At 50.2% G+C, this 115,343-nt stretch carries 89 protein-coding genes and 1 tRNA gene; 46 read left to right on the plus strand and 44 right to left on the minus strand.

Features of this window, described 5'->3' with window-relative positions; translation table 11 throughout:
- The first annotated feature begins 561 nt into the window (after positions 1–561).
- The 10 genes from J3P35_RS13545 to J3P35_RS13590 all read left to right on the plus strand — a co-directional run bounded on the left by J3P35_RS13545 (position 562) and on the right by J3P35_RS13590 (position 11,397).
- Entirely contained in the window at positions 562–2,130 is a 1,569-nt protein-coding gene (locus J3P35_RS13545) for a glycoside hydrolase family 31 protein (RefSeq protein ID WP_210465114.1), read from the plus strand.
- A 133-nt stretch (positions 2,131–2,263) separates the two neighbouring features.
- Entirely contained in the window at positions 2,264–2,635 is a 372-nt protein-coding gene (locus J3P35_RS13550; protein ID WP_210465115.1) for a nuclear transport factor 2 family protein, read from the plus strand.
- A 901-nt stretch (positions 2,636–3,536) separates the two neighbouring features.
- The gene (locus J3P35_RS13555) at positions 3,537–4,160 is read left to right on the plus strand and encodes a hypothetical protein (protein WP_210465116.1); all 624 of its coding nucleotides are present in this window, start codon (positions 3,537–3,539) and stop codon (positions 4,158–4,160) included.
- Between the two features lie 67 nt (positions 4,161–4,227).
- Positions 4,228–4,476, plus strand: a complete 249-nt coding sequence (locus J3P35_RS13560) for a winged helix-turn-helix domain-containing protein (protein ID WP_246850301.1) — start codon at positions 4,228–4,230, stop codon at positions 4,474–4,476.
- Between the two features lie 82 nt (positions 4,477–4,558).
- Positions 4,559–4,894 (plus strand): potassium transporter KefB, encoded by a 336-nt coding sequence (locus tag J3P35_RS13565; protein WP_210465118.1) that lies wholly within the window; start codon positions 4,559–4,561, stop codon positions 4,892–4,894.
- Between the two features lie 189 nt (positions 4,895–5,083).
- Positions 5,084–6,328: a hypothetical protein gene (locus J3P35_RS13570; RefSeq protein ID WP_210465119.1), complete on the plus strand. Its 1,245-nt coding sequence runs from the start codon at positions 5,084–5,086 to the stop codon at positions 6,326–6,328.
- Positions 6,329–6,783: 455 nt separating this feature from the next.
- A complete protein-coding gene (locus J3P35_RS13575; RefSeq protein ID WP_210465120.1) occupies positions 6,784–7,056 on the plus strand; it encodes a hypothetical protein in 273 nt (90 codons plus the stop codon).
- A gap of 181 nt (positions 7,057–7,237) precedes the next feature.
- Entirely contained in the window at positions 7,238–7,825 is a 588-nt protein-coding gene (locus J3P35_RS13580; protein WP_317195385.1) for a DoxX family protein, read from the plus strand.
- 206 nt (positions 7,826–8,031) lie between these two features.
- Positions 8,032–9,756, plus strand: coding sequence for a serine hydrolase domain-containing protein (locus J3P35_RS13585; RefSeq protein WP_210465122.1), 1,725 nt, complete (start codon positions 8,032–8,034; stop codon positions 9,754–9,756).
- A gap of 207 nt (positions 9,757–9,963) precedes the next feature.
- Positions 9,964–11,397 carry a B12-binding domain-containing radical SAM protein gene (locus J3P35_RS13590; protein ID WP_210465123.1) on the plus strand — a complete coding sequence of 478 codons (1,434 nt, stop codon included), beginning with the start codon at positions 9,964–9,966 and terminating at the stop codon, positions 11,395–11,397.
- 186 nt (positions 11,398–11,583) lie between these two features.
- Here the strand turns inward: J3P35_RS13590 and J3P35_RS13595 are convergent, their stop codons facing one another.
- The 3 genes from J3P35_RS13595 to J3P35_RS13605 all read right to left on the minus strand — a co-directional run bounded on the left by J3P35_RS13595 (position 11,584) and on the right by J3P35_RS13605 (position 14,219).
- Positions 11,584–12,318 carry an SDR family NAD(P)-dependent oxidoreductase gene (locus J3P35_RS13595; RefSeq protein ID WP_210465124.1) on the minus strand — a complete coding sequence of 245 codons (735 nt, stop codon included), beginning with the start codon at positions 12,316–12,318 and terminating at the stop codon, positions 11,584–11,586.
- A gap of 59 nt (positions 12,319–12,377) precedes the next feature.
- Positions 12,378–12,521 (minus strand): hypothetical protein, encoded by a 144-nt coding sequence (locus tag J3P35_RS13600; RefSeq protein WP_210465125.1) that lies wholly within the window; start codon positions 12,519–12,521, stop codon positions 12,378–12,380.
- Positions 12,522–12,779: 258 nt separating this feature from the next.
- On the minus strand, positions 12,780–14,219 hold the full coding sequence (locus tag J3P35_RS13605) for a serine hydrolase domain-containing protein (protein ID WP_210465126.1): 1,440 nt from the start codon (positions 14,217–14,219) through the stop codon (positions 12,780–12,782).
- Between the two features lie 274 nt (positions 14,220–14,493).
- Here J3P35_RS13605 and J3P35_RS13610 point away from each other — a divergent pair, with 274 nt between their 5' ends.
- Entirely contained in the window at positions 14,494–14,907 is a 414-nt protein-coding gene (locus J3P35_RS13610; protein WP_210465127.1) for a hypothetical protein, read from the plus strand.
- Positions 14,908–14,977: 70 nt separating this feature from the next.
- On the opposite strand, the gene J3P35_RS13615 is transcribed toward J3P35_RS13610, so the two are convergent.
- The gene (locus J3P35_RS13615) at positions 14,978–15,958 is read right to left on the minus strand and encodes a hypothetical protein (protein ID WP_210465128.1); all 981 of its coding nucleotides are present in this window, start codon (positions 15,956–15,958) and stop codon (positions 14,978–14,980) included.
- A gap of 1,301 nt (positions 15,959–17,259) precedes the next feature.
- Between J3P35_RS13615 and J3P35_RS13620 the strand changes: the two genes are divergently transcribed.
- The 3 genes from J3P35_RS13620 (at position 17,260) to J3P35_RS13630 (ending at position 21,703) form a co-directional block, all read left to right on the plus strand.
- Positions 17,260–18,369, plus strand: coding sequence for an MBL fold metallo-hydrolase (locus J3P35_RS13620; RefSeq protein ID WP_210465129.1), 1,110 nt, complete (start codon positions 17,260–17,262; stop codon positions 18,367–18,369).
- Between the two features lie 762 nt (positions 18,370–19,131).
- The gene (locus J3P35_RS13625) at positions 19,132–21,090 is read left to right on the plus strand and encodes a KUP/HAK/KT family potassium transporter (protein WP_210465130.1); all 1,959 of its coding nucleotides are present in this window, start codon (positions 19,132–19,134) and stop codon (positions 21,088–21,090) included.
- A 187-nt stretch (positions 21,091–21,277) separates the two neighbouring features.
- Positions 21,278–21,703 carry a VOC family protein gene (locus tag J3P35_RS13630; RefSeq protein WP_210465131.1) on the plus strand — a complete coding sequence of 142 codons (426 nt, stop codon included), beginning with the start codon at positions 21,278–21,280 and terminating at the stop codon, positions 21,701–21,703.
- Positions 21,704–21,747: 44 nt separating this feature from the next.
- Here the strand turns inward: J3P35_RS13630 and J3P35_RS13635 are convergent, their stop codons facing one another.
- Positions 21,748–22,149, minus strand: coding sequence for a GlcG/HbpS family heme-binding protein (locus J3P35_RS13635; RefSeq protein ID WP_210465132.1), 402 nt, complete (start codon positions 22,147–22,149; stop codon positions 21,748–21,750).
- A gap of 749 nt (positions 22,150–22,898) precedes the next feature.
- The gene (locus J3P35_RS13640; RefSeq protein ID WP_210465133.1) at positions 22,899–23,987 is read right to left on the minus strand and encodes a transporter family protein; all 1,089 of its coding nucleotides are present in this window, start codon (positions 23,985–23,987) and stop codon (positions 22,899–22,901) included.
- A 367-nt stretch (positions 23,988–24,354) separates the two neighbouring features.
- On the opposite strand from J3P35_RS13640, the gene J3P35_RS13645 reads away from it, so the two are divergent.
- Positions 24,355–24,564 carry a recombinase family protein gene (locus J3P35_RS13645; protein WP_262897562.1) on the plus strand — a complete coding sequence of 70 codons (210 nt, stop codon included), beginning with the start codon at positions 24,355–24,357 and terminating at the stop codon, positions 24,562–24,564.
- Between the two features lie 555 nt (positions 24,565–25,119).
- On the opposite strand, the gene J3P35_RS13650 is transcribed toward J3P35_RS13645, so the two are convergent.
- The 9 genes from J3P35_RS13650 to J3P35_RS13690 form a co-directional block, all read right to left on the minus strand.
- Positions 25,120–25,206, minus strand: a tRNA-Ser gene (locus J3P35_RS13650).
- 76 nt (positions 25,207–25,282) lie between these two features.
- Positions 25,283–26,356, minus strand: a complete 1,074-nt coding sequence (locus J3P35_RS13655) for an asparaginase (RefSeq protein WP_210465135.1) — start codon at positions 26,354–26,356, stop codon at positions 25,283–25,285.
- A gap of 1 nt (position 26,357) precedes the next feature.
- Positions 26,358–27,122 (minus strand): TatD family hydrolase, encoded by a 765-nt coding sequence (locus tag J3P35_RS13660; protein ID WP_210465136.1) that lies wholly within the window; start codon positions 27,120–27,122, stop codon positions 26,358–26,360.
- Positions 27,123–27,212: 90 nt separating this feature from the next.
- A complete protein-coding gene (locus J3P35_RS13665) occupies positions 27,213–28,304 on the minus strand; it encodes a glycosyltransferase (protein ID WP_210465137.1) in 1,092 nt (363 codons plus the stop codon).
- Between the two features lie 3 nt (positions 28,305–28,307).
- Entirely contained in the window at positions 28,308–28,943 is a 636-nt protein-coding gene (locus tag J3P35_RS13670) for a polysaccharide deacetylase family protein (protein WP_210465138.1), read from the minus strand.
- A 233-nt stretch (positions 28,944–29,176) separates the two neighbouring features.
- Positions 29,177–30,400, minus strand: a complete 1,224-nt coding sequence (locus J3P35_RS13675) for a PP2C family protein-serine/threonine phosphatase (protein WP_210465139.1) — start codon at positions 30,398–30,400, stop codon at positions 29,177–29,179.
- 195 nt (positions 30,401–30,595) lie between these two features.
- Positions 30,596–30,853, minus strand: coding sequence for a hypothetical protein (locus J3P35_RS13680; RefSeq protein ID WP_210465140.1), 258 nt, complete (start codon positions 30,851–30,853; stop codon positions 30,596–30,598).
- Complete coding sequence (locus tag J3P35_RS13685; RefSeq protein WP_210465141.1) at positions 30,850–31,980, minus strand: glycosyltransferase; 1,131 nt, start codon at positions 31,978–31,980, stop codon at positions 30,850–30,852. The genes J3P35_RS13680 and J3P35_RS13685 overlap by 4 nt, the downstream gene beginning before the upstream one ends.
- Positions 31,977–32,975: a lysylphosphatidylglycerol synthase domain-containing protein gene (locus J3P35_RS13690; RefSeq protein ID WP_317195386.1), complete on the minus strand. Its 999-nt coding sequence runs from the start codon at positions 32,973–32,975 to the stop codon at positions 31,977–31,979. Before J3P35_RS13690 ends, J3P35_RS13685 begins: the two co-directional genes overlap by 4 nt.
- Before the next feature lie 3 nt (positions 32,976–32,978).
- Between J3P35_RS13690 and ruvC the strand changes: the two genes are divergently transcribed.
- Entirely contained in the window at positions 32,979–33,551 is a 573-nt protein-coding gene (gene ruvC / locus J3P35_RS13695; RefSeq protein ID WP_210465143.1) for a crossover junction endodeoxyribonuclease RuvC, read from the plus strand.
- A 96-nt stretch (positions 33,552–33,647) separates the two neighbouring features.
- On the opposite strand, the gene J3P35_RS13700 is transcribed toward ruvC, so the two are convergent.
- Positions 33,648–34,058 carry an HIT family protein gene (locus tag J3P35_RS13700; RefSeq protein WP_210465144.1) on the minus strand — a complete coding sequence of 137 codons (411 nt, stop codon included), beginning with the start codon at positions 34,056–34,058 and terminating at the stop codon, positions 33,648–33,650.
- Between the two features lie 11 nt (positions 34,059–34,069).
- Positions 34,070–34,543 carry a transcription elongation factor GreA gene (gene greA / locus J3P35_RS13705; protein ID WP_210465145.1) on the minus strand — a complete coding sequence of 158 codons (474 nt, stop codon included), beginning with the start codon at positions 34,541–34,543 and terminating at the stop codon, positions 34,070–34,072.
- 267 nt (positions 34,544–34,810) lie between these two features.
- Here greA and J3P35_RS13710 point away from each other — a divergent pair, with 267 nt between their 5' ends.
- On the plus strand, positions 34,811–35,734 hold the full coding sequence (locus tag J3P35_RS13710; RefSeq protein WP_210465146.1) for a Ppx/GppA phosphatase family protein: 924 nt from the start codon (positions 34,811–34,813) through the stop codon (positions 35,732–35,734).
- Between the two features lie 309 nt (positions 35,735–36,043).
- On the opposite strand, the gene ppk1 is transcribed toward J3P35_RS13710, so the two are convergent.
- Positions 36,044–38,146: a polyphosphate kinase 1 gene (gene ppk1 / locus J3P35_RS13715; protein WP_210465147.1), complete on the minus strand. Its 2,103-nt coding sequence runs from the start codon at positions 38,144–38,146 to the stop codon at positions 36,044–36,046.
- Positions 38,147–38,304: 158 nt separating this feature from the next.
- Positions 38,305–40,260 carry a DNA topoisomerase (ATP-hydrolyzing) subunit B gene (gene gyrB / locus J3P35_RS13720; protein WP_210465148.1) on the minus strand — a complete coding sequence of 652 codons (1,956 nt, stop codon included), beginning with the start codon at positions 40,258–40,260 and terminating at the stop codon, positions 38,305–38,307.
- An 848-nt stretch (positions 40,261–41,108) separates the two neighbouring features.
- Between gyrB and J3P35_RS13725 the strand changes: the two genes are divergently transcribed.
- The 3 genes from J3P35_RS13725 to J3P35_RS13735 all read left to right on the plus strand — a co-directional run bounded on the left by J3P35_RS13725 (position 41,109) and on the right by J3P35_RS13735 (position 45,864).
- Positions 41,109–42,086, plus strand: coding sequence for an ROK family protein (locus tag J3P35_RS13725; protein ID WP_210465149.1), 978 nt, complete (start codon positions 41,109–41,111; stop codon positions 42,084–42,086).
- 475 nt (positions 42,087–42,561) lie between these two features.
- On the plus strand, positions 42,562–44,214 hold the full coding sequence (locus tag J3P35_RS13730; RefSeq protein ID WP_210465150.1) for a tail fiber domain-containing protein: 1,653 nt from the start codon (positions 42,562–42,564) through the stop codon (positions 44,212–44,214).
- Between the two features lie 132 nt (positions 44,215–44,346).
- Entirely contained in the window at positions 44,347–45,864 is a 1,518-nt protein-coding gene (locus tag J3P35_RS13735; protein WP_210465151.1) for a tail fiber domain-containing protein, read from the plus strand.
- Between the two features lie 239 nt (positions 45,865–46,103).
- Here J3P35_RS13735 and J3P35_RS13740 read toward each other — a convergent pair whose 3' ends face one another.
- A complete protein-coding gene (locus tag J3P35_RS13740) occupies positions 46,104–47,348 on the minus strand; it encodes a family 1 glycosylhydrolase (protein WP_210465152.1) in 1,245 nt (414 codons plus the stop codon).
- Positions 47,349–47,603: 255 nt separating this feature from the next.
- Here J3P35_RS13740 and J3P35_RS13745 point away from each other — a divergent pair, with 255 nt between their 5' ends.
- Positions 47,604–47,804: a hypothetical protein gene (locus J3P35_RS13745; protein ID WP_210465153.1), complete on the plus strand. Its 201-nt coding sequence runs from the start codon at positions 47,604–47,606 to the stop codon at positions 47,802–47,804.
- 89 nt (positions 47,805–47,893) lie between these two features.
- Here J3P35_RS13745 and J3P35_RS13750 read toward each other — a convergent pair whose 3' ends face one another.
- The gene (locus J3P35_RS13750; protein ID WP_210465154.1) at positions 47,894–49,048 is read right to left on the minus strand and encodes an alpha/beta hydrolase; all 1,155 of its coding nucleotides are present in this window, start codon (positions 49,046–49,048) and stop codon (positions 47,894–47,896) included.
- Between the two features lie 375 nt (positions 49,049–49,423).
- On the opposite strand from J3P35_RS13750, the gene J3P35_RS13755 reads away from it, so the two are divergent.
- The 5 genes from J3P35_RS13755 (at position 49,424) to J3P35_RS13775 (ending at position 58,167) form a co-directional block, all read left to right on the plus strand.
- The gene (locus J3P35_RS13755) at positions 49,424–51,334 is read left to right on the plus strand and encodes a glycoside hydrolase family 13 protein (RefSeq protein ID WP_210465155.1); all 1,911 of its coding nucleotides are present in this window, start codon (positions 49,424–49,426) and stop codon (positions 51,332–51,334) included.
- A gap of 39 nt (positions 51,335–51,373) precedes the next feature.
- Positions 51,374–52,036 carry a beta-phosphoglucomutase gene (gene pgmB, locus J3P35_RS13760; RefSeq protein ID WP_210465156.1) on the plus strand — a complete coding sequence of 221 codons (663 nt, stop codon included), beginning with the start codon at positions 51,374–51,376 and terminating at the stop codon, positions 52,034–52,036.
- Between the two features lie 327 nt (positions 52,037–52,363).
- Positions 52,364–54,682 carry a glycoside hydrolase family 65 protein gene (locus J3P35_RS13765; protein ID WP_210465157.1) on the plus strand — a complete coding sequence of 773 codons (2,319 nt, stop codon included), beginning with the start codon at positions 52,364–52,366 and terminating at the stop codon, positions 54,680–54,682.
- Positions 54,683–55,013: 331 nt separating this feature from the next.
- Positions 55,014–56,699 carry an alpha-amylase family protein gene (locus tag J3P35_RS13770; protein WP_210465614.1) on the plus strand — a complete coding sequence of 562 codons (1,686 nt, stop codon included), beginning with the start codon at positions 55,014–55,016 and terminating at the stop codon, positions 56,697–56,699.
- A gap of 139 nt (positions 56,700–56,838) precedes the next feature.
- Positions 56,839–58,167 (plus strand): MFS transporter, encoded by a 1,329-nt coding sequence (locus J3P35_RS13775; RefSeq protein WP_210465158.1) that lies wholly within the window; start codon positions 56,839–56,841, stop codon positions 58,165–58,167.
- Between the two features lie 138 nt (positions 58,168–58,305).
- Here the strand turns inward: J3P35_RS13775 and J3P35_RS13780 are convergent, their stop codons facing one another.
- The 6 genes from J3P35_RS13780 to J3P35_RS13805 all read right to left on the minus strand — a co-directional run bounded on the left by J3P35_RS13780 (position 58,306) and on the right by J3P35_RS13805 (position 70,530).
- Positions 58,306–60,126 (minus strand): glycoside hydrolase family 13 protein, encoded by a 1,821-nt coding sequence (locus tag J3P35_RS13780; protein ID WP_210465159.1) that lies wholly within the window; start codon positions 60,124–60,126, stop codon positions 58,306–58,308.
- A 99-nt stretch (positions 60,127–60,225) separates the two neighbouring features.
- On the minus strand, positions 60,226–61,794 hold the full coding sequence (locus J3P35_RS13785; protein WP_210465160.1) for an alpha-amylase family glycosyl hydrolase: 1,569 nt from the start codon (positions 61,792–61,794) through the stop codon (positions 60,226–60,228).
- Between the two features lie 98 nt (positions 61,795–61,892).
- Positions 61,893–64,139: an alpha-amylase family glycosyl hydrolase gene (locus tag J3P35_RS13790; RefSeq protein ID WP_210465161.1), complete on the minus strand. Its 2,247-nt coding sequence runs from the start codon at positions 64,137–64,139 to the stop codon at positions 61,893–61,895.
- Between the two features lie 264 nt (positions 64,140–64,403).
- The gene (locus J3P35_RS13795) at positions 64,404–65,855 is read right to left on the minus strand and encodes a cadherin repeat domain-containing protein (protein ID WP_210465162.1); all 1,452 of its coding nucleotides are present in this window, start codon (positions 65,853–65,855) and stop codon (positions 64,404–64,406) included.
- Positions 65,856–65,874: 19 nt separating this feature from the next.
- Complete coding sequence (locus J3P35_RS13800; protein WP_210465163.1) at positions 65,875–67,359, minus strand: RagB/SusD family nutrient uptake outer membrane protein; 1,485 nt, start codon at positions 67,357–67,359, stop codon at positions 65,875–65,877.
- 69 nt (positions 67,360–67,428) lie between these two features.
- Positions 67,429–70,530 (minus strand): SusC/RagA family TonB-linked outer membrane protein, encoded by a 3,102-nt coding sequence (locus J3P35_RS13805; RefSeq protein ID WP_210465164.1) that lies wholly within the window; start codon positions 70,528–70,530, stop codon positions 67,429–67,431.
- A 351-nt stretch (positions 70,531–70,881) separates the two neighbouring features.
- Here J3P35_RS13805 and J3P35_RS13810 point away from each other — a divergent pair, with 351 nt between their 5' ends.
- Positions 70,882–71,928, plus strand: a complete 1,047-nt coding sequence (locus tag J3P35_RS13810) for a LacI family DNA-binding transcriptional regulator (RefSeq protein ID WP_210465165.1) — start codon at positions 70,882–70,884, stop codon at positions 71,926–71,928.
- Between the two features lie 171 nt (positions 71,929–72,099).
- On the opposite strand, the gene J3P35_RS13815 is transcribed toward J3P35_RS13810, so the two are convergent.
- The 7 genes from J3P35_RS13815 to J3P35_RS13845 form a co-directional block, all read right to left on the minus strand.
- Positions 72,100–72,525 (minus strand): GNAT family N-acetyltransferase, encoded by a 426-nt coding sequence (locus J3P35_RS13815; protein ID WP_210465166.1) that lies wholly within the window; start codon positions 72,523–72,525, stop codon positions 72,100–72,102.
- On the minus strand, positions 72,515–74,224 hold the full coding sequence (gene gldG / locus J3P35_RS13820) for a gliding motility-associated ABC transporter substrate-binding protein GldG (protein ID WP_210465167.1): 1,710 nt from the start codon (positions 74,222–74,224) through the stop codon (positions 72,515–72,517). The genes J3P35_RS13815 and gldG overlap by 11 nt, the downstream gene beginning before the upstream one ends.
- On the minus strand, positions 74,218–74,946 hold the full coding sequence (gene gldF / locus J3P35_RS13825) for a gliding motility-associated ABC transporter permease subunit GldF (protein ID WP_210465168.1): 729 nt from the start codon (positions 74,944–74,946) through the stop codon (positions 74,218–74,220). The genes gldG and gldF overlap by 7 nt, the downstream gene beginning before the upstream one ends.
- Positions 74,947–75,219: 273 nt before the next feature.
- Entirely contained in the window at positions 75,220–76,140 is a 921-nt protein-coding gene (gene gldA, locus J3P35_RS13830) for a gliding motility-associated ABC transporter ATP-binding subunit GldA (RefSeq protein WP_210465169.1), read from the minus strand.
- A gap of 9 nt (positions 76,141–76,149) precedes the next feature.
- The gene (locus J3P35_RS13835) at positions 76,150–76,866 is read right to left on the minus strand and encodes an SDR family oxidoreductase (protein ID WP_149090949.1); all 717 of its coding nucleotides are present in this window, start codon (positions 76,864–76,866) and stop codon (positions 76,150–76,152) included.
- Between the two features lie 181 nt (positions 76,867–77,047).
- Positions 77,048–77,836 carry a DUF695 domain-containing protein gene (locus J3P35_RS13840; protein WP_210465170.1) on the minus strand — a complete coding sequence of 263 codons (789 nt, stop codon included), beginning with the start codon at positions 77,834–77,836 and terminating at the stop codon, positions 77,048–77,050.
- A 20-nt stretch (positions 77,837–77,856) separates the two neighbouring features.
- The gene (locus J3P35_RS13845; protein ID WP_210465171.1) at positions 77,857–78,564 is read right to left on the minus strand and encodes an SDR family NAD(P)-dependent oxidoreductase; all 708 of its coding nucleotides are present in this window, start codon (positions 78,562–78,564) and stop codon (positions 77,857–77,859) included.
- A 109-nt stretch (positions 78,565–78,673) separates the two neighbouring features.
- On the opposite strand from J3P35_RS13845, the gene J3P35_RS13850 reads away from it, so the two are divergent.
- Both J3P35_RS13850 and J3P35_RS13855 read left to right on the plus strand, forming a co-directional pair.
- Positions 78,674–79,402, plus strand: a complete 729-nt coding sequence (locus tag J3P35_RS13850) for an MlaE family ABC transporter permease (RefSeq protein ID WP_210465172.1) — start codon at positions 78,674–78,676, stop codon at positions 79,400–79,402.
- Positions 79,403–79,443: 41 nt separating this feature from the next.
- Complete coding sequence (locus J3P35_RS13855) at positions 79,444–80,250, plus strand: ABC transporter ATP-binding protein (RefSeq protein WP_210465173.1); 807 nt, start codon at positions 79,444–79,446, stop codon at positions 80,248–80,250.
- Between the two features lie 404 nt (positions 80,251–80,654).
- On the opposite strand, the gene J3P35_RS13860 is transcribed toward J3P35_RS13855, so the two are convergent.
- The 3 genes from J3P35_RS13860 to J3P35_RS13870 are packed head-to-tail and all read right to left on the minus strand — an operon-like array spanning position 80,655 to position 82,991.
- On the minus strand, positions 80,655–81,266 hold the full coding sequence (locus J3P35_RS13860) for a bifunctional nuclease family protein (RefSeq protein WP_210465174.1): 612 nt from the start codon (positions 81,264–81,266) through the stop codon (positions 80,655–80,657).
- Between the two features lie 10 nt (positions 81,267–81,276).
- Positions 81,277–82,251, minus strand: coding sequence for an electron transfer flavoprotein subunit alpha/FixB family protein (locus J3P35_RS13865; RefSeq protein WP_210465175.1), 975 nt, complete (start codon positions 82,249–82,251; stop codon positions 81,277–81,279).
- A 2-nt stretch (positions 82,252–82,253) separates the two neighbouring features.
- Positions 82,254–82,991, minus strand: a complete 738-nt coding sequence (locus J3P35_RS13870) for an electron transfer flavoprotein subunit beta/FixA family protein (protein ID WP_210465176.1) — start codon at positions 82,989–82,991, stop codon at positions 82,254–82,256.
- Between the two features lie 62 nt (positions 82,992–83,053).
- Between J3P35_RS13870 and J3P35_RS13875 the strand changes: the two genes are divergently transcribed.
- The 6 genes from J3P35_RS13875 to J3P35_RS13900 all read left to right on the plus strand — a co-directional run bounded on the left by J3P35_RS13875 (position 83,054) and on the right by J3P35_RS13900 (position 91,420).
- Positions 83,054–83,392, plus strand: coding sequence for a tetratricopeptide repeat protein (locus J3P35_RS13875; protein WP_210465177.1), 339 nt, complete (start codon positions 83,054–83,056; stop codon positions 83,390–83,392).
- 391 nt (positions 83,393–83,783) lie between these two features.
- Positions 83,784–84,572, plus strand: coding sequence for a transporter (locus J3P35_RS13880; RefSeq protein ID WP_210465178.1), 789 nt, complete (start codon positions 83,784–83,786; stop codon positions 84,570–84,572).
- A gap of 208 nt (positions 84,573–84,780) precedes the next feature.
- Positions 84,781–86,091, plus strand: coding sequence for a TolC family protein (locus J3P35_RS13885; RefSeq protein ID WP_210465179.1), 1,311 nt, complete (start codon positions 84,781–84,783; stop codon positions 86,089–86,091).
- A gap of 41 nt (positions 86,092–86,132) precedes the next feature.
- A complete protein-coding gene (locus J3P35_RS13890) occupies positions 86,133–87,242 on the plus strand; it encodes an efflux RND transporter periplasmic adaptor subunit (protein ID WP_210465180.1) in 1,110 nt (369 codons plus the stop codon).
- 108 nt (positions 87,243–87,350) lie between these two features.
- A complete protein-coding gene (locus tag J3P35_RS13895; protein ID WP_210465181.1) occupies positions 87,351–90,491 on the plus strand; it encodes an efflux RND transporter permease subunit in 3,141 nt (1,046 codons plus the stop codon).
- 227 nt (positions 90,492–90,718) lie between these two features.
- Positions 90,719–91,420, plus strand: coding sequence for a hypothetical protein (locus J3P35_RS13900; protein WP_210465182.1), 702 nt, complete (start codon positions 90,719–90,721; stop codon positions 91,418–91,420).
- Positions 91,421–91,667: 247 nt separating this feature from the next.
- Here the strand turns inward: J3P35_RS13900 and J3P35_RS22220 are convergent, their stop codons facing one another.
- Positions 91,668–93,041 carry a sensor histidine kinase gene (locus J3P35_RS22220; protein ID WP_210465183.1) on the minus strand — a complete coding sequence of 458 codons (1,374 nt, stop codon included), beginning with the start codon at positions 93,039–93,041 and terminating at the stop codon, positions 91,668–91,670.
- On the minus strand, positions 93,038–93,721 hold the full coding sequence (locus tag J3P35_RS13910; protein ID WP_210465184.1) for a response regulator transcription factor: 684 nt from the start codon (positions 93,719–93,721) through the stop codon (positions 93,038–93,040). Before J3P35_RS13910 ends, J3P35_RS22220 begins: the two co-directional genes overlap by 4 nt.
- Positions 93,722–93,947: 226 nt before the next feature.
- On the opposite strand from J3P35_RS13910, the gene J3P35_RS13915 reads away from it, so the two are divergent.
- Positions 93,948–94,100 carry a hypothetical protein gene (locus tag J3P35_RS13915; protein WP_210465185.1) on the plus strand — a complete coding sequence of 51 codons (153 nt, stop codon included), beginning with the start codon at positions 93,948–93,950 and terminating at the stop codon, positions 94,098–94,100.
- 140 nt (positions 94,101–94,240) lie between these two features.
- Here J3P35_RS13915 and J3P35_RS13920 read toward each other — a convergent pair whose 3' ends face one another.
- On the minus strand, positions 94,241–95,227 hold the full coding sequence (locus J3P35_RS13920; protein WP_210465186.1) for a GlxA family transcriptional regulator: 987 nt from the start codon (positions 95,225–95,227) through the stop codon (positions 94,241–94,243).
- A 215-nt stretch (positions 95,228–95,442) separates the two neighbouring features.
- Between J3P35_RS13920 and J3P35_RS13925 the strand changes: the two genes are divergently transcribed.
- The 4 genes from J3P35_RS13925 (at position 95,443) to J3P35_RS13940 (ending at position 97,243) form a co-directional block, all read left to right on the plus strand.
- The gene (locus J3P35_RS13925) at positions 95,443–95,895 is read left to right on the plus strand and encodes an SRPBCC family protein (protein ID WP_210465187.1); all 453 of its coding nucleotides are present in this window, start codon (positions 95,443–95,445) and stop codon (positions 95,893–95,895) included.
- Positions 95,896–95,911: 16 nt separating this feature from the next.
- Positions 95,912–96,463: an SRPBCC family protein gene (locus J3P35_RS13930; RefSeq protein ID WP_210465188.1), complete on the plus strand. Its 552-nt coding sequence runs from the start codon at positions 95,912–95,914 to the stop codon at positions 96,461–96,463.
- An 11-nt stretch (positions 96,464–96,474) separates the two neighbouring features.
- Positions 96,475–96,948, plus strand: coding sequence for a VOC family protein (locus tag J3P35_RS13935; RefSeq protein ID WP_210465189.1), 474 nt, complete (start codon positions 96,475–96,477; stop codon positions 96,946–96,948).
- Between the two features lie 61 nt (positions 96,949–97,009).
- Positions 97,010–97,243: a hypothetical protein gene (locus tag J3P35_RS13940; RefSeq protein WP_210465190.1), complete on the plus strand. Its 234-nt coding sequence runs from the start codon at positions 97,010–97,012 to the stop codon at positions 97,241–97,243.
- A gap of 189 nt (positions 97,244–97,432) precedes the next feature.
- Here the strand turns inward: J3P35_RS13940 and J3P35_RS13945 are convergent, their stop codons facing one another.
- A complete protein-coding gene (locus J3P35_RS13945) occupies positions 97,433–98,035 on the minus strand; it encodes a porin family protein (protein WP_210465191.1) in 603 nt (200 codons plus the stop codon).
- A 673-nt stretch (positions 98,036–98,708) separates the two neighbouring features.
- Here J3P35_RS13945 and J3P35_RS13950 point away from each other — a divergent pair.
- Both J3P35_RS13950 and J3P35_RS13955 read left to right on the plus strand, forming a co-directional pair.
- Positions 98,709–99,581: an arylamine N-acetyltransferase family protein gene (locus J3P35_RS13950; RefSeq protein ID WP_246850213.1), complete on the plus strand. Its 873-nt coding sequence runs from the start codon at positions 98,709–98,711 to the stop codon at positions 99,579–99,581.
- Positions 99,582–99,803: 222 nt separating this feature from the next.
- Entirely contained in the window at positions 99,804–100,538 is a 735-nt protein-coding gene (locus tag J3P35_RS13955) for a ThuA domain-containing protein (RefSeq protein ID WP_210465193.1), read from the plus strand.
- A gap of 364 nt (positions 100,539–100,902) precedes the next feature.
- Here J3P35_RS13955 and J3P35_RS13960 read toward each other — a convergent pair whose 3' ends face one another.
- On the minus strand, positions 100,903–103,725 hold the full coding sequence (locus J3P35_RS13960) for a DUF4961 domain-containing protein (RefSeq protein ID WP_210465194.1): 2,823 nt from the start codon (positions 103,723–103,725) through the stop codon (positions 100,903–100,905).
- A gap of 192 nt (positions 103,726–103,917) precedes the next feature.
- On the opposite strand from J3P35_RS13960, the gene J3P35_RS13965 reads away from it, so the two are divergent.
- Positions 103,918–105,939, plus strand: coding sequence for an alpha amylase C-terminal domain-containing protein (locus J3P35_RS13965; RefSeq protein WP_210465195.1), 2,022 nt, complete (start codon positions 103,918–103,920; stop codon positions 105,937–105,939).
- Between the two features lie 703 nt (positions 105,940–106,642).
- Here the strand turns inward: J3P35_RS13965 and J3P35_RS13970 are convergent.
- Positions 106,643–107,911 (minus strand): glycosyltransferase family 4 protein, encoded by a 1,269-nt coding sequence (locus J3P35_RS13970; RefSeq protein WP_210465196.1) that lies wholly within the window; start codon positions 107,909–107,911, stop codon positions 106,643–106,645.
- A 325-nt stretch (positions 107,912–108,236) separates the two neighbouring features.
- On the opposite strand from J3P35_RS13970, the gene J3P35_RS13975 reads away from it, so the two are divergent.
- Positions 108,237–110,642 (plus strand): glycoside hydrolase family 31 protein, encoded by a 2,406-nt coding sequence (locus J3P35_RS13975; RefSeq protein WP_210465197.1) that lies wholly within the window; start codon positions 108,237–108,239, stop codon positions 110,640–110,642.
- 204 nt (positions 110,643–110,846) lie between these two features.
- Here J3P35_RS13975 and J3P35_RS13980 read toward each other — a convergent pair whose 3' ends face one another.
- Positions 110,847–112,643, minus strand: a complete 1,797-nt coding sequence (locus tag J3P35_RS13980) for a glycosyltransferase (protein ID WP_210465198.1) — start codon at positions 112,641–112,643, stop codon at positions 110,847–110,849.
- Positions 112,644–113,189: 546 nt separating this feature from the next.
- Here J3P35_RS13980 and J3P35_RS13985 point away from each other — a divergent pair.
- Positions 113,190–113,621 (plus strand): acyl-CoA thioesterase, encoded by a 432-nt coding sequence (locus J3P35_RS13985; protein WP_210465199.1) that lies wholly within the window; start codon positions 113,190–113,192, stop codon positions 113,619–113,621.
- Positions 113,622–113,729: 108 nt separating this feature from the next.
- Entirely contained in the window at positions 113,730–115,322 is a 1,593-nt protein-coding gene (locus J3P35_RS13990; RefSeq protein ID WP_210465200.1) for a M20/M25/M40 family metallo-hydrolase, read from the plus strand.
- Positions 115,323–115,343 lie beyond the last annotated feature (21 nt).

Below are 115,343 nucleotides of genomic sequence, written 5' to 3' on the forward strand. Positions count from 1 at the left end.
AGAAAACAAGAAGGAGATAAAACGCTGGGCGAAAGCAAATGGCCGTTGAATCTAAGGATACTCTGGCCGAACAAATAGGCTTCACCTCTCTCCTTTGTCCGTTTACAAGAAAGGTAGCGGCACCTGGCTTAACCGTTTCATTCTTGCTTGACCAGAGGCTAGGTCACATCTATTTAATTTTCCGCCCAATTGTATCATTCCCTTAAAGCAGACACTTTACTTATGGTTGTATTCTATCAACAATGTCTATATAAATGGCCCACTTGATTTTTAACCCTGTTTTTAGCTTGAGTTGGCGGCTCCTTTATAATAGGGCAAATTGTTTACGTCTATCGAATTCGTTTAAACAGACAACCTAATCCATTAGAGAAGCATCTAGGAAATTGTATATTGGCTTCAAGTACTTAGGGCAATCTTTATAAAAGTGTTTGTTCTTGCTCAAATAAAGTCAAAAAGGTAATTGATGATGAATTGCTATTGAAGAAGCCCTTGGGTTTTACTCAAGCATCATCATCGGCTATATACCCATTACAACAATTCATTTCATAACGGCTTCACACCATGAAAATACTTTGTCTGGTTTTAGGGCTCTTTTTAGCAATATCGGCGTATTCTCAAGACAAGACCGAGATCAAATTCCAGAAAGGGGAAGCATGGTACGTAGGCATAATTGACAAAGGCCATTTGATGCCCCTGATTAAAGGCTTCGGCTTTGACATGGTGAAAGCCAACACGTATAATCAACTTCAACCACTTTTCATCTCCAGCAAGGGACGCTACCTTTTCAACGAGGAACCTGTGGCCTTTGTGGTGAATGATAATAGTATTGAAATTGAAGGAAGAGGCAATCTTATAGTGCAGACCGCGGGCAAAACACTGAAAGAAGCTTATAGAGAGGTGGCTTCCAAACACTTTTCCTTCAAAGGCCAGGTACCTCATCCAGATTTGTTCCGAACCCCCCAGTATAACACCTGGATAGAACTGACCTACAATCAAAACCAAAAGGATGTGCTGGGTTATGCCCAATCCATGCTTAAGAACGGCATGCCACCCGGAGTTATCATGATTGATGATACTTGGCAGCATGACTACGGGGTATGGGAGTTTGACGCGAATAAGTTTCCTGACCCCAAAGCCATGATGGACACCCTCCATAGCCTGGGGTTCAAGGTGATGCTTTGGGTTTGCCCGTTTGTGAGCCCAGACTCCCGTGAATACCGGCAATTAACCCAGACAGGTGGCTTGCTATTGGATAGCGAGGGCACAAAACCTATGATGGTGGATTGGTGGAACGGCATAAGCGCCGTCATAGACCTGAGCCACCCAAACGGGGCCAAGTGGTTCAAAGGCAGATTAGATTACCTGCAAAACAAGTATGGCGTGGATGGCTTTAAGTTCGATGCTGGTGATATCCGGTTTTACAACGATGGGAAATCATACGGCAACATTTCTCCGCACCAACAGAGCATGCTGTTTAATAAGCTGGGGATAGATTACCCGCTGAACGAGTACAGGGCGGCCTGGAAAGTTGGCGGCGAACCGCTGGCGCAACGCCTGGCAGACAAAGCCCACAACTGGGAGGATTTACAGAAATTGATTCCCCAGATTACACTGCAGGGGCTAATGGGTTACCCTTTCTCCTGCCCAGATATGATTGGCGGCGGGGAGTTCGGTTCCTTTCTGGACTTAAAGCAAATTGACCAGGAGCTCATCGTCAGGTCGGCCCAGTGCCATGCCTTTATGCCCATGATGCAGTTCTCTGTAAACCCATTCCGGATTCTGGACCAGAAGCACGAGAAGGCAGTGAAAGAAGCCGTTGTTCTACGCCAGAAATTTGTACCCATGATTATGGAGGTGGTAAAATCAGCCGCTCAAAAGGGTGAGCCAGTGGTACGCATGATGGAGTACGAATTCCCAAACCAAGGCTTTGAGAAGATCAATGATCAGTTTATGTTAGGAAATACCTATTTGATTGCCCCTATCCTGACCAAAGGTGCAGCCTCACGCAAGATAGCCTTACCCCAAGGCCAATGGCAAGACCAGCACGGCAAAATATGGAAAGGAAATAGAACCATAGACTACCCTGCCGGTCTGGAAACCATCCCCTATTTCACCCGGGTAAAAAACTAAGGAGATCCTTCTTGCTTTGCATACTCCTTATGGACTATCGCGAGTAACAATAACTACCTCGCCGTTCCACAACCTTTACTGAGGCGAAACCAGAATTGAATTCTATTGGATTGTAAAACCAAAATAACTGGCAATGATGATAAGCAAAACTGAAATCTTAGGAATGGAGGAAAGACTCATTGAAGGAATAAAAGGCAGCGACATCAAGTTCCTAGAAAAATCCCTCCACAAAGACCTGCTGTTCCTGGCCCCCAATGGCCAAATCATTACCAAAGAAATGGACCTGGCCTCTCACCGGGCCGGCGAAATGGAAGTAGAGCAGCTAATCCCGACCTTTGAGCAAGTAAGAATCATTGGTGATACTGCTCTTGTGGTGGTGGTCTATGATACAAAAGGCACCATGTTGGGGAACCCAATTCAAGGAAAATTCCGCTACTTCAGGGTTTGGAAACAATTCCCCGATGGCTTGAAAGTAATGGGTGGCAGTTGCATTAAACTTGATTAAACCTGAATGCCATTTTACCCAAATCTTTAATCTTGGTTTGCTCCCGACTAACCAATGAAATAATGACCAAGCCTGCGAATTGCAGGCCTGCATTGGTTACATCCGGAATGAAGGTTATTGAAGAATTACCCTACTTCAGGTGGAAGGTCAAACTTAGCCTATTTTAGCTGCCTTCCTTATAATGGGAAACCTGAGTGATGAAGGCAAAAGCCAAAAAAGCAACAGCTTTTTCATAGGATTCCCTAAAAAGGAGTATTTATCAAGGATAATCGAGTATTTACCCCTTCAACTTTCCTTCCGCAATCCCATATAAATAGTGATTATTAGTTGTTTTATTTTATGGGCAAATCTGAAAAAGTGCTTGAGGGTGACCTTCTATTTAAGCGGATCGTGGAAATGGTGGAATTGCACTACTTGTTACAACCTTTCAATGTGTACACTTACCTAGGAAAAGATGGATTGGTGAGATTTGACGACCAGCACTTCATAGGTGACCGAAACAAGTACGCCATCACAGTAATTAGCTACTTTTTGCAGCGGTAAAGGCAAATTTACAATCATGGGCTACATCCGCTTCATTTCTATAATTTCTATGTAGTGTATAGCTCACCAGGATTTCAAATAGCCTTCACAAAGCAGCGTATCGTTAAAAAGACTGCTTACCAGAAGGATTCTTCCTTGAGTTCTGCTGACCACCTTGCCTAATATCCGCGTTTTAAGGTCAATTCTGCAAAAGTGTTGCACTCTGGCAACTCTACACCTTAATCAGTCACTACTATCGTACCTGATTCACCCACTAAGGTACGGTAGTGGCTATTGACCATGTTCTACAACCAATCTTTTAAAAAACACTTGCGAAGAAAAAATATTTGAGTAACTTTGAAACGCAAAGTACTTTAACATGAACCAGCAGCAAGAGCAACTAGAAACCCTGCATGAGATCCGGAACATCATGGATCGTTCTTCCCGCTTTATCTCGCTCAGCGGATTGTCCGGTGTATTTCCAGGTCTGTTGGCACTTGCGGGAGCGGCTGTGGTGAAGTGGTACTTTAGTCAGCGTAATATCAACTATTATGATGACCTGGGCCGCTCTTTCACCCGCCAGGACATTCTCTTCCTCTTAGGTACTGCGACTGCCGTGCTTTTCCTAGGTATTTGTACGGCCACTTATTTTACGGTCCGGAATGCGCGTAGAAAAAACCATCGGGTTTGGGACAGCCAATCCAGGAGACTGGCTGTAAACCTGGCCATTCCGTTGGCCGCCGGCGGGGTATTTTGCGCTGTCCTGATTTACCATAACCTGTTGTATTTGGTGGCTCCGGCCATGCTGGTATTTTATGGATTGGCCTTATTGAATGGCAGTAAGTACACCATAAGTGACATCCGTTACCTGGGTATCATTGAGATTGTGCTTGGCCTAGTGGCCAGCTTCTTTGTGAGTTATGGGCTGCTGTCCTGGACCATAGGATTTGGCATGCTGCACATAGTGTATGGCGCGCTAGTGTATTTTAAGTACGAACGCTAGCAGACCAGTGAAGAACTATTTAGAGAACATAAACAAAGCCTTTGAGAGCAAGGCACGGTTGGGCATTATGTCAGTGCTGATGGTAGAGGACAAAGTTGACTTCAGCACCCTCAAGGATACCCTGCAGTTAACCGACGGAAATTTGGCCAGTCACTTGCGGGCCCTGGAGGAAGCCGAGTACCTGCGCGTGGAAAAGCAGTTTGTGGGCCGTAAACCCCAGACCACCTACCATGCCACAGATGGTGGACGACAGGCCTTCAAAAGCCATTTAGATGCGCTGGAGAAACTCATTTTGAGCAATCGGCAGGGAAGCTAATTTTTTTTGCGCCTAAACTTTGTATTTCAAAGTACTTTAACAAACCTTAAATAATAGTTTAAACCTTAGAAGCCATAGTATCATGACAACTCAGAACAATTTAACAGCCCAGCCCAACCATTCGGTATCCATTATGAAGCCCGTGCTGATTGGGGCCGCCATTGCCTTACTAGTCATCTCCTTTTTTGTATTTGGTGTGGATTACCCAAATCCGGCCTGGGGAAAGTACTGGATGATAAAACCGCTCATCATCACTCCGTTGGCGGGTGCCACGGGTGGGGCCTTTTACGCTTTTATGGCTTACCAGAGCTCCCGGGGTTTTAACAGAACCTTGGCCATTCTCCTAAGCATTGTGGTCTATTTGATAGGACTATGGCTTGGAACCGTTTTAGGCCTAGCAGGAACTATGTGGAATTAGAAGCAGATGAATTCAGGTTGCGGTTTTACAAGGCTGCAATCACGCATCTACCTTCTCTATAAACAGCCTCCTTGTTTTTAGGCTGTATTCAAGAAAACAGTCCCAAAGCGTAGATCCCAAGTTGCACATCCCGTGCGCCCTTCACTGCAATTGAGGAAGCCAACATCTAAAGAATAAAAATTGACACCCATGAAAGAGGAAATCCTTACCCATCTCAACGACCCGAGGCACTTAGAGAAGCTGTACCGGGCCAACAAGGCCGGTTTCAAGCAGGAGTTCAGTGGTCTCTACCCGCAACTCAGCGGCAACACCTTAGCCGATTTCTGGCACGAACGGTTGAATTATGAATCTGACGTCATCTCCTGGGGATCCAAGAAAGAGTTTCTGTTTGTGGTGCTCGCCTCCTTCCTGGCTGGTGTGCTGGCCAAAATACCCAACATCTTCAACATTAACGAAGAGTTCTTCTATCCTCGTAACATCGGGTTTCTGGTGTTTCCCTTTCTGGCGGCTTATTTCGCATGGAAGAATCACCTGGAAGGCAAAAAGGTCATGTTTGTCTTTGGGGTGATGGCCATTTGCCTGGTGTACATCAACTCCCTGCCAAACTCCACCACCAGCGATACCCTCATTCTGGCCTGCATCCATTTGCCTTTGCTCTTGTGGGTGATGCTTGGGGTATCTTTTACCGGCCAAAGCCTCAGAGACTACTCCAAACGGCTGGAATACCTACGGTTTAACGGCGACTTGGCAGTGATGTCTGCAATGTTGGTGATTGCTGGAGTCATGATGACGGGCATTACCCTCGGTTTGTTCGAGCTGATTGGGTTGAAGATTGAGAAGTTCTACACCGAGTATGTGGTGGTTTTCGGGGCGGTGGCAGTTCCCATTGTGGCCACCTACCTCACCCAAACCAATCCGCAATTGGTGAACAAAGTATCACCGGTAATTGCCAAGATCTTCAGTCCGCTGGTATTGGTCATGCTTATCATTTACCTGGGTGCCATCATCTACTCAGGTAAAGACCCCTACAACGACAGGGAGTTCCTGATGCTGTTCAACGTGCTCCTGATTGGGGTAATGGCCTTGATCTTCTTCTCCGTAGCCGAGACATCTGCCCAGGAGAAGTCCACCTGGGGTATCTGGGTGCTCCTGCTTTTATCTTCCGTAACGGTAGTGGTAAACGGCATTGCTCTATCTGCCATCTCTTTCCGCATCTCTGAGTGGGGCATTACACCTAACCGCGTGGCGGTCATGGGCGCAAACGTTCTCATGCTCGTCCACCTTTTGCTGGTGACCGTGATGCTTTTTAAAACCATCACCAGAAAAGCAGCCATCAATCAGGTTGGGAAAGCCATTGTACTGTACCTGCCGGTTTACTTTGTCTGGACCATCATCGTCATTTTCCTTTTCCCCCTATTCTTTGAGTTTAAATAACCAAGTAATAGGGCCTACTGCAGTACAGGTGATTGCTCTAATAGGTGAAAGTTTTGTTTTAAAATCATAATTAAAGAATATCATGAACAAAGAAATAAGTGTAAGCAGCAGCCTTTCCAATTGGCTTTTTGGAATAGTGGTATTTGCCATTGGTATAGTGAACACCTTTTGGGGAAATGATCCTGGTTTCTGAGTATTTCTATTACTCTTATCCTTCGTGTATTTCCCTCCTGCAGTTAATTACATCAAAAGCAGGTTTGGTTTATCACTGCCAATATGGATTATAATAGCCTTAGGTTTATTTATCATCTGGGCCGCCTTAGGAGTGGGAGAATTGTTTGATAAAATTGATTTAATGAGAATGAGCTTCTAATATCTTTTTTACTTAATTATTAAAAACAAGCCTAAAATAGTATGGTTGTTGATTTCTTACACCAGATATATAAAACGGATATATGAATGCAAATACTAGCTCTTTTCCCATGATTGCCTGGACAGTCTTCTTGATTATTGTTGTCATCGGCGTACTTAATTTATTTCTGGTGCATCCAGTCCCGGCAATGGGCTACTTGTTGTTGTCCTTGATTTACTTTCCTCCGACCAACGGCTATCTCCATAGAAGGCTAGGTTTCACTTTCCCGGTTGCGGTGAAGGTCATTCTGTTCGTGATCATCATGATGTTCACTTTAGGGGTGAGTGACCTCGGTGATATGATTGATAAACTGTAAAACTTCTATAGAAAGTAAAAGGAATGTCGGCGCGGCAACATACTTCATGGCAATGAGCATATCTACCAAATTAGACCAACTTCATACCCAGGCAAGGGAAAACAGGTGGCTCTGGCTGTTCTCCATATTCTGCCGGCTTATATTGGCGGTTGGCTTCATTCCGCCTGGGATCGTGAAAATCATGGATGAGCGGTTTACGGCCCTTTCTGTGAATCACCCTATGGGGAATTATCTGGAAGCGCTTCACCACACTGGATATTATTACACCATAATTGGGGTGATGCAGGTTCTGGCCGGCGTATTATTGCTCATTCCGCGCACTGTAATCCTGGGAGCCTTCATCTATTTCCCCATTATTCTAAACATTTGCATTCTCTCCCTGGCCGTCCGGTTTGATGGGTCTCGGCTTACCTCGCCTTTGATGGTGCTGGCCAATCTATACCTCATTTGCTGGTACTATCCTACCTGGAAGTCTATCCTACCCTTCAACCAGCCTACCCGCCAAAGTTTGAGAACCAAATGGCAGCAATTGGACCCTAAATTCCCCATTAAGTTCTTTTCGGGGGTGGCAACTGCCTTCGCCGTAGTAGTGGTGTTTGCGGTTTATGGAAATGAAATGATGCCCCGGAATACGCTGAAGGAATGCCAAACCCAGTGCCCCAACAGCGATAACCCGCAAGCGTGTTACACATTTTGTGATTGCATTCACCAGGAAGGACAACCACTTAATACCTGCCTGGAGACTTATTATAAAGCTTCTGTTAAATAAACTTCTTTATTCTGTCTAGGCAGAGAATACAGCTCTAATTTTTTAGGTAAATCCTACTTATTTTCAAAACTACATTGGGTGTTCCTATACGCACCTAATCAGAACGTTTATTGCTTATTTCTTCTATTTACGCTTTGAATTACAAAGCACTTTATAAACTGTCAAATTTAAAACTTCTACTCCTATTCATCTAAATTATAAAGCATATGAAAACAAAATCAATCAAATCTTCAACAGGTTCCTTCCTCTTAACTACAGGACTTAAAAAAGCAAATTACAAAGGTGTATTTCACCTGCTTCTGATCATAATTACTGCTATCATTTTTGCGGATTATTCAGCATTTGCGCAGGATAAAACAGCCGAGATAGACAAGGTATTCAGTTGGGCCTCAAAGGAAACCCCGGGGTGCGTTTGTGCGGTCTCGCAGAACGGAAAAGTGGTCGTGGACCGCGCTTACGGTGCTGCCGATCTTGAGCGGGAAGTACCCCTAGACCTGAATTCGGTGTTTGACATTGGGTCGGTGAGGAAGCAGTTCATTGCCGCGGCAACCCTGCTATTAGTGCAGGAGAAAAAACTATCCCTTACCGAGGACATCCAAAAGTACCTTCCAGAGTTGCCAGATTACGGCCAAAAAATCACGCTGGACCATCTGCTTACCCATACCAGCGGCATCCGGGACTGGACAGGTTTGTTGCCACTGGCCAACGGGAAACCGGAAGCCATTACGCTCATTCTCCGGCAGCGCGGACTTAACTTCAAACCCGGTGAGGAATGGTCTTACTCCAACAGCGGCTATGTGTTACTGGTAGAGATTGTGGCGCGCACCAGCGGAATGCCATTTGCAGATTTCGCTCGGAAACGCCTTTTTGAGCCACTCGGGATGAAGTCCACCTCCTACGTTACCGACATGACCGCCGCTGTGAAGAACCGGGCGCTTGGATACGAGAAAACGAAGGATGGCTGGAAACTGGACATGTACTTGGGCAACGACCGGGGCGGTGGCGCCATCCTCAGCACGGCCGGTGACCTTATCCTCTGGAACGATGCTTTGGACAAAAACCGTCTGGGAAAGTTTGTCACAGATAAGCTGCAGGAACCGGCCAAACTGAACAACGGCAGAAAGCTGGGTTACGGCCGAGGCCTCTTCCTGGAAGCCTACCGCGGGGTCAAAGAAGTGTGGCACTCTGGCGGCGCGGCCGGGTACCATACCTGGTTAGGCCGTTTTCCAGAGCAAGGCGTTTCTGTGGCTGTTTTGTGTAATTCAGATGCAAAACCTGCCACAGGTCTGGCCGAACGCATTGTAGACCAGTTTGTAACCTACGCAGACTCCCAGAAAGCAGTAGCTAGCACCCCGCCTGTCCTTACCGGGGAGGCCCTGGAAGAAGCCAAAGGCAAGACAGGTTTGTTCTTCAACGAGAAAACCGGCGAGCCGCTGCGATTGGCCCTGGACCGGGATAGATTCAGGGTGACAGGCGGACCAGGTTTGGTGCCGGTGGGCAAAGACCGTTATCGCCGCTTTGGGGCCTTTGTACAGTTCATGTCTCAGGATGAATTTGAGCTGCACTTCCTCTCCCCTGATCAATTTGAGCTGAAATCCATGGAGGGCAAAACCACCAGATACCGCAGAGCCGAACCTTATACTCCGACTGCCGCTGACCTGCAAGCCTTCTCTGGCCGGTACCAAAACAATGAGATAGGCGCGTTCTTCGACATGGGCACCGCCAACAACAACCTGGTGGGTCGGGCCAACGATGCCCCCGGCCCCGATTTTGAATTCCAGCCCGTCAGCCAGGACACCTTTCAGTTAAGCGGCCTGACGCTACGCTTCGTGCGGGATAAATCCGGGAAGGTAGTGGCCCTGGACTATAGCAACCCAGTGGTCCGCAATATCAGATTCACTAGATCTGGCGACCAGACCAGCAGCCGATAGCAGCCGCAGGAGAACTGCACTTTTGTCCGTGCAACTGTTTCGGGTTTGTTTTCCTGAAAATAGACCCGAAACAGAGTTCTCAGATAAAGATTCAGGTCCGACACCAGCCAAACAGAATCGCAAAGAAGTCTTACTTCACTTTCTTAAGGTCAAAAGCTGGAGCTTATAAAATGTCAAAAGTAGTCTGTCATTAGAAACGCAAACCAATTGAAAGTAAAGCTAATCTTACCCGCCCTGGCAGAAGCAGAAAGCCCCTTTTGGCGGCCTATCAAGTATTCTTTGTTTCCGCCTTTGGGCTTAGCCACCCTGGCGGCCTACTTATCCCCCGATGATGAGGTGGACCTGCAGGACCAACACGTGGAAGAACTTAACCTCAACGATAACCCAGATCTGGTCATCATTCAGGTATACATCACCAATGCCTACAGGTCTTACAAAATTGCGGACCATTACAGAAAGCAGGGTGCTTATGTGTTACTGGGCGGCCTTCATGTTACCTCCCTTCCAGACGAAGCTGCCCCGCACGCAGATACCATTTTCCTGGGGCCGGGAGAAGAAACGTTCCCCCAGTTCCTGAAGGACTTTAAGAACAAAAGCCCTAAGAAAGTCTATAGTTCAAGCATCAGAACGCTGGACAAGATTCCGCCCATCAGAAGGGATCTCATTAAACGAAGTAAATACCTGGTTCCTAATTCCATAGTGGTTACCAGGGGTTGCCCGCATCATTGCAGCTTCTGTTATAAAGACGCATTTTTTGAAGGAGGTAAAGGTTTTTACACCCAGATAGTGGACGATGCTCTGGCGGAGATCGATCGACTCCCAGGCCGTCACCTTTATTTTCTGGATGACCACTTGCTGGGTAACGCCAAATTCGCTGCTAACCTTTTTGAGGGCATGAAAGGCATGAACAGGGTATTTCAGGGAGCGGCTACCGTGGATTCTATTCTAAGGGGGAACCTGATTGAAAAAGCCGCCGAGGCTGGCTTAAGAAGTTTGTTTGTTGGCTTTGAAACGTTCTCGCCCGCTAACCTGAAGCAGAGTAATAAGAAACAGAACCTGGAGAAAGACTATCAGAAGGCCGTCAACAGGCTTCATTCCTTAGGGATCATGATCAACGGCAGCTTCGTTTTCGGGCTGGATGAAGATGACAAAGATGTTTTCAAGCGCACCGTAGACTGGGGCGTGAACAATGGGATCACCACTTCTACCTACCACGTGCTAACGCCCTACCCCGGAACAAAGCTGTTCAAGGATATGGAACAACAAGGGCGGATCCTCACCAGGAACTGGGACTTGTATGATACCAGAAACGTGGTCTATCAAACCACTAACCTAACCGCCGAGGATCTGAAGAATGGGTATGACTGGGCCTATAAGGAGTTTTATAGCTGGTCCAATATTTTCAAATCCAGCATGAACCACTCTTCGCACAAGCACAAGCTGAAACACTTCTTTTACACCGGCGGGTGGAAGAAGTTTGAACCGCTTTGGAATTTCTTGATCAAAACAAACAACCTGAACAACATGCTGCCCCTTCTGGAATCAATCCTATCAAAAGTAAAGACAGGAGAAAAAGAAACAGGTGCTGACCCTGGTCTAATCCAACTTGAAATTTTGCCTCAGTTACCAGCTGATGTATAAAAAGATGCAAATCTTGGTAAGCAGAACGCAGCCTGGGAAAGCCTGAATGCCCTGGTGGAAGTTAAAAATTGTGGGTTGCTGTTTAGGGCCAATTTATTTAAAAACAGGCCCTAAACAGCAACCAATTGTAATTTCTCTTAATCCGGTTATATCAAATGCGCTGAGGTTACCCGGTTCATTCCCAAGCTACTCGGGTAATGAAACCCCGGTGAGCTCTCCGCACAAAGCCAGGAACCTCTCCTGCAATTGAATGTCGTCGGCTTCAGGGTTGTGGGGTCTTTCCTTCTGGTGGAAAAAGTACCGGCCGCTGACTTTCGCCTTTTCTTCCTTGCTGGTGGCTAGCCACACCTGGGTGGCATACCCTTTTTCCAAATCATCCGGAGCCCCACGCCCGCCCATTTTGGTAGGTACCCAGCCCGGGTCAACGGCATTGGCATAAACCTCAGCCCATATCCTCGCTACGGCTTTGCAAAGCATCAGCACGTGCAGCTTTGAGTCTGAATAGTTTATGTAGTTAGCACTCGTCTTAAAGGAGTCTAGTTTCGCTCGGCCATGGAGATGCATCCCGGAGCTCAGGTATAACAAGCGCTCCGGTTTTTGTATCAGGCAGGTAAGAACATAAGGTGCCAGGGTGTTCACCGCGAATATATCTTTGGCAGGCGCCTGGTAAACGCCGGCATTATGGATCACCACGTCAAAGGCATCCAGTTCATTTACTTTCCGGGCAAGGTGGATTGTTTCTTCCAGGTTGGACAGGTCACCGGTCAAAACCGCCTCTGCCCCTGGGTTGGCCTTCAAGGCATCACGGCCTCGCTCTGCATTACGGGCATGCAGAACCACCTGATGCCCCTGCTGTAACAATGCCCTTGCAGATAGTTGCCCTAGTCCATCGGCGGAGCCGGTGATGAAAATTCTTGCCATGCCTGTGTTTTCTGCTTTATACGCTTCGCTTGCCTTTTCTTACCTGCGCGTACCCAGATTTATTTCTTAAAAGAGGCAATGTCAATGACAAAGCGGTACTTGACATCAACATTGAGTAATAGGTCATAGGCCTCATTTGTCGGCTTGATGTTGATCATCTCAATGTCTGAGACAATGTTGTGTTCCCCACAGAAGTCTAGCATCTTTTAGCTCTCGGCAATACCGCCAATCATGGATCCCAATACGCTTCTGCGGTAAGGGAAATAGCTGAGCCGGCTATTGATAGAGGATGCTCATCATGAAGCAACAATGCACTTTCAAGAGCATTTTTCAAAAACGCGCCAGAAACCAGATTCAGGCAAAACAGGACTGCCTGTTATCAAATTTGCCACCAATGACACTGGCATTCACCTGGTCTACTCCCTAACTACAAACCCACTTACATTTCAGCTGGAAAGCTTTCATTCCACTTTGGCAGCCCACTGTTTCATCCCTCCGCCTATGATGTGAAACCCAGTGATCTTTCCCGCCTTGTCTTTGGAGAATACCTGGTCTACCCATCTTGCCTCGCGCATATAAGAGTCTGTAGGAGAAGAAAAGAAAATCTCCGACTCTGTTCCGTTTTGATGGTCTTTTAGGTACAATGTCCCTTTTTTAAGGACCACTAATACAAAATCCTCCGGATTACCCTTGAACTGGTACTTCCCAACAAATTTGCTGAGTTCTTCCTCAGAAAGCGCAATAGCTGTTTTCTGGGAGAAGGGTGCAAAACCCTTCCATCCGTAAACGGTGGCCACACTATTGATTACCTCCTGCGCGAACCGGGTGTTGTCTGAATTCACCAATACCACCACTCCGTTGCCTCCTTCCATAGAACCGTAGTATTGGCTGCTGAACCCTTCGTTCAGGCCGCTGTGATGAAAAAAGGACACCCCACCCCTTTTCTCCAGGAAAACCCCGTACCCGTACGTAGAATCAGGGCCGGGCGGAGAAACCATTTGCCTAGCCATCTGGGTGGACAATATTTGATCGGGCTCCCCTTTGAGCGCCAGTTGCACTCCTATGACAAACCGGGCGATGTCCTCGGCAGTAGACCACAGTCCAGCGCCGCAGGCCTTCTCTGGGTACAGGTGGTACTTGGAGCCAATAGACTGCCCGTCTGAGCGGTAAGCGGTGGCGAGTCTCATCTTGAACCTCCCGGAAGGGACAAGTTCATAAGTGCTATTCCGCATTTTTAAAGGCCCAAACACCCGCTTCTGCATGTACTCACCGTAAGAAAGCCCCGTCTGGTCCTCTACCATCAACTCTGATATTTCGTAGCCGCCGCCGGAGTACTGGAACTTCAGCCCTGGTGCGAACTCTGACCTGACGGCCGGGGAGTTGGCTGGGCTCTTCCCGTTTACAATCTGGATAAGATTAGGCAGTGCAGCACCTACCTTGTACCCATCATAGCCATGGACAGAAAGCCCCGCGGAATGGCTCAACAACCGGGAAAGTGAGATCTTTTGGTTCTGGGATGCAGTATCATAGGGAAACTGCCAGGAGCGCAGGTAATCATTGATATCTGCATCCAGGCTGATTTTTCCTTCTTCTACCAGCTTTAGGCACCCCAACGCATGAAGTGACTTCCCGATGGAGGCTGCCTGGAACAGAGTGGTTGGCGTAACTGGCCGCCTCTCGGCCGTATCCGCCCAACCGTAGGCTTTGGTCCACTCTATTTTATAATCCTTTATCACGGCCAAGCTCAACCCGTTTATCTTGTAGAAAGCCATCCTTTCCGCTATGGTCCAATCGGGTTTGCCTTTGATCCGAACCCAGGAAAAAAGGCTATGCTCCACCTGCTTGATCTGCTCCTCTACCCTGCTGGGGTAACGGGGCGGTTGCTGGGCATTAACTGGCAAGCCAGAAAAGATTAAAAAAGCAATTAAGATGACGAGGGGAACAGGTGATTTTTGCATTACACGTTTCATAGCTTAAGTTTCAGTGAGTAGAGGAGGCTAAGCTATGGGTCCGGGTTGGTGAAAGACATAAAGAAAACTTTTAGAATACCTTTAGATTGACAGAACAGGTTCTTTTTCACCACAGATCTTCTTTATTTTGCACCCACACTAACTTCTTATGGAATAATTCTAAGTACATTTGGATCCTTTTCACCTATTTCCAACTGAGAAATAAATGCGACTGTACAGCAGCCACCTGCTCACCATAGATTATAACCCCAGCACCGATATTCTTTTTACACAGTGGCCTAGCGCCCACCCCTACAACCTGGCGGAGGTGGAAAATGCTTTGCATATTCTGGTGGAGACAATCCGTAACTATGATGTTAAAAGGCTTCTGATAGATGCCAGTACAACTAAGATAGACCCCAACCTGGATGAGGAGCGCTACAAAGGCATCATCATGAGGTTTGCCATGGATCTGATGAAAACACGCCTGCAGAAATCGGCCAGAATATTGACCGCAGATAAGGCGCGCGAGGCGAGATCACAGGAAATAGCCCAGGAAGTCTCCCAAAAAACCCACCTGACGGTGCAAAGCCAATACTTCGCCACCAAGGCAGAGGCTGAAGCCTGGTTATTAGAGTAAATTCAGGCCCTGCTGTGCTTTAAGGTGCAACAGGGTAATACGAAGGACTACACCTACTTCCAATAAAGGTTTAGTCCGGCGTCCAGTATACCCGCCTATTTTTTACAGTCTTCTTCAAACCAAGGGTTGGTAATCTATCTTGGGTGGTGCCCAGGTAGGTAAAATGCGGCAAATCCGAAATAACCGTCTGGAACCAGCCATGCCGGGCCAGGATGGTGCGTACCGCTGCCTGGTCGCTCTCGTTTATATCCAGGGCCAGCATGGAGATATGCTGCGAAGCTCCGGGAGCTGTACCCGAGTAAAGCACTGACTTGGAGAAATCCATGCTGAAAAAGAGCCCTTGCGCTTCTAACTGTAAAATCTCTTTCACTTGCCCGGCAGGCGCCAACATGCGTATTCTGGTTGCTTCGCGAGCACTTAGCTTCCCGCGCCGCTGCCAGAAAGCCAGCCCGGAGTGAACGCGCCGGCTCCATATTTTTTCCGTGTCACGGTAACTGCGCCGGCCCGCCCACCTGCCACGAGGTGTAATGCGCAGTTTTTTATCTGCGGCTTCCTTACGGGCACTGAGCAATGCCTCCATCGCCTCCGTTTGCAGTTCAATGGGTATGCCGCTGAAAAATTCGCGGCGGGTTTTTATCTGTGCTTGCCAGTTTGCGCAGTCAGAGGCATTGGCGAAAATGATGGAAGGTGGATGAACTACGTTGCCTTGCGCCACAAAAAGCGCCCCATTTTCTTTTAACAACCGCTGCGCCACCCAATCATCCTCTCCCGGCAAAGGTAACTGCCCCGGCAAATTCAACTCAAACAATGATTTTCTTTCGTTCAGTTGGGCAGAATCAACGATTGGGTTAGAGGCAGGTACAACCTGTGCAATGGAATGAGATCTGATAACCGTTGATTGCTCATAAAAGGAGAGAAAACCAGGCAATAGCAAAACACCCCCTAAAAAGAATAGGTAAATGTTTTTGAGCGGCTTTTTCCTGGGAGATTTGTTTAACCTCGGCATCAACAAATAATAAGGTTTAAACAGATACAGTTCGGTTACCTGCATAAAACTACAAAGTTTGTTCAAATCTCCCTCCACCTGCGGTAATTTCTACTTCTGGGTTTGGCAACTTCCTCAAACGCCCCGTTCGGATTTATCCCTATCCTGCAGATGTTTCTTTTAACAAGCAAGAAGCAAATTCCGCCTATGTATTCACTGGTGGCCTAGACCACCTGTTGCGTGAACAACCGGGTAAAATGTGCAGGTTACTTTAAGCCGAATTCGTAAGTAATCTCACAAAGGGTTCTACTCCATGTCCAGTACCCTTTCCTTGGCCAGCAAAAGTCTTTATCTGAATCAGCCGCTATGACCTACCGCTTTTTAAAGCTTTGGGTACCGTTATTTTGGTGTAAGGTAATAGATCACCGTTGGTAGTGGTTACACCATCTATTCTTTTGGTCCTGAATATATCTGTCACGATCAGGCTCTGTTCCATAAATTTCATTTTTAAAGATTACCTGCTGAAGCCAATAAAGCCAATTGAAGTAGCAAGGGCTATAAAGAAACACGAAGATTTATAACGGCACCATGTCTCACAGGAACTAAGCAACCTTTGCCAATTGGTACAGTCGTCACAGCCATAGGCCGCCTGTTCACGTTTTCTTGTAAAAAGCAGGTAATTTATCAAAGCTATACCTGTTGAGAAGGTATCTTATTTCTGGGCTGAAGAATGCGTGGTATTTCCGGTAACGAAACAAGGTAAACTGTACATCCTCAACTACTCCCTTGACCAGCTGGAAGAGTAAGTGGGTAAAACAGCTTTTTCCCCTTTACGATGGAAACTCATTGTTCATATACATGCGGTCCAGAAATAAGGCTTTGTTTTAAGGGTGGTTTGCACCTGATACTTCAACCTACTCCAGAAAGAGATATCATCATGTGCAATAGCAAACCCAATAATTTCAAAAGATGGCTGGATCAGTAGTGTCTGTTGGGCATCAATAGTCTTACGATGTTTCTAAATTGCTCATCATTGATATGTCCAAGAGTGAAAAAAAAATGAGCTGTTTTACAATAAACCTGCCTCTTATGTTTTGAGGAGGAGCAATAGAATCTTGGATAATACTTTGCTGTTCCCCCCGTGCAACGCCTGCTACTTTAGAGGTAAGCGAGTAGCTGCAAAGAAGACCCTCCATAAGTCTGCAGTTAACTGATGTTAAGCTGTAGGAAGATGATGTGGTATGGCTGAAATACCATATGAATCTTTAAGTTTACAACCTCATTGCAATGCTACCATCCAGAAAGCCGTTCATACCTATTGGGAGAACTCTTCTTCCCAATAGCACAGACAGCATAACAACCTCCTAATGAAAAGAAAATACATTTTAAGTTTTTTAGCCATAGCACTGCTCCTTGCTTTAGGCGTAACCGGATGCTATGTAAAGAACCAACTTGGCAAAGTAGAACCCCAAGATGAACGCAAAGGTAAATATTCCAAAATCTCTTATTTTTCACCTGAGAAAGATGAATTCGTCAGCCCTAAAGAGATAGTCTATTACGCTGAAAAGGTGACCGGGGGAAACTCTGGTTTTGCGAGATTTTTCAAAACTTCTCCTAATGCCCCGAAGTCTGAGTTGCCCAGACGCATGCTTACGAAAAATGATTTCCCGGAAGTGCCTTCTACTTTTGCTGCCTATTGGTTAGGGCATTCCACAGCCATCATTGAGCTTGACGGACACCGTGTATTGATTGATCCGGTATTTGGGAACGCGGGCCCCTTACCCATGATTGCCAAAAGGATGAGTGTGTCTCCCTTGCTTAGGGAGGAACTCCCGGACATTGATGTTGTCATTATTACCCATGACCACTATGACCACCTTGAAGCAGAAACCATTAAGTTTTTGGCCGATAAAGACATACAGTTTATCGCACCGTTAGCCGTGGGAGTCAGGTTACAGGGCTGGGGAGTACCGAAAAACAAAATCACCGAATTGGGTTGGTACCAGTCTGTGACCCATGGATCTCTGAGTATAACAGCCTGCCCTACGGTGCATTACTCAGGGAGAAGTTACAATGACAGAAACAAGACTCTTTGGGCTTCCTATGTGATCAAGGGGAAAGAGAAGAACGTGTACTGGAGCGGCGATACCGGTTATGGAGAGCATTTCAAAGAAATAGGCAGGAAATACGGCCCTTTTGACCTGGCTTTTATGGAGATAGATGCGTGGAACAATGGATGGCCAAACACCCACCTTTTCCCGGAGCAGGTCATAAAAGCATGCCAGGATGTAAATGCCAAAATCTTGTTCCCCATCCATTTCTCCACCTTTGATCTGGCACTACATCCTTGGGATGAATCTATCAAAATGGTGGCTGATAAGGCCGCGCAGAACAACATAGAATTATTAACACCAGTGATGGGGCAGAAAGTGATTCCGGGAGAAACCAAGACAACAGATTGGTGGATGCTTAAATAAATATCTCATCAAAATGGAGGTTGCCATAAGGTAGGAAGCTCCTGAGATCAGAATAAGGGCTCTGATAGACTTATAGGGATCATTTTTACTAAAAAACTTGCTTCAGATATCGCGTTTACTGCATGGTTGATCAGGTTCTGCCGTTACTTTCGCTTCAAGTCTGGAAAAGGTCAGAATTGAAGCACACCACAGAAGTGCCTCCAATTTCATTGTAAAAGTTGGTTGACATGTACCAAATTATAAAGTGTATGGCTAACAATTTCCTGGGAATGCACCTTTAAACAACACTTAAGAGGAGTTGCACTTCTTGCACTTTCTGCACTTTTGAACTCACCCGAAGAAGCTGACTAAACGATAACATACCTACCCGGTCAGACCCAGAGCGTTTTTATTGTTAGTCTCTCCCCTGTCTGATTTATCCTTGTCATAGTAATCCTTCCCACCTAAGCACAGATTTCCCCTAGGAAAAGATAATTGTCTCCGCGCGCATTATCCACGGCTTCAGGACCCACTACTTATCTCCTAGGCTTTTATGTCTGGGGCAACGCGCTGCTCAGGTTAATGTGGGATGATTTCTGGCAAATGGTAGAGACCCAATTTTCCCGCAGAAGACCTGCCGGTGAACTTGTTCGCCTTTGTCAGTTCCTCCCTGGCTGTCTTTCTGAATCTGCTGTGTAATGCCTTCGAGCCTGTCACACGATACCAATTACAGGATTTTCAGTTACATTGCGCAGGATTCAAGGTTCACCTATTTAGAAACAAATGGAGATCAATTCGACCCATTCATATGCACACAATCGGCTTTCAGTTGGGGGGCTGCTCATCGCCCTCGGTATCATCTACGGCGATATCGGCACCTCTCCCCTTTACGTAATGAAAGCCATCATCCTGAGCGGAGGCAACATCATTAACCAGGACCTGGTCTACGGGGGCGTTTCCTGCGTCTTTTGGACGATTACCCTGCAAACCTCGGTCAAGTATGTACTCCTGACCCTACAGGCCGATAACAATGGGGAGGGAGGCATCTTCTCTTTGTACACTTTGGTACGTCGCCGGGCCAAATGGCTTATTATCCCGGCCATCATCGGGGGCAGCGCCCTGCTGGCGGACGGCGTGATCACCCCGCCCATCTCGGTTTCCTCCGCCATTGAGGGGCTCCGGATCATCAACCCCGACATCCCTACGGTGCCTATCGTGATCACCATCATCACGCTCCTTTTCGTCGCTCAGAGTTTTGGCACCCAGATCGTGGGCAAAGCCTTTGGCCCGGTCATGTTCATCTGGTTCGCCATGCTGGCTGTGCTGGGAATGCACAGCATCTTCTCTCACCCGGAGGTGCTGCAGGCCGCCAACCCCCTTTACGCTTACCGGCTTCTGGCGGAGTACCCAGGCGGTTTCTGGCTGCTAGGCGGTGTGTTCCTCTGCACCACCGGGGCCGAGGCCCTATACTCAGACCTGGGCCACTGCGGCCGGGACAACATCCGCGTCAGCTGGCTCTTTGTCAAGCTATGCCTGCTGCTCAACTACTTCGGCCAGGCGGCCTGGCTTATGCAGCACGCAGGGGAATCCGTCTCAGACAAGGTCAATCCTTTCTATGGACTAATGCCCGATTGGTTTTTGCTCACCGGGATCGGGATTGCCACCCTGGCCGCCATCATCGCCAGTCAGGCCCTGATCACGGGTTCCTTCACCCTTATCGGGGAGGCGATCCGCCTCAACCTCTGGCCCCGGGTACGCCTTCGCTACCCCACCGTGGTGAAAGGGCAGCTCTATGTGCCCAGCGTCAACCTGCTGCTCTGGGCAGGCTGCGTGGCCGTGGTGCTCTACTTCCGGGAGTCTGAGAACATGGAGGCCGCCTACGGGCTGGCCATCACGGTGACCATGCTGGCCACCACCGTCCTCATGGTCTATTACCTGAAGCTCAGAAAGGTATCCAAGGTCCTCATCGGGCTTTTCCTGGCAGTCTACCTGACCATCGAGGGCTCTTTCCTGGTGGCCAATCTCATCAAGTTCCCACACGGCGGCTGGGTGTCGGTGGCCATCTGCATGGCCCTGGTGACGGTGATGTATATTTGGTTGCGGGCCTTCTTCATCAAACGGCGGCTCACCGACGAGGTGCCCCTTGACCGGTACGTGGACGCCCTCAAAGAACTGAGCGAGGACCAATCCATCCCCAAGTACGCCACGCACCTGATCTACATGACCGGGGCCGAGCGGAGGAACTACATCGAGTCCAAGGTCATCTACTCCATCTTCCAGAAGCGGCCCAAGCGGGCAGACATCTACTGGTTTCTGCACGTCTACACCACCGATGAGCCCTACACCATGGAGTACAAGGTCCACCACATCGTCCCCAATGACGTGATTAAGGTAGACTTCCGGCTCGGCTTCAGGGTGGAGCAGCGTATCAACCTCTATTTCCGGAAGGTGGTGGAGAACCTGGTGGAGAACAAAGAGGTGGACATCACGAGCCGCTACGAGTCGCTGAGCAAGCAGAAAGCGGTGGGCGACTTCCGGTTCGTGGTGCTGGAGAAATACCTGTCTCCGGAAAATGATCTGCCTTGGCAGGAGAACCTGGTCATGCGGGCACACTACAACATCAAGGATCTGACTGCCTCTGAGGACAAGTGGTTCGGGCTGGACACCAGCTCCGTGAAGGTGGAGAAGGTGCCGCTCATTATCAACCCTGTGAAAGAGATAGAGTTGAAGCGGGTGATTTGAGCGAAATTAAACCAATATCTCCTTTTCAGTTAGCCGCTTAGAACCGGAATGAGACTATCTAAGATGATTCTTTATCCCCAGGTAGATGAAAAGGGCAATCTTGTTAACTTCAGCCCTTGCGTCCTCCTTCTGTTCGGGCTACGCATGCATGGCATTGATCTAAAACCAACCTAACCAGCAGGAAACAATGAAAAAAGTAACAGGTATCGGCGGTATCTTCTTTAAATGCAAAGACCCCGAAAAAATGAGGGAGTGGTACCAGGAGCATCTTGGCCTGAACACCAGCCAATACGGGGCGGTCTTTGAGTGGCGCCAGGGCGCGGACAGTACCAAGAAGGGGTTCACGACCTGGAGCCCCTTCAAGGAGACGACGAAGTACTTTGAGCCTTCCGCCAACGATTTCATGGTAAACTACCGAGTGGCTGATTTGGAGGCCTTATTGGAGGAACTGAAGAAAGCCGGCGTCATGATAGTGGACCAGATTGAGACCTACGATTACGGCAAGTTCGTGCATATTCTCGATGCGGAGGGGAACAAGGTGGAGCTATGGGAGCCAAATGACGAGGAGTATGAGAAGCTGGGAGAGCAGCTCAACAGCCCAACAACGAAGTAACACACCTTGGTGCCTAGCTACCCGGTACTGACCCTTACCGGTAGCTAGGCCATGGCATTTATCCCCGCCTGGGCCACCGTATGGTCGTTCTCCACCGTGCTGCCGGACACCCCGATGGCGCCGATGACCTCACCGTTGCTACCCAGGATCGGGAGTCCGCCCGGGAAGGTAATGAGCCCGCCATTAGAGTGCTCTATGTTGTAGAGGGGGCCGTTGGGCTGCGAGGCCTGGCCCAGGTTACCGGTGGGCATGTCAAAGAGGCGGGCCGTCCTGGCCTTGCGGATGGCGATGTCTATGGAACCCAGCCAGGCCCCATCCATGCGGGCGAATGCTGTCAGGTTGGCCCCTGCGTCTACCACCGCGACGTTCATTTTCAGGTTCAGTTCCCTGGACTTCTCCAAGGCTGCTTGGACGACCCTTTCTGCTTGTTCTAGTGTGATTCCCATTAGGTTTGCTTTAAGGTTTCATGGAGGGTTTAAACTACGTCAGTTAAACAAAAGGCACAGGTAGCGGCCTTATTCCCTGGAAACTACAGACGCCGCTTCAGACATGCCACATCTGCGCCGGGTAAGATTGGTCCCATTTCTAATTAGGCTGATCTGAAGGTGAGAGTGGCAGGTTAAGCCAATTATCAGGCAAAAGGAGGAGTTTGGCCAATCGCCCAAGGGTAAGTCCCGCCGGAGAATCCCTCCGCCTCGGATCTGGGCTGTGCATGATTCCGCAGCAGATCTTTAGCTAATTTAGCCACAAAACAGTTGGATTCAAACCATTAAATCCATGTCACCCTTATCTGCACTTCTGTTAACTAGAATCACGAGGGGACCTGATTTAACATTACGGCTTTTGCTTGAGAGATATACTAAGTTTCATGCTCTCATAGCCAATGCCTTTATCTTCGACTTGTCTGCGGATAGGAAAAAAAACCATACCTGACGAAAACAAACCCGCACTGTCAGACCCAGAAGGTTTCCATCAGGCTAACATACCCTAACCCTTTGAATACAAGCCCCAGTACGTATACCCCTCTTCCCGATTTTTTTCCAGGTTACTTGCTCTTTCTCTTAACATTAGAACCATTTATAGGCCGGGTGGGAACCTCTATTGGCTTTGATATCCCTACCAGAACAAGGAAGGTACCCCATCTTGGGGAGCCTTTTTGCCTGGTGCAGATGAACTGCAACTGTTGGCTAATAACTTATAATTTAAGGGAGAAGCCGACATTGACGGCATAATCAGAGAAAGCTGCGTCGCCATGCGTGTAGTTGCCAGTTTGGGTAGTAACTTCCTTGTCCGTCACGCTTTGCAGACGGTCCCGCTTAAAGGCAACAGGTACGGTTGCAAAGAAATTGAGTTTGTTGATTTGGTAGCTTACGCCCGGCTCAACGGACTGCACGTAGCCTGGACGGCGGAAACCTTTGCTGCTGCCGAAGACATCTTCCACTGGGACGCCTTCCATTCTGGCGCCGACAGAGGCGACCACTCCATGAAGCTTTCCTGTGAAACTGTGGCTCACCCCTAACCTTACCATATATTGATCAGGTACACTAGTAATGGCCTCGTTAGCACGCAAAGGAGAAAGTGTTTCGCGGAAGGTGCGCGTTCCGTTCTCGCCTCTCGGGTTGAAGAGGTAATACACATTGCCATAGGCGCTGAAGTTACTGCCCAGCAAGTAGTATCCGTTTACCTCCGTGATAGCGCCTACACCGCCATCCCCTAGTTGTATCGACTGGTCAACAGGCCGTACTTCTTCACCTCCGTCCCGACCTACGTTGTAAAAAGTGTCTTTATAGTTGTAGTTGCCTGTTGGTAGCTTCACACCCAGGCCTAGTTGCAGGTTGCCTTTTGAAGCTTTCTGAGGGTCAAGCATCCATCTGTAAGCTGTAACTCTCGCGTCGCCAATGCCTGCCGAGTTGGTGTTGTGCCTTTCAGTTCTTCCATGCTCATAAAGCGATGACCGCTCGTTGGCCAATAACGGGAGGCCAACGCTCATGGACCACCTGGTGTTAAAGTGACGAATCAAGGAAACGTCTAAACTGTGCTGCCAGTTGATGACTTCAGTGTTCTGCTCTAGGCGCTCCTTCTGTTCCTCATCACCTTTGAAGTGCCGGAACGACTTGAAGTAACGGTGAGCAACGTTTAGCTGCCACTTGGACTCTGCTTCTTTTCTGGGATGTTCCATAGTGCAAGACATCATTCCGTTACTCCTGATGGCCACACAGCCCTGTGCGTTAGACTGGCTATAAAAGGCTAAACAAACGGCGGCTGAAAGTAAAATTTTCTTCATAGGAGAGCGTTGAATTTACAGATCAACAGTTTGTAAGTCAGGATAATAACCTTGTATTAAGGTGGTAGGTCGAATCAGATTGAAAGATATGGTTTTTGATCATATTATGACAATATAGTGTGAAACATATTTATACTATAATGAAAAGTTATGGTGGCAAGAACCTAGCAGCTTTCTCCCGCTGTATCGCTTAGAGCCGATTATAGAGTTTTCTTTTTATTGGGGTAGAGCAACTAATTACTGCAGAGGGAAAGATTGTCAGAAATCAAATAGTGTACGTATATATGTACGTAATAAGAAATGCCTGTAAGCTGTTACCTTACAGGCATTTCTAGATCAAACTGTGGTCACGTAGGTACTGTTCCGTTTGGGCAGGGACGCCATGGATGTGCGGAGCCTCATCCTGGAACTGGCGGAGCACGGGGTCTGCACCCACGTGGTAAACCGAAACCTGCGCTCGCTGGACAAACGCAGGAGGAAGGACCACGTCACTATGATGGTGCTAGGCATCCTGACTGACCTGGCCGAAATGGAGCGGGAGACAACGGCGGAGCGGATCGTCTCGGGCCAACGGTAAGCCTAGCGACAGGGTAGCAACCATCTCCGAGGTGTATCTGTTGGATCAGACTCATTTTTAGGGATCTTTCTATTGGCACTGCAAAGGCAGGGGTTAACTCCAATTGGTACTTGGTGAAAGTCCTAAGTCGCGTTTTATTGGGGAACACACTCCTGCCGACCAGAAAAAAGCTACCGGGGCATAGCCCTATGTTGCGTCAAAATGGAAGATGCGTAGAAAATTGCGCACCCTATGACATGGCTTTATAATGGAAGAAATGAAGCAGGGAAGCAAAGGTTGTACGTGTATGCGTACGCAGTAAAAAGAAAACGCCTGGAAGAGAATGTCTGGCAGGCGTTTTTAATTATAACTGTGGTAAAAAGAAGCTGAACACCAATGTCGTCCTCCAAGAGGTACTACTTTCTTTGAAGAGCTAAGACTAGCCAGCCGTGAGGTTGTTATGTTCTAATAAAGAGATACAAGCACCTGACTGGGTCCAGAAGTGCCAGATATATGTCTGAACTAAAACTAAAAGCCCTGTAAGTTATTACTTACAGGGCTTTTGCAATTTTTCAGCGGAGAGGGAGGGATTCGAACCCTCGATACCGTTACCAGTATACACACTTTCCAGGCGTGCTCGTTCGACCACTCTGACACCTCTCCGTGATCTTCAAATTTCGGAATGCAAAGAAAGGCAGAAGCAACGGTAATTGCAAACCTTAAGCATTCAATTTTTACATTATATGCGGCAGGTCATTTCGCCACGCAGGTTTTGGGCAAGCATGCAGGCTTTCTCCTGCTGGGAAATATCCTGGGCCAACACGAACATGAGTTTTGTAACGGCAGCTTCGGTACTCATATCTGAGCCACTAATTACCCCCATTTCTTTCAGGTAGAAGCTTGTCTCGTATTGCCCCTGGTGCACCTCCCCTTCCTCGCACTGCGACACATTCAGAATGGTGATTCCGCGGTCTACGGCCTCGCGCAAAAGTTTGAGGAACCAGGGATACGTAGGCGCATTGCCGGCCCCGAAAGTCTCCAACACCAACCCTTGCAACCCCTCTGATTTCAGGATTGCCTCTACCAGCGCTTTATTGAGACCAGGAAATAACTTTAAGACCGCCACTCGGCTTTCCAGCTCCTGGTAAACCTTGAGCGGTTCTGCCGGGGGCGGCAGAATCACTGATCTGTTAAATTCAATGTCAATGCCAGCCTTGGCCAATTGCGGGTATTTACCAGAATGGAAGGCGTTGAAGTGCCGGCTTTCTACTTTAGTAGACCGGTTGCCACGCAGCAAAAGGGTATTGAAAAAGATGGATACTTCCGGCACCACCGGTTTACCGGAACGCTGAGCCGATGCGATTTCCAGGGCAGTGATCAAGTTACGGCGGGCATCGGTACGCATCCGCCCAATGGGAACCTGGGCACCCGTGAAGATGACCGGTTTGCTTAGGTTTTCCAGCAGAAAACTCATTGCAGAGGCGCTGTAAGCCATGGTATCTGTGCCGTGCAGGATCACGAAGCCGTCATAGTCCTGGTAATTCACCTGGATGATCTGCGCCAACTTGATCCAGTGCTCCACCTCAATATTGGAGGAATCAATGGGTGGATCCAGGCTGAGGACCGTGAGCATCACCTTGAACTGACGCATCTCGGGCACCCGGTGAATCACTTCGCTGAAATCAAAAGGGACTAAATGCTGGTCATCTTTGTCAGAGACCATACCTATGGTACCACCGGTGTAAATAAGCAAAATGGAAGCCTCTGGATCACGAGGAGCCGCCGTATTGATATTTACCTTTAAAAACTTCATACTATCTGGCAAAGAGGCGTTGCGCGTTGGCCGTAGTGCCCGCCGCTACCTCGTCTAGGGTCATGGACTTGATTTCTGAAACCCGGTGCGCCACAAAAGGAAGGTAAGAGGGCTCGTTTCTTTTGCCACGTTTGGGTACGGGTGCAAGATACGGACTGTCTGTTTCCAATACTAAGTGTTTTAGATCAATTGCCCTTAAAACCGGTTCAAGTCCGCCGTTCTTAAAAGTACTTACGCCGCCAATGCCCAACATAAAATTCTGGTCAACTGCAGCTTCCGCCTCTTCCACCGTACCGGAGAAACAATGAAAAATTCCTTTCAGGGTACCATCCTGTTGTTCCCTTATGATCTCAAGCGTATCCTGGAAAGCATCGCGGGTGTGCAGAATAATGGGAATCTGGTACTTTTTGGCCCATCCGCACTGAATGCGTAAGGCTTCTTTCTGCTCCGGCACAAAGGTTTTGTCCCAATAATAATCAAGGCCGGCCTCCCCTATTCCCTTGAAAGAACGTTTCTCAAACCAGGTTTCCATCTGAGTCAGCACCTCACGGAAATCCTGGAATACGTGGCAAGGGTGCAGGCCCATCAAAGAATGGCACCAGGGGTGTCGCTCCTCTATCTGGAGCATGGTCTCAATGGAGGCCAGGTCTATGTTGGGCATGTACACCTCGGACACATGGGCCTCCTGGGCGCGCTGTAGCATCTCTTCCCGGTCCTGGGCGAACTCAGGGGAGAATACATGCGCATGGGAATCTATATACGTCATGGAAAATAATCTTCTTCAACTAATTTAGTCCTGTTTTCAGGAAACTAGGGCTAAAACGCCAAAGTTAAACAATTCTAAGCGCCGTATTGCTTAATATAACCTGCCCTTCCACCTGATTTTGAATGGCAAAAAGAAGAGAACCAACAGCACCACGGTGGTCAGGAGCAGGTAAATCTCCAGGAGGAGCAGATACGTCCATTTAATGTTCCGGCCGATATAGGTCACGCACCTATCTACGAACAGACTTTGCAGCAGCACTTTCGTTAAAAAAACCAGGACCCAAACACCTATGGAAGTATGGGTGAACAAGGGCAGCCACACGGGGTAAAAAGAAGAGTGGATCACGAACAACAGCAGCATGTACCAGGGCAGGTGCACTGATCCGCGCATCCAGCGGCGGCGCTGCTGCAGCAGAGAAAGGACATTGGGGGCAGGCTGGGAAATGGCCAGCACCTCGGGGTCATAGACGTTGGCAGATTTGTAGCCTTTGGCCAGCACCTGCTTAAAGAGCTGCACATCCTCGGTGATGGAAAAGGGAATGGATTCAAACCCTCCTACCGCCTCATAGGCCTCGCGGGTCACCAGCATGTTGTTGCCCATGGTGGAAACCGGCAAATTTCTATCAGCGACCACCTGCATAAGGCCCAGGTTGTAGAGCCAGTCTAGAGCTTGTAACCGATTGAACAGTCCTTTGCTTTTGGTGGTGGTAATGCCGGTGACAATGCCCGTTTTGGGTGTAAGATGCCGCAACATAGTCTCTAACCAGCGCGGGGGCACCTCAATGTCGGCATCGGTGATGAAGAAGATGTCTGAGGTGGCCAGTTGGGCCAGTTGCGCCAGCACGTTGGCTTTGCCTTTGGTGCCCTGGATGTCATGGATGATGCCGTGGCAGGAAACGTACGGATGGTTCTGCTGATAAGCCAGCACCAGTTGCCGGGTTCTATCAGTGGAGCGGTCATCACCCACCAGCACCTCCAGTTTGTCTTTGGGGTACCGGAGCCGGTCAATAGCCTCCAGGCAAGCAATAATGTGTTCTTCCTCGTTACGCGCCGCGATGAGGATGCTTACCTTAGGATAACTGCCCAAAGGAGGCACCGCTTTGGGTTTTCTACGCCACCAAAGCCAGAGCAGCCCCAGGAAAAGGAGGAAATAGAAGGTTAAAAACCCAAAGGGAAAAACCATCGGTTACAATGTTTTGAAAGAATAGCCCAGCCCAGAGAAGTGGCGCAGCAACCGGGGCAAAACAAACCGCAGATTCCGCTCGGCTTTGAGGCTGTCGTGCATCACCACCACAGATCCCGGACCGGTGACGGAAATGGCTTTGTCCAGGCATTTCTCCGGCGCCAGCAAAGCATCAAAATCATAGGTGAGCGTGCTCCACATGACTACCTGGTACTCTGGTGCAAGCATACGCAGATGCCGCCAGGTCAGTTGGCCGTGCGGCGGCCGAAACAGCTTTTTACCGATAGGTTTAGGGCCTATTTTCTCCAAAACAGCCTGACACTGCAATACTTGGTCCAGATACGCGGCCGGCGTGTAATTCCAGGCTTTGACGTGCTGCTGGGTGTGGTTGGCCAGCACGTGCCCTTGCGCTATCACTTGCTGCGCGATTTCTGGGTGGCGCTCCAGGTTTTCACCTACACAGAAGAAAGTAGCCTTGGCATTGAAAGCGGCCAGCTGCTCCAGCACATAAGGTGTCACCTCTGGAATCGGCCCGTCATCAAAAGTGAGGAAAATGGTTTTATCAGAAACGGGGCGCCTCCACCAAACTTTCGGGAACAGCCAGGGCAAAACGGGTGGAGTTCTGTAGAAGCGCAGCACGTGGTAGCGTTAGTTTTCTGTTATACTCCGGAAAGGTGAACTGTAAACGAATGCCGGGGAATCCGGTGAATATTTCAGTTGTTAAAAGCTAAATTACCCCTGCTTTTCAGACTTATGGTAAGTTTTTGTTTTCAGGCCGATTTTCAAAAAACGACCCTAAAACACCAACGCGTTTGCACTTACCCGGTTTAAACTTTTACTTACAAGCAAACACCTAAACCAATCACTTTCTGTTATTTAAATCGACAGGAAAGCAACGTGATATCATCATTAAAGGAGGTACCGCTGTTGTAAGTGTTCACTTCCTGCAGCAGCTGCCGATGAATGTTTTTGGAGCTCACGTAACGGCAGTTCTGCAGCACTTTGATGGTGTTCTCAATCCCGAATTCGTCTTCCTCCTGGTTGAACACCTCGGTGAGGCCATCTGTGTAGCAGAGCACCAAGGAGTTGTGTGGCACGTGCACGGTAGTCACCGGCAGAAAAGGCAGCTCGTCAAAAATCCCCAGCATGGTACAGCCTTCCTCCAGCAAACGGTAGGTGTTGTCCTCGTAAAGCAGGATAGACGCATTGTGGCCGGCATTCACGTAGCTGAGCTCGCGGGTGGTGCGGTTATAGATGGCCAGAAAGCAGGTGATGAACTTCTCGGCGATGGCATTGCGGTAGATAAGGTCATTCAGCTCGCTTACGATGGTACTGAGGTTGGTGGTTTGCCGCAGAATGGTACGCAGACCAGCCTGGAAATTGGACATCAGCAGCGAGGCTGGCACCCCTTTCCCCGATACGTCGGCCACGCAGAATAGGAACTGGTCTTTATCAATAGGCACGAAGTCATAGTAGTCGCCCCCGATGGAAGAATGCGGGATGTAGGTGGCGTGGATGGCCACATCCTGGTTGTTGGGCAGCGATTTAGGGAAGAGCATGTTCTGCACCTCGCGGGCAATCTCTATCTCCTTGCGCATAGCTTCCTGGGTAAGGCGGTGCCGCTCCAGGCGCCGGTTTTCCATGGCCACCAGAATGATGTTGCTGAGCGTCTGCACAAAACTCAAGGCGCCCAAAGTGGTATAGTAGGCATTCACGTTCCCGATCATCACAAACGCCAGAATACGGTTGTTGTGCATGATGGGAATAACGGTCTCAAAGTCGTGCCAGCGGCGGTCAATGTCCAGTTTGGCCAAAGAGGTGATTTCCCGCAGGTCGGTGATCTCCTCGGGCAAGGCCATCTCCCTGAAATTATGCTGCGTCCCGAAACTAACTTTACACTCCCACTCCTCGTCCAGCAGGAAAAGAGAAAGGCGCCGGATATTCAGCTGCGCGAGCAAAGTGAAATGGTAGATTTTGTACAGCGCCTCCTCGGGTAGGTTGTTGTTAATGGCCTTGGTGATTTCCAACAGGGCAGCCAGTTCCAACTTCTTCAGGTTCAATTCCTGCTCAACTGTAGGAAAATTTAATTCAGACATCTGTTCTAGACATTATCGGTCTCTCTGCTTTGCAAAACCTATGCAAGTTACAACACCCGCTTCAGATACTTAACGCAGAGACTGTAGATTCATTTTTAGCCCCTTAGGTTTTCACTTGCCGGCGGCTCATTTGGCAAGCGCTGTTTTCGTTTTGGGTACAGTTTAAATGAAACAGGCCAAAACCGGATTTGTTTTCTACCTTGAATTATGGGTAAGCAAACCTTCTTTGGTAGCCAGGAAAAAGTAACGGTGCCCTTCCCGTGCAAAATGGTCTGGGTCAAAGGGAACCTCCGTATCCTGATCTGGGAAAAGGCACTTGATGTAGTTCATACTGATCAGCCCCCGCAGCGCCTCGCGCAGTTCAGGCTCGGGCAACCCCAGTTCCTGCTGCAAGGCCTCAAAAGAGGTCACAAAATAAAGTTCATCTATGATATTGAATTCCTGGTCTGTCATGCGGTTCTCAGTTGGCGGCCTTTCCAATGGTACTTTCCCCGGAGGCCCAAAACAGCCGTTAAAACGATGTAAGGAACGTACACCAGTTGTAGCAGCCACAGCAACGAAAGTAACCGCTTTTTACCAAATAAGCCTAGCACCTGCTGCAAAAGTAAGGCATCTGGGACTATTTTTGTGGTAAGTACGATGCCTCCCAGCCACCACGGCCAGTAATTAAACACCGCCCCGAGTAAAACCACCAGCACCGATATATTTGCCCCCAGCACCACTACCGCCAGCACCTGCGAAGACCAGGATTGGTAATATTTCCATTTACTGGCCCACCTCACCCGCTGGTGCAGAAACTGGCTGACCGTAGCGGCCGGCGGCGTCTGCACTACTGCTTCACCGGCCTTCGCGAAGGTAATCTGTCCCGGGTACTTTTGATGGATCTTGTGCAGCAGGAACTCATCATCACCGGAGGGTACCTGTTCATTTCCCTGGAAGCCATTCACCGCAAAAAAAGCGGCTTTCTCGTAGGCCAGGTTGGCGCCGTTGCACATGGTGGGTTTCTGCACCGCAATAGACGCTGCTCCTACCCCTATCAGCGCCGAGAACTCCAAAGCCTGCAGTTGTTGCCATAAGGTTTGGGTAGGCGCATACATTACCGGTCCGCTGATCATCTTAGGGTTTTCAGACTGCCTGATCTGGTTGAACGTCTGCAGCCACTGCGGCGAGAGCCGGCAATCACCATCCGTGCAGGCAATCCAATCGCCTTGGGCGTGCCGGATGCCTATTTCCACGGCGGCCTTTTTCTGCCTCTTTCCCGGAAAATTGGCTAAAAACAATAATGTAAGAGACATACTGGTCTGGCCCTGGAATTGCCTTACCAACTCCGGGGTGGCGTCTTCTGAGTGATCATCCACCACAATGACTTCATAATGGGAAGCGGGGTATTGCTGCCGCTCCAGATCCTGCAGTAGGGAGATGATGTTCTGGCCCTCGTTCCGGACGGGGATGATCACGGAGAAAAAAGCCGGAGGCGTGTCTGGAGAAAGCTTAGGAATCGGAATTTTCTTCCAGGCGTACCAACCACGCAAGATTGCCGAGGCGTACACGCTTACCAAGAAGAGGGCCAGCAGTATCAACGGGAATTGGAGAGTTTAAGCGGCAGCACAAAGATGAGCCCCACCGCGCTGGGGATGGCGATGTTCATGGTCCACAAAGAAAGGCTGGCACCCAGCACCAAGAGTTGATCCTGCCCCATGAGCCCGAAAAAGTGCATGGCCGAGAGTTCGCGCATGCCAATATCCGCTAGGGCGTTGATAGACGGCACCACTGATTTCATTAGAAACGTGCCCGAAACACCCCACACGTATTCCTCTACCGAAAGATGCACCCCAAAGGCCCATAGCAGAGAAATGAACTGCACCATGAACACCAGGTATCGGGCTCCAGAAATAAGCAAGGTTTTGGTCAGCTCAGCGGAGGAATATGTGCCGATGACGGAGAAATAATGTACCCAGCGCCGCAGAAAACCTCCCCGCTCCAGCAACCCAATGGCCCACTGGAAACTGAACAGCAAGGCCAGCGCCCAGCCGTTCACCAGCAAAAGCGCCAGCAACACAGAAAAGCCTACCGGCGAGGCCAGCGGCACATAGTACTTGAACACGAAATAAGCGATAGCCCCGGAACCCATGAGAACCGTGGCGAACAGCTGGCACAAGCGCCCCAACAGAATGGCCCCGATGGCATCGGCCCGGTCTTTCCGGTGCATGGTAAGAATACGACCGGCGTAGTCTCCCATACGGTTGGGCGTCACAAACCCTAAGGTAAGTCCCACCAGAACGGCCCGATACGCTTTAAGGAAAGAGATTTTTTCGAATTTCTGGGAAAGAAACTGCCATTTAGAGGCTTCCACACCCCAGTTCACTGGCAGCAGCACGGCAGCAAGGAATAAGGCCGTGCTTTTGGTATCCCAGATTTGCCTGAGAGTTTGGAAAGAGAAGACACTGTGGGAACTGGCTTCCAGAATGGCTTGTCGTAAGTAGTAAAGCGTTAATCCAAAAACAACCAGCTTGCCCAGCCCCACCAAAAGACGCCGTGATACCAGCACTTTGCCGGATTGTTTGTAATTTTGCACTTCATGATTCATTCTACCGCAGTACTTCCCAATAATAAGTTAATCTTAGGCGTAGACCCGGGCACCAACGTGATGGGCTATGGCCTCATTGAAGTGAACGGCTCCAAAGTGACGGTGCTTCAGTACGGCGTGCTTCAGCTTAAAAGTTACGCCAACCATGCCGTAAAGCTGAAGAAAATCTACGACAGCACCCTGCGCCTGATCACTGAATACCTCCCTGATGAAATGGCCATTGAGGCGCCGTTCTTCGGGACTAACGTGCAGTCCATGCTAAAGTTGGGCCGCGCCCAAGGAGTGGCCATTGCCGCCGCCCTCTCCCGCGACATCCCTTATGTGGAATACGCCCCAAAGAAAATAAAACAATCTGTGACCGGCAATGGTAACGCCTCCAAAGAACAGGTGGCCGCCATGCTGCTGCAGATCCTCAAGATAAAAGAGGCCCCCAAATTCCTGGATGCTACCGATGCCCTGGCCGTGGCCCTCTGTCACCATTACTCCCAAGGCGCCAACCAGAAAGCTGGTGGCAAATCCTGGAAAGCCTTCCTCACCGAGAACCCCGACCGGATGGCCAAGTAGCCGCTGGTTCATTTATCCCCTAAAAACACATCAGCCGTTTAGAGCCCCTTTTCCTAAAAGAGCCTCTAAACGGCTGATTATTTTAAGGAGCTACAATTAGCTTCCTGCCTCAGTTTTAAGTGCCTGCCTGATTTTACCGGCAATCTCCTCCATCTCTGTGGCCTCAAGTTTGAGTTTGGGGTGGCTGAAGTTCATGTCTGAAATCTGGTTGATGGGCACCAGGTGCACGTGGGCGTGCGGAACCTCCAACCCAATCACGGTTACGCCTATTTTGGTGCACGGAATGGCTTTCTTCAAACCGATGGCTACTTTCTGGGCAAACTTGTGCAGGTCAGCCAGGGCCTCTGGGTCCATGTCAAAGATGTAGTCAACGGGTTCTTTAGGGATGACCAGCGTGTGGCCTTTCACCAGGGGAAACACGTCCAAAAACGCCAGAAAACGATCGTCTTCCAGAACCTTAAAGGCGGGAATTTCGCCCCGGATGATCTTAGAGAAAATGGTTTCCATAGCCCTTCTGATTAGCGCGAAATCTCCAGAATCTCGAACCGCAGTTTACCGGCCGGAACGGTGATCTCAGCAATCTCCCCTACCGATTTGCCCAGCAATCCTTTCCCGATGGGTGACTTCACGGAGATCTTGCCCGCCGCCAGGTTAGCCTCTTCTTCTGCTACCAGGGTGTAAAGCATTTCCATGTTGTTGTTCAGGTTCTTGAGCTTCACTTTGGAAAGGATCAGTGCCTTGGAAAGGTCAAGGTTAGACTCGTCAATAAGACGGGCGTTGCCCAATACTTCCTCCAGTTTGGATATCTTCAGTTCCAGGTGCCCTTGCGCATCCTTGGCCGCGTCATATTCAGCGTTCTCACTCAGGTCCCCTTTGTCACGGGCTTCCGCCAACTGGCGCGCCACATCGGCCCGGCCTTTAGTCTTCAGTTCATGTAACTCTTCCTTGAGCTTCTGCAATCCTTCTGGGGTGTAGTAAGATACTGTTGCCATATTTTTAATGGGTTAGTACAATGGTTAAAAAAGAAGAACGGCCTTCCTGTCTGGAGACCGTTCTTATGCTAAGGTATCACATTTTTTCCAAACTACATGCATCACAAGCATAATTTTGCGCCCAAACTACATCTCCCAGAACCCTCCTTTAAAGCAATCCCACACCTAAATTCTGAAGGCGATTTTTACCTGTTTTGAAAGAAATCTGCTAAAAACCCTGCCTAGTTTGTAACAAAATTTGACTTTTGGGCCTATGTTTACAATCATATGTCAGAAGCCACAGAACCATTTCTAAAACTGGCCGCCATAGATATAGGGTCTAACGCGGTCAGATGCCAGATATCCAACGTCTTCCGGTTTGAAGACCACACCCTCTTTAAGCGGGTAGAGTACATCCGGTACCCCATGCGGCTTGGGGAGGATGTTTTCGCCAAGGGCATCATCACCCGGCCCAAGGCCGAGAAGTTCATGAAGCTCCTGCACGGCCTCTCCCTCATCATGCAGGTGCATGAGGTGCAGGATTTTATGATCTGCGCCACCTCTGCCATGCGTACGGCCGCCAATGCCCAGGAAATCATTGATGAGATCCATGATAAACTGGGCCTGCACATCCAGGTCATTGACGGTACCACCGAGGCCGATCTCATCAACATGGTGATCAGGCAGCAGCTGGACGACCGCAACTACCTGCACATTGACGTGGGCGGCGGCTCCACGGAGTTCAACATATATGTGAACCGTATGAAGGTGGCCTCGCAGTCATTTGAGCAGGGATCCATACGTCACATGCAAGGCGAGGACTCCTTAGAGATCTGGCAAGCCATGCAGGCCTGGGTGACCGAGAAGGCGCGCATGCACCATGTGCACCACGCCATTGGCACCGGGGGTAACATCAACAAGATTTATGACATGGCCAAGCTGGCGGGTAAACCCATTCTCCGGGACCAGATTGAAGCCATTGTGCAGGAGATTGCCAGCTACTCTATGGAAGAGCGGGTAAAGGTGCTCCTCCTCAATGCTGACCGCGCTGATGTGATTGTGCCGGCCGCCGAAATCTACCTATCGGCCATGAACTGGGCTAACCTAGAAAATATGCTGGTGCCGCAGGTGGGCTTGAAAGACGGTATGCTGCAGTCTCTGTACGAACGCCACCAAGGCGCCACCCAGCACCATTTCAAGCTCGATTTTTAGAAATCAAGACTGAACCAGAACAATATAAGTACCTATGCAAATTGTAAAACAATGCTCCCTGAGGATAGAATAGCGATGTCAACCCGAGAGATGGAATTGGTGTTGAAATCTACAGGAAAAATGAGCTTGTGGTAGAAATCTTTAGAGTTGTTGGAAGAAAGCATTTCAATATTCAGAAAGGAAATCCTTGAGAATTAATTGATTATGACAAACTGAGTTAAAGAAATTAAAACCCAATAATACCACTAAAAAGAGGAGGGGCTGTCATGTTATTATGACAGCCCCTCCTCTTTTTTATAGAACCGAATTTTAAAACAAACAGGTTTCTACTTCTACATCGGTGGAGAGATGGAAGAACTCGCGGTGCATGTTGAAGATAGGCTCACCATCGGCAGGTTGGCGTTTGATGTAGGAGCCGTCCTCGCGCATGATGTAGGAGTTCTGGTTGTCCATGAGGTTGTAGCGCAGGATGTTGGTGGCCTGGCGTTTCAGGTCTTCGTGCACAATGTAGAACAAGGCCTCAATGCGGCGCTCAAAACTGCGCACCATAATGTCGGCGCTGCCGCCCAGCACCTGCGGATTTCCGTTGTTGTGGAAATAAAATAAGCGTGCATGCTCCAAGTATTCACCCACGATGGAGCTCACCTGGATGTTCTCGCTCAAGCCTTCGCGACCGGGCCGCAGGCAGCAGATACCGCGCACGATGAGCCTGATCTGCACCCCGGCCTGGGAAGCGGCGTAGAACTCGTCAATCACCTCTTTGTCCTCCAGCGAGTTGATCTTGATCACGATGCCCGCGGGTAAACCAAGTTCGGCATTGAGACGCTCCTGCCGGATTAAGTCAATCAGCTGCTGCCGCATATCCTTTGGCGCCGTGATCAGGTACTCGTAGTTTTCGGGGTAAGAGTGCCCGGTGATTACGTTGAAGAATTCAGACACGTCATGGCCGTACACGTCATCGGTGGTCAGGAGGCTGATATCGGTATAGGTGCGACTCGTGGATTCATTGTAGTTTCCGCTGCCTATGTGTACGTAACGCGTCACCTTCTCCCCTTCCTTCCGGATGATCATGAGCATTTTGGTGTGCGTCTTGTACTTGCTGATACCGTAAATCACGAAACAGCCGGCCTTTTCTAGCTTCTCCCCTTCGCGCAGGTTGCGTTCCTCGTCAAAACGGGCCTTTACCTCAAGCAGCGCCGAGACGTGTTTCCCGTTTTCAGCGGCTTTAAGCAAGGCTGCGGTTACGCGGGAATTATCCGCTAAGCGGTAAATGGTCTGCTTGATCCCCAGCACGTACGGGTCCTCGGCGGCTTTCTCCAGCAAGGTTACTACGGGCTCAATGCTGTTGTACGGGTGGTGCAACAGCACGTCATGGTGCTTGAGGTATTCAAAGATATTGTCCATGGCCCCGGGCGGCAAGCTGGGCGCCGGAATTGGCGCTGGTGGGCGCTGAATCTTGTTCGCGAAATGCGGGTGCCGGATGATCTGCCAAAGTGATTTAAGGTCAATAAGCCGATCAATGGAAAAGATGTTGCCGTTGTCAATAGACCAGCGCTCTTTAAGCATTTTTAACACGTACGGAGAAGGTGTGCGTTCTACCTCCATGCGCACCACACGGCCTTTCTTCCGGTTCTTAAGCTTTTGTTTTACCTCCTGCACAAAATCCTGGTCCATGTCATCGCTTTCCTCCAGCGTGAAATCACCGTTACGGGTGATCCGGAACAGGTTCACCGACTCGATCTCCACGTTGCGGAAGAGCTTATCCATGTTCCAGCGGATGATCTCCTCAATAGGCACGAAGATGATTTTGTTTTTGCGCGAGATTTCAAAAAAACGGGTCAAATTCCCGGGTATCTGCACAAAGGTGGTACGGCTCTGCTGCTTTTCTTCCTCAGAGGTACGGGTGACTACCGCAAAGATGAGCAGTTGGTTCATCATGAGCGGGAACCCGTGGTAAGAGTCATACACCATGGGTGTAAGCAGCGGATAGATGGTGTTCTTGAAATAAGAAGCCGCCTTGGCCTGCTCAGACTCGGTGAGGTCCTCTACGTTGCAGATGTTGAAACCGTGCCGGTCAAAATCAGGCTTTATCTCCTCGTAAGTCTGGCATTGGTCTCCCACAAAGCGGTGGGCCAGATCCAGCAGTTTTTTCCGGAAGGGCAGCTCCCGCAAGCCTGAATAATCCACGCGCTCTTTCCCGAAGTCAATATAGTTGTACAAGCTGCCCACCCTGATCATGAAGAACTCATCCAGGTTGGAGGAGGTTATGGCCAGAAACTTCATTCTATCAAACAGGGAGGTGTTAGGATTCTTTGCCAGATCCAACACCCTGTAGTTGAAACGCAACCAGCTAAGGTCGCGGCTAATGTAGTTACTTCTCCGGATTTGCTCCGATGCCTTGATTGAATTCATACCTGGTGGTCAACTTCTACTTTTCTGTGCTTCTTTATACGTAATTACGTGTAGCTACGTGAATCTCTTGCCTTGCTAATTAACGGCTTTCTCTGCCCAAGCGCAACAGAAAAGCCTGCATAAAGCAGGCTTTCCTTTGCAATATCAAAAATCGGGCCTTAAACGTCTACTTTGGCGTATTTGGCGTTGCGTTCAATAAAATCACGGCGCGGGGCTACCTCGTCACCCATGAGCATGGAGAACAGGTGGTCAGCCTCAGCGGCCGATTCCACAGACACCTGCTTTAAGCTGCGGGTATCTGGGCGCATGGTGGTTTCCCAGAGCTGCTCTGGGTTCATCTCACCCAAACCTTTGTAGCGCTGTACGCCCACGCTCTCGTCTTTACCTTTGCCAAGCTCGGCAATGGCCTCAATACGGTCTTGCTCAGTCCAGCAGTAACGCTCTTCCTTACCTTTCTTCACCAGGTACAGCGGCGGCAAGGCAATGTACACGTAACCGCTGTCAATAAGGTCACGCATGTAGCGGAAGAAGAACGTCAGGATAAGGGTTCTGATGTGGGAACCGTCCACGTCCGCATCCGTCATGATGATGACTTTGTGGTAACGTAGTTTAGCCATGTTTAGGGCCTTCTCATCTTCCGGGGTCCCGAAGCTCACGCCCAGGGCGGTGATCATGTTCTTGATCTCCTCGTTCTCGTAGATGCGGTGCTCCTGGGCTTTCTCCACGTTCAGGATCTTACCGCGCAGCGGCAGAATGGCCTGGAACTTACGGTCGCGGCCCTGCTTGGCCGAGCCACCCGCAGAGTCACCCTCCACCAGGTACAGTTCGCAGTTCTCAGGGTCAGAGTCCGAGCAGTCAGCCAGTTTACCGGGTAAGCCTGAGCCGCCCATCACGTTTTTGCGTTGCACCATCTCGCGGGCCTTACGGGCCGCCAGACGCGCCTGCGCCGCCAGAATCACTTTCTGGATGATGATCTTCGCTTCTTTAGGGTTTTCTTCCAGGAACTGGTTCAGGATCTCTCCTACCACGGTATCCACGGCACCCATCACATCTGAGTTACCCAGTTTTGTTTTGGTCTGGCCCTCAAACTGCGGCTCCTGCACTTTCACCGAGATCACGGCTGTCAAGCCCTCGCGGAAGTCATCGCCTTGGATCTCTACCTTGGCTTTCTCCAGCATGCCAGAACGCTCAGCATACGCCTTCAACGTACGCGTCAAGGCTCTACGGAAACCGGCCACGTGCGTACCGCCCTCGTGGGTGTTGATGTTGTTGACGTAAGAGAAGATGTTCTCTGTGTAAGACGTGTTATAGTTCAGGGCAATCTCCACGGGAATACCGCCTTTCTCGCTCTCTACGTAGATGGGCTCCGGAATAAGGTTCACCCGGGTTTCCTCCAGGTAGGCCACAAACTCGCGCAGACCGCCTTCAGAATAGAAAGACTCGGCCAGGTATTCGCCCGGGGTCACTTCCTCACGCAGGTCGGTGAGGTTGATTCTGATGCCCTTGTTAAGGAAAGCCAGTTCGCGGAGGCGGCTGGCAACTGTTTCGTATTTGTATTCGGTAACGGTGAAGATGCTGGCATCTGGCTGGAAGTGAACAGTAGTACCTCGCTTGTCAGTAGTGCCAATCTCGCGCACCGGGTAAGCCGGCACCCCAATATTATAGTGCTGCTCGTAAAGCTTGCCGTTGCGGTGAACGGTTACGTGCAGGTCTGTAGAAAGGGCGTTCACGCAGGATACCCCTACCCCGTGCAGACCACCGGATACTTTGTAAGAATCTTTGTCAAACTTTCCGCCGGCGTGCAACACCGTCATTACCACCTCCAGGGCCGAGCGGCCCTCTTTCTGGTGGAAGTCTACCGGAATACCCCGGCCATTGTCTGAAACGGAAATAGAGTTGTCTGTGTGGATGGTGACGCTGATCTCGTCACAGTGCCCGGCCAGGGCTTCATCTATGGAGTTGTCTACCACTTCCCACACCAGGTGGTGGAGACCTTTGATGCCGATATCGCCGATGTACATGGCGGGCCGTTTACGCACCGCCTCCAAGCCTTCTAGCACCTGGATACTGTCTGCGGAATAGGCGGTCATGTTGTTTTGTTCGATGTCACTCATTGAGTTTTCGGTGGATTATTAACATGCAAAAATACCAAATTTTATCGGGTTTTGCCAGCTTCTACACCTTAAATATAGGGGTACTTTAATTATTTATTCAACTAAGTTTTGCTTCTCCCGTTGTGACTCAAAGTCATCTGGCTCCTCTTGACAAAATTGTATTTTAAGGCTGCTTTTTTAAAATTTGTACTAAAACATCATACTTCATTTGACGATATTTTTATCTACTGGCTAAACGTCCAAAGGAGAACGTCCTCTACGGCCTTTGTATTTCCTTTCAGATTCCGAAACTTTTGGATTCTCAAAATGTGCCACTTTTGCAAAAACAGCCCTAAAACAATATTGGCTGCTAAAACCAGGGGGTTCTCTCCTTTTCTATAGGCCTTCAAAGCCTCTCCACTGTATTTACCATACGCTCCGGACCTGCCGTTTCAAGATGCGTCTGATACAAGAATGACCGGAGGAAGAATGGCGATTTTAAGGATTTTGCGCTACTTTCCTTAAGTCAGAACTATCCTTTGATCTTCACATGTAAAGCCCTCTTTGCGGGAAAAGGCCATTAAACAAGGACGCCTGACCTAAGGCATAACAACCCCTCGTTCGGTAATAAAAGGCAGAGAATAGCGCGTGCAAAATTTACCATTTGATAGAATCACAGCGTATTTTAAAGCCCGACAAAAGAAATCAGGCAATCTGCCGTAAACTAAGCTGATAAAATGGGCTGGTCAGGGCGAATATTTGGCAAAATGAAGGTTTATTCTTAAGTTTCCACCCTATTAGAAATTTAACCGCACGACTACCCTTTTGTACCTCGTGCCTTTTACCCGCACCAATCTCTACTAACTCTCATGAAGGACGTAATTTTAGGCATTGACATCGGTGGTACGAACACCAAGTTTGGCTTTATTGACCGCGATGGCATCATTTTAACCCAAGGCGAGCTCCCAACCACTGAGGGAGAGACCGTACATGATTTCCTGCGCATCCTCTACAGCGAGGTGCAAACCAAGTTCAAGAAAATTGAAGACGAAGCCAACGTCATTGGTGTAGGTGTAGGCGCCCCTAACGGCAACTTCTATACAGGTACCATTGAGAATGCACCCAACCTGAAATGGCATGGTTCAGTGCCGTTGGTGGAGTTGCTTAATTCTTACTTCAAGCTTCCTATCTACCTTACCAATGACGCCAACGCAGCCGCTATTGGTGAGATGATCTACGGCGGTGCCAAAGACATGAAGAACTTCGTGGTGGTAACCCTGGGTACAGGTTTGGGTAGCGGTATTGTGGTGAACGGAGAGTTGGTGTACGGCCATGACGGCAACGCCGGTGAGTTGGGCCACACCCTGGTGAACGTGAAAGGCAGCGGCCGTGTTTGCGGTTGCGGACGTCGCGGATGCCTGGAGACCTACGTTTCTGCCACCGGTATCAAACGCACTGTTTACAAATTCTTAGCAGACTACACAGATTACAGCGAACTGCGCGGCGTAAGCTTCAACGACCTCAACGCCGAGATGATCACCCAGGCGGCCAAACGCGGAGACAAAATCGCGATTGACTGCTTTGAGTACACCGGCAAAGTGCTGGGCATGAAACTAGCCGATACCGTGGCGCACCTGAGCCCCGAGGCGATCTTCCTCTTCGGTGGTCTGACCCGCGCCGAGGAGTTCCTGTTTGACCCGGTTCGTTACCACATGGAGAAAAACCTCCTGAGCATTTTCAAAGGCAAAGTGAAAATCTTGCCTTCTGGCTTAGGTTTAAGCAATACGGCGGTAATGGGCGCAGCAGCCCTTGCCTGGAAAGAACTGGAGCGCGTGCCTGTGGCCTAACTCTACTTCATTTTCCACAAACAAAAAGCCCGAAGGTGTTCCCTTCGGGCTTTTTGTTTGTCCGCCAATTCACATACCTAAAACGAACTCCTTTATAATTCTTATTTCCCTTATGAAAACCTAAAAACACACACGAAACAGGCTAAATTATAAAGCTTGCTCATTGCTTTCGGCTGGATAAAAAAGTACCTTAGGTTAATCAAGACCCAGCCGGTTCTTCTTTAGTAAGAAACATCCACCTGCGCTCCTGATCCAAAAGGTTTCTGCTACATGGGAACCACAGCCTCGGCCCGTGAGATAGGCAAATCCCTTCCAAGTTGACCAGCTGTCCTCCGGTTTTCTGGAGCTTTTAGCCTTATTCCTTTATTAAGGTTCTCCCATCCCCCCCTGTAAAGCTTTTTGGTCTCTGAAAACCTATCAAGCTTTCCTGTTCCTTCCTATCCTAGGCTATTCACTTCATAACTTATTAAGGATCATGAAGAAGTTAGTACTATTCCTCCTCGTTTTTTCCTGTACCATCTGGAATGCCACCGCTCAGAACACGGCTCCTAACTGGAGCCTGGCAGGAAACAGCAACGCAGGCACCGCAAAGCTAGGTACCACCAACGGAGTTCACCTTCGCTTCTTCACCAACAACAAGGAGCGGATGCGTCTGACTGCCTCGGGGCTGGTGGGCATTGGCACTACTACCCCAACAGCCAAGCTGCAAGTAAACAGCGGCCCTACCCTGGACCCGTTAAGGGTATTGGTAAATAACTCCACCAAGCTGCTGGCGAGCCGCAACGGCGGACTCAGCGTGGGCTTTTCCGCCACCCCGCCAGCCAATGGCCTGTTGGTGGATGGCAACGTAGGCATCGGGATCACCTCCCCAGACCCCAGTACCAAAATGCACATCTCAGCCGTGGCCGGGGGAACCAACAGCACTGGCCTCTATACCATTGGGAACTTGTATGGCCTGCGCGCCGCGGCAGCGGCTACTTCCGGAATTGGGTTAACAGCCCAGAGTGGGTCGTTAGGGATTGGCATTTTCAGCCGGGGCGACAGTATTGGCATAGATTCTCAAGGCCAACACATTGGGCTCAGGGCTCAGAGTACTGATATCTACGGAGTTGGAATATATAGTATTGGCGGATACCCTAACGGCACAGGTATTTTTTCCAGGGCCGGGTTTATGGGGATTGATGTGAGTGCGGACAGTTATGGCATCAATAGCTATAGCCCACATATTGGGGTTCTCAGTACTGGTGACAATGTGGGCGTGCAGGCTTACAGTGCTTTTGGCAGAGCCGTTCAGGGGGATAGTGAAGTAGGATACGGCGGTTATTTTGACTCTAATTACGGGACGGGAATCTATGCCACCTCTAAATTCAGCACTTATGCGGGCATCTTCCAGGGGGACGTTTTTATTTCCGGCTCCGTTACGATGAGCGATGGAAGCATGAAGCGGAACGTGCAGGAGGTAGGTACAGCCATCGAGATCATTAACAAACTGAAACCTGTGCAATACGAGTTCAGCCAGGCTGGCCAATATGCCCGGTTGAATCTGCCAAAGGGAAGCCATTTTGGGTTAGTGGCTCAGGACGTAGAGAAGGTACTGCCCTACTTGGTCAAAGAGGCCCAACTCATCGTGCCGGATCCGGGTAAGACAAACAACGGCGTCCCTAAGGAAAAAACCGCCCAAAAGACAGAACTGAAGGACACCAAAACAGAAACCATTAACGTGAAAGGAATCAACTACACTGAGTTGGTTCCCTTGCTCATCAAAGCCCTGCAGGAACAACAACAAACCATCACTACACTTACCGAAAGGGTTACCCAACTGGAAGCCGGCTCCGGAACAGGCGGCAAAAGCTCCCTTGGTCCTAAGGCTACTGGCATCCTGCTGGAGCAGAACCAACCTAACCCCGTTGACCAGTCTACCACCTTCCGGTACAGCATACCAGTTGGCGCCACGGCCCAGATTCACGTTTATGAGGCGAATTCCGGGAAACTACTCAAAACTATACCCGCCCCCGCCAATGGGAAAGTACAAATGAATGCCAGCGACTTGCCTAGTGGTAATTACGTCTACACCTTGACCGTGAACGGAAAACTGGCCGCCTCCAAACACATGATGGTATACCGGTAAAATCCGGTTTTAAATCAAGCACAAACTCCAATTCCCCAATGGTCCTTCTACCCTCCTGTAAAGCCTGGGCTTTTTCCAGGCTTTCTTGTCGTCACGCGTTTTCAGTTCTCTTTTTTTAAATGACCTAAAAACATGAAGAAGGTTATACTTTTAATTTCCACGTTGTTCCTCCTCTCTGAGTCAACCGCGCAGAACACTGCTCCTTATTGGAGCCTGGCCGGTAACAGCAACGCAGGCACCGCAAAACTGGGCACTACCAACGGAGTTCACCTCCGGCTTTACACGAACAACAATGAACGAGTGAGAATTACGGCCCTTGGGCTGGTTGGCATTGGCACTACTACCCCAACCACCAAGCTGCAGGTCAACAGCGCAGCCGGCCAGGATCCGGTTGGTGTGTTGGTGAATAATGTTACTAAATTTAAGGTACATAGAAACGGCGGATTAAGCGTTGGTTTCAACAATACTCCCCCAAACAATGGCTTATATGTAAACGGTAAGGTAAATATCGGCACCTCCGTCTTTTCTCCTATCCATAAACTCCAGGTAGTGAATGACACCGCCTTTGGCTCGGGTATATTCACCAGCGGTCATGCCATTGGCCTAGAGGCAGAGGCGACAAACCTTTTCGGGACGGCTGTTTATGGAAAAGCGCGCACGGGGGTTGAGGGCCAGGGATCCCAGGAGATAGGGTCTTACGGCGTGGTGGGCCAATCTGGATTTGTTGGCGTGGCTGGATACGCAGAACAATTTGGAGTACTTGGCTCCAGCGATGATGGCCATGGAGTGGAAGGATTCAGTGTAAACAGCTTTGCCGGTAACTTCGTGTCAAATTCTGGCAACGGTGTCTATGCAACTACTTTAAACGGTCAGTTTGCCGCAGTCATTGATGGCGACGTTTTCCTCTCCAACACCTTTAAGGCAAGTGACGGGAACATCAAGAAAAATATGCAGCCGGTTGGTGATGCCATCACCCTCTTAAACAAGTTAAAACCCGTGCAATATGAGTTCAGGAAAGACGGACAATACGCCAAGCTTCACTTACCCCAGGGGAGCCATTACGGGTTAGTGGCCCAGGATGTAGAAAAGGTTCTGCCCGATCTAGTAAAAGATGCACCAATCTACCTTCATGACCGGAGCGAGGAAAACAACAGGTTTACCGCCGAAGGCAAAATCTCCAAAAACATAGAAGCGAAAGACATCCAAAAGGAAAGCATCAATTTGAAAGGTGTGAACTACACCGAGCTGATTCCCTTGCTGATAAAGGCGGTGCAGGAGCAACAGCAGACCCTAGAGGAACAACGGCAAACCATAACTTTTCTCTCCCAAAGGGTGGCCCAACTGGAGTCCACAACTGGAGCAGAGAATAAAAGTGCCCTGGGTTCAAACAACCCAGGTATTCTGCTGGAACAGAACCAGCCTAACCCAGTAGACCAGATCACCACCTTCCGGTACAGCATACCGGTTGGCGCCACGGGCCAGATTCATGTTTATGAGTCGAATTCCGGAAAACTAGTGAAAACCATTCAGGCTCCCACAACGGGCACAGCGCAGATGAATGCCCGAGACTTACCTGCCGGAAACTACGTTTACACACTAACGGTCAACGGGAAAATAGCTGCCTCCAAACACATGATGGTCACCCGGTAAAACCAATCATCTTTATAACAAAAGCAAAGGGTGATCTTTTCAGATCAGCCTTTGCTTTTGGTTCATCACGAAGTACATCATGTAAATGTTCGTTCACCTGAAAGGAGATTTCTTTAACCTTCTCATTTGGGCTTAACCATCGGTCCCTGGCTTAAATTCTTATAAACTGATCCGAGACTAACGGTCAGAGGTGAGAGTTTAAAGGTTAGTTTTAAGAAAAAAGTATTGAACCCTGTTTCTTAGTGCCAGTTCTTGTCGGGTTTCTTCTTCAGGCGTTTGGCGGCGTCTATGACGTCCTGCAGTTCTACGGGATCGTTGAAAGGGTCTTCGTCCAGTTGGGTGACGCGGTTAAGTTCTTTCTGCCAGCGGCGCAGTTCCCGGATGTAAGGTTCGCATTCCACCCGCCTCAATTCATCGTTGTGTAATTCAAGGTCGCAGATGCCGTTGTGCAGCCACTCGCCGGTGTGCCAGTCGGGCATGTCTACCGCCGGGAACAGGCAGATGCCATGCAGATCTATACCGGCTTCCACGGCCGCCAAAGACTCATCCATGACATCGCGGAGCCAGTCTTCCCGCCCGTCTTTCAGCCCGCTGGTCTCCCCAATGATCATGGGGCGTTTGTAGCGGTCATACACCCAGTGCATTAGTTCGCAAAGCGGTTTGATGCGGTCATCATCGGGCGGAAGCGCGGCATGAGGCCCCTGCTCCCGGTACTCCATCTGTCCGAAGGAGTAGTTGTTGGCGCCTACGATGTCCAGGGTCTCGGGAGAACCACCTAGCTCGGGATGTTCTTTGCCGCAGATGATGTCCCAGGCCAGGAAAGTGTCTACATAAGTTTCGTGGTGGGCTGCCTCCTTCAGATCGGGACGGTCTTTGGGTGCCACCACCTGCACCAGGGGATCAATATGGATCATGCGGGCCTCCGGAATCACTTCTCTGATGGCCTTTACTCCGGCAATGGCAGCTTTGCAGAGCGCCACCCTCAGTTTAAAGCGGTCTTCCTTCGTTTTCTTATAAGGCGCTACCCAGCCCCACTCGCCGGCGCAGAAAGAGAAAAATGTGATCTCGTTGATGGGCGTAAAGAAGTACGGTGGGGGCAATTTGTCAACAACGTATTCGGCGGCTGCCCGGCAATAAGAAGCAAAGCGTTGGGTGAAAGTATCGGTGAAAGGATCCAGGTCATCGGGGTAGCCGTAGTGGCAGAGATCCCATATGGGCAAAATCTTGTGCTGTTGCATGGCCGCAATCATGGGATCTATAGCCGAGAAATCATACGTTCCAGCCTTATCCACCATAGGCCAGGGAATGCCTTCCCGCGAGACCGCAATCCCCAGTCGCCGCAGCAGTTCATAATCACTATGGGCAAACCTGTCATGCTGCGTCTCCTCTACAAGGTTGCGGCGTCCTTTGTCTTTCCACAGGAAAGTGGAGCATTCAAATCCGGAGATGAAGAAGGTGGGGAAGATACCGGGTCGCTTTGCCATAGTATAGATAAACTCAGAATTTACCTAAAGGTTCTAAGCTGCCCGGGGCTGCCTTAATCAGGTTGAAAGGATTTCAAAATGGGAAAGCACTTAGGTTTACCTATCACAGTTTGAAAACTTTATGACCGCTTGCTGGGATGGATTCGACGCCATCTCAGCGTCGCCGGAAGGCTACTCCTACCCAAGCCCGATTATTCCGTACAAAGATTTAAAACTTCTAATATTTAGAAAAAACGTGCCTAAAACATAACCCCTATGAAAAAGACCATCTTCACCAACCTACTGGCCCTTACGCTGGTAGGTGGCATCTTTACTGCCTGCGGCGAGAAAGCCCCCGCCGAGAAAACCGGCACTACCAACACCGAAGACATGGTAGAAGGCGCGGACGGCGGCCTGGACTCCTTGAACCTGCCAGACTCCTCCGCCACCACTACCACCGGAGGTGACCAGCAGTAACCGCTCATGAAAATCCCTGCTGCTTTTAGGCCGATTTACAAAATAGAGCCCAAGAACAGCAGGGATTGCTTTATCCTTTCACCAAGATGCTACCTGGAAAAAAGCCAGGAGAAAACCTTGGGAAACTCCCGTCTCCAGTAAGACTCCTTGTGTTCACCGTCTGCGTGTACTTCATAGACAAAGGCAGAGGACTTGAGTCCCTGTTTCACCAAAAGGTCTCGCATGCGGGCCATGTCCGGGACCATCTCCTTGCTTTCCTTGGCTCCGGCTACCAGGTATACCTTCAGGTCCTTGGCAGGCTTTGTTTTTGCGGCATAATCAAAGAACTCGGGTGAAACCCAGAAAGCGGGAGAAAACACGCCGGCTCTCCCAAATACCTCAGGATGTTTAAGGGCCGCGTACAACGAGATCAACCCACCCATAGAACTACCTGCCACGCCGGTGTTCTCTTTTTCTGGTTTGGTGCGGTAATGCGCATCAATGTAAGGCTTCAAGGTTTGGGCCAGGAAATCAACGTAGGCATCGCCTTTGCCACCGCCGTATTTGGCGTTGCGCCATGGCGTGTACTCGTTCATCCGCTCCTCACCGCCGTTGTCCACTGCCACTACAATCACCTCTTTGCCCTGGGTCTTGAACAGCTCATTCAAAGATTCGTCCACGCCCCACTCGCCGCTGTAGGAATAGAAAGCGTCAAACACGTTCTGGCCGTCGTGCATGTACAACACGGGGTACTTCTTACCAGAGGTAGCGTAATCAGGGGGCAGGTACAGCCATACGCGGCGCGATTTCTTCAACTGCGGCATCCAGAATTCATTGCTCAGAACCTGGACGTTAGAAGCGGCGGTATGCGCCTTAGCCGGCGAGGCGAAATTGTCCTGCCAGTTCTCTACTTCTATGCGTATAGTGTCTTTCGCGGCTTTGGCTTTATAGGCCCGGTTGCCGCGGCCCGCTCCGTTGGCAAGGGTCTCTCCTTTCTCCCAGCTTCCCCGGGTGATCTTGTACTCCAGTTCTCCCTCGCCCTGGGGCAAGGTAAGGTAGAAACGGTTATTGGCGGCTTTCTTGAAGGCAAACGCCGGATTGCGCGGATTCCAGTTGTTAGGGTTGCCGGCCAGGAAGAGCGTATCCGTGGCTGGGGTCTTCTCCGGCACCTTCCTGATCTCAATAGTCACCTGAGCTTCAGCCTGAAAGACCAATGAGGTGAGGGGTAGCAGCAGGCCAAGCTTCAGGCCTGTAGATTTTTTCATAATTAGCATTTTTAAATCTAGGAAATCGATTTCTTAATTAAAAAAGCGTAGATTTACCTCCATGATTTTACAATATTAACAATACTATCCTATAAAGCTACCATTCTTTGGTCCAAACCAGGAAGAACTTACCTCTCCGGTATAGATTTTTGGCTGAGATTGAAGCCCTTGTAGATGGATAAAGATTGTACCTGGTTGTAAAAATCTCTGCCGAAGCAAGTCAAAGCAAGGTGTTTCAGGATCGTTTTTCCCCAAAGGCACTTAAAACAGGACGGAGCCGAAAGGTAAATTGAGGCTTGCTTTACAGTAGGAAATCCAACATTGAATTGCCAAGGCGCTCAATTTGGCGTCTCTATAAATCTGATAATGAATATAATGAAGCATTCTCCCCTCTCCCTTGCATTTGCCAAAGGGCTTGCTTTGCTAAGCGTTTTACTTCTTTCCTTCTCCGCCCAGGCCCAGCAGAAAGCCGCCATCACCCGGGTAGACCCCACTAACTGGTGGGTAGGCATGAAAAACCAAAATCTTCAATTGTTGGTGTACGGCCCAAACGCGGGTACACTTAACTATTCAATCGATTACCCTGGGGTAGAGCTGGTGAAATCGCAGAAGGTGGAGAACCCCAACTATGCTTTCCTGGACCTTACCATTGCGGCGTCTACCAAGCCGGGTTCCTTTAACATAACGGGCCAGAACGGCAAACAGAAACTCACCCGCAAGTACGAACTCAAAGCCCGTAACCAGGAACCCAAAGGCCAGGGTCTGACCTCCGCCGATTTCATTTACCTGGTGCTGCCTGATCGCTTCTCCAACGGAGATCCTAAAAACGACAAGTTCAAAGACCTCGCCGATCCGAAAGCCGACCGCAGCAACCCCTTCCTGCGCCACGGCGGCGACATCCAGGGCATCCAGAACCACCTCAACTATTTCCAGGAACTGGGGGTCACGGCCTTGTGGCTGAACCCGGTAATTGAAAACAACCAGCCTTTGACAGATGAAGGCGGCCAGATGCGGAGCGCCTACCACGGCTACGCCTTCACGGATCATTACGCCGTTGACAAGCGCCTGGGCGGGAACGAAGTGTACAGAAAATTTGTGCAGGCGGCCCATGCCAAAGGCCTCAAGGTAGTGCAGGATGCGGTTTACAACCACGTGGGCATCAACCACTGGTTTATCAAAGACCAACCGTCCAAAGATTGGGTACACCAGTTCCCGGCCTACACCAACACCTCGCACAAGTTCCAGCCCATCATTGACCCTAACGGGTCTAAGGCAGACTGGACCGTGATGATGAACGGTTGGTTCACCCCTTTTATGCCCGACCTGAACCAGAACAACCCTCTGGTGGCCAATTACCTCATCCAGAATGCGATCTGGGTAGTGGAGAATTTCGGGATTGATGCCTGGCGCATTGACACCTACATGTACAATGACGACCAGTTCATGAACGCCTGCAACCAGGCCCTGCTGGACGAGTATCCCAACATTCACATCTTCGGGGAGTCTTGGGTCAACAACGTGGTTGCGCAGTCTCGTTTTACCCGCAACAACATCAACTTCCCATTCAAAAGCAACCAGCCCGGCACCCTGGACTTTGTGCTGTTCAATGGCATAAATGACGCCCTGAACCAAAAGTTCGGCTGGGACGAAGGCGTGAGCAAAGTACACCAGATCCTGGCGCAGGACGCCGTGTACGAGAACCCCATGAAACTGGTCACTTTCCTGGACAATCATGACATGAACCGCTACTTCTCCGTCATTGGGGAAGATTTTGACAAGTACAAGATGGGCCTGACCTGGCTTCTCACTACCCGCGGCATCCCGTCGCTTTACTATGGCACCGAGATCCTGATGAAGAACTTCAAAGACCCATCAGACGCTGAGGTGCGCCGTGATTTCCCCGGTGGTTTCGCCGGCGACAAGGAAAACAAGTTCACCGCCACAGGCCGCAATGCACGCGAGAACGAAGCCTTCAACTTTGTGAAGAAACTGGCCACTTACCGTAAGAACACCCCGGCCTTGCACTCGGGCAAGCTCATGCAGTTTGTACCCCAGGACGGACTGTACGTGTACTTCCGCTATGATGAAAGCAAAACTATCATGGTGGCCACCAACACCACTGACAAAGAAGTGGATATGAAAACCGATCGCTTCGCTGAACGCCTTAACGGATTCACCAAAGGAAAGAATATTTTAACCTATGCCCCTCTTGCCAGCCTGGCTTCCATTAAGGTACCGGCCAAGACGGCCATCGTAGTAGAACTACAAAAGCAATCTAATCTATAACCACATTTCCCACCATCCGGGGAAAACGAACATACACTTATGAGCACCATCAAAGCTTGCCTTCTTGACTTAGACGGAGTACTAGTTGACACCGCAGTATACCATTTTAAAGCCTGGCGCCAACTGGCCCAAACCCTGGGTATCGATTTCACCGAGCACGACAATGAGCGCCTCAAAGGTGTGAGCCGCGTGCGTTCTCTGGAGATCATCCTGGAGATTGGCAACCAGACCATGGAACAGGAGAAAATGCTGGCGCTTTGCGAGCAGAAAAACACCGAGTACCTCCTGGATGTGGCCAAAATGACCCCAGACGAGATCCTGCCCGGCGTGGTGGATTTCCTTAAGGCCCTCAAAGCCGAAGGCATCAAAATAGCCTTGGGATCGGCGAGCAAAAACGCGCAACTCATCCTAGAGCGCACAAATCTGCTCCCCTACTTTGATGCCATCATTGACGGTCGCCACGTGGTGAACGGCAAGCCCCACCCAGAAGTATTCCTGAAAGGCGCCGAGGCTTTGGGGGTGCAGCCCTCAGAATGCGTGGTGTTTGAAGACGCCGTAGCCGGCGTGGAAGCCGCTAAAAACGGTGGCATGCTCTGCGTTGGCGTAGGCCAACCCGAGGTGCTAACGCAGGCCGACATCGTGGTGAAAGACATGACCGAGATGACGGTTGAGCGCCTGCATGCCCTGGAGCAGAAAGCCTAACTAGTTTTAGGGCTGTTTTGAAGAAAAGGCCCGCAAAAAAATAATTATTGTCCCGCATTTCGTCCCCCTTTGAAGGGGGTTGGGGGATGACAAGGCCGTTGGAAGAACCGAAATGCTACATCCACAAAACACTACAAAATGATTCTCGGGAACGCCATGATCTGCACGAGTAATCATCCCCCTACCCCCTTCAAAGGGGGACGATAAAGTACCTAAAAAGTGAATGTATTTAGAGGCTGTTTTCCAAAAATCAGCTTCTAAACAGATATACAGAAAAGAGAAAAATAAGTCCTGATACGTGAGTCTTGATACTTGATACGAACTATTATGAAACAATATCTTACCGTTGACGAGTGGTCCATCATTGAAGAAGGGTTCCATCCACACTATAACCAGATTTCCGAGAGCGTTTTCAGCTTAGGCAACGGCCGCATGGGCCAGCGCGCCAACTTTGAGGAGGCGTTCACCGGCGAAACGCTGCAGGGTAATTACGTGGCCGGCGTATACTACCCAGACAAAACCCGCGTGGGCTGGTGGAAAAACGGCTACCCAGAGTACTTCGCCAAGGTACTGAATGCTGCCAACTGGATCGGCATTGACGTGCAGGTAGATGGCGAAACTTTGGATTTAAACCAATGCCAGGTTTTAGATTTCCGCCGCGAGCTGAACATGCGCGAAGGTTGGCTCGAGCGCCGCTTCACTGCCCAGCTCGCCAGCGGCAAGCAGGTGCGCGTGGAAGCCAAGCGCTTCACCAGCATCGTGGATGATGAAGTAGGCGCCATCCGCTACAGCATCACTCCGCTGAACTTCAACGGCACGCTTACCCTCACTCCCTACGTGGACGCCGATATCAAAAACGCCGACTCCAACTACGATGAGAAGTTCTGGAACGAGGTTCTGCAGGAGGCGCAGCCCACCGAAGGCTACGTGATCGCTGAGACCAAGAAGACCTTCTTCCACGTGTGCACCGGCCAGAAGTTCTTAGTGACGCAGAACGGCCAGGAAATAGCCGTGCAGGCAACTCCTGAGGAGCGTACCAAATACGTGGCTTCCACTTTTGAGCTCCCGGTTTCTGAAAACCAGGAGACGGTGCTGTATAAGTTCGCGGCTAACCTTTCCTCTGAGAACCACGCCAAGGTAAACCTGCTGGAAAACACCAAACAGGTGCTGGCTGGCGCCGTAGCTAAAGGCTTTGAGCAGATGCTGCAGGAGCAGGCTGCCGCCTGGGCCGCCAAGTGGGAAGAAAGCGACATCATGATTGAGGGCGATGCCACTGCGCAACAGGGTATCCGCTTCAACATCTTCCAACTGAACCAGACCTATACCGGCGAGGATGAGCGCCTGAACATCGGGCCAAAAGGCTTTACCGGCGAGAAATACGGCGGAACCACCTACTGGGACACAGAGGCGTACTGCCTGCCTTTCTACCTGGCCACCGCCGATCCGCAGGTAGCCCGTAACCTTTTGGTGTACCGCTACAAGCACCTGGAGAAAGCCATCGAGAACGCCGAGAAGCTGGGCTTCACCGGCGGCGCGGCCCTGTACCCAATGGTGACCATCAACGGAGAGGAGTGCCACAACGAGTGGGAAATCACCTTTGAGGAAATCCACCGCAATGGCGCCATCGCGCACGCAATTTATGACTACATCCGTTACACCGGCGATGACAGCTATCTGGCCGAGTACGGTCTTGAAGTACTTGTGGGTATCTCCCGTTTCTGGGCGCAGCGCGTGAACTGGTCGGCGGCCAAAAACCAGTACGTGATGTTGGGCGTGACCGGACCGAACGAGTACGAGAACAACGTCAACAACAACTGGTACACCAGCACCATCGCCACCTGGACCCTGGAATACACGCTCAAGGCGCTGCAGCACGTGCAGAACGCAGATTCAGCTCGTTTTCAGGAATTGGTGCAGAAAATGAACCTGGATGTTGCGAGTGAAACAGAGAAATGGCAGCACGTGATTGACAACATGTACTACGCCGAGGACAAAGACCTGGGCGTGTTTCTGCAGCAAGACGGCTTCCTGGACAAAGAGCAGACGCTGGTGAAAGACCTTTCGGCCGAGGACCGACCGTTGAACCAGAAATGGTCCTGGGATAGAATCCTGCGCTCGGTGTTCATCAAACAGGCCGATGTGCTGCAAGGCATCTACCTCTTCGAGGACCGGTATGATCTGGAGACAATCCGCAGAAACTATGACTTCTACGAGCCGCGTACCGTACATGAGTCTTCTCTCTCGCCATGTGTGCACTCCATCCTGGCTGCCAAGTTAGGAGATGAGGAACGCGCCTACGAGTTCTACCTCCGCACCGCCCGCCTTGACCTGGACGACTACAACAACGACACTGAGGACGGTTGCCACATCACCTCCATGGCCGGTACCTGGATGTCGGTGGTGCAGGGTTTCGGAGGCATGCGCGTACGCGATAACCAACTGCATTTCAATCCGTTCATCCCCGCCGGTTGGACTTCTTATTCATTTAAGATCCGTTTCCGTGGGCACCTACTCAACATCAAGGTCACCAAGGAACACGTGATCATTGAGAACGCTTCGCCGGAGACCATCACCTTGAACGTGTTTGACCAGCCGCAGACCATTGAGGCGAATGCCAAAGGGGAGTTTGCCCACCAATTGGTATAGTCCCAAAGCCGCTCCCACCCAATCGGGAGCGGCTTTCCCTTTTGGGCCTGTTTTTGCGGGAACAACCTGAAAACAGGAGTCCCTGCGTTTTACCTTCAAATGAGTCTTTTCACACGACCTTAGCTACGTGATACAAGAACAAACCAAACGACCTCTCCTTTCCCTCGTGCTGCTGGCGGCACTGGCGGGCGCGTGCACTTCCACTGCCCCTACCCAAACCAGCACCCCTGAGACAAAAACATCGGCACCCGTGACGACCACCCCTGCCTCCAAGCCTGATCCTAATACCACTGACGAGGAGGTAAAGGACAATAAACTGGTGATCTACCAGATGATGACTCGTCTGTTCGGGAACAAGAAAGCCCTGAACAAAACCTACGGCACCCTGCAGGAAAACGGCGTGGGTAAGTTCAACGACATCTCAGACAAGGCGCTGCAGGAAATCAAGAAGCTGGGCGCCACGCACGTGTGGTACACCGGGGTCATTGAGCACGCCGTCCTCACGGATTACACCAAATTCGGGGTGGCTCTGGACGATGCGGATGTGGTAAAAGGCCGCGCCGGCTCTCCCTACGCCATCAAGGATTACTATGACGTGAACCCCGATCTGGCGGTGGACGTGCGCAAACGGATGGCTGAGTTTGAGTCGTTGGTGGCCCGCACCCAAGGCAACGGCCTCAAAGTGCTCATTGACTTCGTACCCAACCACGTGGCCCGTTTCTATACCTCAGACGCCAAACCTGCCGGCGTGCAAGACTTTGGAGTTCAAGATGATAAAACCGTTTCCTTCAAGGCCAGCAACAACTTCTACTACATTCCCGGCCAGGCGTTGCAGGTGCCTAAGACCTACAACCCATTGAGCGGCGCGCACCGCGGTCCGCAGGAAGACGGTACCTTCAAAGAGAACCCAGCCAAAGTCACCGGCAACGATGTGTTTAACGCCGCACCCTCTGAGAACGACTGGTTTGAGACCGTGAAGCTGAACTACGGGGTAGACATCCAGAACAACCGCACCAAGCACTTCTCGCCCACCCCGGACACCTGGCTCAAGATGCGCGACATCCTGCTGTTCTGGGCTGGCAAAGGCGTGGACGGTTTCCGCTGCGACATGGCCGAAATGGTGCCTGTGGAGTTCTGGGCTTGGGCTATCCCGCAGGTGAAAGAGAAGCACCCGGGTATCACCTTCATTGCGGAGATCTACAACCCCAAAGAGTACCGCAACTACATTCAGACGGGCCACTTTGATTATCTCTATGACAAGGTTGGGCTGTATGACGCCGTTCGCCGCCTCATGGAAAACAAAGGGCAGGGCAACACCGCGGAGATCACCAAGGTTTGGCGCGAAGAAAGCCAAGGCATCTCTAACCACATGCTCCGGTTCCTGGAGAACCATGATGAGCAGCGCCTGGCTTCCTCTGAGTTCGCCGGCACGCCTCTTGCTGGCATCCCAGCCATGACTCTTAGCGCTACTTTAGGCAGCGGACCTGTCATGGTGTATTTCGGCCAGGAAGTGGGCGAACCGGGCAAAGGCCACGAAGGCTTCCAGGGCGAGGACGGCCGCACGACCATTTTTGATTACTGGGGAGTTCCGGCGCACCAGGCATGGATGAACGGCGGCAAATTCGATGGTGGCAAGCTCACCCAGGACCAGAAAGACCTGCGGGCATTCTACACCAAACTGCTCAACCTCAGCACCAGCCGCGAGGCCATCCGGAAGGGAAAATTCTATGCTTTAACCGCAGAATCTAATGATGCCCCGGCGGGCGTGTACGCCTATGTACGCCACACTGCCCAGGAACGCATTATGGTGTTGGTGAACTTTAACCGGCAGAACACCAACTACAGTCTAACATTGCCGCAAACGGCGATAGCGGCCATGGACCTGGACGAAAAGGGCACGTTTATCCTGCAGGATCTACTCACAGACATGCCGCCGCTGTTCTTCCAGCCATCGGTGAAAACCAGTATCACGCTGGCGCCAATGAGCGCGCACGTGTTTTTGTTGCAGAAAAAGTAGTATTTAAAACCTGTGGGGTTTTAGAAACCTCACAGGTTTTTTTTCTGGACCTCGCGTTTCTAACCTGTTTTTTTAGATATTAAGGCAGAAACAGAATCACCCATCAGACAAACAAACTTTCACATCTAACCCTTTGCCCATGGCACAAGTAGTACAGGCGCAAGCCAAACCCCGCCTGAGTTTCTGGCAAATCTGGAACATGAGTTTCGGCTTTTTGGGGATCCAGTTTGGGTTCGCGTTACAGAACGCTAACGTTAGCCGGATTTTTGAGACGCTGGGCGGCACCGAAATTGCTCTTTACTGGCTCGCGGCTCCCGTAACCGGTCTGTTAGTGCAGCCCATCATCGGGTACCTGAGTGACCGCACCTGGAGCCCGGTTTTCGGCCGCAGAAAGCCTTTCTTCATGATTGGCGCTGTGCTGGCCTCCCTTTCATTATTGATTATGCCTAATGCCTCGGTGCTCTGGATGGCCGTGGGTATGCTCTGGATTCTGGACTCTTCCATCAACATATCCATGGAGCCTTTCAGGGCTTTGGTAGGAGACTTGCTGCCCAGTGACCAGCGTACAGCCGGGTTCGCCGCGCAGACTTTCTTTATTGGGGTGGGCGCAGTAGTGGCCTCTCTCCTGCCCTGGATCTTCAATAACTGGGTTGGCATCCCAAATACAGCCCCGGCCGGTGAGATTCCGCCCTCTGTAAAGTGGGCCTTCTACTGCGGAGGCGTGGTGTTTTTCCTGGCGGTGCTCTGGACCGTGGTGAAAACCAAGGAGTATCCACCCGAAAACCTCGAAGAGTTTGAGCGCGAGAAACGGGAGGCCACCTTCTGGCAAGGCGTTGAAGAAACCTTTATGGGGATTTTCAGGATGCCTAAAACCATGTCACAGCTGGCGCTGGTTCAGTTCTTCACCTGGTTTGGGTTGTTTGCCATGTGGATCTTCACCACTCCGGCCGTAACCCGCCACATCTACGGCGCCACCGACGCTACTTCCAAACTGTACAATGAAGGCGCCGACTGGGTAGGACTTTGCTTCGGGATTTACAACGGGGTATCGGCGGTATTTGCCCTTTTACTTCCGGTCCTGGCCAAGAGAACCAACAGAAGGGTAACCCACCTGATCTGTCTGTGCCTTGGAGGATTAGGTTTGATCTCTATTTACTTTATCAAAGACCCTAATTTCCTGGCCGTTTCTATGGTTGGCGTGGGTATTGCCTGGGCCAGTATCTTGTCTATGCCTTACTCCATCCTGGCGGGTTCACTCCCAGCCAACCGCATGGGGTACTACATGGGAGTATTCAACTTCTTTATTGTGATTCCGCAGATTGTGGCAGGTACCATGCTGGATTTCATAAACAAGAACATCTTCCACGGGGAGTCTATCTATGTGTTGGTGGTGGGCGGTTGCTCCATGATCCTGGCTGGTTTCCTCACCCTTCTGGTAAAAGACGTGGATGAGAAGAAAGTAGCTTAGTCACTGACATAGTTACCAAAACAGAGAAGCCCGGGGCAATGCCTCGGGCTTCTCTGTTTTTAACCTGTTTTATAGAAAACAGGCCCAAAACCTACTGGCAAATTTTGGGCCTGAATTAATGTAAGTATAGGTAGGCAATTACGCTTTATTGCTGATGACCACCAGATCCATAGGTTTCACCTGAACGGTCTTCATCGGCTTCTTGGAGAACACCTCTTTATACTGGCCTTTCTTAAGCAGATCATGGCTAAAAGTAACGGGTTTGCTACCGCGGTTCACCACCACAATCACTTCCTCATTCCCCAATTTCCGGCTGAAGGCGTACAGTTGCTGCGCATCGTCCACCGCCAGGGTGGTGTAGTTCCCCCGCTTGATAGAGGCATACTTGTTGCGTAACCCGATGTACTTTTTATACCAGTTGTACAGATCCTGGTTGAAGGCCACCTGATCGGGTTCATGCTTCGTTTGGTCTGGGTTGTGGGTTTCAGGTTCGTACTTCAGGTTCTGCCATACCATGGGTTTGCGGCAATCTGGGTCGTTGCTGCCCCACATGCCCACCTCATCGCCGTAGTAGATCATGGGAGAACCCAAGTACAGGAGCTGGAAAGCGGCGATCAGCTTTTGCTTCTGCAGTTGCTCTGCATTGGGTTTGCGGGCATTGTACTGTTTGTTGTTGCTCTTCTGGCTCCAGTTGAAGTATTTGCCCCAGTCGCCAAACCTCAGCCCATCGGGGTTGGCGACGGCGCTGCCCAGACGGGTGGCATCGTGGCTGTCCATCAGGTTCTGCATGTTCAGGGCCACTCCTTCGCCAAACGCCTCGCGCAGTTCCTTCAGCTTGGAATCAAACTGAGTGACGGTGGATGCCTTTTTCTCCTGGATAAAGAAATCATGCACAATAAACGCGAAGTTGTAGTTCATGGTGGCGTCAAACTCATCGCCGCTGAGGTAAGGCCGGGTCTCTTCAATAGAGAAAACCAGCTCTGCCGTCATGTAGGCATTGGGGTTGATGCTGCGCACAAATTTGCGCCAGTCTTTCCAAAAAGGGTGCCCCACGTCATAGGCCACATCCAAGCGCCAACCATCAATGCCGCTCTTAATGCCTTTGCCCATGGGGTTCATCCAGCGCTGGGTCGCGTTGAAGATGTACTCTTTGGGTCCGGCCACAATACCGGTGTTGTCTTCTTTGAACTCAGGCAAGGTGGAAACGCCAAACCAGCCTTTGTATTTGAACTCGGTGCCTTTAGCCGGATCGCGCCAGCTTTCTACCATAAACCAGTCTTTGTACGGTGAATTCTGTTGGTTTTTCTGCACGTCTTTGAAGGCAAAGCTGTTCACGCCCATGTGGTTGAACACGCCGTCAAAGATGATGTACATGTTGCGTTTATGAACCTCCTCAATGAGTTTCAGGGCCAGTTTATCGGCGCTGGTCCACGCCCAGGTTTTGGCATCAAGTGGATTTTCCTGTTCCATCAACTTTTTGTCGCCGTCAGGGTCTGGCCCCAAGGTAGGATCCACATGGTGATAGGCTAGGGCATCGTACTTGTGCGAGGAAGGTGCCCAGAAAATGGGGTTCAGGTAAATGGCATTTACGCCCAAAGACTGCAGGTAATCCAGTTTGTTGATGATGCCCTGCAAATCGCCCCCGTAACGGCGGCGCTGAATGTTGAAGTAAATGTCCTTGCCGTTCTTCTGCTCATACGGCTGCAACTGGTACCAGTCACTCGTCCAGGGATGAATCTCAAAGGGAGAAGTGACGTCAAACGGGTAAGCACCGGCTTGGTCGGTCACTTTGGGGTCGTTTTTGGGATCTCCGTTGCTAAACCGATCAGGGAAGACCTGGTACCATACCACCCCTTTGCTCCAGTCTGGGGTGAAGTCCTTGGGTTTTTGAGCAAAAATCTCTGCTGGCTGGAAAAGCAAGGCCTGGGCAGCGAGCAGCGGAATAAAGAGTTTCTTCATATGTTGCGTTGTTCTCTTAGAAAGTAAGTACTGGGTTAAGGAAGATTCTTGGTGAAAGAAAAAGAGCCCTTAAACTTATTTGTCTCAGGGCTCTTCTAATTATTTCTTCAGCACCACACTGCTGTAGGCCGGAAGCACTACCGATGCTCCCTTCTGCTGGCTTCCTTTTCCTTTGTAGATCGCTTTGGCGTAAGAGGTCAGGTTAGCAGGCAGGGACACGGTCAGCTCTTTCGCAGACAGGTTGTGGAGTACCAGCAAAGACTCGTCTTCGTGGGTTCTTACAAAGGCACTGATACTCTTGTCTTCCATCTGCACCGACTCAATGGAACCGTAGGTCAAGGCTTTGCTACCGTTTCTGAGGGCGATCAAAGCTTTGTAGTGGTTGTAGATGGAGTTCTTGTCCTTCTTCTGAGCAGCCACAGAGGCTACGGTTTCATCAGTGGTGTTCACGGGCTTCATCCAGGTGGTACGGCTCTTGTCTTTGCCCTTGGTATCCCAGAGGAAAGGCTCCCTGATCTGCTCGTCTGGCTTCTTGCCTTTCATACCAATCTCTTCACCGTAATACAGGTAAGGAGAACCCGGTAAGGTCAACAACAACGAGGCCGCCATCTTGGCTTTGTTCATGTCGTTCTTCAGGGTGCTCATGATCCGGTCCTGGTCATGGTTGCTCAGGATGGTGGCATCCACGAAGTCGGGGTTCACGGATTTGTAGAAGTTGGTGATTCTGGCGTGCTTGATTGCCAGTGAATCGCCTCTACCCCCGTTCACCGCCTTGGCAATGTCCCAACTCATCTCAAAGTTGAACAAGGCAGGCAGGCCTTTCAAGTAAGGCGCCACGATGTCTGACGGAGCCCAAACCTCTCCTACCAGGTACACGTCTTTGTTTGCTTTCTTCATCTCGTTCCGGAAGTACACCCACCAGTTATGGTTGTCCTGCGGACGCTCATCGGGGAAGATGTGGCGGGCAGCATCCAGACGGAAGCCATCTACGCCCACCTCGGTAAACCAGAACCTTCCAATTTTGAATACCTCCTCGCGCAGCTTAGGGCTATCGAAGTTCAGATCGGGCATACCTGAATAGAAGTAGCCGTAATACAGGTAATCGCTGCCGTTTACCTTATGCCAGTGCTGGGTGTTGTAAGAATCGGCCCCGGTGGTTTTCCCCTCTTTCTGGGTTTGTGGGTCATTTTTGTGGGTCCAGACAAAGTAATCGCGGTACGGGCTGTTCTCATTTTTGGCCGCGTCTATAAACCAGGGGTGTTTGTTGGAGGAGTGGTTCAGAACCATGTCCATCACTACCTTGATGTTCCGCTTGTGCGCCTGGTTGATAAACTCCTTGAAATCGGCCATTGTGCCGTAATCCGGATGGATGCCATAGTAATCGGTCACATCATATTTATGGTAAGACGGCGACGGGTTCATTGGCATGAGCCACACCGCTTCCACACCCAAATCCTTCAGGTAATCCAGTTTAGCCGTCATGCCTTTGATATCGCCAATGCCGTCCCCGTTTGAATCGGCGAAGGACTGCACGAAGATCTCATAGGTAATGCCCCGCGGCCACTGGCTCGCCTTGGTCTGCTGCGCCTGCACTTGTTGCGTAGGTAGCATTGCGGAGAAGAAGAGAGAACCGGAAAGGATCAGGTTTGTCAGGGTTGTTTTTTTCATTAGGGGTTTAGGTTTAACAAGTTGACAGTAATCTTTTTATATCACTGACCGTGATTCATTATTTCATGACCTGATTGGGCGTAAGTAGCGCCTGCCGCTTAGTGTGTCACTACTAAGCGCTTCATAGAAACTTTGCCGTTGGCGCTTACTTTGATGAAATAGATGCCCCCGGCCCAAGCCTGGGTATCAAAGGTGTGGCTGTTACCCGAGATATTTTCAGTAGTCAAAAGCTTACCTGCCGCATCAAAGACTGTTACCTGGGCCCGCTGATTGCCCTCTTTAGGCAAGGACAAAGTGACTTTACCGGCCGTAGGGTTTGGATACACTTGCACGTTCTTCAATTCCTGCTCATCATCAATACCGGTGGCATTGGCTGAGGTCAACCGGAGAATCCAGGTTTGATCTGCGGCCAATGAATTGCCCGTTAAGGTCCAGTTACTGATGGCGCCATTTGCATTCACCGTTACAGTTCCCATGGCCTGGCCCCGGTACAGGTCCTGCACCAGGTAGTTGCCGGCCGGCAGAGAAGAAACCGCCAAGGAAAGCGTAGGGCTGGCCACTGCTTCGCTGCTGAAATTGGAAACCACCACAACCGCCTCCTGCCCAAACACGCGGGCATAGCTCAACACCGATGCATTAGTAGAAGTCATGTCCTGGTGATACCCTTTTCTGAGGGCAGGCTGCGCGTTCCTGATCTGGATCAGTTTGCGGTAATGGCTTAAAAGAGAGTTGGCATCAGCAGACTGGGTCTGGACGTTGAACTGCGAGAAATTTGAATTGATACTGCGCCATGGGGTACCGGTGGAGAAGCCCGCGTTGGCACCTGGAGTCCACTGCATTGGTTTGCGTTTATCTTCATCCACGCCCGAACCAAGCATGCCTACTTCTTCGCCATAATACAGGAAAGGAACGCCAGGCATGGTCAGGTACAGTGAGGCCGCCTGTTTCATATGGGTCACATTGCTGCCCAGTTCACCCATCACCCTGTTATTGTCATGGTTTGTGAGGAAAGTGGCGTACTGCAGTTTGGGGTACACCCGGTTCACCAGGCTTAGCTGGTTGCGTACCGCTGTTGGGTTGTTGTCTCTTACCGAGGTGATGATCGCCCCAGCCAAGTCAAACTCAAATGCCGCGTCCAGCCGATTATTCTGCACATAAGGCACCACGGCCGCGGTGTTGGACCAAGCCTCCCCTACCGTGAACGCGTCTGGTTTGGCCGCCTTGTAAACCTGGTTGAATTCATGCAGCAGGCTGAACGTTTCTGGGGTGTTTTCCATATTTCGGCCATCTTCGTCCAGGTACTTCACGGCATCCAGACGGTAACCGTCCACGCCTTTGTTCAGCCAGAAACGGGTTATATCCCACATGGTGCTTTTCAATTGGGCATTGCTCCAGTTCAGGTCAGGCATGCCGCTGAAGAAAACGCCGTAGTAGTATTTGCCGTTTCTCTGGTGCCAGACTCCCTGCCCCCAAGGACCAAGATAGCCAGGGTTGGTGTCTGACCAGATGTACCAGTTGCGATAAGTATTGGTGGTATTGCTGCTTGACTGGGTGAACCAGGGGTGTTGGTCTGAGGTATGGTTCATCACAAAGTCAATAATAACTTTAATGCCTCGGGCGTGGGCAGCCGCCAGAAAAGCCTCAAAGTCGGCCATGGTGCCGTAGTCAGATTCTGTGGCGTAGTAATCAGTTACATCATAGCCGTGGTAGCTGGGCGATTCCATCATAGGCATAAGCCAGATGCCCGTGATGCCTAAGTCTGTGGTAGTGTTGGGGTCTCCATCATTGAGGTAGTCCAGCTTCTGGATCAAACCCTTAAAATCTCCTTTTCCGTCGCCGTTGCTGTCATAGAAACTGCGCACGAATATCTCGTAGAAAACGGCATCATTCCACCAAAACGTGCTATAATCAGTAGAAGGAACAGTTACCTCTTTGGTGTCACACGTCCCGAAAAGATAGGGGGACGTTTTGGAGACACTGGCAGTGGCATCAACGGTGCGGTTGAAGTTTCCACCACCGTCATTGAGACCACAGGCTGCAGGCACGATCTCGGCCCCGGTCCAGCTGTTGCCGTTGATGAACTTATACTGGAACAAGCCGCCTGTGGGCAGTGATACCTGCACCTCGTAAATTTTGTCATTATCCGGATCGGTAAGCGCCAGGGATGCAGGGTTCCAGTCTGACCCAGACCCAGCCAGCGCCTGGAAATTACCTGCCACGTGCACACCATTAGGGGAAACGGTTTGCCCGGTCATGTCCACCCTGAAGGTAAGTTGCACCTGCTGGGCCATTACCCCGCAGAGCGGCCCAAATAAGATGAGAAGAAAAGAGTAAAGAAATTTCATGATAATGAGGGATAAGTTAAAGACAAAAGGGATGATTTTCTTTAAGATCAGGGGTTATGCACTTGTGGCATCCCAATGAGGCAATTTTAGAAAGCTTCTGTTTGAGGCCCGCTTTTTTATATACGACCTATAAACGGAAGAGTATCTTCTCAACTACCTGGTTACTTATAAGAAAGCCCCCCTTTGTGTAAAAAGAGTAGAGGCTATCTCATCTTAAAGATTTGAGATAGCCTCCACAGGATTCATTCTACAGTTGCGTGAGGATTATATCTTGGTCAGAGTATAAGTTCCGTTGCCTACTGTGAAATCAACATCAATTCTGTAGGTTCCTTCGGTCAGGCCTTTGGTAGTTAAGTTTCCACCATTTCCTTGGACATCAAATGTTCCTTTTGCAGAAGTGCCTGATCCGAAAGCCCACTTGTCTCCCCACTGGCCATATTCTGGCAGAAGCAGGTATTCGCTGTCAGCTTTCAATGGAATGGTAATGGAATATTTACCTTCGGCTGTTTTGGTGAAATCCTGGCCAGAAGAAACACCCCAGTCTCCTGGCGTGGCACCGCCAACAATCACGATTTTGTTTCCTAAAGTAAAGCCTGCGTTGCCGAACGTACCAACCGTTACTCTGGCTGGGTTTGTTTTTCCATCCCAAACGGCAGACTGAACAAAGCCAAATCTGTTTTTACCGGTAGCAGAGGCATCACCTTTTACTATTACGTACTCTACTCCGGTTTTCTTTGGAACGGCAGCCGCTAATTTCTTGTCAAAGGCTACCATCTTATACCCATTGGTAACGCTAGTAGCACCTTTTTCAACTACATAATAATTACCGCTAGTGGCATCAATGGAATTGTCAAGATTAGCAACCACTGTGAGCATGCCTGATTTTACTGCCTCGGCAGGAATATTCAGGATTTCTCCGGCAGTAGAAGTAGGAGTTACCACTGGTCTGTCTTTCCAGTTATAAGCCGTTGCAGAGAAGGTAGTTTCACCATTATAGGTGAAATCTGAATACTCAGCTCCAGTGGCGTTGGTCATCTGCTTGTCCCAGTTTCCACGAGTGATTTTGAATTTATCACCACTTACCAGGTGCATGGCAATCTCATAGCAGGTAGCAGACAACCGTGTGAATGTGTGTGGTCCTCCACCACCATCCCAATCAGTACCTCCTTCTCTGGCACCAAAGCTACCAGTCAGGTAAATGGTATTGTCATTGGCAGGCAAGTCCTCACCTTCTGGTACATACAGTCTGATCCAAACTGTTTTGCCATTGGGTAGATTGTTGGTGTAGTTACATAGAACAGGAGTCACGTTGTTGATCACGTTAATGTCATACGTGCCAACGCTCTGCTCACCGTTCTTTGCAATCATTCTGTAATTAACTGTGTACAAGCCTGAAGGCGCCTGATCGTTACCCGGAAAAGGAACAGTCATGTTGATTCTGTTCAGATTTTCATGGATAATTTTATTCAAGCTGTTAGAGGCAACCACAGTGTTGGAGCCTTGCTTCGTAATCTCTACGATCACGCGCTCCAGGTCTGTTCCAGCAGCGGTAAATGATACCGGCACGTTGGCATTGGCATCAGAAACCACTACTAAGTCATAGGCCTGGTTACGGACCTCCTCAAAGGCGGGTTCCACATCATCTTCGCCGCAGCCTACAAGGAACAAGCTCAGGAAGAAGCTGAAAAACAAAAAAGGACTTTTAAAATTTCTCATATACATACTGTTTTAAAGCTTAATAACCTGGATTCTGTACCAAAGTACGGTTGTTGGCAATCGCCTCAGCGGGGATTGGGAACAGCTTATACGTATCAGTACTTTGCGCTTTGAAAGCACGCGGAGCGGTGAAAGTACCGAAACGGATCATGTCCTGACGACGGTGTCCTTCCCAGGCCAATTCTCTGCCTCTTTCATCATATACCTCATTCAAGGTTAAGGTACCAGCCAAGTCTGGGAGACCAGCACGGTTTCTAACCTGATCTACCAATTCTCTGGCCGTAGCCTCAGATCCACCGCTTCTAAGCAATGCTTCTGCTTTGGTCAGCAGCACATCAGCGTAACGGAACACAGGGAAGTCATTAGATGAGCTGTTACCTGGCTCAAACGGAGGAACCGGGAGGAATTTGGCGTTTCTGGCACCTTCAGATAGACCGGCACTAGTTAGGGAAGAAAGCGTGGAAGTGTACGTTACACCGCCTGGCTGAGGACCAACCAGCCACTGCTTCTTACGCAGGTCATCATTGCTGTACTTGTTCAGGAAGTCCTGGTGAACAGTAGCACCGTTCCAGGTACTAAAACCGAACAGGGCATTGCCATGTGGTCCTTGTAAAGTACGGATACCAATGATGTTCCTAGGAGCGCTAAGGGCATCTACATATACCGCTAAAATCACTTCCTGGTCATCTAATCTGTCTCCGAAAACCGGGCTAGCACCAGCATTGGTGTACAAGTTTGGCGTTAAGGTAAAACCACCTTCGTTGATGATTTTATCAGAGGCAGCAATAGCTTCTGTCCAGCGTGGTGTACCGGTGTACACTTCAGCGTTCAGATACACTTTAGCCAACAGAGCGTAAGCCGCCCATTTGTTAAAACGGCCGTAGAACTGACCTCCTTTTGTAGTAGGCAGGAACTCTACGTTATCCTGGATTTCCTTCACAATGAAGTTGAAAACCTCGGCACGTGGCGTTTGTGGAATCTGGTCTACTGTTACGTTATTTTGGGTATAGAACGGGATATTGCCCCATCCGTCCATCAGCATGTAGTAGAAGTAAGCTCTCAATACTCTTGCCTCGGCAATTCTGGATTGGTCTGCGTTGGCATTCTCCAGCAACTCAATTGCCAGGTTAGCTTTGAAAACGCTTCTGTACAACCAGTTCCAGGTATTGCCAATAAACTCCTGAGATCCGGTCCAGGTGTGCTGATACATGGCCCGCCAGATTCCGTTGTCATTCCAGCCCCCATCCGAGCGAGTAGGAACAACCATTTCATCTGTAGAAGTCTCATTCAGGTCATACCAGCCCCTGTCTGCGCCGGCAATTCCCTTACCGTTCCAATCCCCCCTTACCTCATTATAAATACTGGCCAGAGCTGCGTTGATTCCCGCGTCAGTGGCATAGAACTCATCAGCAACCTGTGTGCCGTAAGTGCCCTCCTCTAAATCAGTACAACCTACATAGGTGACTGATGCGGCAACCAAAAGTGAATAAATTATTTTTTTCATGGGAAATACTTAGAGTTTCTATTTCAATAATGTCTAAACAAATAGTCAGACGGTTGAATTCATTGGTATTTAAAAAGTTGCATTGATTCCCACAGCAAAGTTGCGGGTACGTGGATAAATACCATAGTCAATACCAAAACCGCTTCCTCCTGTTGTGCTCACCTCTGGGTCAATACCAGTGTAGTCTGTGATAACAAACAAGTTATTGGCTGTGAAGGAAAGTCTCAGATTTTTGATGGCTCCCATTTTGGCCTTGTTGAAGTTGTATCCAACGGTAAGGTTTTCAAGACGGGCAAAGTCACCATCCTCTAACCAAAGGTCAGTGGCATAAGTCAGGTTTTGCAGACCAAGATCCAAAGAGCTTTGTAACACGTTCACCTGTCCTAATTGGCTCAAGGTGCTCAAAGTTGCTTTTCTGGCGTTAAAGATCTTGTGACCGTGCGCCCCTCTGAAAACCAGGTTCATGTCAAAGTTCTTGTATCTGGCAGATGGCGTGAAAGCCCAGGTGAATTTTGGCAATGCCTGACCAGCAATGTAACGGTCTGGGTTTTGTCTGTTACCGTCTGAGATAACGCCGTCACCGTTCAGGTCATCAATGATTTGGTTTCCGTTCTCATCAATACCACCGTGCTTGAACAGGTAGAAAGTACCTAACTGCTGACCAATGATGAGGTGAGAGATAGCATTGTTTGTAGAACCAACACCGGTTGTACCACCTGAACCCCATACTACATAGTTAGTAGTCAAAGGAATGCCGTTCAATGAACCACTAAGCTCTTTCACTTCAGTTCTGTTGGTGGTAAGGTTACCTGCCAGGTTCAAAGAGAAATCTTCTTTGTCTACTAAAGCATAAGACAATCCAAGTTCAGCTCCTTTGTTTAAGATTTCACCAATGTTGGCCTTGATAGAACCAAAAGGATATGGAGGCTGAGGCACAGCGTAGTCAAACAACAAGTCGCTGGTTCTGCCATAGTAGAAATCCAATGAACCAGAAAGTCTGCTGCCACCAAAGAAACCGAAGTCAATACCAGCATTGTACATCTTCTTCACTTCCCATCTCAGGTCAGCGTTCTCGTTCTGGGTAATTGCGAAGTTAGGAATTAGAGTACCACCGAAGAAGGCAGTTCCAGCGTTGTTTGCTAAACGAACCGAGTTCAACGGGCCAAGGCCTTGCTGGTTACCGGTTTCACCATAACCTACTCTCAGCTTTAAATCATTAATGACGGTAAGGTCACGCATGAAGGCTTCATCGGAGATTCTCCAGGCACCAGAGAACGCAAAGAAGTTTGCCCACTTGTTGTTTTCACCAAACACAGAAGAACCATCTCTTCTGAAGCTACCGCTGAAGATGTATCTGTCTTTGAAAGAGTAGTTTGCTCTAGCCAGGAAGGAAGCTAGGGTTCTGTCATTTTTGTAAGAACTGATATTTCCTTGCTGAAACAAGTTAGGGTCTGCAGAAGCCAATGAACTAAGGTTGTTCTTATTGTCAATCAAGAAACCTCTGGCAGTAGCGCTGTAACCGTCATAAATCTGCTTTTGATACTCATACACCCCAATGAAGTCAAGGTGGTTGTCACCGAAATCAGTTTTATAATTCACAAAGGCATTGAACAGTTTCTCATCTGAATTAGTGGTGGTCTTGGTGGCAATACCATCAGGCAGGTTGTTCAAGAAGATGTCTCTTTCCTCACCTGTGAGGTTGGCAGGAACTTCACCCAGGTTGCGGGCTCCCTCTACAGTAGTTCTGGCAGAAGTATAGCCTTCATAGAGGCGGTCAGTTTTCCTCCAGGAGCCAAACACTCCACCGCTTAAACCACCAATGATTCTGTATTCTGCACGCAGACTCCCAAACAGGTTATTAGTTCTGTCTCCGTCCACAATCTCATTAGTTCTAGCTACTGGGTTCAGGTATCCAAAGCTTTGCGGATCCAGGAAATAAGGACCGGTGTCTTTGTACAAAGGTTCATCTGTATAGATAGGGTCAGTAGGACGGCGGTTAGTTGCCTCTCCTATTCTGCCATTATTGTTATACTTATTGGTTCTAACAGAAGTATTCAGGTTGAAATCTAAGTTAAGCTTATCTTTCAGTGCTTTCTGGGTGCCTTGGAAACGGCCGATGTAGTTATCATAGCTTGAATTCTTGATGATTCCCTGCTGAAGAATTCCAGTTAATGAAGTTCTGTAAGTAAAGGTTTCACCACCACCTGCTACTGCCACATTGTGCGTCTGGGTATAACCTCTGCGGGTGATTTCATCAAACCAGTTGGTGTTTCCACCATAGTCATTGAAGTCAATTCCTCTTGCTTCAGCTGCTGCTCTGTATTCAGAAGCATTAAGCATATCGTATTTCTTGGCGATCACGTCCATAGAACCCACGCCGCTGTATTCAACGGAAGTCTCTCCGGCTCTACCTTTTTTGGTAGTCACCAACACAACCCCTGCTGCACCTCTTGAACCGTAGATAGCGGTAGCAGAAGCATCTTTCAGGATTTCAATAGAGCTGATCTCGCTTGGTGGGATCTGGTTCAATAAACCTAGGTCACCCTGGATACCGTCCACAACCACTAACGGGTCGTTACCACCAATCAAAGAAGTAATACCTCTAATCCGGATGTTAGGGTTCTGACCTGGCTCGCTACCAACCTGGTTAATGTTCACACCAGCAGCTCTACCAGCAATCTGCTGGAGCGGGCTTGTTACAGGTCCTGCATTGAAGTCTTTCTCATCAATAGAAGCAACAGACCCGGTTAAGTCTCTTTTGTTCTGCGTACCATAACCTACTACCACTACTTCCTCCAAGGCTTTGGCATCAGTTAGCAGGTTTACATTCAAAGTAGACTGCGCTCCAACAGGCACCTCCTGGGTTACATACCCTATATAGGAGAACACCAAAGTTCCAGCATTACCAGTTACCGGAATAGAGTAGGCCCCATTCACGTCAGTGGCTGTGGCAGTGGTGGTACCTTTCAGTACAACTGACACACCAATCAGCGGAGAGGCACCGTCGCCAGTCACCGTTCCGGAAATGGTTCTTTGCTGTGCGGCTGCCTGCCCTATGCCCAAAGACAAAAAGGCCAACAACAGCAACAACAAGGAAGAACCCTTCCTCAGCTGCCATAAACTAAGCCAGCCTTGCGGGGCTAACTTTTTTTCAGGTAATAAATTAGTCATAGATGAAGGATTTAGGTAAATGAAGTAGTTTGAACAACTATTTAAAAAATCAGCAAAAACACACTGTACTGACAATCAAACACTTGAAATGTTTTACCAATTTGGGAAATCGATTTCCTTACCGATTTACCAACTTTTTACAGCATTTCAAACTATTTGGTCCTCAAACGGAATATTTTTTTTAACGTTTTGCCAAAATTACGAACAAATAATGAAGGTTTATTCAAAATATAGATTTTTTGAAGCGTCATTTTAACAGATGTTTAATTAGCTTTGCAGTAGATGCACTTCTGAAGTACGGGTATATCAATGAAAGCGTCATTCCCCTAATTACGAAATCGATAGACCTCCATGAGTAGAACCACCATACACGACATTGCCAAAGAGCTCAATACAAGCGCTTCAACGGTTTCTAAAGCCTTGAATGACCACCCTTCTATTAGTGCGGCCACCAAGGAACTGATCAGGACAGCGGCCCAAAACCTCAACTACCGGCAAAACCGTCTGGCTTCTTCCCTGCGGTCGGGGCGTACCAATATTATAGGGATCGTGATTCCGAGCTCTGACATTGGTTTCTTTGGGGGGGTAGTACACGGGATTGAGAAATTGGCCCGCAGCAATGGATATAATATTCTCCTTTTCCAGTCAAACGAAACCGGCGAGTACGAAGTTGAAGGAATTGAAACACTGCTGCAAACGAGTGTTGACGGCATCATTGTTTCTATTGCCAAAGACTCTCCTAACCTGGATCATTTCTATGATGTGAAAAAGCGAAAAGTGCCGCTGGTGCTTTTTGACCGGGTGAAAGATGAACTGAACTCCCCATCTGTGGTGGTGGATGACTATAAAGGGGCCTTCATGGCTACCGAGCACCTGATCCAGCAGGGCTACACGCGCATTGCGCATATTTCAGGGCCGCAGCACATCAAGATTTTCAATGACCGCCTTATAGGTTATGTAGATGCCTTGAAAACCTACAACTTACCTGTAGACGATGATCTGATTCAATATGGCCGGAACTCCATTGAGTCTGGCCGGGCCAGTGCCGAGCGGCTCCTGAACCGGAACAAGGGGATGGACGCTATTTTCGCAGCCGTAGATTTCACTGCCCTGGGTGCCTTACAGTACCTCAAGCACGCCGGCGTGCGGATGCCGGAGAAAATTGGGATGATAGGTTTCGGGAACGAATCTTTCAGTCCTTACGTGACACCAAGCCTTTCCACCATTGACCAACAGCCTGCCCGAATGGGAGAAGAAGCCTTCACCTTGTTTCTGGAAGCGATGGCTAATAAAACATCAGGTGCAAACGGCTCTGAGATCATAGAAGAACCCAAGAAAATCATACTGGAACCGTTGCTGGTGGTACGGGAGTCCTCCGTTAGAGTACCTAATCCTTAATGCTTTTGGTTTAAGATAAACTTACTCCTTATAAGAACTCCCTGTTTAGAGGCGATTTTTCAAAAAACCGGCTCTAAACAGGGAGTTTGCATTTTAGGGCATCCTGTGGCACTTTTCCAGAAAACCTGAGAGAAAGTACAAGAACACAATGATGAGATTTGCGAAAAAACTTTATTTCGGTGCCAAGGTCTTTTCCATCCGAATGTAGTCTATTCCATTCCTTGGGAAAGTCTCCCCTACTGGCTGCATTCCGGCCTTCAGGTAAAACCCCAAAGCCAAGGTGCGGGCGTGATACCAAACGGAAGTAATTCCTTCACCGGAAGAAAAGGCAAAAACATGCTGCAACAGCATCTGGCCGAAGCCCTGTGCCTGGAAGGCTGGTAGGGTGGCGAATTTCCTGAACTGCGCCTGCTGCTCCTTTATAAATAAGGAGATCACCGATACCCGCTCCCCTTCAACAGACAGCCCGAAATGAATTCCTGCTGCATCTTCTGGTAACTGAACAAAATGTAGCGGCTTATCGGGCCACATGACTTCATGGCGGATCTGCCAACTCTGAGCGGCGGCTATCTCTTTGATCTCTACCTTAGTGGGCATACTTGCGTTTCCGGAGCCAGAATTTCACCACACCAAACAAGAGCAGCAAAGCCAGCGGAATACCCAGGTTAATAGCCTGCCACTTGGTCCGCTCATCGCGCAGTTTGGCTTTGTCCAGCGGTCTTAATTTGATTTCCTTGCCGCGCAGTTCAATAAGGCCTTTCTCGTCCAAGAGGTAATCGGCCACGTTTTTCAGGAGTTCTTTATTGGCGAAGCGCGAGCGGGTGAACCGGTCAAAGCCCAGTTCCAGCGGGCGGCCGGAGCGCGGGTCCACTTCATTTGCGGCCAGGTCGCCGTCTGAGAACACCACAATCTGGGAGGCTTTGCCTTGGGCCTGGAACGGAATTCTGGTTCCTGCGGGCACCGGACGGTTCTTGAACACCGACTGGAATTTCCCTTCCAGCAGGTATCCTACCGGAATGGCGTTTTGGCTGAACAACTTGGGGTCTCGGTCAACGCGAGGATCGTTCAGGGAAATGGAAACCGGCGAATCGCGCTTGCGCGAATACTGCGAAGTCCAGAGTAGCGGCGACTTTTTGATACCCACGGCTTTCACGGTATCCAGGGAACTCACAAACTTGGTTTGCACGGCATCAAGGTTACGGGTGAGCGGCAGCTGACTGAAATTGCTGATGAGGGGGTAATAGCGCCAGGGCACCAGTTGCGTCTGCGGCTGGTTGCCCATGTAGCCCGTCACCATCGGGATGAAGCTCGCGTTGAGATCCTGCACCAGATCGGGGTTCACGCGCACGCCGTAGCGGAAAAGCATGTCCTGCAGGTTCAGGTCATAGGGGAAAGCCAGGAAGCCATTCTCTTGAATGCTGTCCAGGGAGGCGCGCACGCCATCCAGCATGAACAGCATCTTCCCGCCCCTGATCAGGAACTGATCCATTTTGTACTTGTCCAGCTCAGAGAACGGTTTGGTGGGTTTCATAAGCACCACCAGGTTAAAGTTGTTCAGGTCCGGCACCTGCGAAAGGTCTACCCGGTTTACGGTGTAAAATTCTGAAAGCGTGCCCAAAAAGTCTGCGGCCTGCGGGAGCCAAAGCTCGCCATGGCCTTGCAGTACCCCTATCCTTCCGGCACTGGCAGCCGCCACTTTCCTGATGCCCGAGGCCAGTTCGTATTCCAGTCCTTCAATGGATTGGTTCAGACGTTCTTCGGGCGGAGCGGCCTGGCTACCTCTCAGGAGTACCGCGGCGGTCTCTTTGCTTCCCGCGGAAATCAATGCGCCCGGGAACACGATTTTCTCCACTTTCTTATCGCCTTCCTGCGCGAACAGGTTGGTGGGTTGCAGTCCTTTCTGGGCCAGTTGCATGTAGAACTGGTTTCTGGCCTGCTCATTGGTGTTGGCGCTGGGGTCCACGAACTGGTACTGCACTTTGCCGTCTGAGTACAACCGGAACTCCTCCAGCATCTCGCGGGTGCTGTTCTGCAGCCTCCGGAATCCGGCTGGGAACTCGCCCTCCAGGTACACGGTCACCTGCACGGGTTCCCGCAGGTTGCCCAGCAGGTTCTTGGTCTGGTCTGAGATGGAATAGCGTTTATCCTCAGTGAGGTCTAGCCGGAAGAAATAGCGGCTGGCCACAAAGTTCAAAACCAGCAGCAAGCCCACGGCTACAAGGAAAAAGGTCCAGTCATGGCGGCGGCGGCTTTCCACGGCTTGTTTTTGCGTGACGGGGTTCGTTTGCTCTACCATTTTCTGCTCTCCAATACCAGTTTAGTACCCAACAGCATGATAGTGATCACGCTCAAAAAATACAGCACATCGCGGGAGTCAATAAGACCTTTGCTGATGGAGCTATAGTGATAAGAAATGCCCAGCTGCGCGATGTAATAAGAAGCCGTTCCCCAGGCGTCAATGGAGGCCAGCAAATCAAAGCCGGTGTACACCAGGTAGCACAGGAAAACCGCCAGAATGAAGGCCACAATCTGGTTCTCTGTGAGCGACGACGCGAAAATGCCCATAGCCACGAACACCGCCGCCAGAAACACCAGCCCCAGGTAAGAACCAGCCACCGCCGCCGAGTCAATATTCCCCACCGGGTCACCCAATTGGTACACACTCAGGTAGTACAACAAAGAAGGCAACAGCGCGAACAAAGCCAGCAACAAACAAGCGAAGTACTTGCCCAACAGCAGTTGGGTATCTGAAAGCGGTTTGGTAAGCAGCAGTTCCATGGTGCCGCCCTTCCGCTCCTCAGCGAAGGCGCGCATGGTAATAGCCGGAATCAGAAACAGGAACAGCCAAGGTGCCAGCATGAATACTGATTGCAGATCGGCGTAGCCGTAGTCCAGCACGCTACTGTCTGGAAAGACCCACATGAACAGGCCCGTAGCTACAAGAAACACCCCAATGACAATATAGCCGATGAGCGAGTTGAGGTAGGAGTTAAACTCTTTAGAAAGAATTGCGAACATATGATTGGGATACTAGTATCAAGACACCAGTATCAGGACTTCTTTAAAGTTGGCTAATTTCTATTTTAAGCTCCATTTCTGAAAATGAGCCCAAAAACAGAATTCACATTTATTATTCAAAACTGCATCTGTCATCTTGAAAAGATCTTGTGGGCAAACTAGTCAGACGTTAACTAAGCAATAATACAGCTTGCAACCAGGATCCTTTCAGGATGACAAAAAAGGTTTCTGTTTTCGACCCCATTTCTGGGAATGAGGCTCAAAACAACTTTTCTATTTACCTGATTTCGTCAGATCCTGGAACAGTTTCTCCAGGGAGTTCTCTTCCTGCTGAAGCCCAACCAACGGCCAGCCTCTCTCCCCTGCCAACCGGAAAATGGAAGAGCGGAGATCAATGTTGGAGGCGGCGATGACACGGTATTTCAGTGGCCCGGCGGGTTCCACGCGCTCTACCCCCGGCAAAGTCAACAACGGCGCAGGGTCTACTTCAGCCTCAAACTCTGCCAGAATCCTGGTTTCCTTGTGGCCCATGGTACGGAGATCGGCTACGGGGCTGTCTGCCACCAGTTGGCCCTGATTGATGATGAGCACGCGGTCACAGAGGGCGCTTACCTCCTGCATGATGTGGGTGGAGAACAAAACTGTCTTCGCCTGCCCTACTTCTTTGATCAGTTGCCTGATCTCCACAATCTGGTTCGGGTCAAGGCCGGTGGTAGGTTCATCCAGGATAAGCACCTGCGGATCATGGATGAGCGCCTGCGCCAATCCTACCCGTTGCCGATATCCTTTTGACAACGCCCCGATCTTCTTGTGGCGTTCCCGCGTGAGCCCGCAGAGGTTGATCATTTCCTCGGTGCGGGATTTTACTTGGTTACCGTTGAGGCCGTGCAGTTTACCCACGAAGTGCAGGTACTCGCGCACGTACATGTCCAGGTACAGGGGGTTATGCTCGGGCAGGTAACCCACCTGGCGGCGCACCTCCTTAGGTTCTTCCAGCACATCGTGGCCGTTCACCAGTACCGTACCGCTGCTGGGCGGCAGGTAACAGGTGGCAATTTTCATGGTAGTAGATTTGCCTGCCCCGTTTGGTCCCAAAAACCCCACAATCTCACCCGTGCGCACCGTAAACGAGACATGGTCTACGGCGGCCTGGGTCCCATACAGTTTGGTCAGGTCTTTTATTTCAATTCCCATGCGTAAGGGTTAGGCTTTCTTTTTCTCTGGACGGCCCTTGGGCATGAGTGGTCGCACCTCAATGTCCACGTGGTGGTAGTTGGGCGGCGACTGCAGCACGTGCAAGATGGTAGAGGCAATGTCTTCAGGCTGCATCATGTTCTCTGGTGCGGTGCCGGTTCCCTCAAAACCGTCAAAGAAACTGGTGGCGGTTGAGCCCGGATAGATGCAGGTTACTTTAATGCCGTGCGGCCGAACTTCCTTGAAAAGCGACTGCGAGATGCCGCGCACCGCGAATTTGGTGGCGCAGTAGCCGCTCATGTTCTCAATGCCCGTTAACCCGGCAATGGAGGAGATATTGATGATATGGCCTTCCAGTTGTTTTTTCATCTGGGGCAGCACCAAGCGCGTGCAGTAGAAGATCCCGTTCACGTTGGTGTCCATCATGGTCTGCCAGTCACGGGGGCTCATGGTGTCAATGGCTCCCTGGATGCCTAGCCCGGCGTTGTTGATGAGCACGGAGATATTCTGCCGTAAGCGCTCAACGGTCTGCTCGTAGGCCGTCAGCACTGAGTGCTCAAAGCGCACGTCGCACTCAAAAAAATAGAAATCTGGGTGAGATATTTTAGGGCGCGAGCGGCTCCAGCTTACCACGGTTGCTCCTTGCTCCAACAACAGTTTGGCGGCAGCCAGACCAATCCCGCTGCTGGCACCGGTGATCACAACTACTTTTCCTTCTAGTTCCATATCTTAGAATTTGCTCAAATTTAATCAAAAGAGATTTACCTATATCTAATTGTTCAATTTTAGCGCACCAGCTCAACGACCTTTATATAGATTATTGATTATCCTGCTTCTTTATGGCCTAACCATATGTTTTTCCACTACCCCCTGGTACTACAGCTTCAGTGTTGAAGGGTTAAGTACGTCACTGAGGCGCTTCGTTTGCGCCATCACTTTCAATAGAAGTTTCCCAGCCATCATATTTAGCTCCGTACTCCTGGGCCAGTCTCCAGAGGTAAAGCACCATGTCATTGATAGGCTCTTCCTCGGTTTTGGACTCTGATGAAACCTCTAGTTTATAGTGCAGTTTCTCAAAATCAGGCTCAAAACCCTCTTCCTCTTTCGCGTAGCCTTTGGTGGAGATTTCCTGCCAGTACTTCTCTCGGGAAGCTTCATCCGGGAAATAGATCCAATGCTCCACCTTGCGCGAAACAGTAGGGTTGTCGCCGGCTTCCTCAAGATGACGGAGAACTTTCGCATTCTGGATCTTTTGTACATCGGCTGGTTCCGGGAAGAGGAACTCCAGGTAGGTTTCCCATTCCGGGTCTTCCCAGGTCTCTGCCTCAAAACTGTACTGCGGGAATTTCTCTGCGACCTCATTAAGGTAATGCTCCACCATGAGCACCTCCCGGGCATAAAAATAGAATTTCCGGAAGCCTCCGTTCAGGGTTTTTCCTACAAAAACCGCTTCCAAACCAGTCTCAAAAATATCGGCTAAAAGGTCTTCTATTTCACCCAGGGCCTCCCACTCCGTGTCCTCCGGAAAACCATCTTCCCGCACAGACAATACGGGCACCGTGACTTCAACTACTTTCTCCTGCTCTTCCAGTGGCGCCACCGAACTCAGGTTCAGGTCCAGCCCAATGAAGGCCGGTTTTGATTCGATCTGGCAAAAGTAGACGTCCCAGTCCGGCTGGTATTCATTATCTTCCATGTTGTTCTTTTTGGGCTTGCTTATATATCGCCTAATTGCGGACGCAGCAACAGTTCCTCTATAACGGTTTGTTTGGAGATATAGTGGGCGTTCCAGATGGCATTGGCCACATCCTCTGGTTTCATGAACCGGTCTTTGGGCAGATCCACGCCTTCCCAGCTAGAGGTGTAAGTAGCACCCGGCAGCACCGCCGTCACCCTGATGTTGTACTCCTTCAGTTCTTCGCGCAGAACCCTGGTCATGCCGTACAAGGCGTGCTTGGCAATGCAGTAAGAGCCGCCGTTGGGGTAAGCCATAATACTGGCCGTAGAGCAGAGCGTGAAAATGTGTCCATCGCGGCGCCGGATCATATCTGTGACCAGGCCCTTGGTAAGGTCATAGGCACTGTACAGGTTGGTGTTGATCATCTCGCGCAGCACCGTATCGCTCTCCTCATGGATTTTACCCGGGATGAAGAAGCCGGCGTTGTTCACCAGCACATCTACCTTCACTTTCAAAGACTGAATGTACTCAAGAAAACGCTGCACCTCCCCTGCCTGGCTTACATCCGCGGACACAAAGAAAACCTTGGAGAAAGTGTATTTCTGTTCTATCTCCAGCTTAAGATTATCAAGGTCTTTCTGGCTGCGGGAGCAGGTGATGATATGGAACCCCTCGGCCGCGAAACGGTCTACAATGGCTCGTCCAATGCCCTTGGTACCGCCCGTAACCACTATATATTTTTGCATGAGAACGATGTTTTTTCTTTTTTCAACGTAATATAGGCATTTGAAACTAAGATTTGCCTAAACACCACCCCTTGCGGCGAGCCTGCATTGACCTCTTTGAACTAACTGCATGAAAACTTTTGGTGCATTTTTACTCTTTTTATCCAGCCTTGTTAAAAGAGGTGAGTCTCCCAGGATTCTGTTAAACAGAACCATAGATGAAGCCATCTTAATTGGCATTGACTCAGTTTTTATTGTGGCAGTGGTTTCTACCTTTATTGGGGCGGTAACCTGCGTGCAAATCTCCTATAACCTGACCAATGCCTTAATCCCGAGGTCTACCATCGGGTTCATGGTACGGGAAATGACCATCCTGGAACTGGCCCCTACCATTACCTCCATTGTTTTGGCCGGTAAAGTAGGCTCCAGTATTGCGGGCGGCTTGGGTACCATGCGCATCACAGAACAGGTAGACGCCCTGGAGGTAATGGGAATCAACTCCTCATCTTACCTGGTGTTGCCTAAAATCATGGCCGCTTTCCTGGTGTTTCCTATGCTGGTGATTGTGTCTATGTTCCTATCCATTTTGGGCGGCTACCTTGCCGGAAGTTTATCTGGCGCCTTGTCTGGGCAGGAGTACATCACGGGTTTACGGTCAGATTTTATTCCATACAACATTACCTTCGCTTTGATCAAATCTGTGGTGTTTGCCTTTCTGGTGGCGTCCATCTCTTCTTACCAGGGATACTTCACAGAAGGTGGCGCCCTGGAGGTAGGTAGAGCCAGTACCAAAGCCGTTACCAACAGCGTGATTGCCATTCTGATCGCTGACTTTGTTTGCGCGCAGTTATTGCTCTAAGCACATTTTGCATAAAGGCAACCCCTTCTGGTTGAACCAACATGATAGAAATCCATAACATACATAAAACCTTCAACGGCGTGAAGGTACTCAACGGCATCAGCGGAAACTTTGAGTCTGGCAAGATGAACATGCTATTAGGCGCCAGCGGTACCGGTAAAAGCGTGCTCCTGAAATGCATTGTAGGGTTGGTGAAACCAGACCTGGGCAGCATCACATATGACGGGCGCATCTTCGCGAACAACAAACTAGACATTAAACAGGAGATCAGACGCAAGATTGGAATGCTCTTCCAGGGCAGTGCCCTGTTTGACTCCATGACCGTGAATGAGAACGTGGAATTCCCACTGCGAATGCTCTCAGACATGAGCAAAAACGACCGCTTAGACCGGGTGCAATTCTGCCTCAAAAGAGTGGGCCTGGAAAACGCCGGCAATAAAATGCCTTCTGAGCTGAGCGGCGGGATGAAGAAACGCGTGGGCATTGCCCGGGCCATTGCCCCTAACTGCACCTACCTTTTCTGCGATGAACCCAACTCAGGCCTTGATCCCCTCACCGCCATCACCATTGATGAGCTGATCAAGGAAATCACCTTGGAGTACAACATTACCACCATTGTTGTAACCCATGACATGAACTCCGTGCTGGAGTATGGCGACAATGTGATGTTCCTGTACAAAGGCCATAAACTCTGGGAAGGCCACAGCAGCACCATCATGGACACCAACGTGAAGGAACTGAATGACTTTATCTTCTCTAACCGCCTGATGCGCGATGCCAAGAAAGTGGACGAGATTGAGGCGGAAGAGCGCCAGGAAGACGAGCAAAGACACGAAGAGCAGCGGTAGAACTTTTCTAACCTAATCTGTTTGAGGCTTATTTTGAAGAAATCGGGCCTGAAACGAAAAGGAGGTTTAGCTTTCATCTAACTGGCAGATTATATTTTTTACCAAAAAAAGTTTGATGAAGACAAGTCTGATTCTTGCCTGTTTTTAGAAAATCAGGTTGGAACCTGAAATCGTTAAACAGAAATCAACACAGCCCTTTCCTGAGGCTAACGCCTCACTGAAGTTGCAAACTTCAACTCATTGTAGGTCCAAGTTAAAAACTTGAACCAGAGATTGAACGGAAGAAAAGGTGGCTATTTTAAGACCGGTAAACCGGATATATATTCAAAACCAGAATAGACCTATAAAAAGAAAGCGTCTCAGGCAGAACCTGAGACGCTTTCTTTTTATAGGATTAATAAAGCTTAATTCCGTTTGTTCAATTCGTCGCGGATTTTGGCGGCCCGTTCGTAGTCCTCTTTTTCCAGGGCCTCGTTGAGCATGGTGTTCAGCTCGTCAACGGATACCTCTTTGAGGTTGCCTTTCCCGCTGCCTGAGGTGGATACGCTGGTAGATGCGGAGGTTGGGATCTCATCGGTTTCTTCTTCGTCCTCCTCTTCCTCCATATCACTTAAGATGATACCGGCTTCTGAAAGAACGGACTCCACGGTGTAGATGGGCACCCCAAACCGCAGCCCAATGGCGATAGCGTCTGACGGACGGGCGTCCAGCTCAAACTCCTTCTCGCCGTCTGTGCACACGATCTTGGAAAAGAACACCCCTTCCTTTAAATCCGAAATCATAATCTCCTGCACGCTCACCTCCATCTGCTGGGCAAAGGACTTGAACAAGTCATGCGTAAGCGGGCGGGTAGGATTAATCTTTTCAATCTGGATAGCAATGGACTGCGCCTCAAACATGCCTATGATGATAGGCAAACGGCGACTTCCCTCCTTTTCGCCCAGAACCAGGGCAAAAGATCCGGATTGCGACTGGCTTGAGGACAAACCAAGAATCTCTAGCTCAATTTTCTTCACAGTTTCTCTTCTATTTGTCTAAAGCTTTGGCGGCTTCTATCAATTTAGGTACAACCTCAGTAGCGTCTCCCACAATACCGTAATCTGCGGCTTTGAAGAATGGTGCCTCCGGATCTTTATTGATAACGACAATTACTTTAGAAGAGTTAACCCCAGCCAGGTGTTGAATGGCTCCGGAGATGCCCACCGCGATGTAAAGGTTAGGGCTCACGGTGATTCCGGTCTGGCCTACGTGCTCATGATGCGGTCTCCAGCCCACGTCGGCCACGGGCTTGGAACAGGCAGTGGCAGCACCCAGCGCTTTGGCTAGATCCTCAATCAAATGCCAGTTTTCAGGCCCTTTTAAGCCTCTACCGCCAGAAACAACCAGATCAGCCTCTGTCAACAGGATGTCGCCAGACTGGCGGATGGTTTCCTTGGGAGCCGTCGCGAAGTCAGCATCAGACAGATCAGCCGAGAAATTCTCTACCGTGGCAGTGCCGCCGGCAGCGGTTTCAATGTCCAGCGCATTTTTCTTTACGGCGATAATTTTTTTATCTGAGGTCAATTCCACGTCTGAAAACGCCTTGCCGGAGAACACCCCGCGGCGCACGGTGAACGAAGAACCGTTGATCTGCGGCAAAGACACCACGTTGGTCGCCAAAGAGGCGCCCAGTTTCACCGCCAGACGAGAACCGATAGCGGCCCCGATGTTGGAGTTGGAAAGCACAATCACGGTGGAGTTTTCCACCTCGGCGGCTTTGGCGATCACTTTCACGTAGGCAGCCGCCACAAAATCATGCAGGCGGGTGTCATTGTCTAATAAAACTTTGGAGACTCCCTGCTCACCCAAACGGGTAAGGGCATCTGCCTGCACATCGCCAATGGCAACGGCGGTGGCCGAGGTACCCAGGGCGGCGGCTACTTTGCTCCCGTACGAAGCTGCTTCCAGGGAAGACTTCTTCACTTCGCCGTTCGCGCACTCAATCACTACTAATACTGACATGCTTATAGAACTTTAGCTTCGTTACGCAATAATTTAATGAGGTCACCGGCGCTCTCGGCGGGGATCATCTTCACCCCAGATTTGGCGGGTGGCAACTCATAGTTCTGGACGCTGGTTTTGGCATCCTGGCCTACCGGCTCCACTACTTTCAAAGGCTTGGTGCGGGCCGTCATGATACCGCGCATGTTGGGGATGCGGGGCTCGGTCATAGGCTGCTGAGCAGTCACTACCAATGGCAGAGAGGCCTCAATCACTTCTTTACCGCCTTCAATCTCACGCTCCAAAGTAGCGGTTGAACCGTTCACGTCCAGTTTAATGGCGGGGGCAATGGTAGGGATGCCTAACAACTCACCAACCATGCCGTGTACCTGGAATCCGTTGTAGTCAATAGACTCACGGCCCATCAGGATAAGGTCATAGCCGCCTTCTTTGGCGTAGTGGGCAATCTGCTGGGCAACCAGGAAAGCATCGGTAGGTTTCAAATTAACTCTGATGGCGTCATCTGCCCCAATGGCCAAAGCCTTCCGGATATTTGGTTCGGTATCGGCTTCGCCTACGTTCAGTACCGTCACGGTTCCGCCCTGGGCTTCTTTCAGCTCAATGGCGCGGGTAAGGGCATATTCATCGTAAGGGTTAATGACAAACTGAACCCCGGCCGTGTTAAACGCTTTGCCGTCAGGCGAAAAGGTTATTTTGGTGGTGGTATCAGGCACGTTGCTAATGCAAACTAAGATCTTCATTTAACTTAGGGTTAGCTTAATTAAGTTAATTTTGTGGGCAATTTAAAAGAATAATTCATCAAATGGAAACGACCAACAGCAGATTGACGCAACTCCTGGCCTTCTACGAAGAAGATCCGAACGATCCGTTCACCATGTACGCCATCGCGACGGAATACCGCCCTACAGACCCCGCAAAGGCGCGCTTCTTCTACGAAAAACTGCTGGCCGAGCATCCAGAGTACGTAGGCACCTACTACCACGCGGCCAGTCTCTATCTGCAGCTAGAGGAGCCGGAGCTTGCCAAACAGGCGTACCAGAAAGGCATGCAAATTAGCCGGCAGTTGGGCCAACTACATGCCTTCTCAGAGTTGCAGCAGGCCTACAACAAGATGATGGGTTTAGATTACGAAGATGATTAAAAAATAGTTTGCATGCATACTATTTTTGCGTTTTTATTCAAATTATACCCCTTTTAGGCCGAAAACCTGCTTTGCTCCCGCCCTTTCAGGCACCTGGTGAGACAAAGCTGTTTTCGGCCTTATTTTTTGAAAATAGCCTGGAAAGAGCCAGGCAAAAGTCCTATTCCTCTGGCTATCTCCTTTTCAGGTTTCTCCTGTATCATAAGCCCTCTTCTCTTTATCTCTTCTCATTTCACCTGCATCCTGGAAAAGGCTAGGTGAAAGTAGGGTTACGCCTATCTCCTTCACTTTACCCATATGTTGTTCAAATACTTACCTAATATTTAGGTTAATCTAAACTTTTAATTAGCTTTACCTGTAGAGTTATTTAGTTAAATCTTAGCTACGTTCTATGAAAATAACTTTACTTCTCCTGTTAGAGATACTGCCCTTTCTATGCCTGGCGCAAACCGGTCAGGATAGCCTCAGAGTAAAGCAACCCCTTGAAACGGACCGGCCTGACCAAACGGAGTCTTCCAGCGTGGTGCCATTGGGCACGCTACAGGTGGAAAGTGGTTTTTTCTGGCAGGTGGAACGACGGAAGGGTCAGAAGATCACCGATGTTCTTTACCCTACCGTTCTCCTGCGCGTGGGCCTGCTGGAAAGAATGGAACTGCGGTTTATAACTGAATACTGTAAGTCAACCCTGATCAATGACCGGGGAGCGACTTCCAAACGGGGGTTGAATGCTATGGCGGTGGGCACCAAAATCTATATAACTGAGGAAAAAGGATTGATCCCTGAAATATCCCTGCTGGGGCACCTTACCCTTCCCTCAGGCTCCTCAGAATTCCGCCCCACCTACGTGGCCCCAGATTTCAGGCTGTCCCTCTCCCACACCCTGACCAACTCTCTCTGCTTAGGCTATAATTTAGGCTACCACTGGGATGGCGGCACCCCGGAAGGAACCGGCATCTACACCTTGTCTTTGGCAGCGGATATCAGTGAACGATCGGGGGCGTATGTAGAAGTGTTCGGCGACAAGCCGGAGAAAGGAAGCTGGTGCCACTCAGCCGATGCGGGCTTCACCTTTTCTCCCCGTTATAATATCCAACTGGATGTATCCATGGCCGTGGGAATCACCTCAGCGTCCCCGGATTACTATCTGAACGCCGGCCTTAGTTTCAGGATACCCAGGTAAATTGTCTTAGCTTTCTTTTTGTGAGGAAACCTGCTTCTTTGCCTGACCTAAAGGCAAACTCGTTCAGGAAATACATTTCAATAATTTGCAAAAGGTTGTACGTTTGACCCTACAGAGGCATTTTTCCTCTCTCATCACTTTCTAATCTGGCTCTAATCAGCCTATAATATGGGCCTTCTACTTTTGGGCATTCTTAATCAGAGTGCCCATGTTGAAACCCAAATTGATTTTTCTGCATTTCCTGCTGGCATTTACACTCCAGCCAGTTTATGCACACATTACCAGTAAACCCACCTTTCCTATTACAGCGAAGTCAGATTCGCTGCGTCTTACGCTTTCTGAGGCAGAGCTGCTTTTCCAGGAGCGTAGTCTTCCCCTTTTAGCACAGAAAACGGCTATAGAAGCCTCTCGGGCTGCTATCATTCAGGCTAAGTTGTTTGAAAATCCGGTCCTGAGCTTAGACCAGGGTGTCTATAACCCCACCAACGGCCGCTATTTTGATGTGACCAAGCAAGGCCAGACGTACGTGCAACTGGACCAACTCTTTTACCTGGCCGGCAAGCGGAACAAACGGGTGCAGGTAGAGCAACTGAATACTCAGCTCACCGAGCAGGCCTACTTTGATCTGCTGCGCACCCTTCGCTTTGCCCTGCGCACTAGCTTTATTGAACTGCATTACAAACTGCAAGGCTACAAAGTGCTGCAGGAAAGAACCCAGGCAGTGCAACGGCTGGTCACCGCCCTGGACGGACAATACAGAAAAGGCAACATCCCTTTAAAAGAGATTACCAGGCTCAAAGCTTTGCTTTTTCAGTTGGGCAACCAGCAGTTGAGTTTGCTGAACGAGATTCAGAAAGAGCAGGCAGAACTACGGCTGCTCACCAGCACTCCGGCTACCACAACGCTGGTGCCAGTAGTAAACGAGGCTGCACTTAACAACCTCAACGGTACTGAGCTCTCTTTCGCCCAGCTTTTGGAAACCGCCCAGGAAAACCGTTATGACCTGAAAGCCGCGGAGACAGACGTCCATTTACAGCAAGCCAATCTGAAGTTGCAGAAAGCATTGGCAGTTCCTGATCTAACCGTAGGAGCCAATTATGACCGCCAAAGCAACTTCATTCGGGATTATGTGGGCTTGAACGTGTCTGTGCCGCTCCCGCTCTGGAACCGTAATCAAGGCAACATCAAAATGGCCCGCCATGAAGTGGACCGCAGCCAGCAGCTCTTGTCTCAGCAGCAACTGGTGGTGGAGAACGAAGTGATGCAGGCCTACCAGAAAGCGCAGGAAGCCCAGAAGTTCTACGCGTCTTTTGACCCCAACTTCCGGCAAGACTTTGACCGCTTATTGGAAGGCGTGACCTCCAGCTTCGTTCGCCGCAACATCAGCCTCATTGAGTTCTTGGACTACTACGAAACCTACACTGATAGCATCACCCAATTGCTGGAACTCAGCACCAACCGGTTACGCACCCTAGAGGAAATCAATTTCGCCGTGGGCAAACCAGTCATCTCTTATTAATAAGTCAAACTTACCCATTACTTCCCATCTCTTGTATTTATATGAAAAGTAAAATAGCATCTCCGATTCTGGCCTTACTCAGTGGAGTCCTTTTCTTCACTTCCTGCTCAGAAGAAAAGAAGCCTGAACAGAACTCCCCCATCGCTATAAATGAACTGTGCCTCACCGATACGCTCTCCAACATGGTGCGGATGGACACCGCGCGGCTGCAGCAAGTCACGAACCAATTGCAACTAGTTGGAAAGATCTCGCTGGATGAGAAAAAGGTGTTCAAGGTATTCCCGCTGGTGGGCGGACACGTGCAAACCGTGAAGGTGGAAATGGGCGACTACGTGCAGAAAGGCCAGACGCTGGCGGTGATCCGGAGTGGCGAGATCGCGGAGTTTGAGCAGCAGCGCATTGCCGCGCAGTCAGCTCAGCAATTGGCGCAGAAGAACCTGGACGTAGCCAAAGACATGCTGGCGGCCGGACTTATCTCCGAGAAAGAACTGCTGGCCGCCCAACAGGAGAAAAAGAACGCCGATGCGGAGGTGCAGCGCTTGAAGCAGATCTACGGCATCTACAGCATAGGCAAAGGCTCTGAGTACGTGGTGAAAGCCCCCTCGGCGGGATTTGTGGTGGAGAAAAATATCAACGCCGACATGCAGATCCGCTCAGACAATGACACCAACATCTTCACCATCTCAAGCATGAACGAGATCTGGGTCATGGCCAACGTGTTTGAGTCGGATATCTCCAAGATCAAGGAAGGCTACGCCGCAGAGGTGACCACGCTAAGCTACCCGGATAAGGTGTTCAAAGGCAAGATTGACCGCATCTTCAACGTGCTGGACCCCGAGACCCGCACCATGAAAGTTCGGGTACGCCTGGACAATCCTGATTTTTCGCTGAAACCGGAGATGTTCGCCAACATCCGATTGCAGTATCCAGATGGCAAGCAACTGCTGGCGGTTCCCGCGCAATCCATCGTCTTTGACCAGAGCAAAAATTACGTGATGGTGTACCGCAAACGCTGCGATGTGGAACTGCGGGAAGTACAGGTCTACCAAACCGTGGGCCAGACAACTTACCTCCAGAGCGGCCTCCAGGAAGGAGAAAGTGTAATCAGTAAGTACCCGCTCCTGGTTTACAACGCCTCCAAGGCAAAATAAGCTATCCTCGTTTTGGGCCTGTTTTTCTAAAAAGAGGCCCAAAACCGAAATCACCAGGTACGCTGTGTCTGGCAAAAGGTAGCCAACATCTCAGTTATTACTTTTCTCATGAATTCATTCATAAAAAACATCATCGGGTTCTCGCTTAAGAACCGCTTCCTAGTCTTTTTCATTACCGCCGGCATTGTGCTGGCCGGTATCTTCAGCTTTCTGCACACGCCCATTGAAGCGTTCCCAGACGTGACCAACACGCGGGTGCAGATCATCACGCAATGGCCCGGCCGCAGCGCCGAGGAAGTGGAGAAGTTTGTGACCATACCCATTGAGGTGGAGATGAACGTGGTGCCAAAGAAGACCAGCCTTCGGTCCATCTCGCTTTACGGGTTGTCCGTGGTGACCATGATCTTTGAGGACGAGGTTGACGACTTCCATGCCCGCCAGTTGGTGGCGAACCAATTGGCGACCGTGAACCTACCTGAGGGCATTGACGCCGAGATGCAGCCCTCAGCGGGGCCCACCGGCGAGATTTTCCGCTACACCCTGGAAAGTAAAACCAAGGATGTACGCGAACTGAAAACCATTCAGGATTGGGTGATCGACCGCAAACTGAAAGGCGTGCCTGGGATCGCCGACGTAGTTAGCTTTGGGGGAGAAGTGAAGACCTACGAAGTGAGCGTTGACCCCAGCCTGATTGGTAAATACAACATCACCGCGCCTGATGTGTACGAGGCCATTGCCAAGAGCAACCTCAACGTGGGCGGCGATGTGATTGAGAAAAACGGGCAGGCGTACGTGGTGCGCGGCATCGGGCAGCTCAACAACATTTCTGAGATCGAGAACGTGATGGTCACCGATCGCAACGGCGTACCCGTGCTCATCCGCAACGTGGCATCAGTAACTGAGTCGCACTTGCCTAACCTAGGCTTTGTAGGCCGGGACGAGGAAACCAACCTGGTGGAAGGCATTGTGGTGATGCGCAAAAACGAGAACCCCAGCGAAGTGCTGGAATCGCTCAAAAACAAGATCACGGAGTTGAACGAACAAGTGCTGCCCGATGACGTGCAGATTAAACCTTTCTATGACCGTTCTGACCTGATTGGTTTTACGACCAAAACCGTGTCGCATAACCTTTTAGAGGGAATTGTGCTGGTGACGGCCATTGTGTTCCTGTTCATGGCCGATTGGCGCACCACCATCACGGTAGCCATCATCATTCCGCTGGCCTTGCTCTTTGCCTTCGTGTGTATGCGCCTCAAAGGAATGTCCGCGAATCTGCTGTCCATGGGGGCTATTGATTTCGGGATCATCATTGACGGCGCGGTGGTAATGGTGGAAGGTCTGTTTGTGGTGCTGGACAAGAAAGCGCACGAGGTGGGCATGGCCCGTTACAACCTGCTCTCTAAACGCGGCATTATCAAGAAAACCGCCATTGATTTAGGCAAGTCTATCTTCTTCTCCAAACTAATCATCATTACTGCCCTGCTGCCAATTTTCGCCTTTCAGAAGGTGGAGGGGAAAATGTTCTCACCGCTGGCCTACACATTGGGCTTTGCCTTGCTTGGGGCTTTGTTCTTCACCCTCACGCTGGTTCCGGTGCTTTCCAGCATGCTCTTGAATAAGAACGTGCGGGAGAAAAACAACCCGTTTGTGAATTTCCTGAACAAGTATGTCTACAAAGGCTTTTCTTTCACCTACAAGCACAAACGAGCCAGCTTAGTAGTGGCCTTGGCGATCATGGCAGCGGGACTTTTCACTTTCAAATTCCTGGGCTCAGAGTTCCTGCCCCAACTTAACGAGGGCGCTGTGTACGTGCGCGCCAGCATGCCTATGAGCACGTCTTTGAAGCAGTCCATAGAAATGTCAGAAAAGATCAGGGGCAGCATCCGGTCCTTTGACGAGGTGAAACAGGTAATGTCCCAGACAGGACGGCCTAACGACGGGACAGACCCCACCGGTTTCTTCAACATTGAGATGCACGTGGACCTGAAGCCCAAGGATGACTGGCACAGGAAAATCAGCAAAGAAGAGCTCATCAATGAAATGCAGACCAAACTGGCGGCGTACCAAGGTATCAGCTTCAACTTCTCCCAGCCCATCATGGACAACGTGGAGGAAGCTGTCTCCGGGGTGAAAGGCTCCATGGCCGTGAAGGTGTTTGGGGATAACCTACAACGGTTAGAAGTTCTGGGTGACCAGGTGTACAATGTGCTCAACAAGGTGGAAGGCATTGACGACCTGGGTGTGATCAATCTCATTGGGCAGCCCGAGATGCAGATTGAACTGGACCAGCAGCGCATGGCTTCCTACGGCGTCTCCACCGCCGATGCACAGGCAGTCATTGAAATGGCCATTGGCGGGAAAGGCGCCAGTATCCTCTACGAAGGCGAGCGCAGGTTTGCCATCAGAATCCGCTACCAGCAAGAGTTTAGGAACAATGAAGAACAACTGGCCAACCTGCGGGTGCCAACAAGCCACGGAGGAAACATCTCGCTGAAGGAAATTGCCAAGATCAGCAGCGTGACAGGACCCGCTTTTGTGTACCGCGAAGACAACGCCCGCTTTATTGCTGTCAAATTCTCGGTGCGCGGCCGCGACCTGGGCAGCACCATCAAAGAAGCGCAGGAGAAAGTAGACCAGGCGGTGAAGCTGGACAAAGGCATGCACCTGGAGTGGAAGGGCGAGTTTGAGAATCAGATCCGGGCCACCGATCGCCTCATGGAAGTGGTGCCGGTGAGCATCGTCTTAATCTTCCTGATCTTGTTTGCTTTGTTTGGGAACGGGAAAGACGCGGTGCTGGTGATTTTGAACGTGCCGTTCGCACTGATAGGTGGTATTCTGGCCCTTTTGATGACCCATACCAACTTCAGTATCTCGGCAGGTGTGGGTTTTATAGCCCTTTTTGGGATTTGCGTGCAAAACGGGGTGATCCTCATCTCGGTGTTCAAGAACAACCTGCTGGAAGGAATGCCGCTAGCCAAAGCCATTAAAGAAGGAGTGAAAGAGCGCACCCGCCCGGTGGTGATGACCGCCATGATGGCCGCCATCGGGCTTTTGCCGGCGGCGCTTTCCACCGGCATCGGGTCCGAGACGCAGAAACCGCTGGCCATTGTGGTGATTGGCGGGCTCATCAGCGCCACTGTGCTCACCCTACTCATTTTCCCGCTGCTGTTTGACAGCGTTTACAAGAGAACACTCAAGAAACGAACCAATGCCCATGTGGCACGGAAGGCGAATACCGTGCCCGCATAGTTTTGATAGGTTTGACTGTTTGTGTAACGGTTCGTTCTTGAGTGAACCGGGGTGGCCTTGTGCTACCCCGGTTACTTTTAATGAAAAGGCGTTGGGAGTTTATCATGCTTTTACCTCCTCTTATTCAACCTCATAGTTGCTAAAAGTTCTATCAATCAAATCGACGGGGCTTCTATTCAGGCAAATATTTCCCTTAAAAGTCTGTACATCTTTCAAGAAACAAACCCATGGAAACATGCATTGAGAAGTATAACAACCTGCAGAAACAGATGGTAAGTGAGATTGCTGGGGAGAGGATGACACGAGAAAATGGATCGGCAGCCTCTTATAAATCCTTTATAGAAGACATCCACTGGAATACATTACATCGCTCCATCCACGTAATTGAGGTGGGAGAACTGGCGAAGAAGAGTTTTGTCAAATATGGCTTGGACGGTTTAGCCAGCCACCCCGAAGTAGGTGGCCGTTACCTGAGGTTATTTGGTTTACTAAGTGCGGTGTTTCAGCAAAAACTGGCCATTGAGAACTTATTGGAGATTTATCAGATAGAGGAAAAGAAGAAGATTTCTTCCAGTCTGAATAGCTCTGAGATCATTGAACTGTGCAACAAACTAGGGGTACATGCCACTTATTTCAGAAATCAACAGGCGGAAACTGAAAGTCAATTCTATGTTTGTGAGACCTCCAGGTCAGAGATAGAAGTAAGCAAGATCAAACAATTAATTAGGAAATATGAGTTTGAAAGTGTTGATCTGCTGTATGACTTGAAATGCTTTGATAAAAAGGTGGAATTAACCTTATCGTTTATCATTGCAAAGATCCTAAAGAAGGAATTCAATAACCAAGGCGAATACTACGATCAATATAGGGCCATAAACAGCCAGAAGGATTTTATATCTGATGCAGGCAACCGTGGGTCAAATTCATAATGCGTGATCTGATTGGCTGGTTGGCTTCTTGTGTACTAAAACGCGTCCGACGTTATGGTGTAACGTCGCTACAGGATACTAAATGTAGCGTCATTGCAGTGCTACGACGCCATCCGGCAGGATGATAAGGCGCTGGCCTCCAAACGCGGTTGTACTACTCGTTGGCCTCTATTAACAGCTTTATTCCTTTTCAAATTTTATTATATAACTTGTTTACAGCCTCTTTTTATAAAAATGGGCCTAAAACCTAGCTCTGGTAAACCGTAGGAAAAAGTAGTGTAACAGAAGTGCCCTTCTGCAGAATTGATTCCATTTTGATGGAGCCGCCATGCAGGCGCATGATCTTCTCGGTCATGGCTAGGCCAATGCCGGAGCCGGTGCGGGCACGGGCGTTCTGCGCACGGTAGAAAGGCTCCATTACTCGATTCAGCTCCTGCTCGGGAATACCTATTCCCTGATCCTTCACCAGTACCGCCACTTGCTTCTCCTCACATTTTAGAGAGACCAACACAGGTTGATGGTCTGAGAACTTGGAGGCATTTTCCAGTACATTTTTAAGGGCTATCTGCAACAGGTTGCGGTTTCCCAAAACGGTTATCAACTCTGGATTTTCCGGCAGGTTGGAGAGATCCAATTGGATTTGGTTCTGCGGAAGTTGTTGCCTCAAATCTGTTTTTACTTCTAGCAGCACTTCGTCTATCCGCACCTGTTCCTGCCGAACCGCTTCTTCGTCAAATCCGGTCTGGGCCAGAAGAATCAAATCTGATGTAAGCTTTTCCAAACGGTCTGTTTCCTTCTGGAGCGTTTCCAACGACTGCTTATACTCTTCCGGGGTTCGGTCTTTCAACAACGTAACTTCCAATTCGCCCCTAATGGCGGTCAGAGGATTCCGGAGCTCATGGGAGGCATTCGCGATAAAGCTCTTCTGCATGTAGAAGGAAGTCTCCAGGCGCTCCAGCATCTGATTAAAGGTAGACACCAAATCCCCAATTTCGTCACGGTTTTCCCGCCCTTTAACCCGCAGGTGCAAATTGGAGGCCCTGATCTTGTTGACCTCCTGCACAATGGAAACAATGGGTTGCAATACCTTTCTGGCGAAGAAGTGACCCGCTACAGCCATGATCACCATACCAACCAATATACTGACCAGCAATACCTTTTGTAGGTTCTGGAGTTTGCTTTTGCCGGTCACATCCATGGCGGAGACAATCACATAGAAGTTTCCCTGGTTGTCCTCATACCAAAGCCCTACTGCCTGTTTGTCTTCTTGCCAGAACTCTGCCTCCTGGTGCTGGTCTATCTCGTCAAAAACATCAGATTGAACACTAGGTTTATCTGTATCCGGCGACAATAACACCTGACGGTTTTTATCAAAAATGGTGAGGGTTTCCCTAGCTAAACTTTGCAGGTATTTGCGTTGGATTTTCTGCATGCTGGCGGCACTGAGTTCATCCCGCTCCAGGTACATCTGCGCCGAGATAACGCCCCTGTCCCTTAATCGTTGGAAATACTGCCGGTGGGTGTACTGCTCAGCAAAAAAGTAAATAATAAGGCCCATGAAGATGAGCACCGCCGTGGTGAGCCCTGTAAAGATGAGGGTGAGTTGATTCCGGAAATTCACGCGTCCTCCGGCTTCTTAAGAATGTAGCCCATACCCACTACGGTATGGATCATCTTGGTAGAAAACTCTTTGTCAATCTTGTTGCGCAGGTAGTTCACGTATACGTCCACCACATTAGAGCCTAAATCAAAGTTCAGGTCCCAAACATTCTCCAATAAATCTACCCTGGACAATACTTTTCCTTGCCTTTTCATAAAATACTCCAGCAAGGCGAACTCCCGGGCGGTGAGGTTGATTAGTTTTCCTTCGCGGGTGACTTCTTTCGTATCCAGGTTCAGTTGCAGATCGCCGGCTTGCAAGAGGTTGCTGGACACAGAAGTATCGGCCCGCCGGGCCAATGCTCTGACCCGCGCCACCAGTTCTTTGAATTTGAAGGGTTTGGTCAGGTAATCATCGGCCCCGGCCTCTAATCCGTCCACGATGTCATCGGTGGCGCCCAGGGCGGTAAGCAATAGCAGGGGTGTCTTGATCTGTTCTTGCCGCAGCTGTCGGCACAGGTCTAACCCGCTGAGGTGGGGCATGATGATGTCCAGCACGATGACCTGGTACTCGTTCTGCAGAGCCAGCCTTTTGCCGGTCAGGCCATCGTAGGCCACCTCCACTTCAAACGTCTGTTCTTGAAGACCTCTTTTGATAAATGCGGCCACATTGGGTTCATCTTCAATAACCAGTACTTTCATCTGCAATAAGGGAAAACTAAAATAGCGCTTTGCTTTAAAGGTACAGGAATAAGGGCCTAAATAAAAGCTTTAAAGGTGCAGTAACTGAAAAACGAGTTAGTCTAAGCAAACTGTTTCCGCAAGACTGAGGCAAGTTTCAGAACTTGCAGACCACAAGTGATGATTGTGGCTCTTTTTCCAAAAAACAGGCCTAAAACAACATAGCCGTAGCCATTGACCTGGGTGAGTGGAACGACATAGCGCCTGCCCCGAAGCGATGCGCTTTGCCTGGGCCGACAACCTAGAGGGTGCCAACCTGTACAACAAGGAAGGTTTACGTGCCACGCCTTTCAAAACTGATTCTCAGGCTGATACACCTAAAGTAGGCGTAGTCAAGTAGAACTCTAAAGATCACTCACAAAATAGCCTTTGGGTCGATGAAACGGAAGATGCATTCCGGGTTCATCGGCCCAAAGGCTTGTTATTTATTTACAGTAACAGGTGCTTCCAGTCTTGATGTTTTGGCTTACCTGAAACAGATCAAGCCATTTCCATGGCTTCTTTATTGTACTTGTTGCGGTATTCCAGGGGCGAGATGCCGGTGATCTTCTTGAAGGTGGTTCTGAAGGCCTTGGTATCTGAGTACCCCACTGAGTACATGACCTCATTCACGTTCTCGCGGGAAGTCTCCAGGCACACCTTGGCAGCTTCTACTTTGACCCGTTGAATGTATTCCACAACGGTGTTGGAGGTGGCTTTCTTGAAGCGGCGCTCAAAGTTGCGGCGACCCAGGAAACACATCTCGGCCAGTTCCTCCACCGTGATTTTGTTCTGGAAATTCTGCTCAATAAACTCCTGCACCTTCCTGATCTGCTCATCGTGGTGTTCTTTCTGCCCGTGGAAGATGATGAACGGCGACTGGCTGTTGCGGCCAATGTCAATCTCAAAGATCTTGGAGGAGCGCACCGCCATGTTGCGGCCCGCAAATTTCTCTACCAGGTACAGAATAAGGTTGAGCGAAGAATAGGCCCCGCCGCTGGTGTAAATGCCGCCCTCATCGGTAATGATCTTGTAGGGCAGCAGGTGCACGTCTGGGAACATCTGCTTGAATTCCTCCACCGCCAGCCAGTGCGTGGTGCAGCTGCGGCCTTTCAACAGCCCGGTGGAGGCCAGTAGGAAAGCCCCGATGCACAAAGACACCACCTCGGCCCCGTTTCTGTACTGGCTGATGATCCAGGGCACAAAGCCTTTGTTCTCCTCAATGACTTGTTTCATGTCGCCGTGCACGGCCGGGATAATGATGAGGTCTGTTTTAAGGGCGTCTTCCACCACCAGCTCGGGTTTTATGCTGAATAAGCCGTTCGTAACCCTGGTATCCTGGGTGAGCCCCACCAGCTGCACCTTGAACAATGGAGCCTGACCCGTCCGCTCCAAAGCCTCATTGACCTTGGTGAACATCTTATGGGTCGCCTCGATATTGCTAAAGCTAATATCACCTTCGGGAATAAGAATAGAGATGTGCTTCATAGCCTTAAAGTAAGAAGCTTTATTGTCGTAATCAACCCCCTCTTATGTCGCATTCACCCTCTTTTGAAAAGAGCAGATGTTTGTATGTTTGTGCTAAAGGAATTGGCCAACACAAAGGAAATTAGCAATCCGTTTTAAGTCAGTTATTTAGAAAACAGGCCCAGAACGGGATTCCCGACTCTCAAGATGATTGTTTAACTAACCGGATAAAAGCCATGGAAAAAACCACTATCAAAAAAGAGATTGACATCAAAGCCCCCAAAGAGAAAGTATGGAACGTGTTGGTGCAGGACCAGTACATCCGGCAATGGTACGCGGCCTTCAGTGAAGGTGCCTACGCCGAGACAGATTGGCAATTGGGCAGCAAAGTGCTCTTCAAAGATCCCTCCCAGAACGGCATGATTGGCAAAGTTGTGCAGCACACGCCCCACGAGGTGCTTTCTGTGCGGTACGAAGGGCTTTTGATCAATGGCCAGGAAGATACCCAAAGCGAGGACGCCAAAGCGGTACAAGGCGGCCTGGAGACTTATAAATTACTGGAGAAAGCCGGCGGCACCCAGGTGGCCATTGAGGGTGACATGACCCCGGAGTTCTATGACATGATGTCCGCGGCCTGGGACGTGGCGCTGCTCAAGATCAAGGAACTCTCTGAAAACCAGGTTAACTAACCAATTGCGCTATCCTATGAAATTGCTGAAGAAAATACTACTAGGCTTAGCCCTTATTATAGGTGCTTTGCTGGTGGTTGCCCTGTTTGTTTCCCGTGAGTACCGTATTGAACGCGAGATTGTCATCAATCAGCCTAAAGAACAGGTTTTCAATTATGTAAGCCACCTCAAGAACCAGGATTACTTTAACAAATGGGCCATGCAGGACCCGCAGATGAAGAAGAACTTCCGGGGTACCGACGGGGCGGTGGGTTTTGTCTATGCCTGGGACGGGAACGACAATGCCGGCAAGGGCGAACAGGAAATAAAAAGCCTGGTGCCCGGGGAAAGTGTGGACATTGAGATCAGGTTTCAAAAGCCAATGGAGGCAATTGCCCGCACGCCTTTTACCACCACCGCGGTTTCTCAGAACCAGACCAAGGTAACCTGGGCCATGGTGGGCGGCTACCCCTACCCCTGCAACCTGATGCATTTAGTCATGGAGCCAATGTTGGGCAAGGACATGGAAACCAGCCTGGCCAGCCTTAAAGGAATATTGGAAAAAGATCAACTCACCTCAAATCAATAATTAATAGCAACATGGTTACCTTACATCCTTACCTGAACTTCAACGGCAACACCGAGGAAGCCTTCAATTTCTACAAATCTGTTTTCGGGGGCGAGTTCCTGGCCCTGCAGCGTTTCGGGGACATGCCAGACGCTGGCAGAATCCCCGCCCATGAACTTGACAAGATCATGCACATTGCCCTGGCCATTGGCGAGGGTACCATCCTGATGGGCACCGATGCCCTGGAATCTATGGGCCACACCGTGACCATGGGCAACAACTTCCACCTTTCCCTTGACACCCAAAGCGTGGAAGAAGCCACCAACATTTTCAACGCGCTCGCTGAAGGCGGAAAAGTGGAGATGCCCTTAGATAAAACGTTCTGGGGTGCTTACTTCGGGATGTTGACCGACCGGTTCAATATCAAGTGGATGGTGAACCATGACCTGAAACAAGAGGCGAAAGAGCAGGCCCTCACGCCGGAAGCGGAAACCACTACCCTATAACTCGTTTAACCCTTATCGGCCTTTTTCTGACAGAAAGTTTTGGTCTTAAAGCCCATCCCCAATGATGATTCAGCAGGAAAACAGAATGGTGGAAGTGTTTGCCACCAATGTGGAAGAGGTAGCCAAGGCAAACAGACTGGTGGCGGTTTTGCAGCAGCACCTGCCGGGCTGCCGCATCAACTTTGACCTGGAGGACTGTGACAGAATCCTGCGGGTGGAAGGCCCAATTTTCAATCCATCCCAGGTGTTGCAGTTAGTGACCAATGACGGCGTAAACTGCTGGTTGCTTGAGTAAACGCTTTGCTTAGCGTAATAGCAGGAAAAGACTTTAGACACCCTTATGGTCCCTGAATAGTTTATCAGGTTCAGGTCACTGGACCGGGTCAGTTAAGGGTAAAAAAACAGGCACCTTCGTTTAAAGGCCGTTTTCAATGAAATGGCCCCTAAACGGAGGTGCTTGTTTTATAGTGATTAGATATTTTGGTTATTTACCAATGAGTTTGTACCCGATGCTCAGGATAACTTGCCGGTTTCTGAAATCTACATTACCATTGTTTGGGTCAGTGTAAGCCCGTTTCAGGCGCTCATAGCGCACATCGGCGGTAAGCCGCGAAATGTCAACGCCAGCCCCAATCTGGTAACCCCAATCGGCAGATTCAAAAGAGTCTTTGTAGTCCTTTACATCAGACTCGCTGTTGATGAGTACTGAGGCCACCGGACCCGCATACGCCCGCAAGAACAGCAGTTTATAACCTACCAGAATGGGAACGTCTATATTGGTGAAGCCAATTTCCTGCACCGAGGTACCAGTTCCGTCCTGGTTAGGCACCTGGAATTTACCGCCGGAGGAAGACAAAACCGCCTCGGGCTGCAGCAGGAAACCCGCTACATTGAACCTGGTAAACACGCCGGCATGAAAACCGGTAATGCTGCCCTCTTCCTTGAACTGGGTGAAATTGGCACTGGGGTTTTTAAGATCCACATTAGACGAGCTGATGCCCGCTTTCAGCCCTAACGTGAAGCCCTGGGCCTGGGCTGCCAAGCTGGTAAAGGAAAGAAAGGCAACGAAAAGAATGATTTTTTTCATAATTAGTAAGAGTTAGAACGGTTTGTTTAAAGCAAATGAACGTCTTTGCCGCCTCATTTCAAAAAGAGGCCGCACCTGTTTTACGACCCATTTCAGGAAAAGACTTTAAAAGAACGCACACTTGGCAAAAGATGATATAAGTACTGCATCATATGGTTTTTTACTTACCTGAGTTGGACTAAATTTTTCTTCCCTGGCTTAAAATACCTTTCTGGATTGACCCTTACTTGAAACCTAAAACAAACCTTCCGGGATTGTTCAATCATCTTCTTCTGGTCTCCTTCCTGCTTTTGTGCCAATTGCGTTTCTCCTTTAACCAGGTAATCCTATCTTCTGCAATAGTAAGATACCCAACGTATCTCCCTCAGGAGGCCTTCAGGAGGTAAGTAAAAAGGAATCTATTTAAGTCATCTGGGAAGCAGGCTTGAAACAAATTTTAGATTAATTTAAATTATTCCAATTTAATTCCTATATTAGACATCTTAATAGTCAAATACCCTTATTACATAATAAATTAATCATTGCAATTTTATCTGATTGACCTGGCTTAACTAGGTTGATACAGACCTAAGGCTATCCTCCCAAGATGGCAAAAGCACCTTTTTATTACCAACATGAGGCCTTCACCTCATACCCAACAAACCTATCCTATAACCCTTTATTACCTAAGAAGATGAAAGCAAACGCCCTTGTATCGCCGGAAAAGACACTCTTCAAAATAAAGAAAGACGGACTGGACCTGGAGCGGTATCTGGCCCGGATCAACTATTCCGGCCCCCTTACCCCCACCCTGGAAACGTTGCAGAAGCTGCATTTTCAGCACGCCATCTCCATACCCTTTGAGAACCTCAATCCATTTTTGAAACAGCCGGTGCCGCTGGATATTGAGTCGCTGCAGCGCAAAATGGTGGAAGAAGGCCGGGGCGGATACTGCTTTGAGCAAAACCAATTGTTTGCGGAAGCCCTTCGGGCCCTGGGTTTTCAGGTGAAAGGCCTGGCCGCGCGGGTTCTCTGGAACGTACCGGCCGGCGTGACCACCGCCCGGGCCCATATGCTGCTGCTGGTGCACCTGGAAGACGCCGACTATATCGCGGATGTGGGTTTCGGGGGGCTGACCCTCACCGGTCCTTTGCGGCTCCTGGAAACAGGCGAACAGAAAACCCCGCACGAGACTTTCCGGCTGGTGCCCCAGGAAAATGAATTTGTGTTACAGGCCAAAATCCAGGGGAACTGGAAACCCATGTACCGGTTCAGCCTGCAGGAGCAGTTTGCACCGGACTATGAGGTGAGCAATTGGTTTACCTCCACCCACCCCAGGTCCCCGTTTGTTAACGGGCTGATGTTCGCCAGAACCACACCGCAGGCCCGCTATGCGCTCCGCAACTATGAACTAAGCATCCACCATGAGAACGGAATCACGGAAAAACAGGTGCTCACCAGCCCTGCCCAGGTGAAAACCGTGCTGGAGGAAGTGTTCAAACTGCCGCTGCCCAACACTCCGGAACTGGACCAGTCCCTGCACCTGATCATGCAGCCCCTGGATTAACGCTTCTGCCGTTTAAGGTGCCTCCAGAGGCAAATTTTCTCCGCAAGGAGATCCTCTTCTCTGAAGCCAGCAAACCCAAGACTACCCTTATTTTCTATAACTTCTGTCCTACGCTTTTTAGGCCTGTCTTTGTAAATCAGGCTTAAAAAGCGTAGCATTATAGCTAATCAGAAAACGAATCTTTTTAGTTATATCCTTAAACAAAGGGACACCCACCCATTTATGAAACAACTGTACCTGTTACTCTTCTTGTCCATTTTTTTGTTCACCAATTGCTCCTCTGAAAACAGCCACAACAGCAGTCCCAAGCTCCCATCGGTGTTGGTTTTCTATAATACGGCGGGCTTTTACCACACGTCCATTCCAGCAGGTCTGGCGGCCATCCAGAAGCTTGGGCGGGAGAATGGGTTTGGGGTAGACACCACCAAGAACGCAGATATCTTCACCTCAGATTCGCTGAAGAAATACAAAGCGGTGGTTTTCCTGAGCACCACCCAGGATGTGATGAACGATGCCCAGCAAAGCGCCTTTGAGCAGTTCATCAAAGGCGGAGGTGGGTTTGTAGGCGTACACGCCGCTACGGACACCGAGTACCAATGGCCGTGGTATAACCAACTGGTAGGCGCTTATTTTGAAAGCCACCCGCAGATACAGACAGCCACTGTCCAGGTGCTGGATAAATCGCACCTTTCTACCTCTTTCCTGCCAGACAGATGGGAAAGAGAAGACGAGTGGTACAACTTCAAGAACATCAACCCCAACATTAAGGTACTGGCTACTTTAGACGAGACCACTTACCAGGGAGGCAAAAACGGAGCCAGCCACCCCATTGCCTGGTACCACACCTTTGACGGCGGCAAAGCCTTTTACACCGCCGGCGGCCACACCGATGAAAGCTTCCAGGAACCGCTCTTTCTCCGGCACTTACTTGGCGGCATCCAGTACGTCCTGAAGTAAGCGCTTCGTGCCAATTTTGCTATCCAGCTACTTCAATATCTCGGCAGGCATGGTTCAAGTTTTCAACTTTGACCTACTATGATTGGAAGTTTGTAATTTCCATGAGGCGAAAGCCTCAAACTTAATTTCCTGACTCAGTTCAGCGAAGCATCCACCAAAAGGAATTAGCTAGATTTCTTTCCTATGGAAATCTAACCATACAAAAGGGCTGGTCCTGCTGTACAAAGCAGGACCAGCCCTTTTCTTTTGTTTCGCTCTAAAAAGCATCGGGGCGTTCCAAGGTTGCTTTTATGAAAACAACCCTAAAACGCCCCGATGAGAAGTGGCCTGGATCTGAATTAAACCTAAGCCTAAGGATGACACATTACTGCACCACTACCTGGATGGTTCTAGCCGATGTACCTGTTACCAGCTTGCAGTGGTAGATACCCGGAGCCAGTTTGTTTCCGGTGCCGGTAGAGAGCTTCTGGCTGATGGTGTGGCTGCCTGCAGCTTGCTTACCCAGTGAACGGCTGGTTACCACACGGCCCAGTTGGTCATACACCTGTAGAGACACCTCGGCAGTAGAAGTCAGGTTGTACCGCACAGTCAGCTCGCCGGTTCTGTTGGGGTTAGGGTACGCCACCACCTGTTTGGCCAGAAAGTCTTTGTCTTCTTTAGAAGCCAGGAGGATGCTGGAACTGGTGATCCGCTTGGTGGTATAGACGCGGTATTCGCCGGGTTGCAGGGTGATGGCCTGGTTTACATTGGTCACGTTCAAAGCCTCACCGGTCACAAAATCATACCAGGTACCGGTATTCTGGAACTTGGGATCAATAGTGCCGGAGGTTACCCCGAAGTTACCTATCACCGCCACGTTCATGTCCGGGTCCTGGATGTGGATGGTCTTCATGGTGTTTTGTAAATCCAGGGTATAGTTCCCAGACTCAAAAGCCGGTTCATTGATCTTGAGCTTGATCAGGGCCGCATACACGTTGTAAAGCTTTTTGCGCTCGGCCTCCTGGTAGTAGTTCCACAGAATGGGTTTATCACCGGTACGGCCGTTCTGGTTAATGGACACATCGTAGCCCAGCTCCCCAAACTGCCAGATCATTTTAGGCCCGGGAATGGTGAAGAAAAAGGCCGCGGCCAACTGCATCCGCTGCAAGGCGGTAGCCTGGTTCCTCACGTTGTAAGTGCCTGAGCTGTTACCGTAAGCCAGGGCTTCCACCATCTGGCGCTCTTCATCATGGCTCTCCATGTAACCTACCACATTAGGGCTGGTCCAGCCGCGCTGCTTGTAGGAGATCCAGTTGAAGTTAGAGTTGTCATTGAAGCCCAAAATGGCCTGTTTGTAGTTCCCGTGTAGGTTGCCCCACAACATCATGCCGGCGTTGGCTAAAACTGTTTCTTCGCTGTTATCGGCAAAATGTTCCAGAATCACAAAGGCGCTGTTGTTTACGGTCCAGATGTGGTTGGCCATGCGCTTGAGCAGGTCAATACGGGTTTGGTCATACTGTCCCCAGTTGCTAACGCTGCCCAGGGTGTTTTTCTGGGTAAAGCCTTTAGACAAGTCAAAACGGTAGCCGTCCACTTTGTATTCCTGGAGCCAGAACTCGGTTACCCGGTCTACAAAGTACTTCGTGGCCTCACTCTCATGGTTAAAATCATGGCCTACGTTGAACTCGTGCTTGGGATCTGGGTTAAACCAGGGATTTTCAGGCGTCGTCTTGCCGGTAGCGCTGTTGTAGTACATCTGCACCATCGGCGATTGCCCGTAAGAGTGGTTCAGGGCGATGTCCAGGATCACGGCCATACCGCGGGCGTGCGCCTCGTCAATAAAGCGCTTGAGCATTTCCTTAGGCCCGTAGTACTTGTCCGGCGCGAAGTAGTACACCGAGTTATAGCCCCAGCTCAGGTTGCCCTCAAACTCATGGATTGGCATCAACTCAATGGCGTTCACGCCAAGCCTTTTCAGGTAATTCAGGGTATCGGCTAAGGTTTTATAGTCGTGCTTCTGGATGAAGTCACGCACCAGCAGTTCGTACACCACCAGATCCGTTTTCTTGGGCCGGGCAAAGTTGGCCACTTTCCAGGCATACGCCGTCTGGTTTGTCTGGAAAACCGATACCATACCGGTAGCCTTGCCGGTTGGATAGGCCTTGAGGTTTGGATAGGTCTCCGCAGAGATAAACCGATCCTGGTCAGGGTCCAGGGTTTTCTGGGTATAAGGGTCTCCTACCCTGATAGTCTCATCAATGAGGTACTGGTAGGCGTACTCGCGGCCGGCCACCAGGTTGTCAATCTGTACCCAGTAACGGGTTCCGTCTGGCGTCCGCTTCATGGGGGTGGCCCCTACGGTCCAGTTGTTGAAATCACCAACCACGTACACCGTCTGCTTGTTAGGCGCGAACAGGTTCAGGAGTACGCTGGTAGAGCTCAGGTAAGTAACACCGTCTTTGGCATTGGCAGGGAGGGCCTGCGCCTGGGCTGGCTGACGCACCACAAAGGTGAAGGAATCGGCGGCCATGAGGTTGCCGCTCTCTGCCACCAGCTTTACCTTATTCGCGCCAGGAGTGGAGGCGGTCAGTTGCGTAGAGAGCGTGGTGGCGGAGGCTTCCTCTTTTACTTTCACCCCGTTCACAAAAAGCGAGAGCTTGGCGCTAGCTGAGGAACCGCCCGTGACCTGGATGTAGTCGTTCTGGTTCACGAACAAGCCGTTCATACCGACCGTAGGTTGGCTGAAAGAAACATTGATGGAGCCAGACTGGTAGATGGTTACTTTTATGTCTTTTCCGCCGGTATCCTTGCCTTCTTTCGTTCCGCTGCCATTCCGGAAAACAAACATAAGGGCCTTGATCTCTTCCGCAGCCGGCACGTTGTAGTAGGTTCTTGGGGTAATGGTGATCTGGTACTTGTTGTTGCCCAGGGAAGTCATAAGCGCCGCCGGTGTATTGGTTCCCCAGGGTGCTTTTACGTACCTCCAGTCAGAATCTGAGGTACTCAGGTTGGTAAGCACCCCTGTATGGGCATACACGGGCTCTGAGACATTGGCGAGACCGCCCGTGCCCTTGGTGGCATCAAAGGTGATGGTGACCGGTTCATTGTGTACCGGGAAGGCAGGCGACAAGGTCACCACCTGCGCCTGGGCTACTTGCACCAGCAGCAACACCAGCAACAAGCCAAGCAAACGAAACGTAGTCTTCATGCGATAGGCAGATTAAGTTTAGTGGAGATAAAGCCTCAGCTTTACGAAATCGATTTCCTTGCGAATTTATCAATTTTTAACATGATCTATATTTATTTTTTGACAACTTTCCATCAACCTTAACTAACCAACCACCACAGTTGCACCTTACCTTAAGGAATTGTAACTTAACCCATTCCCAAAACCGCTCCTATGCCTAAGGTTACCCCAACACTCCCTTTAATCCAATCAGATAGCTGGCTCACACCTTATGCCCCGCAGCTTCACCAGCGGATGGCCCGTTTTGAAACCAACCGCCAGAACATAGACAAATACTATGGGTCGCTCATAGAGTACAGCACCTGGCACCACCAGATGGGGCTGCACTATGAACCGGAGAACAATGGCTGGCGCTACCGTGAGTGGGCTCCAGCGGCGCAGGCCTTGTCCCTCATCGGGGATTTTAATTTTTGGGACCGGCAGGCGCACCCCTTGCAACGGCTGGAAAACGGCATCTGGGAAGTCTTTCTGCCCAACGACCAGGTACAGGTGCAGCACGGCCACCGTTTCAAAGTGCATGTAGTGGGTGCTACCGGGCAAGCCACGGACCGTATCTCTCCGTTTACTTTCCGGGCGGTACAGGACCCGCAGACCTATGACTTCTCTGGCCAGTACTGGGCACCGGAGGAAACCTTCACCTGGACCGATGGCGACTTTGACGTGACCAAACTTACGCAACCGCTCATTTATGAGTGCCACGTGGGCATGGCGCAGGAAAAGCACGGCGTAGGCACCTACCGCGAGTTCGCGGACTTTATTTTGCCGCGCGTTAAGGAAACCGGCTATAATTGTTTGCAGCTGATGGCCCTCGCGGAGCACCCGTACTACGGGTCTTTTGGCTATCATGTGTCTAACTTCTTCGCCCCTACTTCCCGCTTCGGGACGCCCGAGGACCTGAAATATTTAGTGAACGAAGCCCACCGTCTGGGTATCGCCGTGGTGATGGATTTGATCCACGCGCACGCGGTAAAGAACATCGCCGAAGGCCTTGCTGATTTTGATGGTTCCGGGGGGCAGTACTTCCACCACGGCTCGCGCGGCCACCACCCAGGTTGGGATTCAAAACTGTTCAACTACGGAGTGCCCGAGGTGCGCCGCTTCCTATTGTCCAACGTGCGTTACTGGCTGGAGGAATTCCACATTGACGGGTTCCGGTACGATGGCGTGACTTCCATGCTGTACCACCACCACGGCGAGGGCGTGGGGTTTGGACATTATGACCGTTACTTTGACCGCAGCGTAGACGAAGACGCAATTCTGTACCTGCAACTGGCCTCTGAACTGACCCATACCTTTGTGCCGGGCGCCATTTTGATTGCCGAGGACATGAGCGGGATGCCGGGCCTTTGCCGACCTCTGGAAGATGGCGGTATCGGGTTTGACTATCGCCTGGGCATGGGCATCCCGGATTACTGGATCAAAACCCTCAAGCACAAACGCGACGAAGACTGGAACCTGGACGAGATCTGGCACGAACTCACCAACCGCCGCGTGGGCGAGAAAACGGTGGCTTACGCAGAGTCGCATGACCAATCTTTGGTGGGTGACAAAACTCTGGCTTTCTGGCTCATGGACAAAGACATGTATTTCAGCATGCGCACCATTGACCAGAACCCAGTCATTGACCGTGGCGTGGCATTGCACAAAATGATCAGGTTACTCACCATGGCGTTGGGCGGCGAGGCCTTCCTGACGTTTATGGGTAATGAGTTCGGGCACCCGGAATGGGTGGATTTCCCGAGGCTGGGCAACAACTGGAGCTACCAGTACGCCCGCCGGCAATGGTCTCTGGTAGATAACCCTGATCTGCGTTACCGCCATATGTGGCAGTTTGAGAAAGACATGCTGACCCTGGCGCAGGAATATAAACTGATGGAGCACGGCGCGGCCGTGAAGTTGCACCAGGACAACCACAACAACGTGATTATCTTCCAGCGGGCGGGGCTTGTTTTCCTCTTCAACTTCCACACCCAAAACTCTATCCCTGACTACAGATTTCCGGTAACGGAAGCCGGAAGCTACCGCCTGATTTTATCCTCTGATACCCCCGAAACCGGCGGCCATGACCGGGTAGACACCACCATCAGGTATTTTACCCAGCCTACTAAATACGGACCAAGACTAAGCATTTACCTGCCCAACAGAACTGCGTTAGTGATGGTTAGGGAAGATTGATTTAAGTGTTTGACCTGTACTTTAATTCTTAACCGGAAAACTGTTTTAGGCCCATTTTCCTTAAAACAAGCTTAAAGCCGATTTCGAAAAAACGCTTAGGTTGAGCCGCAGAAGAGAAGGCCAGTTGCCGGTAATGAGCTGAATTTTCAAAAATAGCTCATTACCGGCAACTGGCCTTTTTGCATACAGCGTCTTTCTCCGCTTGAAGTGATTACCCATTGCTTTTTCAATCTGAAGAAAAGCAACTAACCAAGATTAGTGTTGAAGTTCTGTTATGAAATAGGCCCGTTTAACTCAAGCAGGCAAAAAAGTTTATGATTTCGCAAAGTGCTTCCTGAGGCTTTCGCCTTACTGAGGTTGAAAACTTCAGCCAAGGGTAGGTCCAAGTTAGAAACTTGAACCTGATGAGTGAAAGCGGGAATGAAAGGCCCTGTTCTTGGAAGATCCAGTTCTTGAAAGCTGCTGAGGAATTCACCTGCCGAAAATCTTCCTCAGCTTGTTATAGCAGTAAGGTTGATGTATAACCTTTCTAAGGCTGTTTTACTAAAACTAGGCTTGAAACAGAGAAATACTAATAAAACAAAAAAGGAAAGGCCGGTGCGAGATGTCGCACCGGCCTTTTTATCTAGAGAAAAGAGTTCTTGTCTAACCTATTGTTTTAAAGCAGTTTTGTAGAAAACAGGCTTAAAACCAAGGGGCTGCCTTAGTCCTGGAGTTCCAGGACGCTGTGCAGGTTCTCCATCACCTGGTCGGCGGTAACGCCCCAGGTGAGTTGTTTTACTGCTTTCTGGTTTGCCTCTACCTGTTTCTGGCGCAGGTCAGTATCCTTCAGCAAATTCAGCACGAGTTCGGCTAAACCGGCGGTATCGTTGCAGTCGGCTACGCTGGCCTGGGGCAGCACTTCGGCGGCTCCGGTTTGGTGCGTAATCACCACCGGCAATCCGGCCAGGGTTGCTTCAATAGCAGCCAACCCGAAAGGCTCAGAAAGGGCGGGCAGCAGGAACACGGTAGAATTCTTCAGCAACTCCTCGGCTTTGGCCGGGGCCAGGAAGCCGGTGAAGGTCACGGAATCCTCAATGCCCAAACGGCGCACCATCTGCTTGGCTTCCTCTAGTTGCGGGCCGTGGCCAGCTACAACAAAAGTCACCTCGGGATCTTGCTTCAATACTTGTTTAGCCACTTTCAGGAATTGCAGTGGTCCTTTCTGCGCCACCAAACGACCCAGGAAGGTCACTTGTTTGCGCTTGATAGGGGTTACCGGTGAAGGTATCACTTCATCGGCACCGTTGTACACTACTTGCACTTTCTTAGCCGAAATTCCGTAGCGCTTGGTGATCATTCTGGCGGTTCTTTCGCTTACCGTCAAGATCAGGTCTGCCTCGTTCATGGCTTTGGTCTCCAGTTCGTAGATCCATCCCAGCGGCTCGCCTACCTGGCGGTCAAATGATAGGCTGTGCACATGCACAATCAACGGAACTTTGCGCTGGATCTTGATCTCCATACCCGCCAGGAACGTCATCCAGTCATGGGCATACACTACGTCAAACTCTTTATGGGACGCCAATCTGGCGGCATACCGCGCAAACTGGATAACCTCAAAGTTAAGGGTACCGCGGGCGCCCTGCGCCACGTTAATCTGGGGCTTGCCGCTAGGGAAATTCACCGCAGCCGGTTTGGCAGGCTCTTCTACGACAGGAGCCGCAGCCTCAGCGGTTGTAGCATCAATAACCGCGTCTTCATCATCCATGGAGGGCTCAACCAGCCCGGCAGGCTCTTCATAAGGGAACAGCGCAGCAGGAACCCGGTGCGTGGTAGCAAATCTTTCAAAAGTCTTTTCTACCGGGGCTTGTTTTACTTCGGCTAGGTTCAGTTCATCCAGCCCTACAATCTCAGCATGGTGGTCCAGGGCCGAGTGGTCTGCCTGGGGAACAATCATGGTAAGCTCAACTTGTTTAGCTAATGCCTCTGCCAAATGAAAACAGGCTTTGCCCACTCCTCCATTCAATATTGGTTGGTCTTCCCAACCTAACATTAATACACGCAGTTTTCTCATTATTATTTTTATTCAATTCATTTAAGAATCAAGGGGGAGGTGTCTTGTAAAGATAAGCATCCAACCATCAAGACCAAGTCCTAAGCCACATTTATTTGCCCTTCTTTGTTCAAAAAAGGCGATTAATGTGAAACATTCCGTAATTATGCGGTCCGTTTTCAGAATTTATACGGATTATACTTTTTTACTTACTTTTTCGCCATTGATCTTCATCATGGATAGTACAATTCAAGAAACAAATTACATGATCAACGATCTGGGTGCCAAGCGCGAAGAGTATTTCGCGGGGACCATCCGGCACGTTGAAACAAGTGAAAACGCCGCGGTTTTCATGTGCGACAACCGCGTTGGACTTAAGGTGGAAGCCATCTCAAATCACATACTACGGTTCAAATATACAACAGATGGGAAGTTCTCCCGGGATTTTTCCTACGCCCTTAATCCAGACCGGAAGCAAACGGCGGTAAAGCTGAAGGTGAAGGCCCTGCCAGACCATTTCCGGATCACTACCAAAGATCTCATCTGCACGGTCTCCAACCAGGGGCTCACTACCCGCATCCTGGATAAGTCGGGCACGGTCCTGAATGAGGATGAGAAAGGCTTCCACTGGGAGGAGCACAAGAAATACGGCGGCGACATTGTGAAGATGAGCAAGGTCATTCAGCCCAACGAATTTTTCTACGGTCTAGGCGACAAGCCCGACAACATGAACCTGCGCGACAAGCGTTTCCAGAACTGGGGCTCAGATACCTACGGCTACAAGAAAGGAACCGATCCGCTGTACAAGAACATCAACTTTTTCATGGGTCTGCACCGCAAGCAGGCCTACGGAATCTTTTTTGACAACACGTTCAGGACGTCTTTTGACTTTGGGAAAGAGCGGTCTACGGTAAGCAGTTTCTGGGCCCAGGGCGGCACCATGGAGTACTACTTCATCTACGGTCCTTCCCTTACCCAGGTGGTGGAGAAATACACCACGCTCACCGGACCGCCGGAGTTGCCGCCGCTCTGGTCTTTGGGCTACCACCAGTGCAAATGGAGCTACTACCCAGAATCGGTGGTGAAGAACCTGGCAAAAGGTTTCCGGGACCGGAAAATCCCCTGCGATGCCCTGTACCTGGACATTGACTACATGGACGGTTTCCGGTGCTTCACCTGGAGCCCCACCCACTTCCCTGATCCCAAGCGCCTGGTGCAGGAACTGAAGGAAGACGGTTTTAAGATGGTGGTGATCATTGACCCCGGCATTAAAGTAGACCATGATTACCCGGTGTACCAGGAAGGTATTGAGAACGACTACTTCTGCCGTCGCGCCGATGGACCTTTGTACAAAGGAACCGTTTGGCCAGGCCTGTGCCACTTCCCGGATTTTACCCGCGAGGAGGTGCGTACCTGGTGGTCCGGGCTTTTTAAGGGTCTTATTGAAGAAACGGGCGTAAAAGGGGTTTGGAATGACATGAACGAACCAGCCGTTTTTGAGATTGGCACCTTCCCTAATGACGTGCGCCATTACTATGACGGAGAACCAGGCAGCCACCGCAAAGCCCACAACATTTACGGCATGCAGATGGCCCGCGCCACCTACAACGGGGTAAAACAGTTTTCTTACCCAGACCGGCCTTTCACCATCACCCGCTCAGGCTATGCCGGGGTGCAGCGCTTCGCCTCCGCCTGGACAGGCGACAACATCGCCTCCTGGGACCATCTCTGGCTCGCCAACATCCAATGCCAGCGCCTGAGCATCTCGGGCATGTCTTTCGTGGGCTCTGACATTGGAGGTTTCATTGAGACGCCAGACGGAGAGCTCTACATTAGATGGCTCCAGTTGGGTATTTTCCATCCGTTCTGCCGCACCCACTCTTCCGGAGACCACGGCGACCAGGAGCCCTGGTCGTTCGGCGAGCCGTACACTTCGCTGGCGCGCAAGTTCATTGAGTTGCGTTACCAGCTCCTGCCCTACCTCTACACCACGTTCTGGCAGTACACCTCGCGCGGCACACCCATGCTGCGCCCCCTGGCCCTACTGGACCAAAACGACCCCGAGTGTTACCACCGCATGGCCGAGTTCTCATTAGGCGACAACCTAGTGGTCTGCCCCATCACCCAACCCGGGGTAGAAGGCAGAATTATGTACCTGCCGCAAGGCCACTGGTATAACTTCTGGACCGATGAAATGGCTGCTGGTAAAAGAGAAATCTGGGCAGATGCGCCTTTAGAGAAGGTACCAATGTTTGTGAAAGCCGGAGCCGTGCTGCCGTTCTACCCAGTGCAACAGTACGTGGGCGAACTTGCGGTAGCAGAAGTAACCTTGCATGTCTACTACGGCCAGCAAATCTGCGTGAGCGAGCTCTACGAAGACGGCGGCGAGGGTTACGGCTACGCCGAAGGGAAATTCCAGCAGAAGACTTTCCAAACCAGCGCGGTAGATGGCGTGTTCACCGTAATGCAGGAGCGGACCGGTGAAGGCACCGATGCTTACCAAGACTACAAAATCGTCATCCACGGGCTGCCAGTTGCAACCGCCAGCGTCCTGGCAGATGGACAAGAAGTTGCGTGGGAATCAAATGCAGAAACCAACCTGGTTACGGTGACCGTACCATCAGAATTCAATACACTGCAACTGCAGGGAATTTCAGCAAGCAAATCATAAAGGTGTATCCGGGGCATTGACGCTCCGGGTAAACTTTGGTAATCATCCGGGTAGCCGAATTAGTCTATGTTAGGCTTGAACTAAAGACAAAGAGGCAGCGCCTGGTCATAAAAAAGAGAGTCTGTTTTGAAGGAGTTTTTAAGTAAACATCCTCAAAACAGACTCTCTTTCTTTGTTGTTATTTGCTTCTGGCGCTAACCAGAACTATTCCTGGCTTGTGCTCAAGGCAAGCTGGTAGGCCCGCTCATAATGCACCAGCAGTTTTTTCCAGTCAAACATCTCAGACAGGCCTTCCACTTTATTGCGCTGGGTAATGCGCTCGCGGCGGCTCATTTCTACAAAATCAAAAAGGTCACGGGTGAGCTGCTCGGCAGAATCATCAAAGCTGCGCTCGTGCCGGTCTACCACGTAAATGCCTTTGTCTTTGTGTTTCTTCACGTTCTTCTTCACGTAATCCCCGAAGCCTGACAAATCACTCGTCACGGCCGGGATACCGCTGGCTACGCATTCCAGCGGGGTATAGCCCCACGGCTCATAGTAGCTCGGGAAAATACCCAGGTGACAGCCGCGCACAAACTGCCCGTACTCCATCCCAAACAGTGGGTTGGTGGGCGAAATGAAATCTGGATGGTACACTATTTTCACCCGGTCATCTGCGTTGTTCACCAGGTTGGAACTCCGCAGGAAATGCAGGATCTCGTCATTCTGGTCATTGACCAGGTTATGGGTTACTACCGGGGGCAACTGGTGCGTTTTCCAGGATTGGATGGTGCGGCGGTACCGTAGTTTCCAGTAATCATCAACGTAATCGTTCAGCTCGGGCAGTTTATACTCGGTGCTGGCGGCGGCGTCGTAGAAGAGGCGCTCTCCAATCTGGTCTTTGATAGCCTCACAGGTGTCCTGGATTTCCTCCATCAAAGCCTTGGAATGGAGTACGCCCGGGTTAATAGAGTAGAACGGCTGCTTGGTCACAAAGAACATCACCACCGTCATGTCGCTCTTGGCCTGTTTCATGCGATAGTTTAGCCGCGCCAAAGCCTCTAGGGTAAGGTCAAAACCTTTGTTGCGGTACTCAAACCGGCCCGAGGTAAACAAGTAGATGGTCTTGTCCAGGTCAAAGGGGAAACTCTGGAAAAAGTGCCCCATCACAAACCGGTGAATACGCTTCTTGTACGTCAAATGCAGGTTCTGGAACTCGTGCATGGCCGTGAAGCGCCTGATGTTCAACCCGTTGGGCAACACCGTATCCGGAATCCGGTCCAGCAGGTAAATACACTCCCGCACCGTTACCTCACTTACCGTAGTGAACACGTGCGCCCCGTGCGCCGCAGCCCTTTCAATGGACACGGCCGGCTCAATATTGAAATGCCGGGCTTCATGCTGCCAGTCTACGGAGGTGAGCTGGTCATAGAAGTTGGGGTCGTTCATGGCCAGGTAGCGGCCCAGCAGCGTGGCGTGCGTGGTGAACACAATTTTCACCGGAACCTGGTCCCGGCGCAGATCAGGAATGGCCGAGCCTACCATCCACTCATGGAAGTGGGCTACCACTTGGGTCTTGCCAGACAGCAAGGAAATGAAGCGTCTTACCAGTTGCCCAAAGGCCAGTACCTGGTTCAGCAGGTCCTCGTTGGAAGTGGGGATCTTATGGTCTTCCCACAGCAGGTACTTGATCTCGCCCAGTTGCCCGAAGGCGCTGAACGGGTTGATCAGCACAATTCTGGGGCGGCCGGTTACCAGCCAGTTGCCATAGTAGCACTCAACCCCTTGTGCCCGCAGTTCCAGCACCGCCTGGCCGTACACATCTGAGTAGTCATCAGAAGGCTCAAACTCGTGGGCGGCCTGTTGCGGGAAAAAGGGGCCAATGAGGCAGTACTGATCACCCCAATACTCAATCATGGCGGGTACTTTGGAGCGGATCACCGTATAGATACCACCTACTTGGTTACACGCTTCCCAGGCTATTTCCAGAAGATGCGGAGATGCAGAAGACGATTGTTGCATGGAAGGGTCATTTTAGAGCTATTTTACTCAAATTAGGGTAAAAGGGATATATAAAAATGAATTTATTTACATTCTGCTAAATCTCTCTGGCAGCATTTTTCCCTCCCCGTTTATAACCCCTTCAGCGTCAGACCAGATGTAAATTGCATGATATTCAAAGCTAGAAATTATTTACAGATTTCATACCCCGGCACCAGAATAGCCCCGCACATTTTGAGAAATAAAGTTTCTGCTTGGCTTCCACGCCTGCCAATTGAATACATCCACTTGTTTTTAAAGATGGCTACAGGAATGCATACGAGGTTACAGGGTAACCCAGCTACAGTTTACCAGATGCGAGACGACCTTACATTGTATCGTCGTTATCCGGCGTGATGAATGGGCTCTGCCTTTCTTATACAACAAGGCTCGCTATTTTATTTAGGAGGCGACTTTTTCCTACATGAGTTAAACAAAAAACTAAATTTGGTCTATACGTCAATTCCGGCCGGTGAAAAAGCCTGGACGTAATTACCCCATTATTGCACACCACAAAAAACAAAAACTATGAGCATTGTATATGAAGGGCACGTGATCTGGGCGCAGGTAGACGCCAACATGCACCTTCGCCACTCGGCGTACGCCGATTTTGCCGCCCAGGCCCGTATTTCCATGCTGAACAGCCTGGGACTGGATTTTAAGACTTTCCAGCACTTGAAACTGGGTCCCATTCTGTTCCGCGAGGAGTTGCAGTACCTGCGTGAGGTAGGCATCAACGATAACATCAAGATTGAAACGGTGTTGACCAAGTCCCGCGCCGATGGCTCCCGCTGGAGCATCCGCCATGAGTTGTTCCGCGGCGATGGCGTGAAGGCGGCCATCATCATTGTGGAAGGTGCCTGGATGGACCTTGCCAAACGCAAACTGGCGGCCCTGCCCGAGGACCTGGCTCAGAAATTCATGAGCCTACCACAGGCCGAGGATTTCGTACTGGAATAAATATTCTGTTCAGGGGCTGTTTTCAGGAAATCGGCCCCTGAACGGGAAACCAACAGCTATTTTCGGGTAGCCGCTTTCAGTTCTTCTTTGCGTAGCTAAATTAGGGGCATGATACAACTCTTCACCCCTCCCAAACTGGGCCACAAACGAAGTGCGCCCAAACTCCTTTTCCTTTCTTTCCTCTTCACGGCCCAGGTTGGTTTCGCCCAGACCCAGAACCCCGTGGTAGACAGCATTGTGAAAGAAGCCACCCAGAACTCTCAACTGGAAACTTTGGCCCACGAACTCATGGACGTGATTGGTCCGCGCCTGGTGGGCACACCCCAGATGCAGCAGGCCAACGACTGGGCTGTGGCCAAGTACAAAGGCTGGGGCATAACAGCCCGAAACGAGAAATGGGGCGAATGGCGCGGCTGGCAAAGAGGCGTCTCCCATATAGATATGGTTTACCCGCGGGTAAAATCGCTGGAAGGCATGCAACTGGCCTGGAGCCCCAGCACCAAAGGCAAAGGCGTCACCGCCGAGACCATCACCCTCCCCGAGACCGTGACCGACTCCCTGGCTTTCCAGAGATGGCTACCCAGTGTGAAAGGCAAATTCGTGCTCATCTCCATGCCGCAACCCACTGGCCGCCCCGACTACAACTGGCAGGAATTCGCTACGAAGGAATCTTTTGAAAAAATGAAAGCCGAACGCACGGCCCAAACTGAGGCCTGGCGCACGAAGATGAGCAAGATGGGCTACACCACCCGCACCTTGCCGGTTGCCTTGGAAAAAGCCGGTGCCGCTGGCGTGGTCATGTCTAACTGGTCCAGCGGATTTGGCGTGAACAAGATCTTCAGTGCCTACACCAAGAAAATCCCTACAGTAGACATTGCGCTGGAAGATTATGGATTGCTGTACCGTCTCACGGCCTCGGGGCAGAAGCCTAAAATCCAGGTTCAAGCGGAGTCAAAGGAGCGCGGCATGGTGCCTACCTTCAACACCATCGCGGAGATGAAAGGCACCCAGAAACCAGACGAGTACGTGGTCCTTTCGGCGCACTTTGACTCCTGGGACGGCGGCACCGGCGCCACCGATAACGGTACCGGTACCCTGGTGATGATGGAGGCCATGCGCATCCTTAAGAAGATCTACCCTAACCCTAAAAGAACCATCCTGGTAGGCCACTGGGGAAGCGAAGAACAAGGACTGAACGGCTCCCGCGCCTTTGTGGAAGACCATCCCGAGATTGTAAGCAAAATCCAGGCGGTGTTCAACCAGGACAACGGTACTGGCCGCGTCGCCAACTTGGCCGGCTCAGGGTTCCTGCACTCGTATGAGTACCTCAACCGCTGGTTCGCGCCCGTACCCGAGAACATCCGGACCCACATCCAGACGAACTTTCCGGGTTCCCCGGCCGGAGGCGGATCTGACCACTCCTCGTTTGTGGCCGCCGGTGCCCCTGCCTTCTCCCTCAGTTCTCTGAGCTGGTCTTACGCCACCTACACCTGGCACACGAATCGTGACACCTATGACAAGATCGTGTTTGACGATGTGCGCAGCAACGCCATTCTCACCGCCATCTTAGCCTACATGGCCAGCGAGGACCCCACTACCACTTCCCGCGACCGCAGTGTGTTACCGGTAAACCAGAGAACCGGCCAACCCGGCATCTGGCCGCCCCAAACCAAACCTACCCGCATAGGCGGAGTTGATTGATCCAATGATTGGTTGATTGAT

This window comes from Rufibacter roseolus (assembly GCF_017916365.1).
Classification (GTDB): Bacteria; Bacteroidota; Bacteroidia; order Cytophagales; family Hymenobacteraceae; genus Nibribacter; species Nibribacter roseolus.

Bases quoted from the DNA above. Each gene is read 5' to 3' on its own strand.
- J3P35_RS13785 (WP_210465160.1), bottom strand. From the start codon at position 61,794: ATGAAAAAAACAACCCTGACAAACCTGATCCTTTCCGGTTCTCTCTTC.
- gyrB (WP_210465148.1), bottom strand. From the start codon at position 40,260: ATGAGTGACATCGAACAAAACAACATGACCGCCTATTCCGCAGACAGT.
- J3P35_RS13880 (WP_210465178.1), top strand. From the start codon at position 83,784: ATGAAAATAACTTTACTTCTCCTGTTAGAGATACTGCCCTTTCTATGC.
- J3P35_RS13815 (WP_210465166.1), bottom strand. From the start codon at position 72,525: ATGCCCACTAAGGTAGAGATCAAAGAGATAGCCGCCGCTCAGAGTTGG.
- J3P35_RS13635 (WP_210465132.1), bottom strand. From the start codon at position 22,149: ATGGGAATCACACTAGAACAAGCAGAAAGGGTCGTCCAAGCAGCCTTG.
- J3P35_RS13655 (WP_210465135.1), bottom strand. From the start codon at position 26,356: ATGAAGTTTTTAAAGGTAAATATCAATACGGCGGCTCCTCGTGATCCA.
- ruvC (WP_210465143.1), top strand. From the start codon at position 32,979: ATGATTCATTCTACCGCAGTACTTCCCAATAATAAGTTAATCTTAGGC.
- J3P35_RS13875 (WP_210465177.1), top strand. From the start codon at position 83,054: ATGGAAACGACCAACAGCAGATTGACGCAACTCCTGGCCTTCTACGAA.
- J3P35_RS13730 (WP_210465150.1), top strand. From the start codon at position 42,562: ATGAAGAAGTTAGTACTATTCCTCCTCGTTTTTTCCTGTACCATCTGG.
- J3P35_RS13555 (WP_210465116.1), top strand. From the start codon at position 3,537: ATGAACCAGCAGCAAGAGCAACTAGAAACCCTGCATGAGATCCGGAAC.
- J3P35_RS13935 (WP_210465189.1), top strand. From the start codon at position 96,475: ATGGTTACCTTACATCCTTACCTGAACTTCAACGGCAACACCGAGGAA.
- J3P35_RS13960 (WP_210465194.1), bottom strand. From the start codon at position 103,725: ATGAAGACTACGTTTCGTTTGCTTGGCTTGTTGCTGGTGTTGCTGCTG.
- J3P35_RS13910 (WP_210465184.1), bottom strand. From the start codon at position 93,721: ATGAAAGTACTGGTTATTGAAGATGAACCCAATGTGGCCGCATTTATC.
- gldF (WP_210465168.1), bottom strand. From the start codon at position 74,946: ATGTTCGCAATTCTTTCTAAAGAGTTTAACTCCTACCTCAACTCGCTC.
- J3P35_RS13920 (WP_210465186.1), bottom strand. From the start codon at position 95,227: ATGAAGCACATCTCTATTCTTATTCCCGAAGGTGATATTAGCTTTAGC.
- J3P35_RS13925 (WP_210465187.1), top strand. From the start codon at position 95,443: ATGGAAAAAACCACTATCAAAAAAGAGATTGACATCAAAGCCCCCAAA.
- J3P35_RS13615 (WP_210465128.1), bottom strand. From the start codon at position 15,958: ATGCAGGTAACCGAACTGTATCTGTTTAAACCTTATTATTTGTTGATG.
- J3P35_RS13865 (WP_210465175.1), bottom strand. From the start codon at position 82,251: ATGTCAGTATTAGTAGTGATTGAGTGCGCGAACGGCGAAGTGAAGAAG.
- J3P35_RS13585 (WP_210465122.1), top strand. From the start codon at position 8,032: ATGAAAACAAAATCAATCAAATCTTCAACAGGTTCCTTCCTCTTAACT.
- J3P35_RS13870 (WP_210465176.1), bottom strand. From the start codon at position 82,991: ATGAAGATCTTAGTTTGCATTAGCAACGTGCCTGATACCACCACCAAA.
- J3P35_RS13620 (WP_210465129.1), top strand. From the start codon at position 17,260: ATGAAAAGAAAATACATTTTAAGTTTTTTAGCCATAGCACTGCTCCTT.
- J3P35_RS13700 (WP_210465144.1), bottom strand. From the start codon at position 34,058: ATGGAAACCATTTTCTCTAAGATCATCCGGGGCGAAATTCCCGCCTTT.
- J3P35_RS13990 (WP_210465200.1), top strand. From the start codon at position 113,730: ATGATACAACTCTTCACCCCTCCCAAACTGGGCCACAAACGAAGTGCG.
- J3P35_RS13845 (WP_210465171.1), bottom strand. From the start codon at position 78,564: ATGCAAAAATATATAGTGGTTACGGGCGGTACCAAGGGCATTGGACGA.
- J3P35_RS13950 (WP_246850213.1), top strand. From the start codon at position 98,709: ATGAAAGCAAACGCCCTTGTATCGCCGGAAAAGACACTCTTCAAAATA.
- J3P35_RS13745 (WP_210465153.1), top strand. From the start codon at position 47,604: ATGAAAAAGACCATCTTCACCAACCTACTGGCCCTTACGCTGGTAGGT.
- J3P35_RS13735 (WP_210465151.1), top strand. From the start codon at position 44,347: ATGAAGAAGGTTATACTTTTAATTTCCACGTTGTTCCTCCTCTCTGAG.
- J3P35_RS13675 (WP_210465139.1), bottom strand. From the start codon at position 30,400: ATGTCTGAATTAAATTTTCCTACAGTTGAGCAGGAATTGAACCTGAAG.
- J3P35_RS13885 (WP_210465179.1), top strand. From the start codon at position 84,781: ATGTTGAAACCCAAATTGATTTTTCTGCATTTCCTGCTGGCATTTACA.
- J3P35_RS13770 (WP_210465614.1), top strand. From the start codon at position 55,014: ATGATGACTCGTCTGTTCGGGAACAAGAAAGCCCTGAACAAAACCTAC.
- J3P35_RS13565 (WP_210465118.1), top strand. From the start codon at position 4,559: ATGACAACTCAGAACAATTTAACAGCCCAGCCCAACCATTCGGTATCC.
- greA (WP_210465145.1), bottom strand. From the start codon at position 34,543: ATGGCAACAGTATCTTACTACACCCCAGAAGGATTGCAGAAGCTCAAG.
- gldA (WP_210465169.1), bottom strand. From the start codon at position 76,140: ATGGGAATTGAAATAAAAGACCTGACCAAACTGTATGGGACCCAGGCC.
- J3P35_RS13545 (WP_210465114.1), top strand. From the start codon at position 562: ATGAAAATACTTTGTCTGGTTTTAGGGCTCTTTTTAGCAATATCGGCG.
- J3P35_RS13600 (WP_210465125.1), bottom strand. From the start codon at position 12,521: ATGCTAGACTTCTGTGGGGAACACAACATTGTCTCAGACATTGAGATG.
- J3P35_RS13740 (WP_210465152.1), bottom strand. From the start codon at position 47,348: ATGGCAAAGCGACCCGGTATCTTCCCCACCTTCTTCATCTCCGGATTT.
- J3P35_RS13780 (WP_210465159.1), bottom strand. From the start codon at position 60,126: ATGAAGAAACTCTTTATTCCGCTGCTCGCTGCCCAGGCCTTGCTTTTC.
- J3P35_RS13665 (WP_210465137.1), bottom strand. From the start codon at position 28,304: ATGGTTTTTCCCTTTGGGTTTTTAACCTTCTATTTCCTCCTTTTCCTG.
- J3P35_RS13575 (WP_210465120.1), top strand. From the start codon at position 6,784: ATGAATGCAAATACTAGCTCTTTTCCCATGATTGCCTGGACAGTCTTC.
- J3P35_RS13660 (WP_210465136.1), bottom strand. From the start codon at position 27,122: ATGACGTATATAGATTCCCATGCGCATGTATTCTCCCCTGAGTTCGCC.
- J3P35_RS13595 (WP_210465124.1), bottom strand. From the start codon at position 12,318: ATGGCAAGAATTTTCATCACCGGCTCCGCCGATGGACTAGGGCAACTA.
- J3P35_RS13765 (WP_210465157.1), top strand. From the start codon at position 52,364: ATGAAACAATATCTTACCGTTGACGAGTGGTCCATCATTGAAGAAGGG.
- J3P35_RS13980 (WP_210465198.1), bottom strand. From the start codon at position 112,643: ATGCAACAATCGTCTTCTGCATCTCCGCATCTTCTGGAAATAGCCTGG.
- J3P35_RS13725 (WP_210465149.1), top strand. From the start codon at position 41,109: ATGAAGGACGTAATTTTAGGCATTGACATCGGTGGTACGAACACCAAG.
- J3P35_RS13955 (WP_210465193.1), top strand. From the start codon at position 99,804: ATGAAACAACTGTACCTGTTACTCTTCTTGTCCATTTTTTTGTTCACC.
- J3P35_RS13805 (WP_210465164.1), bottom strand. From the start codon at position 70,530: ATGACTAATTTATTACCTGAAAAAAAGTTAGCCCCGCAAGGCTGGCTT.
- pgmB (WP_210465156.1), top strand. From the start codon at position 51,374: ATGAGCACCATCAAAGCTTGCCTTCTTGACTTAGACGGAGTACTAGTT.
- J3P35_RS13550 (WP_210465115.1), top strand. From the start codon at position 2,264: ATGATGATAAGCAAAACTGAAATCTTAGGAATGGAGGAAAGACTCATT.
- J3P35_RS13985 (WP_210465199.1), top strand. From the start codon at position 113,190: ATGAGCATTGTATATGAAGGGCACGTGATCTGGGCGCAGGTAGACGCC.
- J3P35_RS13750 (WP_210465154.1), bottom strand. From the start codon at position 49,048: ATGAAAAAATCTACAGGCCTGAAGCTTGGCCTGCTGCTACCCCTCACC.
- J3P35_RS13580 (WP_317195385.1), top strand. From the start codon at position 7,238: ATGGATGAGCGGTTTACGGCCCTTTCTGTGAATCACCCTATGGGGAAT.
- J3P35_RS13610 (WP_210465127.1), top strand. From the start codon at position 14,494: ATGCGACTGTACAGCAGCCACCTGCTCACCATAGATTATAACCCCAGC.
- J3P35_RS13560 (WP_246850301.1), top strand. From the start codon at position 4,228: ATGTCAGTGCTGATGGTAGAGGACAAAGTTGACTTCAGCACCCTCAAG.
- J3P35_RS13890 (WP_210465180.1), top strand. From the start codon at position 86,133: ATGAAAAGTAAAATAGCATCTCCGATTCTGGCCTTACTCAGTGGAGTC.
- gldG (WP_210465167.1), bottom strand. From the start codon at position 74,224: ATGGTAGAGCAAACGAACCCCGTCACGCAAAAACAAGCCGTGGAAAGC.
- J3P35_RS13630 (WP_210465131.1), top strand. From the start codon at position 21,278: ATGAAAAAAGTAACAGGTATCGGCGGTATCTTCTTTAAATGCAAAGAC.
- J3P35_RS13975 (WP_210465197.1), top strand. From the start codon at position 108,237: ATGATCAACGATCTGGGTGCCAAGCGCGAAGAGTATTTCGCGGGGACC.
- J3P35_RS13680 (WP_210465140.1), bottom strand. From the start codon at position 30,853: ATGACAGACCAGGAATTCAATATCATAGATGAACTTTATTTTGTGACC.
- J3P35_RS13840 (WP_210465170.1), bottom strand. From the start codon at position 77,836: ATGGAAGATAATGAATACCAGCCGGACTGGGACGTCTACTTTTGCCAG.
- J3P35_RS13965 (WP_210465195.1), top strand. From the start codon at position 103,918: ATGCCTAAGGTTACCCCAACACTCCCTTTAATCCAATCAGATAGCTGG.
- J3P35_RS13790 (WP_210465161.1), bottom strand. From the start codon at position 64,139: ATGAAATTTCTTTACTCTTTTCTTCTCATCTTATTTGGGCCGCTCTGC.
- J3P35_RS13930 (WP_210465188.1), top strand. From the start codon at position 95,912: ATGAAATTGCTGAAGAAAATACTACTAGGCTTAGCCCTTATTATAGGT.
- J3P35_RS13940 (WP_210465190.1), top strand. From the start codon at position 97,010: ATGATGATTCAGCAGGAAAACAGAATGGTGGAAGTGTTTGCCACCAAT.
- J3P35_RS13835 (WP_149090949.1), bottom strand. From the start codon at position 76,866: ATGGAACTAGAAGGAAAAGTAGTTGTGATCACCGGTGCCAGCAGCGGG.
- J3P35_RS13850 (WP_210465172.1), top strand. From the start codon at position 78,674: ATGAAAACTTTTGGTGCATTTTTACTCTTTTTATCCAGCCTTGTTAAA.
- J3P35_RS13800 (WP_210465163.1), bottom strand. From the start codon at position 67,359: ATGAAAAAAATAATTTATTCACTTTTGGTTGCCGCATCAGTCACCTAT.
- J3P35_RS13775 (WP_210465158.1), top strand. From the start codon at position 56,839: ATGGCACAAGTAGTACAGGCGCAAGCCAAACCCCGCCTGAGTTTCTGG.
- J3P35_RS13570 (WP_210465119.1), top strand. From the start codon at position 5,084: ATGAAAGAGGAAATCCTTACCCATCTCAACGACCCGAGGCACTTAGAG.
- J3P35_RS13855 (WP_210465173.1), top strand. From the start codon at position 79,444: ATGATAGAAATCCATAACATACATAAAACCTTCAACGGCGTGAAGGTA.
- J3P35_RS13810 (WP_210465165.1), top strand. From the start codon at position 70,882: ATGAGTAGAACCACCATACACGACATTGCCAAAGAGCTCAATACAAGC.
- J3P35_RS13900 (WP_210465182.1), top strand. From the start codon at position 90,719: ATGGAAACATGCATTGAGAAGTATAACAACCTGCAGAAACAGATGGTA.
- J3P35_RS13640 (WP_210465133.1), bottom strand. From the start codon at position 23,987: ATGAAGAAAATTTTACTTTCAGCCGCCGTTTGTTTAGCCTTTTATAGC.
- J3P35_RS13755 (WP_210465155.1), top strand. From the start codon at position 49,424: ATGAAGCATTCTCCCCTCTCCCTTGCATTTGCCAAAGGGCTTGCTTTG.
- J3P35_RS13945 (WP_210465191.1), bottom strand. From the start codon at position 98,035: ATGAAAAAAATCATTCTTTTCGTTGCCTTTCTTTCCTTTACCAGCTTG.
- ppk1 (WP_210465147.1), bottom strand. From the start codon at position 38,146: ATGAATTCAATCAAGGCATCGGAGCAAATCCGGAGAAGTAACTACATT.
- J3P35_RS13625 (WP_210465130.1), top strand. From the start codon at position 19,132: ATGGAGATCAATTCGACCCATTCATATGCACACAATCGGCTTTCAGTT.
- J3P35_RS13795 (WP_210465162.1), bottom strand. From the start codon at position 65,855: ATGAGAAATTTTAAAAGTCCTTTTTTGTTTTTCAGCTTCTTCCTGAGC.
- J3P35_RS13895 (WP_210465181.1), top strand. From the start codon at position 87,351: ATGAATTCATTCATAAAAAACATCATCGGGTTCTCGCTTAAGAACCGC.
- J3P35_RS13710 (WP_210465146.1), top strand. From the start codon at position 34,811: ATGTCAGAAGCCACAGAACCATTTCTAAAACTGGCCGCCATAGATATA.